Here is a 115343-nt window from a genome sequence, read left to right as displayed (position 1 = left end):
GGCGTGATCGCGCTCGACCTGGCTGAGATAGCCCACCGAAACCTCGGCCGACTTGCCCAGAGCTTCGAGCGTCATGTGCTGCTGACGGCGGCGCGCACGGATCAGCGCACCCACTTTGGGATGCCCTTCCAGTTCCGACTTTGCCAGTGCGGCGCCTGCCATCGGGTCCACCATAATTTTTTTGATATAAGCAAAGTTTTCTGTATGATGAAAGCGAAATGTGAAGCCCTTCACGGTCTGCGAGAGAGTCATTTCGCAGACGTAGCTCTTTGTTTTGTAAAGAGGATTTTACGTGAGCCTGGAGCCACAAATTGCCGTCACCCCGGTCCATTCTCCGTCCTCGGGGCGGAAATGGGGACGTGGCGTTTCGGCCGTATTCGGGTTTGCCGCGACGGTTTTCCTCACCTTTCTGGGCCTGCTGGCCATCACCTTCTTCATCGGCCGGGTGATCCCGATCGATCCGGTGCTGGCGGTGGTCGGCGACCGGGCGAGCAACGAGGTCTATGAAGCGGCGCGCGTCGCGATGGGGCTCGACCAGCCGCTGCCGGTGCAGTTCTTCCACTATGTGGTCAATGTGTTTTCGGGCGATCTGGGGCAGTCGGTATCGACCGGGCGCGCCGTGGTCGAGGATCTCAGCCGGTTCTTTCCGGCGACGCTCGAAATGGCGACCATCGGCATCATCATCGGCGTGGCATTGGGTGTGCCGCTGGGGGTGATCGCGGCGAGCCGGCAGGGTTCGGTGATCGACCAGATCATTCGCGTGGTGGGGCTGCTGGGCTATTCCATGCCGGCTTTCTGGCTGGGGCTGGTGGGGCTGGCCCTGTTCTATGCGCGGCTGCGCTGGGTGGGCGGCCCCGGGCGGCTCGACATCTTCTATGACGGGCTAGTGAGCCCGGTCACCGGTCTCCTGCTGGTGGATAGTCTCCTGGCGGGCGAGCCCGAGATTTTCTGGAACGCGGTGACCCATCTGGTGCTGCCCTCCTCCGTGCTGGGCTTTTTCAGCCTCGCCTATATCGCGCGCATGACGCGCAGCTTCATGCTGGACCAGCTGAGCCAGGAATTCGTGACCACGGCGCGCGTCAAGGGCGTGCCGGAACGGGTGGTGATCTGGCGGCATGCCTTCAACCCCATCCGCGTGCCACTCATCACCGTGATCGGGCTGAGCTATGCCGGGCTGCTGGAAGGATCGGTGATGATCGAGACGGTGTTTTCGTGGCCGGGGATCGGCAATTACCTCACCACGGCACTGCTCAATGCCGACATGAACGCGGTGCTGGGGTCGACGCTGGTGATCGGCGCTGTGTTCATCTTCATCAACAAGGTCAGCGATGTGCTCTATCGCGTGCTGGATCCGAGGGCGCGATGATGGGTTTTGTTCAGGTTGAAGGCCCCCTCACCCGGCGCTATGCGCCGACCCCGGATCAAGTCCGGGGCAGGCTCTCTCCACCAAGGGGAGAGGTGAAGAAATGAGCACACGCGACTGGCTGCTTGAAGACTCTCCGACCTCGCGCTGGCAGGCCAATGCGGGACGGGCCTATCGGGTGTTTACCGCCCTGCTGCGCAATCCGCTGTCGGTGGTGGGCGGGGTCATCATCCTCGTCCTGATCCTGACAGCGATCCTGGCGCCGTGGATCGCCCCCTACTCCGCCACCGGACAGGACCTGGCCAACCGGCTGGCGCCGCCGTCTGAGGCCCACTGGATGGGCACGGACGAGCTGGGGCGAGACATATTTTCGCGCGTGATCTGGGGCAGCCAGATCACCCTGACCATTGTGGGCCTGGTGGCGCTGATCTCGGCGCCGCTGGGATTGCTGGTCGGCGCCATTGCCGGCTATTTCGGCGGCTGGACCGACCGGGTATTGATGGGCTTTACCGATATCTTCCTGTCCATGCCCAAGCTGATCCTGGCGCTGGCCTTTGTCGCGGCGCTGGGGCCCGGCATCAACAATGCGATCATTGCCATAGCCATTACCTCCTGGCCGGCCTATGCGCGTATCGCGCGGGCGGAAACGCTGACCATCCGCAATGCGGAATTCATCCAGGCGGTGCAGCTGCAGGGCGCCAGCCCGCTCCGGGTGATCGTGCAGCATGTGCTGCCACTCTGCACCTCATCGATGATCATCCGGGTGACGCTGGACATGGCCGGGGTGATCCTGACCGCTGCCGGGCTGGGCTTTATCGGGCTGGGGGCGCAGCCGCCGCTGCCGGAATGGGGCGCGATGATCTCGCGCGGCCGGACCTTCATCCTCGACCAGTGGTGGGTGGCGACCATGCCGGGCTTTGCCATCATCATCGTGAGCCTGGGCTTCTGTTTCCTCGGGGATGGCTTGCGCGACGTGCTTGACCCCAAGAGCGAGGGCAAGTGATGGCGCCGATGCTCGAGGTGAAGAACCTGCGCGTCAGCTTTCCCACCCATCGCGGGCGGGTCGAGGTGGTGAAGGGGATTTCGTTCGATCTGGGCCGCGAGCGGCTGGGGATCGTAGGCGAGAGCGGTTCGGGCAAGTCGATGACAGGCCGGGCAATCCTCAAGCTGATCCGCAAGCCGGGGCTGGTGACGGCGGACAAGCTGGCGTTCGAGGGGATCGACATTCTCGACCAGAACGAGAAGCAGATGCGGACCATTCGCGGCGCGCGCATTTCCATGGTGATGCAGGACCCGAAGTTTTCGCTCAATCCGGTGATGACGGTGGGCGAGCAGATTGCCGAAGCGCTGGTGACACATGAGAAGCTGCCGCGGCACGCGGTGAACGAACGCATCCTCAGCATGCTGGAAGCGGTGCGGATCAATGATCCGAAACGCGTGGCGGGGCTTTATCCGCATGAGGTTTCGGGCGGCATGGGGCAGCGGGTGATGATCGCCATGATGCTGATCCCCGAGCCGGAACTGCTGATCGCGGATGAGCCGACCTCGGCGCTGGATGTGAGCGTGCAGGCGCAGGTGCTCGACATTATCGACGACCTGGTGACCACCAAGGGGATGGGGCTGATCCTGATCAGCCATGACCTCAACCTGGTCAGCCGCTATTGCGACCGCATCCTGGTGATGAATTCGGGCGCGGTGGTGGAGGAATGCGCGGCGGGGCAGCTGGACCAGGCGCGCCACCCCTATACGCGCGGCCTCCTGGCGGCGATGCCGACCATCGATGAGAGCCGGGACGAATTGCCGGTGCTCGACCGGACGCAATGGGCGGGCACATGAGCGCGATCGAACTCAAGAATCTCGATATTTCCTATGGCGACACCAAGGTGGTGCATGGGATCAACCTCGACATTGCCGAGGGCGAGAGCTTTGCGCTGGTGGGCGAGAGCGGCTCGGGCAAGTCGACAATATTGCGGGCCATTGCCGGGCTGGCGCCGGACTGGACGGGCGAGATCGCCGTCCTGGGCCAGGCGCGCAGCCATGGCGTCGACCGGGCGGTGGCGCGGCAGGTGCAGATGGTGTTCCAGGATCCGTATGGGTCGCTGCATCCGCGCAAGACCATCGACGCAACGCTGAGCGAGCCGCTCTCCATCCATGGCCTGGGCAACCAGGGGGAGCGGGTCGAGGCGATGCTCAAGGCGGTGGGGCTGGACCAGAGGTTCCGGTTCCGCTTTCCGCATCAGTTGTCGGGCGGGCAAAGGCAGCGCGTGGCAATTGCGCGGGCGCTGATGCTGGAGCCTAAGGTGCTGCTGCTGGACGAGCCGACTTCGGCGCTGGACGTGTCGGTGCAGGCGGAAATCCTCAACCTGCTCAAGCGGTTGCGGCGGGAACAGGGGCTGACTTACCTGCTGGTGACGCACAACCTGCCGGTGGTGAGCTTTCTGTGCGACCGGCTGGCCGTGATGCGGCATGGGCAGATCGTCGAGGTGGCCGACGTGGCCATGCTCAAGCAGAAGCGGCTGGGCGAGGCCTATTCGCAGGAATTGCTGGCGGCGACCGAGGGGAGTCGCCCGCCTAGCGTGCCCAAGATTTTTGAGACCAAGGACTGACTTCATGACTGACTATTCGCAGGCCATTGCCCAATTCGACGCGGCCATTTCCCATGCCAAGGGCGCGGACCAGGCGTTCGGGGCGCTGCAGCAGCTGGTGCAGGCGACGGTGGGGGCCAAGCTCTTCACCTTCATGACCGTTGACATGGAAGCCGAGGTGGCGCGGCGGGCCTATACGAGCGATGCGGAGAACTATCCGACCTCGGGCACCAAGCCGATCCGCTATGACAGCTGGTTCGACATCGTGCACAAGCAGCGGCAGTATTTCGTCGCCAACACGATCGCCGATATCGCCAAGGTGTTTCCGGACTATGAGCTGATCGACTCGCTGGGCTGCCAGAGCGTGGTCAACCTGCCGGTGGTGATTGGTGGGGAGCTGGTGGGCACGGTCAACATGCTGGACGTGGAGGGCTACTACACGCCCGAGCGCGTGCAGGCGATCCGCGACGTGATCGCGGTGCCGGCCAAGCTTGCGGCGCTGGTGGCGGCCAGGTAGGGGCTCCCCCTACCCCGCCTGCGCCATGAGGCTGGCGTTGCCGCCGGCAGCCGTGGTGTCGATGCAGACATGGCGCTCGATCTGCAGGCGGGCGGTGTCGCTGGCGCTGGTGAGCAGCGGCAGGATGGGGCCGTCGCGATCGGCCAAGGCGCGGCGAATGGCGCGCAGGGTCTCGGCGTCGCCGAACCAGGCAACGGCGTCGAAGGTGGTCGCCATCGAGAGGGCATCGAGGTCCAGATCAAAGGCCAGGGGTATGCAGCCGGCGGCTTCGGCCAGAGCATGCTGGGCCGCACGGTCGGCCTCGGTGGGGCCGAGGCAGACCAGCGCACCACGTGGCACGGTATGCATGACATTGCTCTCGCCGGTCGGACCGGGCAGCAATTGCGGTGCGATTTCCGCATGCCCATGGCCCTGGGTGAAACGCGGCAGGTAATGCGGGCCGCCGGCCTTGGGGCCGGTGCCGGACAGGCCTTCGCCGCCAAAGGGCTGCGAGCCGACGACGGCGCCGATCTGGTTGCGGTTGATGTAGATATTGCCGGCATGGACTTCGTTCGAGACCTTGCGGACGCGCGAGGAGATGCGGGTATGCAGGCCGAAGGTGAGACCGTAGCCGGAATCATTGATCGCCTCGATCACGACGTCGAGCTGATCGGCCTTGAAGGTCGCGATATGCAGGACCGGGCCGAAGATCTCTTCCTGGAGCGCTTCGATGCCGCTGACGCGGAGGACGGTTGGGGCAATGAAGGTGCCCTGACCGGGCGCCTTCAAGCGATGAATCAGATTCCCCGAACGCTCGTAACTATCGATATGTGCTTGGATTTTTGACCTGGCGGCGTCGTCGATGACGGGGCCGATATCGGTGCTGAGGTCCCAGGGATTGCCCATGGTCAGCTCGTCCATGGCGCCCTTGAGCATCTCGATGGTGCGCTCGGCGGCGTCTTCCTGAAGGTAAAGCACGCGCAGGGCCGAGCAGCGCTGGCCGGCAGACTGGAAGGCCGAGGCGAGGATATCGCGCACGGCCTGCTCGGGCAGCGCAGTGGAATCCACGATCATGGCATTGAGGCCGCCGGTCTCGGCGATGAGCGGGGCCGTGGGCGACAGGTTTGCGGCCATTGCCCGGTCAATCTTGTGGGCGGTGGGGAGCGAGCCGGTGAAGACGACGCCGGCAATGGCGGGATCGGACGTCAGCGCGGTCCCGACTTCGCCGGCGCCGGGGAGGAGCTGGATGGCGTCGAGGGGGATGCCGGCTTCATGCATCAGCTGCACGGCGCGGAAGGCGATGAGCGGGGTCTGCGGCGCCGGCTTTGCCAGGACGGGATTGCCCGCGACGAGCGCCGCGGCGATCTGGCCGGTGAAAATGGCGAGCGGGAAATTCCACGGCGAGATCGCGGCGATGGGGCCGCGCGGGATTGCCATGGGCTGCCGCTCGGCCTCGGCGGCATAGTAGCGGAGGAAATCGACGGCTTCGCGGACTTCGGCAACGGCGTCGGACCAGGTCTTGCCGGCTTCGCGGGCGAGCAGGGCGAAGAGCTCGGGGCGGTGGGCTTCGTAGAGGTCCGCGGTGGCGCTGAGGAGCGTCGCTCGGGTGGCGACGGGGGTGGTGGGCCACCCGGAGGTGGTGGCGGCGGCGATGGCGGCGGTGACGTCGGCCGGGGTGGCGTTGATGACGGTGCCGAGGTGATCGGTGGGATTGGCGGGGTTGGTCAGTGCGAGGGTTTCGCGCATGTGGCCCCACCCCCTCCTACCTCCCCCATCAGAGGGGGAGGTTTCTCTCCACTCGCTTGACTCAATCGAGTCACGACCACCAGACAGCACCTCCCCCTTCATGTGGGAGGCTGGGAGGGGGTGATGGTTGGCCACGATGGGGATTGCTTGCCACTGGGTGGTGGCGAAGGCCGCGCGGGAGGCCTCCATGGTTGGGAAGGCGATGGGGTCGGTCAGGTCGAGGCCGGTCGAGTTCTGGCGGGGGGCGAAGATGGCGGCGGGGGATGGGATGGCGAGGTTGGGGATGGCGTCGAGCACCAGCACTTTCCCGATCGGGTCTTCCGCTACCACGCTGGCCGGAATGTCTTCGTCGGCGATCTGGTAGACGAAGGAACCGTTGGCGCCGTTTTCGAGCAGGCGGCGGACGAGGTAGGCGAGCAGGTCCTTGTGGGCGCCGACCGGGGCGTAGATGCGGGTGCGGGTGCCGTGTTCGGTGCGCAGGACTTCATGCAGGCGCTCGCCCATGCCGTGCAGGCGCTGGAACTCAAAACTGTCGGCGCCCCTGCCCGCTTCGGCGGCGAGGTGGAGGATGGCGCTGGCGGTGTGGGCGTTGTGGGTGGCAAACTGGGGATAGATGCTTGCGGCGGCAAAGAGCTTTCGCGCGGCCGCGATGTAGCTGATGTCGGTGGAGGCCTTGCGGGTGAAGACCGGATAGCCATCGAGCCCCATGACCTGGGCGCGCTTGATTTCGGCATCCCAATAGGCGCCCTTGACGAGGCGTACCATGATGCGGCGGCCGAGGGATTGCGCGGTGGCGTCGAGCCAGTCGATCAGTGGCAGGACGCGCTTGCCATAGGCCTGGACGACGACGCCGAAGCCGTCCCAGCCGGCCAGTTCGGGGGTGGCCAGGACTTCGGCGATGACGTCGAGCGACAGGTCGAGCCGGTCGGCTTCCTCGGCGTCGATGTTGAAACCCATATTGGCCGCCTTGGCCGCCAGCGCCAATTTGCGAGTCGCTGCAACGAGTTCGGCCATGACGCGGTGGCGCTGCGCGAACTCGTAGCGCGGGTGAAGGGCGGAGAGCTTGACGGAGATGCCGGGGTTGTCACGGACCGAGCTTGCCGTGCAGTGCGGCGCGAGGCTGGCTATGGCGCGGGCATAGGCGTCGAAATAGCGGGCGGCGTCGGGCGAGGTGCGCGCGGCCTCACCCAGCATGTCGTAGGAATAGCGGTAGCCCAGGCTCTCGGGCTTTCTGGCATTGGTGATGGCTTCATCGATGGTGCGGCCGAAGACGAACTGGCTGCCGAGCAGGCGCATGGCCTGGGCGACGGCGGTTCGGATGACGGGCTCGCCAAGGCGGGCAATGGCGCGGTGAAGGGCGTTTTTCGGGCCGACTTCGGGGTCACCAAGAACATCGGCGGTGAGGCTGAGGGCCCAGGAGGAGAAGTTCACGAGCTGATTGGACGAGGCACCGAAATGGGCGGTCCAGTCGGAGCTGCCGACCTTGTCGTGGATGAGGGCATCAACGGTTTCAGCATCAGGCACGCGGAGCAGCGCCTCTGCGAGGGACATGAGGGCGACGCCCTCGTCGGTGGCGAGACCGTATTCGGCGAGGAAGCTCTCCATCAGGCCAAGGCGATTGCCGGTGCGGACCGTCTCTACCAGCTTTTCGGCCTTGGCGGAGATGCTGGCGCGGGCGGCGGTATCGAGGCCGGTTTCGGTGATGAGCTGGCGAACGAGCTGGGTCTCGTCGGCGAGGTTGCGGGCTCGAAGGGACTGGCGGGCGGCGGTGATGGACATTGTGGACTCTGGGGGCACGATCTCGTGGTTCGACGGGCTCACTACGAGGTCTGTTGGTTGAGCAGAGGATGTCACGACACCGGTAGGCGTTTCACCTGATCTGATGGCAAATCGCGATGACAAGCGTTATCCTGTGCGCATATTGCAGGACAAATGCCCATGAAAACTGTCACCTACGAGACATTGGACCAGATCGATCGGCGGATTCTGGATGAACTGGCCAGGGATGGGCGGATCAGCGTGGCGGAGCTGAGCCGACGGGTGAACCTCAGCAAGACGCCCTGCCAGGCCCGGATAACCCGGCTGGAGCAGGCGGGGTATATCCTGGGCTATCGCGCGGTGATCGACCCCAAGCGGCTGGGACTGCCGCATGTCGCCTTTGTAGAGGTGAAGCTGAGCGATACGCGCAAGGCGGCGCTCACGGCCTTCAACAAGGCGGTGCGGGCGATTCCGGAGGTGGAACAGGCGCATATGATCGCGTCGAGCTTTGACTATCTGCTTAAGGTGCGGACCAAGGATATTGCCGATTACCGCGAGGTGCTGGGGGAGCGGATATCCGCCCTGCCCCATGTGGCGCATACGAGCACGCATGTGTCGATGGAGGCGGTGAAGGGGGACGAGGAGTAGGTTCTCCGACGGCCTGACAAGCTCGATCGTCACCCTCGGGCTTGACCCGAGGGGACTTCACTTGTGGAGCGGGCGGTCAGTGCAGAGCCCTCGGGTCAAGCCCGAGGGTGACGACCGGTGGTTGGCTCCACCCTTGCGCGGAAGAGGTCAAAACGCTCCGGTGGCGCGTTTTGACCTTTGGTTGCGCCTTACTCAGCGATCACCGCATCGCGGAAGTATGGGACGTTGAGCGTCGAGCGCCAGAAGCCGGTCACTTTGGGGCTCATCATCATGTAGTTGTTGCGGTGGTACTGGGGCAGGATGACGTGGTCATTCATCAGGATGGCCTCTGCCTTGCGCATTTCGGCGAGGGACTCGGCCTCGTCGCCCGTGGCCTTGGAGGCAGCAATGGCCGCGTCGTAGTCGGCATTGGACCAGTTGTTGAGATTGTTGGGGCTTCCGGTGACGAAGTTGTCGAGGAAGGTCATGGGGTGCGGATAGTCGGCGCCCCAGCCCATCTGCGCGATCTGGTATTCAACCTTCTGCACTTCAGGATAGAAGACCTGCCATTCGGTGGCCTGGATATCGACGTCGATGTTGAGATTTTGCTTCCACATCTGCTGGATGGCTTCGAGGAGCTTTTCGATCGGCGGGGACGAATAGGTGACATAGAGGGTTTCGGGGAAGCCCTCGCCATCGGGGTAGCCGGCCTCGGCCAGGGCAGCCTTGGCGCCTTCGACGTCAGCGGTTTCGGAGAGGCCGAAGGTGTCACGGCCTTCGGTGAAATCCTCGCCGGCAATGGTCATGCCGGGCGGGACGAGGCCAATGGCCGGGATGTCGGCGGACTGCAGCACGAATTCGACGATTTCCTCGCGGTCGATGGCCATGGAAAGAGCCTTGCGGACGTTGAGATTGTCGAGCGGCGCCTGGGCCGGATTGAAGAAGGCGTAGGTGGTGCCCAGCGCCGGCACGACGAGGAAGGCATCGGATTCAACCGAGAGACGCGGAATTTCCGGGGCGGGTACGGATTCGATGCCGTCGACGTCGCCGGCTTCCATGGCGGCGAGGGCCGTGGCCGGATCGGGGATCAACCGGAAGGTCAACTTGTCGAGCGAAACGGCCGCAGCGTCGTAATATTCGGGGTTCTTTTCGAAGACGACGGATTCGCCCTGGTTGAACTCGGTGACGCGGAAGGGGCCGGTGCCGATGAAGGTGGCGGGGTTGCGCGTCCAGCCTTCGGGATCAGCCTCGACTACGTCCTGCCGGACCGGGAAGAAGGTGGTGTAGGTGAGCAGCTGCATCATGTAGGGGACGCGCTGCTTGAGGGTGAAGGTGAGGGTCTTGTCGTCGGGGGCGGAGATGGCGATTTCGCCGGCGCCGGCGGCGTTGTAGGCCTCTTCGGCGCCGACGATGGAATAGAGCATGGCGGCATTCATGGCGCCGGTGGCGGGGTTGAGGACGCGCTTCCAGGCATATTCGAAATCGCCGGCCGTGACGGGCTGGCCGTCGCTCCACTTGGCGTCGCGCAGGGTGAAAGTATAGGTCAGGCCATCGTCGGACACGGTCCAGGATTCGGCGAGGGCCGGGACGATTTCACCATTGGAATCAAAGCGAACGAGGCCTTCGAAGGTGTTGCCGATGATGGGCGCGGCGAAGGTTTCGGCGGTGGTACCGGGGTCGTATTTGGCGCTTTCATTGTTGACCACATAGGTCAGTTCGCCCGCGGCAAAGGCGCCGGCGGTGGAGGCGAGGAAGGCCGCCGTGAGGAGCGGCAGGAAGTGTCTGGTCATCGTCTTCTCTCCTGTTTTGGGCGGGGTTCCGACCCAGCCTTTGCGTCGTTTTGCCGGCAGCAAGCTTGTGGTTTGCTGCCAGCCTGCTTGCGATTGGCTTACGCCGCCGGTTGAGGTGGCGCAGCGCCGGCATAGTGGCAGGCGGCGAGGTGCCCCCCGCCGATATCTCTGAGCTCCGGTTCGCTTGCGGCGCAGAGATCCGTTGCGATGGGGCAGCGGGTGCGGAAGCGGCAGCCGGAGGGAATGTGGAGCGGGCTCGGGATTTCGCCGGCTACCGGAGCGGCGGGGCGCGCCGCGGTGGGATCGGGGACCGGAATGGAGGCCAGCAGGGCCTGGGTATAGGGGTGCGACGGGCGGCGATAGAGATCGGTATTGGAGGCCAGCTCGACGATGCGGCCGAGATACATGACGCCGATGCGGTCGGAGATGTGGCGGACCATCGAGAGGTCATGGGTAATGAAGAGGTAGGTGAGGCCCAGCTGATCCTGCAGGTCCTCGAGCATGTTGACGACCTGGGCCTGGACGGAGACGTCGAGGGCCGAGATAGGTTCGTCGCAGATGACGAGATCGGGCTCCAGTGCGATGGCGCGGGCAATGCCGATGCGCTGGCGCTGGCCGCCGGAGAATTCATGGGCAAAGCGGTTGGCGTGGTCGGCATGGAGGCCGACGCGGGCGAGGAGATCGTGGACTTTGGCGGTGCGCGACTGCGGCGTGCCGATGCGGGCGATTTCGAGGGGTTCGGCGATGAGGTCGCGGACGGTCATGCGGCCGTTGAGGCTGGCATAGGGGTCCTGGAAGATCATCTGCACGCGGCGGCGGAACGGGACGAGATCGCGTTCGGCGGCGGTGGCGATATCGGTGCCGTCGAAATGGATCGACCCCGAGGTGGGCCGGTAAAGGCGGATGAGGGTGCGGGCGAGCGTGGACTTGCCGCAGCCGGATTCGCCGACGAGGCCAAGGGTTTCGCCGCAGTTGATGTCGAGGGTGACGCCATCGACGGCGCGGAGGATGGGCCTGGGGCCGAAGAGCGCGCGGCCGGTGGTGAAGTGTTTGTGGAGGTTGTGGATGGAGACGAGGGGTTGGCCCGGAGTCTGGGCCCCCACCCCCTCCCGGCCTCCCCCATCAAGGGGGAGGTGGCGCATCGCGGATGCGGTTGGATTGGTGGTCATGACGAAGGCCCCCTCACCCGGCGCTGCGCGCCGACCTCTCCCCCAGAGGGAGAGGTAAAGGAAGAAGGTGCGTCGGGGTGGTGGAGCCAGCAGCGGGCGCCCTGCCCGGTGCCGAAGATCGGTGGCAGGGCGGCCTGGCACTGGCGCATGGCGTGCGGGCATCTGGGGGTGAAGGGGCAGCCGGTGGGCGGATGGGCCATGTCGGGCGGGCTGCCGGGAATCGGGGTGAGGCGGCGATGGGTTTCGTCGCGCAGGTCGGGGACGGAGGCGAGAAGGCCGCGCGTATAGGGGTGCATGGGGCGGGCGAACAGGTCGCGGACCGGGCCGGTTTCCATGACGAGGCCGCCATACATGACCACGATGCGATCGGTGACTTCGGCGATGACGCCGAGATCGTGGGTGATGAGGATGATGGCCATGCCGAGGCGGGACTGGAGATCCTTGAGCAGGCCCAGGATCTGGCGCTGGATGGTGACGTCGAGCGCGGTGGTGGGTTCGTCGGCGATGAGCAGTTTTGGGTCGCAGGCCAGGGCGATGGCGATCATGACGCGCTGGCGCATGCCGCCGGAGAATTCATGCGGATAGGACTTGAGGCGTTCGGCGGCGGAGGGGATGCGGACGAGTTCGAAGAGCTCGACGGCGCGGGCCCTTGCCTCGGCGCGGGTGGCCTTGCGGTGGCGCAGGATGGTTTCGATGACCTGTTCGCCCACGGTGAGGGTGGGATTGAGGGAGGTCATGGGGTCCTGGAAGATCATGCCGATCCGGTTGCCGCGGATGTCGCGGAGATCGGCTTCGTCAAGGGCGGTGAGGTCCTGGCCGTCGAAATGCACGGAGCCGGACTTGATGCGGCCGGAGGCCTTGAGCAGGCGCAGGATGGACATGGCGGTGATGGACTTGCCGGAACCGGATTCCCCGACAATGCCGAGGACCTCGCCGGGAAAGACATCGAAGCTGACGCCGCGCACGGCCTGCACTTCGCCGCGTTGGGAGAAGAAGGAGGTGGCGAGATCGCGGACGGACAGGACGGGGTTCATTTGCGGAATGGTCATTTCCGGAACCTCGGGTCGAGCGCGTCGCGCAGGCCATCGCCAAGGAAGTTGAAGGCGAACATGGTGAGGGAGATGGCGGCGGCGGGGAAGAAGAGCTGGTGCGGATAGGCGCGCATGGTCTCGACGGCCTCGGAGGTGAGCGTGCCCCAGGAGGCGAGCGGCGGGGTGACGCCCAGGCCGATGAAGCTCATGAAGCTCTCGATGAAGATGGCCGAGGGGATCAGCATGGTCAGGGTGACGATGATGGGGCCGATGGAATTGGGCAACAGGTGGCGCGTGAGGATGCGCGATGTCGAGGCGCCCATGGTGCGGGCAGCGGCGACGTAATCCTGCTGCTTGAGGGAGAGGATCTGACCGCGGACGATGCGGGCCATGTCGACCCAGAAGACCGAGCCGATGGCGATGATGATGGAATAGAGACCGCTGTCGAACACCACCATGAGCAGGACGACATAGAGCGTCAGCGGGATGGTGGAGATGATCTCGACGATGCGCATCATGACGGCATCGGTCTTGCCGCCGATATAGCCGGCAATGCCGCCATAGAAGATGCCGATGAAGAAGTTCACCAGCGTGGCGACGAAGGCGACGGTGAGCGAGATGCGGGCGCCGTAGAGCTGGCGGACGAGGACGTCGCGGCCGAGCTGATCGGTGCCGAAGAGAAAGGTGCGGTTCCACGACCAGCCGGAGGGCGTGATGGCGGCGCCGTCTGCGGCGAGGAGCCTCGCCGGGAGGCTGGAATAGTCGAGGGTGATGGTGGTGTCGCCGAAGATGAAGGCCTGCGACTTCCTCAGCATGTCCTTGCGCTCGCCGCGCAGCAGGCCAAGGACATGGCCATCGGTATCGACCTCGTAGAGGTTGAAGTTACTGGCATTGAGGAAGAAGCGGATGGTGCCCCCCTGCCCGTCCGCGACGCTGTAGGTTTCGAAGGCGGGCGGGATATTGGACAGACGCAGGTTCTGGTCGGCGTAGCTGTAGGGGCTGAACAGCGGGCCGAAAATGGCGGCCAGGATCAGCAGGATAATGAAGACAATCGACACCACCGCCGGCTTGTTGGCCCAAAGGCGGCGGCGGGCATCCTGCCAGTAAGTGAGGCTCGGCGCAGTGGCGACAGGGGCGGCATCGACCGGGGCCAGCTTTTCCCACATCTGCGGGGCGATATCGCTCATGCGGCGGCGCTCGTCAGCTTGATGCGGGGATCGAGCACTGCGTAAAGCAGATCGACGATGAGGATCATCACCATCAGGGCGGCGGCGTAGAAGATGGTGATGCCCATGATGGCGGTATAATCGCGATTGGTGATGGAGAGCACGAACTGCCGGCCGATGCCGGGCAGCGCGAAGATCTGCTCGATGACGAAGCTGCCGGTGATGAGATTGGCGACGACCGGCCCGAGAACGGTGACGACGGGCACCAGCGAATTGCGCAGGCCGTGCTTGAACAGGACCTGGCCGGGACGCAGGCCCTTGGCGCGGGCGGTGGTCATGTAATCCTGCTCGAAGGTTTCGAGCAGCGATGAGCGCGTGAGACGGGCAACGAAACTGACCCAGAAGCCGGAGAGTGCGAAGACCGGCAGGATGTAACCGCGCCAGTCATCGAGGCCGAAGGTGGGCACCCAGCCCAGGCGCAGGGCGAAGACATAGAGCGTGACGGTGGCGATGACATAGCTCGGGATGGCGACGCCGATGGTGGCGAGCAGCATGACCGTGGTGTCGGGCCAGCGATTGCGGTTGAGCGCAGCGATGATGCCCAGGGGAATGCCCAGGGCAATGACGCAGATGACGGCGAGCAGGCCGGTCTGCAGGGTAACTGGCAGGCCATCGGCGATCATGGTGTTGACCGAGATGCCGGGATATTTGAACGAGGGGCCGAGATCGAAGGTCAGGATGCCCCGCAGATAGGCGAGATATTGCAGCCAGATGGGCTGATCGAGGCGATACTTGGCGTTGAGCGCGGCTTCGATCTCGGGCGCGAGCATGCGCTCGGAGACGAAGGGGCCACCGGGCACCGCATGCATGAGAAAGAAGGTCAGCGTAACGATGGCCCAGAGCGTGAGCAGCATCATTCCCAGGCGCTGGAGGATGTAGGCGGGCATGTCAGCGCGTCCCGGGGGGTGTGGGCGTCGCGGGGAATGGGCAGCCGCAAGTGTCTGACATAATTACTATCTCACCACCAAAATTTTTTTACTGCAAGGGTGGGTGGAGGAGATATTTTGCGGGTGCAATGCCTCAGTCGTCTCCCTCCCCGCAAGGGGGATGGAGCGGTGGTTGTGTCACACGCCGTGCTAGAGCGCGAAATGGGCGCGCAGGATCAGGAAGACGGCGGTGGCCGGGATGATCAGGTCGGCGGCGCGGTCGAGCATGGCGTCGGGATAGCTGCCTTCAGCATCAAGCGCGTTGATGGTGCCTAGCAGATCATTGCCGGCCATGACGGGAACGCTGAGGGAGCTGTTGCAGCCCAGGGAGCGGATCAGGGCCAGGTCGGGGAACTGGCCTTCCATGCCGGCGGCGGTGTTGATGGCAGTGATGCGCCGCTCGGTCTGCATGGCGCGAAACCAGTCATCGATCACCAGCGGCTTGGTGCCCAGCAGGGGATAGACGTCGGGATGACTGGAATAGACGCGGCGGACATGGCCCGCCGGACCATTGATGGCCGTGAGGGTGAAGAGGTGGCAGGGAATGAGAGCGGCGGCGAGTTCGTGCAGCGCTGCGCCCGTCTCGGCCGGATCGTCGTAACGGGCGAGCTTTTCCTCGAACTGGCGGAAGGCGTCGCGTGTCATGCCCGCCACCTCTGCTTGTCGAGGTTCGGGTCATCGGCGAGCACTAGACGGTCGCGGCCATTGTGCTTGGCGATGTAGAGGCGGTTGTCGGCAAGCTGCATCAGCTCGCCCGAGGGTGCGGTGCCGTCGCCTGCGGCCAGGCCGATGCTGGCCGTGACTTCGAGCCCAGGCGCCATATCGGACCAGTCGGTGCAGGAAATGGCAATGCGGACGCCCTCGCAGAACGCGGCGGCAATGGCTTCGGACGCGTCGGGAAAGATCAGGCCGAACTCTTCGCCGCCGAGCCGGGCGGCGTGCCCATGCGGGCCGATCTGGTCAACTATGGCGCGCGCGACACGCTGCAAAACGGCGTCACCGACGATGTGGGAGAAGCGGTCGTTGACCGACTTGAAGTGATCGAGATCGAGCACGGCAAGGGCGATCGGGGTGCCGGCCAGGCGATTGAGGATCTGGTCGAAGCTGCGGCGATTGGCGATGCCGGTCAGCGCGTCGTTGAGGGCCTGATCGGCCAGGGTGGTGGCCCGGCTGCGCCACTGCTCGGTTTCGGCGCGGATGGCCTCGATCCGGGCGCGACGGCGGGCGGTCTCGCCTGACTGGGTGACGTAGAGGGCGTGGAAGCGCTTGTAGATGGCCAGCGCCGCTGCGGCATCGCCCATGGTCTCCAGGACCTCGGCCAGCTTGCGGGCAGAATTGACCTGGTGATCGAGCTGTTGAGTGGAACCAGCCAGGGCCAGGGCCTGTTCCAAAATGGAGCTGGCCTGGGCGAGATCGCCGGAACGCAGTGCGATATCGCCCAAAGTATAGAGATAATGGATGCGCAGGCTCGGGCCCGGATCGCCGGGCAGGCTGGAATGGCGTTCGAGATAGGCAAGGGCCAGGTCGTGACGGCCCTGCAGGCCCAGCATTTCGGCGGTGTTGCAGAGCGCGACGCGCAGGGTCCAGTGGTCGCCGCTGCTTTCGGCGCGGACAATGGCACGCTCGGAGAGGTCGATGGCGGCCTCGCGCTCGCCAATGGCGCGGCCAGGTTCGCCGAAGGTCTCGGCTTCCTCGGCGATCTTGGTGTGGCAAAAGCCCAGATTGAGCAGGTAATAGGCTTCGGCAGCGATATTGGCCTGTTCGGCGGCCAGGGCGACGGCGCGTTCGATCAGCGCCATGCCCAGTTCGGTCTCGCGGCACACGGCCAGGACGAGGCCCTTGGCGTTGAGCGCGAAGGCGAGAATGGCGGGATCGCTGCCGGCCTGGGCCAGGTCCACCGCCTCGGCCGAGAGATCGAAGGCCTCGTCGCTGAAGCCGAGATCGAGGAAGACGATGGCTTCGACGGCCATGGCGCGGGCAAGCTCGGTGGTGTTGCCCTGCCGCTGGCGGAGGCCGCGTGCGCCCATGGCGCATTCCAGCGCCTGCTCTGTCTGGCCGAGCTTGTAGCTGCACCAGCCCATCTCGCAGAGGCAGGCGGCCATGAGATCTTCATCAGGGAGGTGCCGGGCCTCGGCGTAGACGGCACGGAATTCGACCATGGCCTCGTCGCAGAGGCCGGCGCGCAGCAGGTGGGTGCCGCGGGTAAATCCATCAATCAGGCCAGCGGGATAGTCGGACACCGGACGCTCTCAGTGTGTAGGCAGTCCAGCATAGCCGGATTCGGTGGCCAGAATGCTAACGCGGCGCGACGCGCCACGCGCATGCGCGCTATGCGGCGGGGAAGAGTTTCCAGCGGCGGGGGCGGAAGGCGATGCGGGTCTGTTCGGCAGCCGGATGATCGAAGGGCAGATCGACCTCGACGCGGTGGTCCTCGCTGCCCAGGGCCAGCTCGACGCGACGGGTGCCACCGACGCGGCGCGACGTGGTGATCAGGCCGGAAAGCGCAGCATCGGCTTCGACCAGTTCGACATCGTGGGGACGGAAGAACAGGCGCGCCCGGCCGGGGGCCGCATTGCCGGCGGCAATGCCGATGGCACGGCCGTCGAAGGAGACTTCGCCATTGGCGATGGTGACAGGCAATTCGCTCGATTCACCGATGAAGCCGAAGGTGAAGGGCGACGTGGGATGGTCATAGACCGTATCTGGGGTGCCGACCTGTTCGACCTTGCCCTGGCTCATGACGCAGAGGCGATCGGAGAGTTCGAGGGCCTCTTCCTGATCGTGGGTGACGAAGACGGTGGTGTGGCCAGTGCGGTCATGGATTTCGCGCAGCCATTTGCGCAGTTCGCGGCGGACCTGGGCATCGAGGGCGCCGAAGGGTTCGTCGAGCAGCAGCACGGCCGGCTCGATGGCCAGGGCGCGGGCCAGGGCGACACGCTGGCGCTGACCGCCGGACAGCTGGCTGGGATAGCGCTTTTCGAGGCCGGCGAGCTGGACGAGATCGAGCAATTCGAGGGCGCGGCGGCGGATTTCGCCGGCGGGGGGACGGCTCGACCGCGGGCGCACCTTGAGGCCGAAAGCGATGTTGTCGAGGATGGTCATGTGGCGGAACAGGGCATAGTGCTGGAACACGAAGCCGATATTGCGCTCCTGCACGGTCTTTTCGGAGGCGTCGGTATCGCCGAAGAAGATGCGGCCCTGGGTGGGCATTTCGAGGCCGGCGATGAGGCGCAGCAGCGTGGTCTTGCCCGAGCCCGAGGGGCCGAGCAGCGCGATCAGCTCGCCCGAGCGGATATCGAGCGAAACGTCATGCAGCGCCGGGAAGCGATCGAATTCCTTGCGCACATTCTGAACGCGAACTTCCATATGTTTCAACCTCGTAGCATCGCCGGCGCGACCCTAGAGGATCGCCCGCGTTTCTCAAGGAGAGGCTTGGCGTTTGCAGGGGCGGCGGCGGAAAATTGTGCCCGCATGGCGCCCTGGCGCGACAATGTTGCGCTCAGCGCGGTGGCGTCCAGAGCGGCGTCTCGCGCTCGAGGGGAGCCATGGTGGTGATATCCTCGCCGCGGCGCATGGCGATATTCATGCGGAAACTGTTGCCTATGCGCTCGGAGCGCTCGATGAACAGCGCGGCGATATCGGGGGGACACAGCTCGTCCACAGTGCGTCGGAACAGGGCCAGCCAGCGCATGAAATGGGCGTCGGACAGTTCGGGGATAGCCATGTGCTTGGGCATAGGGCGGCCGGCATAGCGGCCGGTGCCGAGCAGCATGGAGCTCCAGAAATCGGCGATGGTGGCGAGGTGGGCGGGCCAGGCTTCGGCGGCGATGATGCGGTTGAAGACCGGGCCGATGACCGGGTCGCGGCGGGCATCGGCATAGAAGCGGTCGACCACGGCGCGGATCATGGCTTCGTCGAGGCCCTCAGGCGTTTCCCAGCCGACGCGCTGGTGGCGCGTGCCGACGGGGGGACGCGGATTGTGTTCGGTCATGCGCGGGACTCTTTGATGGAATAGGTGCAGCGGCGGCCGCCCGAGACGATGTGTTCGCTGCGTTCGACCGAAGTATCGGGGCCCAGGACCGAGCGGAAGACGTCGAGCTCGGCTCGGCAGAAACCCTGGCAGGCCGTGGCTGCAGCGCAGATGGGGCAGTGATTTTCGATCAAGAGAAGGGAGCCGTCCGGCTCTTCGCGCCACTCGGCCATATAGCCTTCGGCGGAGCGCAGATCGGCAAGAGCGGCGACCTTGTCACGAAGGGTTTGCCGGGGATCGAGCGTGGACTGATAGGCTGTGCGGGTCAGATCCTCACGGGCGGAGATGAGGGTTTCGACAGCATTTGGCCCCAATGATGAACGGATAATGTCCAGCAGCTGAACGGTCAGCGCGGCATGGGTGTCGGGGAAGCGAGACTGGGCAGCGGCCGTGAGACTCCAGCGCTGGGTGGGGCGCCCTACCCCGCGTGCTTCGCTGGTGGCGACGACCAGGCCATCCTGGGCCAAACGGGCCAATTGCTGGCGCACGGCCTCGCCGGTGGTGCCGAGCATGGGACCGAGGGCGGAGGCCGAGAGGGCGCCATGCATCTTGAGCGCCATGAGCACGCGCTCGGCAGGACTACGCGGCGACCAGGCCACATTGGCTGGAACCGCGTTTTCCAAGTTCTGGCTTGACATATTCACGCCGGAGGTTTTCAAAGTCATCACTTGGAAATTAAACGGCGCCGCATGGAAATGCAAGCGCCGCCCTATCACGGAGACTCCAGATGGCTTTCGAACTTCCCGCCCTGCCCTATGCCCATTCCGCGCTGGCCGAACGTGGCATGAGCCAGGAAACGCTGGAACTGCATCACGACAAGCACCACCAGGCCTATGTGACGGCACTCAACGGGTTCGTCGAAAAGAATGGCGAGCTGGCGGGCAAGTCGCTGGAAGAGATCATCGCCTTCGCCAATGGCAAGGCGGAGCTGGCGCCAGTGTTCAACAATGCCGGGCAGCACTGGAACCACATCCACTTCTGGAATGCGCTGTCGCCTAGCGGCGGCAAGCTGGGTGGCAAGCTGGAAGCCAAGATCGTCAGCGACCTCGGCTCGGTCGAGGCGTTCAAGGAGCAGTTCAAAACGGCGGCGACCACCCAGTTTGGTTCGGGCTGGGCCTGGCTGGTGCTGGGCACCGACGGCAAGCTCAAGGTGACCAAGACGCCGAACGGCTCCAACCCGCTGGCAACCGGCGAAGGCAAGCCGCTGCTGGGCCTCGATGTGTGGGAGCACAGCTACTACGTCGACTTCCGCAACCGCCGGCCCGATTATGTGACGAACTTCCTCGACAAGCTGGCCAACTATGAATTCGCCGAAGCCAATCTGGGCTAGGACGCCCGTCGTATAAGGGGCCGGCAAACCGGAGCAGGCCTCCATGCGTTGCCGTATTGCCGCGCCGACGGGGATACCCGCCTGCGCGGTAATGACGTAGTGAATTGACTGGGCGTTGCGTGTCTGGATGCGCGGGGCCCGAACAGGACTTTGTGACTTGATGGCCGATTTTGAGCTGCCCGATGCCATGCGACTGCGTCCACCGCGGCGGCCGCCGGTTGGCAATACCGAGTTCCGTTCGGCGATGGCGGCCATGGCCAGCACGGTCAGCGTGGTGACGGCGCGCCGGGGCGAGGAACGCATCGGGCGGACGGTGACTTCGATGCTGTCGCTGTCGATGAACCCGCCGACCATCCTGATCTCGATCGACATCATGAGCCGGCTGGCCGACCTGATCGCCAAGACGGGCGGATTTTCCCTCGCCTTGCTGGCGGACGACCAGACGGCCGTGGCCGATGCCTTTGCCGGGCGGCTGGCGCCGCAGGAGCGGTTCAGCGCCGCCAGCTGGGGCGAATGGCCATCTGGGCACCCGATGCTGCTGGGCGCGGTGACGGCGCTCGACTGCGACGTGGTGGGGTCGATGGAGACCGGAACGCATGTGCTGTTTGCCGGAGCGGTGGTGGAGGCGGAAACCACAACCAGCCGATCGCCGTTACTGTGGCAGCGTCACCACTATCACCAGCTGGGCGGGCTCGACTGACGGGCGCGAAGCTGCCAAGCTATGACCATCCTCGCCGAGGGAGGCAGCTCATGCCCCGGTTCTATTTTCACTACCGCACGGATGAAGAACTGGTTCGGGACGTGGACGGCAGCGACCTGCCGGACCTGGAAGCGGCGGAGCACAATGCGGCGGCGCTGGCCAAGGCAATCGTCGAGCAGGCCGCCAGCACCGGTGGCGACACGCGGGTGCCCCGCTCCATCGAGATCACCGACGCGTCAGGCGAAGAACTGCTCTACCTGGTATTCTGGGCCGGGCCGAAGCTGACCGAGGGACCCGAGACGCCGGTCGAGCCGGTGACGGTGCACTAGACAAAAGTGCCGGCCTTTTGGGCCGGCATTGCTGCGGGTGTGCGGTGCTATTGGCTATAGACCTGGTCGAAGACGCCACCATCGCCGAAGAAGGCGGGCTGAGCTTCACGCCAGCCACCAAAATCCTCGATAGTCACCAGGTTGACCGCGCCGAAGCGGGCAATATCGTCCGGATTAGCGGCCTCGGGCCGGAAGGGGCGGTAGTAATTGGCTGCGGCCAGCGCCTGACCTTCGTCAGAATAGAGATATTCGAGATAGGCCGTGGCCACGTTGCGGGTGCCGCGTGCATCCACGCTGGAATCGACGATGGCAACGGGCGGCTCCGCCAGGATGGAGACGGACGGGGTGATGATCTCGAAACTGTCGGGACCCATTTCACGCAGGGCCAGATAGGCCTCGTTCTCCCAGGCCAGCAGCACGTCGCCCAGCCCGCGCTGGGCAAAGGTGATGGTGGCGCCGCGCGCGCCGGTGTCGAGAACCGGCACATGGCGGAACAGCTCGGCGAGATAGGTGCGTGCAGTCTCATCGGTCGCGCCGGGCTGGGCCTTGGCCCAGGCCCAGGCTGCCAGGACATTCCAGCGGGCGCCGCCCGAGGTCTTGGGATTGGGCGTGATGACCTCGACGCCCTCTCCGATCAGATCGCCCCAATCGGCAATGGCCTTGGGATTGCCCTTGCGGACGAGGAAGACGATGGTCGAGGTGTAAGGCGCGTTGTTGTTGTCAAAGGTGCCGCGCCAATCGGGCCGCAGCAGGCCGGCATCGGAAATGGCGTTGATGTCGCTTTCAAGCGCCAGGGTGACAATGTCGGCCGGCAGGCCCTCGATAACGGAGCGGGCCTGGGTGCTGGAGCCGCCATGAGTGGTCTGCACAGACACCGTCTCGCCGGTGGTGGACTGCCAATGGGCCTCGAAGGCCTCGTTGAAGGCTTCATAGAATTCGCGTGTCGGATCGTAGCTGACATTGGTCAGGGTCCGTTCCTGGGCGTGGGTAGTGACCACAAAGCCGAGCGCGAGGGCTGCGGCAAGGGCGGCATAGGAAAGCAGTTTCGTTGCGTGTTTCATCGCTGTCTCCGCTGATGCCATTAGACTACCAGACTAGTAGAGTATAACAAGGCGAAGTTTGGCGGCGGGCGCGGGCGCCGCAGAAACATCTTGCTTCAATCGCCGAAAAATCCGCAAAAGACTCGCATTGCGACCCGCATTTACCCCGCAGACGCAATCTCATTCCAGAATGTGACCAGAACCCTAACGCCGCCGCCCCGCCTCTGGCGGCGCAATGGCACCATTCCGAACCGACGCTATTATGCAATCGTATGGCAGACAGGGGGCCGCATGCCCCCTAGACTGCAGGGGCGTTTTGGGAGTCGCTGAATGGATCTGGGTCAATCGAACCGACCAGCCTTGCTGGAGCGGGTTGCTGCACTGATGACGGAAGATGCAGGCTTTGCCCGCTTCTTCAAGGCGGCGATCCTGGCGACGGATGGCGATGACCTGGCAAGACAGGCGCCGGACCGGTTCGAAGCGATCCTGCGGCAATCGTACCAGCACCTGCTGGCCTACAAGGGCGACCGCAGCCAGATCGTGGCGCGCCCGCCGGAGCGGGCCGGTGAGCCGCTGGTGCTCGATATCGTTTCCCCCGACATGCCCTTCATCGTCGACAGCGCGCTGGCCGCGGTGCGGGCGGCGGGCGGCACAGTGCAGCTCTTCACCCATCCCGTGGTGCGAGACGGCGGCGGACGGCCGCTGAGCGTGTTGCATATCCACAGCGACCCGGTCGCCGATGTCGCGGCGCTGACCGCCGAGATCGAGGCAACCATGGCCGAGGTGACCCGGGCCGTGCACGACTGGGAACCGATGCTGATGCGGATGCGGGCGACGATCGCCGCACTGCAGAAATCGCCGTCACCGCAGAAGGAAGAGCCGCTGCGGTTTCTCGACTGGCTGACGGAGAACAATTTCACCTTCCTGGGTATGCGGGACTATCGCATTGCCGCGGGCGGACTGGAGCCGGTGGAGGGCAGCGGGCTGGGCATATTGCGCGACCCGGACCTCAAGGTGCTGCGCAGCGGCCCGACCTTTGTGGAATCGACGCCACAGCACGCCGCCTTCATGGCGTCGGACGAACCGCTGCTGGTGACCAAGGCCAATGTGCGGGCGCGGGTGCACCGGCGCGTGCACATGGACTATGTGGGCATCAAGACCTATTCCGATGGCAAGGCGACGGGCGAGTTGCGCATCGTGGGCCTGTTCACGGCGCAGGCGCTGGTGACGCCGCATACGGATGTACCGATCATCCGGCGCAAGATTGCCGAGGTGATGCGCAAATCGGGGGTTGATCCGCTGGGGCATGACGGGCGCACCCTGCTGAGCGCGCTGGACAGCCATCCGCGCGATGAACTGTTCCAGATCAGCGTCGAGCAATTGTTCGAATTCGCCACCGCCATTGCGGCGCTGTTCGACCGGCCGCGCGTGCGCGTGCTGCCGCGCATCGACCGCTTCGACAATTTCGTCTCGGTGCTCGTCTATGTGCCACGCGACCGCTATGACGGGGAAGCGCGGGCCCGGATCGCGCGCTATCTGGCGCAGGTCTATGACGGGCGGGTTTCGGCCTATTATCCGCATTTCCCTGAAGGCGAGCTGGTGCGGCTGCATGTGATCATCGGCCGGGTATCGGGGCCGACGCCGCAGCCGAGCCGAAGCGAGCTGGAGGCGCGCGTCGATTCGCTGACCTCCAATTTCGGCGACGTGCTGGCCGCGACGGCAAGCGACCCAGCGATCATCAGCGACTATCGCGGGGCCTTTTCTGCAGCCTATCAGTCGCGCCATTCGGCGGCCGATGCGCTGGCCGACATCGACGTCATGCGCGGGCTGGGCGATGGCTCGGGCGTGGCGATCCGCCTCAAGACACGCGAGGGCACCGACGGCTCGCTTGGTCTGAAATTCTACCATCGCGGCAGCGCCATTCCGCTGAGCGACCGGGTGCCCATGCTGGAGGCCTTCGGCTTCCGGGTGATCGACGAGCGCACCTATACGATCGTGCCACGCGACGGCGTGGAGCGGTATCTGCACGACATGGTGCTGGAGCCAGCCGATGGCGGGGCCTTCGACGTTGCGGCCCTAGGGCCGGCGGTGGAAGAGGGACTGCTGGCGGTGTGGGACGGGCTGGCGGAGAGCGACCAGCTCAATGCGCTGGTGACACGAACCGGGCTGGGCTGGACCGATGCGGCATTGCTGCGGGCGCTGTCGCGCTATCTGCGACAGATCGGGACCTCCTATTCGCAGCGCTATATCGCCAATGTGCTGGTGAAGCAGACCGAGGCGGCGACAGGGCTGGTGGGCCTGTTCAACGCCCTGCACGACCCGCGGCAGCAGGACCGCGAGGTCAGCGCCGAGGCGGCGCGGCAGCGCATTTCGGCGGCGCTGGATGCCATGGCCTCGCTCGACGAGGACACGATCGTGCGCCGCTTCGTCAACCTGGTGGAGGCATCGGTGCGCACCAATGCCTTCCAACGCGACGCGCAGGGCAAAAGGATGCCGGCACTGGCGATCAAGTTCGACAGCGGGCTGGTCGAGGGCATGGCGGCGCCGCGGCCCTATCGCGAAATCTCGGTCTATTCGCCGCGTGTCGAGGGCGTGCATCTGCGCTTTGGCGCCATTGCGCGCGGCGGCATCCGCTGGTCGGACCGGCCGGAGGACTTCCGCACCGAAGTGCTGGGCCTGGTCAAGGCGCAGCAGGTCAAGAATGCGGTGATCGTGCCGGTGGGCGCCAAGGGCGGCTTCGTGCCCAAGCGGCTGGTGCCCGGCATGGCGCGCGAAGCGTTCCAGGCCGAGGGCGTGGCGGCCTATTCAATCTTTATCGGGGCGCTGCTCGATGTGACCGACAACCTGGTCGAGGGCGCCGTGGTGCCGCCGCAGGATGTGGTGCGGCGGGACGGGAACGACCCCTATCTCGTGGTGGCGGCGGACAAGGGCACGGCGAGCTTTTCGGACACGGCCAATGCCATTGCCACAGGACGTGGCTTCTGGCTGGGCGATGCCTTTGCCTCGGGCGGCTCGGCCGGCTACGACCACAAGGAAATGGGCATTACGGCGCGTGGCGGCTGGGAAACGGTGAAGCGGCATTTCCGCGAGATGAACCGCGATATCCAGCGCGAACCGTTTACCGTGGCCGGCGTGGGCGACATGAGCGGCGACGTGTTCGGCAATGGCATGCTGCTGTCGCCGGCCATCCGGCTGGTGGCGGCGTTCGACCATCGCGACATCTTCATCGACCCCAATCCCGACCCGGCGACCAGCTTTGCCGAGCGGCAGCGGCTGTTCGCCCTGCCCCGCTCGAGCTGGCAGGACTATGACAAGGGGCTGGTTTCGACGGGTGGCGGCGTGTTTCCGCGGAGCCTCAAATCCATCCCGCTGACGGCGGAAATGCAGACGGCGCTGGGCCTGGTGGCCAGCCAGGCGACGCCGGGCGAGGTGATGTCGGCCATTCTCAAGGCGGAGGTGGACCTGCTGTGGTTCGGCGGGATCGGCACCTATGTGCGAAGCAGCGCCGAGACCGATGCCGAGGTGGGCGACCGGGCCAATGACGGCATCCGCATCACCGGCAATGACCTGCGCGCCAAGGTGGTCGGCGAAGGGGCCAATCTGGGCGTGACGCAGCGCGGGCGCGTGGAATATGCACTCAAGGGCGGGCGGATCAATACCGACGCCATCGACAATTCGGCGGGCGTCAATTCGAGCGATCTCGAGGTCAATATCAAGATCGCGCTGGCGCCGCTGATGGCCAATGGTTCGCTCGGCCTCGCGGAGCGCAATGCGTTTCTCGTGACCATGACAGATGAAGTGGCGGCGCTGTGCCTGCGCAACAACTACCTGCAGGGGCTGGCGCTGTCGCTGGCGGAGCGGGCGGGCACGGGCGAACTGCCCGACCATCGCGAGCTGATCGAGCGGCTGGAGGCGCGCGGATTGCTGGACCGGGCGGTGGAGTTCCTGCCGTCGGATGCGGTGATGGATGCGCGGGCGCTGACGGGCAAGGGGCTGGTGCGGCCGGAACTGGCGGTGATCCTGGCCTATGCCAAGCTGACGCTTTATGCGGACCTGCTGGAGGGCGTTTCGATCGACGACGCGTACCTGGCGGGGGAGCTCTACCGCTATTTCCCCGAGACGCTGCATGGCGCCTATCCGGACGCGGTGGCCCAGCACCGGCTGAAGCGCGAGGTGATCGCGACGGTGTTGGCCAATGCCATGATCAACCGGGGAGGCCCGGCCTTTGTGAGCGAATTGCGGGCCGCGACCAGCGCCAGCCCGGGCGAAGTGGCGCTGGCCTATGCCGGGACGCGCGACGCCTATGGGCTGACGGGGCTCAATGCCGCCATCGATGCGTTGGATGGCGTGGTGGCGGGCGATGTGCAGCTGGGGCTTTATGGCGCGGTGATGGACCTGCTGCGGCAGGAGAGCCTGTGGTTCCTGCGCAATGCGGATGTAACGCAGGGACTGGCCGGGCTGGTGGCGCGGCATGGCGCGGGCGTCGCGGCGCTGCGGGACATGCTGGGGACGACCCTGCCCGCCTCGCTGGCGGAGAGCATTGCGACCAGGACTGCGCAATTGGTGGCGCAGGACGTGCCGGAGGCGACGGCGCGGGCCATCGCGGAACTGCCGGTGCTGAGCTATGCCAGCGACATTGTGCTGGTCAGCGAGCGGGCGGGCGTTTCGGTAGCGGATGGCGCGGCGGCGTTTTTCGGGGTGTTCGCGGCATTCCGGCTGTGGCCGGTGATCGAGCAGGGACGGGCCATCGCGCTCAACGACCGGTTCGACCGCATGGCGCTGGACCGGGCGCTGGCCAACCTGATGCGTGCCCAGCGCGACCTAACGGCCGATGTGCTCAAGGCCGAAGGCGGGCTGGCTGGCTGGTCGGCGCAGCAGAAGCCGGGGATCGCGCGTACCGCCGCGGCGGTGGCCGAGCTAACGCAGGGCGAACTCACCGTATCGCGGCTGTCGGTGGCGGCGGGTCTTCTGGCGGATCTGGCGCGCGAGGTGTGACGCCCATCCGAAAGTCTGCCTTGTCTCGGGGCCTCACTCTGGGAGAGTGAGTACCCCTGCCCTGATGATGCCATGGAGCCCATGATGACCACTCTTGCCGAATGGCTTGCCGTTCAATCCGTCGATAGCGGCCTTGCCTCGGTGGTGGCCAGCATGGCCGCGGCCAGCGTCGATATCGCGGCGATTCTGCGGACGGCGCCGGTTGCCGGACAGGTGGGGCTGGTCGGGCGCGTCAACGTGCAGGGCGAGGAGCAAAAGCAGCTCGACATCATCTCAAACGACATTGTCGTCAAATACCTGGAGCAGAATCCGCAGGTTTCGATTCTGGTGTCGGAAGAGCTGGATGAACCACTTCAGCTGCAGAATCAGGGGCGCTATGTGGTGGCGACCGATCCGCTGGACGGGTCTTCAAATCTCGACGTAAACGTCACCGTGGGCACGATTTTTGCCATTCTGGATGCCGCGGGAGGCCTGCTGCAGAAGGGGACTGCGCAGCTGGCGGCGGGCTATGTCGCCTATGGTCCGGCGACGAGCCTGGTGCTGAGTTTTGGCCCGGGCGTGGTGGTGTTCACGCTCGATGCCGACGGGCGTTATGTGCTGACCGATGGCCATGTGCAGGTGCCCCAGGCCTCTGCGGAATATGCGATCAACACGGCGCGCGAGCGCTTCTGGGATGACGCCACCAAGGGCTATGTGGCCGAGAATGTGGCTGGGGAAACCGGGGCTTCGGGCAAGCGGCACAATATGCGCTGGGTGGGCTCGATGGTGGCCGATGTGCACCGCATCCTGATGCGCGGCGGCATCTTTCTCTATCCGCTGGACAGCGAGACGGTCAGCAAGGGCGGGCGGCTGCGCCTGCTCTACGAGGCCAACCCGATGGCATTCCTGGTCGAGGCGGCGGGTGGCAAGGCGACGACCGGGCGGCAACGGCTGCTCGATGTGATGCCGACCGCGATCCACCAGCGGGTGCCGGTGATCCTGGGCTCGGCGGAGGAAGTGGCGCGGGTCGAGGCCTGGTACGCCAAGGGGTAGGTTGCCCTCGTCCTCTCAGGAAGACCCCGCTGCCATTCGGGCGCAGCCCTCATGGCCTTCTCAGCTAAAATCGCTCCACAGGAGCGATTTTGCCTTTGGCCGCTTCGAAGATTTGCAACGTTCTTTTTGTCTGGGTATAGCTCTGGCCAGATGAGGAGCCATCATGACCGACGCGCAGACGACACTGTCCCAGACCAATTCGAGCCCATGGCCGAACCGGCCGTTTCACCGGCAGTATCTGATGCGGCAGGCCAATAACCTGTTCGACTTCTTCCAGGCGCCGTCGATCAATCGCAAGGGCGGGTTCTTCGAGCTCAATGACGATGGCTCGGCGATCGACGCGGCCAATTCGACGCGGCAGATCCACGGCACGGCGCGCATGGTGCACTGCTTCACCATTGGCAGCCTGATTGGCCGGCCGGGATCGGACGAGATCGTCGACCATGGCATGCGCTATCTCTGGGAGCAGCATCGCGACCAGCGCCATGGCGGCTATGTCTGGTCGCTGGACGACAATGGACCCAAGGATGCCAGCAAGCAGGCCTACGGGCATGCCTTCGTCATGCTGGCAGCATCAAGCGCCAAGCTGCTTGGCCATCCGCTGGCCGACAGGATGGTGGCGGACGTCACCGAAGTGATCGAGCGCCGCTTCTGGGACGACAAGGTCGGCGCGGTGCGCGAGGAATTTGCCAATGACTGGTCGGGCGCGACCCGCTATCGCGGGCAGAACTCGAACATGCACCTGACCGAGGCGCTGATGGCGGCGTTCGAGGCGACGGGTGACAAGGCCTATCTCACCAAGGCCGAGCGCATTGCCGAGCTGATCATCGCCAAGCATGCCGTGCCGCTGGGGCACCGGGTGGCCGAGCATTTCGACGAGAACTGGGTGCTCGACAAGAATTACCAGGGTTCGGAAATGTTCCGCCCATCGGGCGCGACGCCGGGGCATTGGCTGGAATGGTCGCGGCTGCTGTACCAGCTGTGGGTGCTGGGCGAGAAGCGCCTGTCGTGGATGACGGGGGCGGCGCGCGAGCTGTTCCGCCAGTCGGCCGAGCTGGGCTGGGACCAGACCCATGGCGGGTTCTTCTATACGCTGGATTGGGACAACAAGCCGATCATGCGCGAGAAGCTGTGGTGGCCGGTGAGCGAGGCGATTGGCGCCGCGGCCTATATTTCGGCCTATGACACGACGCATGACTATTTCCAGATCTGGTATCGCAAGCTCTGGGACTATGCCGAGAACCACGTGATCGACCATAAGCGCGGCGGCTGGCTCAGCGAGCTCAAGGAAGACCTGACGCCGACCTCGCGGCTGTTCGTGGGCAAGCCGGATATCTATCACGCGCTGCAGGCCTGCCTCATTCCGCTCTATCCGGCGACCGGGAGCCTCACCAAGGCGATCATCGAGGCGGACCACACGGTCAAGCGGGGGCACTAGTCTGACTGTTGCCAGCGGCGCGGGGCGCGCGTACATCAGCGCGGCTTATTGAGAGACCAAAAGCCATGTCGCGTCCCGACCGCCTGCCCGCCCAATTGCCGCGCGTCCTGGTCGAGCGCGCGGTTGCCGCTGCGCTGGAAGAAGATCTGGGGCTGGCCGGCGACCTGACCAGCCAGGCGACGCTGGTGCCGGAGGCGCGCGCCACGGCAAGCCTTTCCACGCGGGAAGCGGGTGTCATTGCCGGGCTGGACCTGGCGGCGGCGGCGTTTCGCCTCGTGGGCGACGGCGTGACCTTCGCGGCCAAGGTGGCCGATGGCGACCGGGTGGCGGCGGGGGATCTCGTGGCAACGGTCAGCGGCCCTGCCCGGCTGGTGATGTCGGGCGAACGCGTGGCGCTGAATTTCCTGAACCATATGAGCGGCATAGCCACGCTGACGCGGCGCTATGCCGATGCGGTGGAAGGGACCGGCGCGCAAATCTGCGACACGCGCAAGACGACGCCGGGCATGCGGGCCTTCCAGAAATATGCGGTGCGCTGTGGCGGCGGCGCCAACCATCGCTACAGCCTGAGCGACGCCATCCTGATCAAGGACAACCATATCGCCGTGGCGGGCAGCGTGACCGCGGCCTACCGGGCGGCGGAGGCCTTTGCCGGTCATCTGGTGGCCATCGAGATCGAGGTGCAAAACCTTGCCGAGCTGGAAGAAGCGCTGGCTGCGGGCGCGCGCGTGGTGCTGCTCGACAATATGGACAATGACCTGCTGCGTCAGGCCGTGGCCATCAATGCCGGCCGCGCCAAGCTGGAAGCCTCGGGCGGGGTCAAGCTGGACCGGGTGCGCTCGATAGGCGAGACGGGCGTGGACTATATCTCCACCAGCCAGATCACCATGGCGGCGTCGCCGCTCGATCTCGGGCTCGATGTCGAGATCGGTCGCTGACCATGGCCGCGACGATGCAAGCGCCGACCGATCAAAGCCTCACCTCTCTTGTCCTCGATGCAGCGATTGCCGCTTCGCGGCTGATCATGGCGGTTTATGCGCGGCCGATCACCGCCATCACCAAGGCAGATGGCTCGCCGGTGACCGAGGCTGACGCGGCGGCCGAGGCGGTGATCCTCGACTATCTCAGACCAACGGGCATTCCCGTGCTGGGCGAAGAAAGCGTGGCAGCCGGAATTATCCCGACGCTGGGCGAGCGCTATTTCGTGGTCGATCCGCTGGATGGCACCAAGGAATTCATCAAGCGCAACGGCGAGTTCACGGTGAATATTGCGCTGGTGGAGCATGGCGTGCCGGTGCTGGGCGTGGTGCTGGCGCCGGCAACGGGCGAGACCTTTATCGGCGATGCGTCGGGCGCCTGGTTCTGCAGTACGCAGGACGGCATAGCCACGGAGCGCCAACGCATGGCGGTTGCTTCGGCCAGCCGGCCGCGCATCGTGGCGAGCCGTTCGCACGGGCATGCCGCGTTGGCGGCGCTGTGCGAGACCCTCGATGTCGAGGCCGATGTATCGGTGGGATCGTCGCTGAAATTCTGCCTGCTGGCCCGCGGCGACGCCCAGCTCTACCCGCGGTTCACGCCAACCTGCGAATGGGACACTGCGGCGGGACAGGCGGTGCTGGAAGCAGCAGGCGGCGCCGTGGTGACGCTGGATGGAGCGCGCATGCGCTATGGCAAGCACGACCTGGCTTTCCTCAATCCCTATTTCGTCGCCGCCTCGAGCGAGGCGCTGGCCCGCCAGGCCGCCGCGGAAATGACGCGCCTGCTGGCCTGAACAGCAGCCATGCAATCTGATCTTAACTGGTCTGCCTGATCAGGTAGTTGTCACAACTTGCGCTATTTTCGCCGTGGATATAAAGAACCGGCATATATCGGCCCAGCATAGGTCGTCGGAACAAGCGCATGAATGTCAGAACTCTTTGCCTGTCCATCCTCTATGAGGGGGAAGCAACCGGATATGAAATCCGGCGGCTTTGCGTTGAAGGCGAATGCTCGTACTTCGTGGAAGCGAGCTTCGGCTCCATCTACCCCGCGCTCGCCAAGCTGGAAGACGAAAAGCTCGTCACCAGCCGCACCGAGCAGCAGGCCGGCAAGCCGGCCAAGAAAGTCTATTCCATCACCGAGGCGGGCCGGAATGCCTTTGCCGAGGAACTTGGCGCACCCCTGGGTGACGACGTGTTCCGCAGCCCATTCCTGCTGTTTGCCCGCTTCGCGCATATCCTGCCGCGCGACCTTGTAGAGACGCGGGCCAACGAATTCTTGCAGAGGACCATAGATGGTCACCGCAAGCTAGAAGAAGCCTTTGAAGAACGCGGCAGCAATGCAGCGGATACATGGGTCATCAATTACGGACGTGCGATAATGGAGGTTGCGGAACAGCATCTGCGCTCCCATATGCACGAACTGATCACATTAGCGCGAGCCGAGCCAAAGAAAGACGCGGCTGAGTAAAGGGGCGATTTCTCAATGCGTGCACTGTATTCCTACGGCGTTGCGTTTCTGATCCTGGTCGTGGCGGGGGCATGGTTTGTCACCGGAACGCTGGTCATGGGCGGCAACGGACCCGGCAATGGTGAGCGTCCGCTCATCTCGGTGATCGAGGGCGAAGAACATGGGCCCCTCGCGACCCAGCTGGAAGATGCGGGCGTCCTGGCCCAGCATTCCACCGAACATGCTGTCGATCCGCACCTGACCATTGCCCAGCGCAACGAGCTGGAAAGCGGTGGCAGCACCGCGCTGCAGTCGGTGCGCACCTCGACCTATGTCGCGCAGCCCTGGAGCATCGAAGTGCCGCTGCGCGGTCGCACGCAGGCCAAGGCCTCAGTGGGCGCCGTGGCCGAGACGGCCGGCATTGTGGACGATGTGCATGTGAGCAAGGGACAGAAGGTGGCCGTGGGCGACCTGCTCTGCACGCTCGACCAGGGCACGCGCGCCGCTGCGGTGGCGCAGGCCAAGGCCGGCATCGAGCAGGCCAATGCCGGTCTGGCGCAGGCCCAGTCGGACTTCGACACCAATGCCGAACTGCGGGCCAAGGGGCTGGCGGCGCCGAACACCGCCCGCCAGCTGGAAGTTGCGCTGAGCGCTGCGAAGGCCTCTGTCAGCGCCGCCCAGGCCGCGCTCGACAATGCGCAGGCTGAACTCGACCGAACCGTCATCCACGCCAAGGTGGCCGGCGTCGTGCAGGACCCGCTGGCCGTGGCCGGCGCGATGCTTGCGATGGGCCAGCCCTGCGCGACTATCGTGCAGCTGGACCCGATGGTGTTTATCGGCCAGGTGCCGGAAGCCCGGATCGGACTTGCCAAGCTGGGCCTTGCCGCCAACGTCAAGACCATCACCGATCAGCAGGTGGAAGGCAAAGTGACCTATATCTCGGCCACCGCCGATGCGGCCACCCGCTCCTTCCCCGTGGAAATCGAGCTGCCCAACCCTGATGGGTCCATTCGCGACGGCATCACCGCCACCGCCACCGTCACCATGGGCACGGCTCCCGCGCACCTACTGCCACAATCTGTCCTGACGCTGAGCGATGATGGCGTGCTGGGGGTCAGCAGCGTTGTCGATGGCACGGTGAAATTCCTCCCCGTTACCATCGCCAGCGACACGCGCGAAGGCGTGTGGGTGCTCGGCCTGCCGCCATCGGTCGACATCATCACCGTCGGCCAGGAATATGTCGTCGACGGCCAGGCTGTCGAAGCAACCAATGTCGCCGCCAAAGCCAATTCCGTAACCGCGAGCTGAAGCCATGCTGGACCTCATCGAACGCATCCTGAGGATGCCGCGCGTCGTTCTGACCGTCATGGTGCTGCTGCTGGGCGCGGGCTTTGCAGCCTACAATTCGCTGCCGAAGGAAAGCTTCCCGGCAATCGATATTCCCTACTTCTACATCTCGGTCAGCCAGACCGGGGTGTCGCCACGTGACGCCGAACAGTTGCTGGCCAAGCCGATCGAGGACCGGATCAAGGAAATCGACGGGCTGGAGAACTATACCTCCACCTCAACGACGGGACACGCCTCGGTGTTCCTCGAATTCAACGTCAATGCCGACAAGGACACCGCACTCTCCGATATACGGGCGGCGATGGACGGCGTGACGTCGGAATTGCCCGACGATGCCAACGAGCCGACGGTGACGGAAATCTCCTTCACTGACATGCCGACCATTTCGGTGGCCGTCTATGGCTCGGTGCCGGAGCGTGAGCTGGTGAACCGCGCCAAGGACCTGCAGGACGAACTGGAGGCCATGGGCGACGTGCAGAGCGTGACCCTCAGCGGATCGCGCGACGAAGTGCTCGAGATCACCATCGACCTCGAGCGGCTCGAAGCCTATGACCTGACCGCCGCGCAGCTGTTCGATGCCCTCGCCCGCAACAATATGGTGGTTGCCGGCGGCACGTTGGACAGCGGCCAGGGCTCGTTCAACGTCGAAGTGCCGGGCCTGATCAAGAATGCGCAGGACGTGTTCACGCTGCCGCTCAAGACCTCGGGCGACACGGTGGTGACGTTTGGCGATGTCGCCAGCATTACCCGTACCTTCGAAGACGCGACCCAGTATGCCCATGTGAACGGCCAGCCGGCCATCACGCTGGGCGTGATCAAGAAGCTGGGCACCAACGTCATCACCATTTCCGACGACGTGCGGCGCGTGACCGAAGAGTTCACCGCCAACTGGCCGCAGGGCATCGAAACCTCGTTCCTGATCGACCAGGCCGACTCCACCAAGGGGCTGTTCCGGTCGCTGGAAGCCGCGGTGATGACCGCCGTGGCGCTGGTGCTGATCACCTGTATCGCGACGCTGGGCGTCCGCCCGGCCATCATGATCGGCATGTCGATCCCGATCTCGTTCATGATCGCCTTCCTCGTCGTGCAGATGATGGGCATGACCATCAACATGATGATCATGTTCGGCCTGGTGATCGCAGTGGGCGTGCTGGTGGACGACCCCATCGTGGTGGTCGAATATGCCGAGCGCAAGCTCATGGAAGGCGTTTCCAAGAAGGAAGCGTTCATCCTGGCGGCGCGCAAGATGTTCGTGCCGGTGGTTGCGGCGACCTTCACGACGCTGGGGGCATTCATTCCGCTGCTGTTCTGGCCGGGCATTATCGGCAAGTTCATGAGCTACTTGCCGATCATCGTGATCGTGGTCATGATCGCCTCGCTCGTCTCCGCGCTCATCTTCATGCCGATCATCGGCGCCTTCATCGCCTCCACCCATGTGGACCCCAAGGCCAAGGAAGCGGCCGACGTGGTGATGTATGCCGACAAGTTCGACCCCAAGAAGGTCGGCGGGGTGACCGGCGTCTATGTGCGGACCATGCAGCACCTGATCCAGCAGCCGATCCTGACGCTGGGCGTCGGGTTCGGATTGGTGGTGCTGATGTTTGCCGCCTATATCATGAACCCCACCGGCACCGAGGCCTTCCCGGCATCCGAGCCCGAATTCGGCACGGTCAACGTCATCACGCGCGGCAATTATTCGCCGATCGAGATCCGCGACATGCTGGTCGAGGTCGAAAACGAAATCCTGCAGGTCGAAGGCATCCAGGACGTCATCATGAGCTTTGGTGGCGGTGGCGATGCGATGAGCTCGGGCGGTCCGCCGGACACGATCGGCTCGTTCAACCTTCAGCTGCTGCCTTACAATGAGCGCGTCAAGGCCGCGGAAATCTTCCAGGATATCCGCGACCGGGTGGCCCATATTTCCGGCCTCGACGTCCAGATCGCCGCGCAGGAAAACGGCCCGCCGGCCGGCAAGGCGATCAACCTTCGCGTCGAAGGCACGATCTATGACGACATCGCTCCGGCGGTGGCCAAGCTGCGCGACTATATCGAGAACGAGCTGGGCGACACGATCGACATCGAGGACGGACGCCCTGCCCCGGGCATCGACTGGCAGATCACCATCGATCGCGAGGCCGCGGCCAAGTATGGCATCGGCGTGCGCGAGCTGAGCCCCTATGTGCAGCTGGTGACGTCGGGCGTGAAGCTTGGCAGCTACCGGCCGGACGATGGCGGCGACGAGCTCGACATCCGCGTTCGCCTGCCGGAAGACGAGCGCACCTTCGACGCGCTCGACAGCCTGCGCATCGTGACCGCCCAGGGCCTGGTTCCCGTCTCGAACTTCATCGAGCGCACCGCCGTGCCCAAGGTGGCCAATATCTCGCGCCGCAATGGCGTCTATGCGATGAGCGTGGCTGCCAACCTGAGCCCGACCAACGCGGCCGGCGAAGCGGTAACCTCCGATGCCAAGATCGAACAGATCAAGGCATGGCAGGCGACCCAGGAATGGCCGGCCAGTGTCGAAATCGTCTATGGCGGTGCGGCCGAGCAGGTCGATGACACCAATGCCTTCATCATCTCGGCGCTGTTCGCGGCCCTGGCGCTGATCGCCATGATCCTGCTGATCGAGTATAACAGCTTCTACCAGGTGATCGTGACGCTGATGACCGTGCTGATGTCGATTGCCGGCGTCTTGCTGGGCATGGTGGTCACCGGGATGAGCTTCTCGGCGATCATGACGGGCCTGGGCATCGTGGCGCTGGCCGGCATCGTGGTGAAGAACGGCATCGTGCTGATCGACACCTACAACCACTATCACCGCGACGAGCATGTCGACCCGGTCAAGGCGATGCTGATCACCATCAGCCAGCGCGTTCGTCCGGTGCTGCTGACCGCCACGGTGACGTCGCTGGGCGTGATCCCGATGGCGTTGAATGTCGAGTTCGACTTCATCCGCCGCGAAATCGTGGTGGGCGGCATTGCCGGCTCGTGGTTCATCCATCTCAGCGCCGCGCTGGTCTCGGGCCTGTTCGTCTCCACCGCGCTGACGCTGGTCATGGTGCCGGTCATGGTGGTGGCGCCGACCGTGCTGGGCGGGCAGATCAAGTGGGTCGGCCGCCAGTTCGTACGGCTTGCACAGTTCGCTACCGGCCGCGGCCGGACGGTGGCGGCAGCACCCGCGGGCTTTGACGGCATGGCGGTGGAAATCCCCGCTGATGCCGACGGCAGCAAGCGCTATATCGTCAGCCCCGATGCGGGACTGGTGGAAAAGGAAAAGAACGGCGTGACCGTGGTCAGCCGGCCCGAAGCTGCCGAGTAGGCGATACGAAATGAGAAGAGGCCCGCAGCGATGCGGGCCTTTTTTGTTGGGGCGCTCTTCCGGATTTGGCAGCCGCCCATTGAACAGAGCCTAAGCCGTAAACGCGTGGAGCCGCCACTCATCGCCCTCAAAGGCGATATCCCGTGAGCGGGGAGCGTAAGGCGCCAGAGTGTTATCCCAGAAGGCGCCGGCGGGCGCGTTTGCCTGGGGCACGGCAATGTGCCAGTCGCCCGGATGCTCCCGCATTGCTGCAGCAACCGCGGCCCGCCCTGCCCCGCGCCGCCGATAGGCCTTGAGAATAAAGAACTCGGCCATGAACCAGCAGGGCTTCGTGCCGGTCAGCGGACATTCCTCAATGACAAGGGCGAAGCCGGCGATCTCGTCGCCGGCATGAATCAGGTAGGGAAAGCGCCAGAAGCGCTCGAGGAAATCATAGCCGAAGCGGCCGTCGGCGCCGACCGGGAACGGCATGGTCTCGGTCATGTCGTAGAGATAGAGCTGGATCAGGTTGGCGATGACCGGCTTCTGTTCGGGTCCGGCGGCGACAAGACGAATCTCTGGCTGGGTCATGCGGCCAGAATAGCCAATTCGGCCTGTCGGGACAGCACATGGCACCCGTCAACATTTGTTGACACAATACCAAGCGTCAACTATTGTTGACGCATGACCGAGATCCCATATCCCAGCAATACCGATGATCCCGAGCAGGCGCTGGCCAGCGTGGTGGCCCTGCGGCTGATGGCGGATCGACTGGAACGCAAGGCGGTGGCCGAGGCGCTGGCGCAGGGCTGGTCCTGGGCCCGCATTGCCCAGGCGCTGGGTGTCAGCAAGCAGGCGGCGCACAAGCGGCTTGCCGGCATCGTGCCGACGATAGACATTTAAGGAGACCCGCTATGTTTGGCAGGCTGAAGCAGAACTTCAAGGACATGGGCACCATTAAGACGCTGTGCGAGGCGGCGGAACGGATTGCCAATGCGGCGCAGCAAAAGGTGCCGGGCGCCGAGCATTTCGTGCTGGCGGCGCTGGAGCTGCCGGATGGATCGGCAATGCGGGTGTTCCGCAAGCTTGGCATCAGCCGCGAGGCCTTTGCCGAGGCGCTGCGGGAGCAGCACCGCGCCGACCTGCGCCGGGCCGGCGTGAGTGAGGCGGTCATTGCCGGTTCGGAACGCGACGTGCCGCCCCTGCCCCGGCCCAAGGAGCTCTACAATGCCGCCCCGTCTGGCGAAGCCTTGCTCAAGGGACTGGCAGCGCTGCGCAAGCGTGGCGTTTCGGGACCGCTGAGCGGCGTGCATGTCCTCGAGGTTGTTCTTGCCATGCAGCACGGCCCGACGATCCGCGCTTTCGGCCAGCTCGGCCGTGATCCGGCGGCGGTGATGGCCGCGACGGAGAGCGAGATGGTGCTGGCTGCCTGAGCGGCCAGCTATTCGGCCGCGGGGACGCCGCGCTTGACGAAGCCTTCGGGGTCGTTGGCGGTACGCAGCAGCTGTTCCTCGGCCTCGGTGGCCTCGCGCTGGCGATTCCACATCTGGGCGTAGAGGCCATCCTGCTGCAGCAGGGCTGCATGATTGCCGCGCTCGGCAATGGCGCCATCGCGCAGCACCAGGATCTCATCGGCATTGACCACGGTGGAGAGACGGTGGGCGATAACGACGGTGGTGCGGTTTTTCGAGACGACATCGAGAGCGGACTGGATGTCGCGCTCGGTCTTGGTGTCGAGCGCCGACGTTGCCTCATCGAGAATGAGGATGGACGGGGCCTTGAGGATGGTGCGGGCAATGGCAACGCGCTGCTTTTCACCACCGGAGAGCTTGAGACCCCGCTCGCCGACGGGCGTCTCGTAGCCCTTGGGGAGGGTTTCGATGAAGGGGCCGACCTGGGCCATGGCGGCGGCGGCGCGGACATCCTCGGCGCTGGCGCCAGGACGGCCATATTCGATGTTGTAGCCGATGGTATCGTTGAACAGCACCGTATCCTGCGGGACCATGCCAATGGCTGAACGCAGGCTCTCCTGCGTCACCTTGCGCAGATCCTGCCCGTCAATGGTGATCGAGCCGCCGGTGACATCGTAGAAGCGGTAGAGCAGCCGGGAGATGGTGGACTTGCCGGCGCCGGTCGGGCCGACGATGGCGACCGTCTTGCCGGCGGGGACCTCGAAGCTGACGCCCTTGAGGATGGGGCGATCGGGATCGTAGTGGAAGGTGACGTTGTCGAAGCGGATGACCGGGCCGGTAATGGTGAGCGGCTTGGCGTCGGGCGCGTCCTCGACTTCGGGAGACTGGTCGAGCAGCTTGAACATCGCTTCGATATCGGTGAGGCCCTGGCGCAGCTCGCGATAGACGAAGCCGATGAAATTGAGCGGCCGGTAGATCTGCATCAGGAAAGTGTTGAGCAGGACAAAGTCGCCCAGTGTCAGCGTGCCATTCATGACCCCGACGATCGACATGACGGCGATGATCAGGAAGCCGGTATAGAAAATGACCGCCTGGCCAAAGTTGAGAAAGCCCAGCGAGGTCCAGATTCGGATGGCCGAGCGCTCATAGCCGGCCATGGAGACATCGTAGCGGGCGGCCTCCATCTTCTCGTTGGCGAAGTATTTCACCGTCTCGTAGTTGAGCAGGCTGTCGATGGCCTTGCCGTTGGCATCGGTATCGGAATCGTTCATGGCGCGGCGAATGCCGATGCGCCAGTTCGATGCCTTGATGGTGAAATAGAGGTAGGCCCAGATCATCACCACCAGCACGCCAAGATAGCTGATGCCGAACAGCCAGACGAAGATGATGGCGGTGACGATGAATTCGACAATGGTGGGGGCGATGTTGAGCATCGCAAAACGCACCACCGTTTCAATGCCCTTGGTGCCGCGCTCAATGACGCGGCTGAGCCCGCCGGTGCGGCGCGCCAGATGGAAGCGCAGCGACAGGCGATGCAGATGATGGAAAGTCTGCAGCGCCAGCTTGCGCACGGCATGCTGGCCCACGCTGGCGAACAGCACGTCGCGCAACTGCTGGAAACCGGCATCGATGACGTTGCCCAGCGTATAGGCGATGACGAGCACGATGGGCACGGCGAGGCCGAGGATCACGGCGCTATCGGGCGCCGAGCCATCAAGGCTGTCGATAATGCCCTTGTAGGCAAAGGGAACAAGCGTGGTGGCGACCTTGCTGAGCAGCAGGGCGCCGATGGCCAGGACTACGCGCAGGCGCAAGTCGGGGCGATCTGCCGGCCACATATAGGCCCACAGGTTCTTCATTGTAGAGAGCAATGAGCCTTCGTCCGCGCTAACGGACGGCTTGCTATCAGCGCTGTCAGACGACATCAGGCGGGTTCCGCTTCCAGTTTGGATGGAGCGGGACTGAAGCCCGCAATCATGCCGGAATAGGCGGCGCCGAGCGCTGCCAGCCGGTCATGCTGGACGATGTAGCAATTGCGCGTGCCGCGGGGCTTGCGCTCGATGAGGCCCGCATCCAGCAGCACCTTGATGTGCTGGGAGACGGTGGATTGGGCGAGGGTCAATTCGTCGGTCACGTCGGCGCAGCAGCATTCGCCGCGCTCCTGCTTGGCCAGGATGCGCAGGATATTGAGCCGTACCGGATGGCCCATCGCTCGCATGATGGTGGCAATATCGTCGTCGTGCATGGTCCTGCCAGTGTTGATCGTCATTTAACGATAAAATGGGGGCTGACACGCAAATAATCAATGGCCCGCCGAAGGGCGGGCCACTTTGTGCGCATTTAGTTGGGCAGTTCGAACACCTGACCGGGATAGATACGGTCCGGATCGCGGATCTGGCCGGTATTGGCCTGGTAGATCGTGGTGTATCTGATGCCCTCGCCATAGACGCGCCGGGCGATGGTCCAGAGATTGTCGCCGCGGCGAATGATGGCCTTGCCGGCGGCAAAGCGCTCGGCATTGGGACCGCCAATGGAGACGCCGACCAAGGTCGGGACAGCGGGCTCTGCAGCGGCCGCAACGGCCGGCGCTGGCGCGACGGCAACCGCGGCCGGTGCCGGATCGACGGCGGCCGGCTCTGCGGCTGCGGGCTCGGTCGCGGCCGGTTCGGAAGCAGTCGGCGCCGTGGCTGCCGGCTCTGCCGCCGCAGCAGGAGCGGCATCCGCAGCCGGCGACGGATCCGTTGCCGGTGCCGGCGCGGCGGGGGGGGCCTGAGCCACTGCAGTGGCCGGCGTATCGGTTGCCGGCAGCTCGACGACAAAGTCCACCTCGGCGCGGGCGGCGACCTCGGCACTATCGGCCTGCAGCATGTCGATGCGCACGCGTTGCTGGGGCTTGGTCAGCACATTGCCGGCCTCGACGAGCCAGCGCCCGGCGCTGACCAGAGCATCGGCGATGAAGCTGTCATCGACGTAGAGACGCATAGTGGCGCCTTCCGGCCCTGCGCCGGCAAAGAAGGTGCGATCGTCTTCGATCTCGATGGCGTCAATGGTCGGCGGAACGCTGCCGAGCGCGGCCGGGGCGGCTGGTGCCGCAGCGGGCGCCGGCGCGACGGCGGCAATACCGGGGGCCGTTGAGGCTGGTGCCGAAGGGGTGGCCGCGGGTGCAGTGGCCGCGGGTGCCGTGGCAGGCGCTGCTACGGTGGCAGGCGCTGCGGCGCTGGCTGCTGGCTCCGTTGCTGCCGGCGTCGCAGGTGCTGCGGGTTCGCTGCTGGCGGTAGTCGGAGCAGGTGTTGGTGCTGGCGCGGGCTCGGTCGCGGCCGGCTGTGCCGGTGCGGGTTCCGGCGTTGCGGCCGGCTCGGTAGGCGGGGATGCAGCGGGTTGCGCGGGAGCGGCCGGCTGGGTGGTCGCGGCGGCAGCGTTGGCTGGAGCAGCAGGGGCTGTCGCGGGCGGAGCTTGCGTGGTGGTCGCTGGGGGAGAAGGCGTTGTGGCAGCGGGTGCGGCCGCGGGCGCCACGGGATCGGCGGCGGCAAGCTGGGTGGGGGTCTCGGCGCCCGGGCGATTGATGCCCTGCAACACTTCGCTGGCGGCGCCGGGCGTGCTGGCGACAACCAGCGGCTCGCTGGACTTGTCGTCATTGATGACGACGACAAAGGACTGGGCGGCGCGGCCGGTCTTGCCGGCCTCGGCCAGGGTCAGCTCGGTGCCGCCGGGCGGGATCGGTGCGTCGGGGACAAAGACCCAGTCGCCACTGGATTCGACCGTTGCGGTGCCCAGCAGCACATCGTTGGAATAGATCTCGACCTGGCTGCCCGGCGTGCCGCTGCCGGCGATGACGACCGAACCATCGGGTTCGGCGCGCAACAGGCTGAAGGTGGCAGCGACCAGATCTTCGGCCGGGGTGACATCGAGAGCCGGCTCACCTACTGCGGCAGCCGGTTCCTGCGCCGGCGTGGCCGGGGCATCGGCCGTGACGGTCTCGACAGGGCCGGCAGGTGGCAGAATGCCGGCGTCGGTCATCTTGCCGCGCAGGCACTGGCCCATGCCGTCGCTGGAACTGAAACAGGAGACGAGGGAGGGCCCCGTCAGAACGCCGATGATGACGACAAGAGTAACCGCCGCTGCCCCGAGAGTGAGCGCAAGAGGTTTTTTCGGAGCGGTTTCGGCCAGTTTGTCCTCCAGGACCGTTGTGGCAGTTGACCCGTGACCGGGCTGCCAGGTTAAGCCACTTTGTCTGTCGTCCCCAGCGCCGTTTCAGTCTTCAGCAGCTTGTAGGTTATTGATTCATACAGAGCTTCAAAGGACGCATCAATGATGTTGGGGGAAACGCCGATCGTATACCAGCGCTCGCCGCTGCCATCGCGGCTTTCGACCAATACACGGGTGACCGCGCCCGTGCCGCCGTCGAGGATACGCACCTTGAAGTCGACCAGTTCGAGATCCTCGATGCGGCCCGAATACTTGCCGAGATCCTTGCGCAGGGCCAGATCCAGGGCGTTGATCGGGCCGTTGCCCTCGGCAACGGACATCAGCAACTCGCCCTCGACACGCAGCTTGACCACCGCTTCGGTGACACTGATCTCCTCGCCCTGGGCATTGTGGCGGCGCTCGACGCTGGCGCGATAGTTCTCGACGGTGAAGTAGCTGGGCATCGTGCCGAGCACCTCATGGGCCAAGAGGGCAAAGGAGGCGTCGGCGCCGTCATAGGAATAGCCGCGCGATTCGCGCTCCTTGACCGTGGCCAGGAGGCGCTCGAGGCGCGGGTCATCCTTGGCGAGCACGATGCCGTGGCGGGCCAGAGCCGTCAGCAGATTGGACTTGCCGGCCTGCTGGCTGACCATGATGGCGCGCTCATTGCCGACGCTTTCGGGCGGCACATGCTCATAGGTGGAAAAATCCTTGAGCAGGGCCGAGGCGTGGATGCCGGCCTTGGTGGCGAAGGCGGACGCGCCGACATAGGGCGACTGGCGGGTCGGGGCACGGTTGAGGCGATCATCAAAGGCGCGCGAAATCTGGGTGAGGCGCTGCAGCCGGGTCGGGTCGATGCCGGTCTCAAGGCGATCGGCATAGAGCGGCTTGAGCAGCAGGGTGGGGATCAGCGTCACGAGGTTGGCATTGCCGCAGCGTTCGCCCAGGCCATTGAGCGTGCCCTGGATCTGGCGGACGCCGGCTTCCACGGCGGCGAGCGTATTGGCCACGGCCTGGCCGGTATCGTCATGGGCATGGATGCCGAGGCGATCACCGGGCGCAACGGCCAGCACCTTGCCGACGATCTCCCGCACCTCGCTGGGCATGGTGCCGCCATTGGTGTCGCAGAGCACCACCCAGCGGGCGCCGGCATCGAGCGCGGCCTTGACGCAGGCCAGGGCATAATCGGGATTGGCCTTGAAGCCATCGAAGAAATGCTCGCAATCGACCAGGGATTCCTTGCCGGCGGCGACGGAAGCGGCGACGCTTTCGCGCAGATTTGCGAGGTTTTCCTCAAGCGATATCTCAAGTGCCACCGTCACCTGGTGGTCCCAGGCCTTGGCGACGAAACAGGTGGCGTCGGCCTCGCAATTGAGCAGGGCCTGGATACCCGGATCATTGGCGGCGGAGCGCCCTGCCCGCTTGGTCATGCCGAAGGCGGTGAAGGTGGCCTTTTTGGTGCGGCGCTGATCGAAAAATTCGGTATCGACCGGATTGGCGCCGGGATAGCCGCCCTCGATATAGTCGACGCCCAGCTCTTCGAGCAGGCCGCAAATCGAGATCTTGTCCTCGAGCGAGAATTCGATGCCGGCGGTCTGCGCGCCGTCACGCAGCGTGGTGTCGAAGATGTAGAGGCGGTCTTTGGACATGTGGGCTACTCGGTTACTGCTGATGCGGCCAGTCAGCCGTGTCGTGGTCGGGGTGCTGATGGCTGGTTGCCGCGATCAGGGCCGCGCTTTCCGGCGCCCGCTCCTCGATGGGCGCCACATCGGGCAAACGGCCCAAATCGTTCACCCAGGACAGGCGGCTATTGGTCCCATGCTGGTCCTTGGGCGGGAAGGCTTCCGGGTTGTCGAGCGATCCGATTGAGACGCTCATCCAGCTGCCGCCGACATGGTTGAAGCTGAGCGGCGTTCCACAATCGCGGCAGAAGCCGCGCTCGACCGGTTCCGACGAGCGGAACATCGCAATCGTGCCGCGCGTGACCTCAAAGCTCTCCAGCGGGCCGCCGACCAGTGGCGCGTAGAAGGCTCCGAACGCCTTCTGGCACATGCGGCAGTGGCAGATATGTGCGCCCTCGGGCTTGGCGGTGAAGCGGTAGCGCACGGCGCCGCACTGGCAGCCACCGGACCAGGTTTCAGCCATTGTCGCCTCCTCGGGGTGGCCAGTCGGCCGTATCGTGATCGGGATGCTGGTTGGAGTGGATGCCGGCGAGGAAGTCGCGCCATTCATCGCTGGATTCGGTGCGGGCCGGCAGGGCGGTCAACCCGTCGAAGAAGGGCAGCTTGTCGGTGAGATTGACCTGGATGACCGGCGCGGCGACCGTGGGATCGTCGAAGGCGCCAATGGCCAGCTCCAGACCGAAGCGGGTCTCATAGGCCAGCGGCGTGCCGCAATCGCCGCAAAAGGCCCGGCGGGCGGCGTTCGAGCTCTGGAACCATTTGGGCTCGCCACGGGTCCATGTGGCGTTATGGGCGGTGACCAACGGGCCGAAGAAGCCGCCGAAGGCCTTCTGGCACATGCGGCAATGGCAGATGGAGGGGCGGCCGAGCCGGGTGACGCGAAAGCGCACCGCGCCGCACTGGCAGCCACCGGTATGGGCTTCGGGCTTGTCAGTCATGCTTGGGCCTCATGCAAAGCGGCCCAGACGGCGTCGAGCACAGCGTCCGGGCGGGCAAGGATATCGTGGTTCCAGATGCGGGGGACTGCGGCATCACCGCTTGACCTCCCACTTCGTCTGGCGCTGGCCGGCTTCGTCCTTGTAGTCCATCAGGGCGATGCCCTGTTCGGCGAGTTCGTTGCGGATGGCATCGGCCTTGGCGAAGTCCTTGGCGTTGAGGGCGGCGAGGCGTTCAGCAACAGCCATTTCAACGCGACTATCGCGCATGACCTCGTAGCCGAGCAAATCAACGCCCACCAGTTGAAGAGCCGACCAAAGTTGGTTGAATGAGGGGTGAAAGAGATTGGAGGGCGACTCGGTACCCACAGATACGCCGAAGGACCTGGATGCAACCTCAGTCAAATAACGCAGCGCTGCCGGCGTATTGAGGTCCTCCGACAACAATTTCAAGAATTCTGGCGGTACCTCAGTTGCTTGGACGTGACTGCGACTAACGCTTCCATGACGCAGGGGGGCGCGCCATTTGTGAAGGATGTTTTGTGCTTCCTCCAGACGCCGCACCGAGAAGTCTATCGGCTCGCGATAGTGCGTCATCAACATGGCGAAGCGCAGGACTTCACCCGGCCATTTGCGGCCGCCGAAGTCCTCGGAGTCCAGCAGTTGGCTGATGGTGTAAAAATTCCCCAGGCTCTTGGACATTTTCTGTCCTTCCACCTGCAGGAACCCGTTGTGCATCCACACATTGGCCATGGCGTGGGTGCCGTGGGCGCAGCGGGATTGGGCGATTTCGTTTTCGTGGTGGGGGAAGATGAGATCGAGCCCGCCGCCATGGATGTCGAAGACGTCGCCGAGATAGGCCGCGCTCATGGCGGAGCATTCGATGTGCCAGCCGGGGCGGCCGCGGCCCCATGGGCTGTCCCAGCCGGGTTCTTCGGCGCTGGACTGTTTCCAGAGCACGAAATCGGCGGGGTTGCGCTTGTGGGCGTCGACGGCGATGCGGGCGCCGGCGAGGTTGTCTTCTAGGTTGCGGCCGGACAGCTGGCCGTAGTCAGGCATGGACTGGACGGAAAACAGCACTTCGCCATTGGCCTCATAGGCGTGGCCGCGCTCGATCAGGGTCTTGATCAGGCTGACCATGTCGGGCTTGCCATCGGGGCGCGGCAGCACGAAATCGGTGGCGCGAGGCTGGTAAGTGGGCGGCAGGTTGCCGAGGCGCTCGGCATCGGCGAGGAACTGCGCCTCGGTCTTTTCGGTGACCTTGCGAATGGCTTCGTTCAGCGGCAGGTCGGGGTAGTCGCGCAGGGCGCGGGCGTTGATCTTGTCGTCGACGTCGGTGATGTTGCGGACATAGGTGACGTGCTCGGCGCCATAGACATGGCGCAACAGGCGGAACAGCACGTCGAAGACGATGACCGGACGGGCATTGCCGATATGGGCGAAGTCATAGACCGTGGGACCGCAGACATACATGCGCACATTGTTCGCATCGAGGGGCGTGAAGGGCTCCTTGCTGCGCGTGAGCGTGTTGTAGAGGCTTATCTGCGGTGTGCCCGAGGTCATCGTCGAAAATCCTGGCCATGCGGAGTTGCGCTGGCTGACGGGGCTCTTCGGGTATCAGAAATCAGGGATGAAGAAGACCGCGCCGCCAACGAGTGGTTAGCAGGTAATAATGCAGCGGTTAATCAGAATGAACCGGGTCTTCATGGCGCGGACATTGACGGCTGTCCGAGGGGAAATCAAGCCGAAAAGAAAAAGGGCGATCCCCAGGAGGACCGCCCAATCGCTTTGGAGGCGATATTTTCAGGCTGCCCGCCACTCGACCATAGGTCTCGTGGCCTGCCTCGCTAAAATCGCTCCACCGGAGCGATTTTGCCCTTCGGGCCGCAAGTCAGCCGCGGAACTGCTGGTGGCAGGCGCCGCAGGTGGCGCCGAGGGCCTGGACGGCCGCGGCATAGGCGGTGGCGTCGCCGGCTTCGGCAGCGGCGAGGCCATCGGTGGCAGCCTGCTTGCCGGTTTCGACGATGGCGACGAAATCTTCCCAGTTCTCCCAGATGGCGGGGAGCGCTTCGCTGTCGCCAACGATCGAGCCTTCGGGGAAGAGATCGGGAATGTGGGTGTAGTTGTCGAGCAGGGTCTGCATGGCCGCAACGGCTTCAGCGCCCGATAGATTGCCGGCAGAGCGCAGCAGGGCGCCATCCTCGCGCATCAGCGCCTTGCGGGCCGCGAGGGCCTCTTCCGCGGTGGCAGGCGGAACGAAGGCGTCCTGCGCCACGGCCGCGACGACGCCAAGCGTCATCAGGCCAGCAATGGCCATCGCGGAAAACTTCTTGATCGACATGAGTTGCACCCTCAACGATTTTGACCCAGGCGGCGCATGCAGCGTCCGCCAAGACCAAAGTCTGGCATGGCCAGATGACACGCCCAACGCCCACACGGGAATGTTATCGGAATTGCAAGGTGTTAGGCGAGCGCGACCTTCTGGAGCATGTCGCCGAACACGGACTGGCCGGAAGTAGAGACCGCGCCAATGCGAACCATGTCGCCAGGCTTGAGGAAGGGCGTGCGGGCGCGGCCGTATTTCAGCTTCTCGACCGTGCGCGCCTCGGCAATGCACGCAAAGCCGATGCCATCGCGCTTGATGGGCAGGGTTTCGTCGTGGCGGTTGGAGACGGTGCCACCCCCGATAATGGTGCCGGCGGCCAGGCCGCGGGTGCGGGTGGCCTCGACGATCAGGTCGGCGAAATCGAAATGCATGTCGGTGCCGGCATTGGGCTGGCCGTAGAGGACGTCGTTGACCTCGACACGCACCGGCAGGTGCAGGCGATTGTCGCGCCAGGCGGCGCCCAGGCTTTCGGGCGTCGCGACAATGGGGGCGAAGGCGGTGGAGGGCTTGGCATGGAAGAAGCCGAAGCCATTCTGCAGGTCATCGACGACCAGCCGGCGCAGGGAAACGTCGTTGCAGATCGTGACGAGGCGAATGGCTGCGGCTGCCTGCTCGCGGCTGGCGCCCATGGGCACCGGCCCGACAATGACAGCGACTTCTGCCTCGAAGTCGATGGCGAGGTCCGGATCGGTGACGCGGATGGGGTCGGTGGGCGCGGACAGCGAATCAGAGCCACCCTGGTAGAGCAAGGGGCGGGTCGACTGCAGCTCTTCATCCTTGCTGCCCTTGAGGCTGCGCACGCGTTCGAGGTGGCTGAGGTAGCCGGCGCCGTCGATCCACTGATAGGCCCGCGGCAGCGGCGCAAGGGCCAGGTCGGCATCAAAGGGCTGACCGGCAATGGCACCGGCGTCGAGCTGGCCCGCCAGGGCCGCAAGGGCGGGCACAGCGGCCTCCCAATCGTCGAGTGCAGCCTGCAGGGTCGGGGCAATGCGCCCGGCGGAAACATAGCGGCCGAGGTCGGCCGAGAGAACGACGAGCTGACCATCGGGGCGGCCATTGCGGAGCGTTGCTAGTTTCATCGGGCGCAATCTCGAAGTTGTGTGGCCTTGCAGCGCTACCACGGCAACGGCTCAGCCACTATAGTGTTGCCAATGGTCCTGACCTTCTCTTTAAGGACCGCAAAGGGCGCTGGGCGCCGGCAATGGATTCGAGGACAGGCTTGGGCAGGAACGGCGGACGCGCCCTTATACTATCTGTGCTGGCGGCGATCTGCCTGATCATGGACGTGAACACCGCCTATGCCCAGGCGGCACAATGCGCCCAGCTGGACAATGCCCTGCGGCAGTTCGACAGCAATGCCGAGTTCCGGCAAATGGGGGGCAATTCCCAGGCAGCGCGCCAGGCGGCACGGGATGTGCAGGCCATGGAAAGCCGCTATGTCCGCGACGGATGCAATGACGACGCCAAGGCCGGGCGCACGCTGACCAACCAGTGCCAGCAGATCGGGCGCGAAGTGCTGCGGCTGCGCGAGGTTGCCGCGGATGTGTCGCGCCAGGTGGAGACGGCCAATGCCGTCGCCGGCCAGCGCGAGGCGATCCTGCAGGAAATGGCGCGCTTCGGCTGCGGCGAGAACCGCGGCTCCAGCGCCACCTTCACCAATGAGCGGCAGTCGGTGTTCGACCGAATCTTCGGCACCACGTCGGAAGGCGACTTCACCGACGGGCAGATGGTGGATGGCGGCGACTATTGGGGCTACCAGGGCTACCAGACGGTGCGCACCGTCTGCGTGCGGCTCAGCGACGGCTATTTCTGGCCGATCAGCTATGCCACCCTGCCCGACTATGCCAGCAATGACGCCATGCAATGCGAGGCGAGCTGTCCGACAACGCCCGTAGAACTCTACATGTACGACAATCCGGGCCAGGAGCCCGAGCAGATGCGGAACCTGTTCGGCGAGCCCTATTCGGCGCTGCCCACCGCGTTCCGCTATCGCGACGAGCTGGACACCAGCGTCAGCGCCAGCTGCAAGGTAGCGCCGCAGTCCGATGGCACGATGAGCGTGGCGACGGGGAGTGATGGCTCGACGCGCATGATGATCGAAGTGGCTGGCGTCAGCTTCCCGCTGCCGCTGCGCGATCCGCGTGGACAGGCACCGGTGCAGGCGACCGTGGCGCCGCTCGAGACGGCCACGCTGGTGGACATCCCCCTGCCCCGCCGTCGTCCTGCCGGCCCCGGCGAGACCCCGGTCACGCGCCCGGTTCAGGCCGCGGCGGAGACCGAAATGCGGCTGGTGCAGTTTGGCGACAAGGTCGTCAGGGTAGTCGGTCCAGACACGCCTTACGCCCGACCAGCGGGAGCAGGGACTTAAGCTCCGGCCCATCGTGGCGCCCGGTCATGGCCAGGCGCAGCGGCAGGAACAGCGCCTTGCCCTTGCGGCCGGTGGCGGATTTGAGCGCATCGGTCCAGTGCGACCAAGTGGTCTGATCCCAGGGTTCGGGCGGTAGCAGGGCCTTGGCCAGAGCGAGGAAATCGCGATCTTCGTCGGCGACAATGGACTCGACGGGGCCGGTCACCAGCCTTGCCAGGTCGGCGATGTCGTTGAACTTGTGAAGATTGTCGCGCAGCAGCAGCCACAGTGCCTCGCCCTCGAGACCGAGGCTGGAGAGGCGGGGCTGGGCGGCCTCATAGGGCATGGCATGCAGCAGGCGGGCATTGAGGCCGTCGAGTTCGACCGGATCGAAGCGGGCGGAGCCGTGTGAAATCATCGAGAAATCGAGGCGATTTGCGATCTCGTCGAGGGTTTCGTAGGTCTCGATCGGCAGGCTGGTGCCGGTGATGCTGGCCATGATGGCGACGGCCATGGGCTCATAGCCGGCGGCGCGGAAATCGGCGATCGACTCCGAACCGAGGCGCTTGGAGAAGCCCTGCCCTTCGGCGTCGGTGAGCAGATTATGGTGCCCGAAGACGGGGACGGCGCCACCCAGGGCCTCGAATATCTCGATCTGGGTGCCGGTATTGGAGACGTGGTCTTCGCCGCGGATCACATGAGTGATGGCCAGGTCGACGTCATCGACCACGGAGGGCAGCGTATAGAGATAGGAGCCGTCTTCGCGCACCAGAACCGGATCGGACATGGAGGCGGTGTTGACGGTCTGCGGGCCCTTGATGAGATCGTCGAAATGGACCGGGCGGCCATCGAGCCGGAAGCGCCAATGCGGCTTGCGGCCCTCGGCCTCGAGCCGGGCGCGGTCTTCATCGGTGAGTTTCAACGCGGCCCGATCGTAGATCGGCGGCTTGTTGAGGGCACGGGCGCGCTTGCGGCGGCGGTCGAGCTCATCTTCGGTCTCGTAGCAGGGATAGAGCCGGCCGGCGGCGATCAGCCGGTCGCGGGCGGCATCATAGAGCGCGGTGCGCTCGGACTGGCGGACCAGCAGGTCCGGCGTGATGCCCAGCCAGGCGAGATCGACCTCGATGCCGTCGGCGAATTCGCGGGTCGAACGGGCCTGGTCGGTATCGTCCATGCGCAGGATGTAGCGGCCGCCATGGCGGCGGGCATAGAACCAGTTGAGCAACGCCGGGCGGGCATTGCCGAGATGGATGCGGCCCGTGGGAGACGGCGCCCAGCGAACGATAGTATCGGGGCTGGTCATCCGATGGTCCGATCCTTGTAGCCATTGGTGATCGGGTACTTGCGGCCGAGGCCAAAGGCCTTGGGCGTGAGCTTGGGACCGGGGGCAGACTGGCGGCGCTTGTATTCGGCGATATTGAGCAGACGCTCGATGCGCTCGACCAGCGCCTGATCGTAGCCCTTGGCGACGATGTCGGCGATCGACATCTCATCCTCGACCAGAGCGCCCAGGATGGTATCGAGGACAGGATAGGGCGGCAGGCTGTCCTGGTCGGTCTGGTTGGGGCGCAGTTCTGCGCTGGGCGCCTTGGCGATGATGGCCTGGGGAATGACCTCGCCGGCGGGGCCCCTGCAGTCGCCCGGCACATGGCTGTTGCGCCAGGCGGCGAGGCGATAGACCTCCATCTTGAACATGTCCTTGAGCGGATTGTAGCCGCCATTCATGTCGCCATAGATGGTGGCGTAGCCAACGCCCATTTCCGACTTGTTGCCGGTGGTCAGCAGCATGGAGCCGAGCTTGTTGGAAACGGCCATGAGCACGACACCGCGCATGCGGGACTGGATGTTTTCCTCGGCCAGATCGGGGACGCGATTGTCGAAGATGGGGGCCAGTTCGGCCAGCGCATCATCGACCGGGTTGCCGATGGAGACGATGTCGTAGCGGACGCCCAGGCGCTCCGCGCAGTCCCTGGCGTCCTTGAGGCTGGCCTCGGAGGTGTAGCGATAGGGCAGCATGATGCAGTGGACGTTTTCAGGGCCGAAGGCATCCACCGCCATGGCGGCGACAACGGCGCTGTCGATGCCGCCGGAGAGGCCCAGCACGACCTGCTTGAAGCCATTCTTGTGGACATAGTCGCGCAGGCCGAGCACGCAGGCCAGCCAGGGGGCTTCATCGGTGGTGGTCAGCTCGGTGACCGCACCCTGCTCGCAGGTCCAGCCATTGTCGCCCCGGACCCAGTCGGAGGTGATGAAGTCATTGGCAAAGGACTTGCCCTGGAAGACCAGCCGGTTGCCCGGCTCGATGCCGAAGGAGGCGCCGTCGAAGACCAGTTCGTCCTGGCCGCCGACCTGGTTGAGATAGAGCATGGGGACATCGTCTTCGGCGACGCGGGCCCGCACCAGTTCCTTGCGGATATGCTGCTTGTCGGTCCAGTAGGGCGAGCCATTGGGGCACAGCATGATCTCGGCGCCGCGCATGGCGAGGTGCTCGCAGACCGATGGGTGCCAGATGTCTTCGCAGATCGGGATGCCGACAGGCACGCCCTTGATCAGCACCGGCTCGGGCGGCGGGCCGGCGGTGAAATAGCGCTTTTCGTAGAAGACGTCGGTATTGGGCAATTCGCGCTTGAAGCGGGTGGCGATGATCCTGCCATTCTCGGCCACCAGAACGGCATTGTGCAGGCCGGTCTTTTCGCGCCAGACGGTGGGCAGGATCAGGACGACGTCGGTGCCACTGGTGTCCGCCACCAGATCGTGGGCTGCCTGCATGGCGTCGGCGACGAACTTTGGCTTGAACAGCAAATCATCCGGGAAATAGCCGGTGAGGAAGAGCTCGGACAGCATCAGGATGTCGGCCTTGGCGGCCACGGCATCGGCAAGTGCGGCGCGCGCCATGGCCAGATTGCCCACCAGGTCTCCGACCTTGGGATTGAGCTGGGCAAGCGCAATTCGGAGGCGGTCTGTCACGGGAATGGCCTAACTGGGATCGTGGGCAGGACGGGCGGTAAATCTACCAGCCCTGCCATACCCCCCTCCCCCAAGCCATTCAAGCGCAGCTTTCATGGTGGGGCGGGCGGCATTTTCGCCAGCGGCGTTTCAGAAGCGACCGGTCAGTTCGGCGCGCAGGCCATAGCGGAAGAGCGAGGCATAGGTGGAGGGCATGGTCTGGGCGGGCTGTGCGCCGCCGGCGGAGGTGCCGTTGAAGACGGCATCGAGCGTGCTCTCGAGATACCAGGCGCGGCCGCCGAGCCGCAGGGTGAGGTTTTCGGTGGGGTGGAAGCCAATCATGGCCTCGGTCATGACGCCATAGCCGCGGCCGGAGAAGGTGGTCGGGGCGTTTTCGTTGTAGACCGTACCGCCGAAATTGTAGCCGCCGGGCGAGCTGCCGCCGAGGACGCCGGACACATGGGCGTAGGGAACGCCGGCAAGCTCGCCCTGGATGTCGAACATGTCGAAGCTGGCGGTACCCTTGACGCCCAGGCGCAGTGCATGGATGTCGAGTTCATTGCGGGCCTCTCCCATGCTGGTCGGCACACCGGCGGCGAAGCTGGTGGCGTATTGGCCGGTGCCGATGGTGGGCGCGTCCTTCCAATAGTGGTAGCCGACCAGCCCACCGAAGGCGTAGCCCTCGGTCATGCTGCCGGCCGGGAGCCAGCCGAAATCGGCGCCGGCATAGCCGATGCGCGAGGAGTTGCCGATGGCGCCGCTGCCTGCGGGGGTAATGGCGTAGGTGCCGGTGGTGTGCAGGCCGAGGCCGGCGCGGCCGGCCACGTAGCTCTGGGTGGACAGATCCTCGATCTTGCCGTGCAGTTCGCCGATATGGGTCTGGTCGCGGGAGGTGACGGCGATGTTGCCCAACGGCGCCGTGCCGGTGAAGCCGGCATCGCGTCCGCCCCAGGAGTACCAGTAGGCCGTGCCGAATTCGAAGCGGATATCGTCCTCGCCGGCTTCCCAGCCCTCGACATAGGCAGGGCGCAGTTCGGGATAGTCGGCGGCCAAAGCCGGGACGGCGGCGCAGATCGCCAGAATTGCGGCGGCGGCTGGAATGGTGCGCTTCATCGAAACCTCCCGGGGGCGTCCTATTGTCGCAAAAATTTATGCTCCATTAGGGTTAAGGTTCCGCTAAGTGCCTCACAGCAACGCTATTTGGGGTTTTGGTAACCCGGCTGGAGCAAAGTTGAACGGCCAATGCAGGAATATGCATCGGCGGTGGCAACCCTGAGCGGTGTGGGGGAGTTGCCCAAGGGCTAGTTTGCAGAAGAGTTCTTATTATGACGCGCAAAATATTGGTGGTCGAAGACGAGATTTTCGTCGCTGCCGAGATCGAACATGTCATCGAAGAGATGGGCTTCACCCCGATCGGCATCGCGCCGGACGCACAGACAGCCCTGGCGCTGGCGTCGCATGCCGATGTCGCGCTGGTCGATCTCAACCTGCAGGACGGCCCCACCGGCATCACCATCGGCCAGATCCTGGCGCAGACGCATGGCGTGACCGTGCTGTTCATGACCGCCAATCCATCCCAGCTCGGCGATGGCGTGCCGGGCACCGTGGGCGTGCTGCCCAAACCGGTGACTGACCGCGAATTGCGGGCGGCCGTGGCCTATGCCGTGGCGCGGCGCGACGCCGCCGAGGCGACCCCGCCGCACCGGCTGAAACTGTTCAACTGGGCCGGCGCCGCCACTTCGGCCAGCTAAGGCCTACTTGTGCAGGCGCGCCGAACGGCGCAGCGCGTCGACGGGCAGATCGATCTCGACGCGCAGGCCATCCGCTTCCCACTTCCGTTCCAGCTTGCCGCGCAACTGACCCTCGATGCTGAGGCTGATCAGGCGCGAGCCGAAGCCCGCGAGCTCCGCATCGCCGCCAATGAAGGGGCCCGCAAGCTCCTTCCATGACAGGTGGTAGTGTTCGCCGTCGCGGCGGCCGGTGAGTTCCACCCTGCCCCCATCGACCGACAATGCGCCATACTTGGCCGCGTTGGTGCCCAATTCGTGGAACAGCAGGGCGAGAGGGGTGGCGGCGCCATCATCGATCTCGGTGTCTTCGCCGAGGAAGATGACCCGTTCGGCCCCGTCCTGGCGGTAAGGCTGCATCAGGCGGCTGATCAGCGATTTCAGCGAACCCTGGTTTTCCGGCGGTTGGGAGACGTGGCTGTGCGGGCGGACGAAATCGTGCGCCTCGCCCAGCGCGTAGATGCGCTGGCGCAGCTCGTCGGCGAAGGTCTTGACCTCGGGGCGGCCGCGCGCGGAGAGGCTGATGATGCTGGTCAGCACGGCGAAGATATTCTTGATGCGGTGGCTGAGCTCCTGCGCGACCAGTTCACGCTCCTCGGCCACGAGCTTTGTTTCGTGAATGTCGGTGCAGGTGCCGAACCAGCGCACGATCTGGCCGGCCGCATCGCGAATGGGGAGAGCGAGGCCCAGCGTCCAGCGGTATTTGCCGCTGTGGTGGCGCAGACGATATTCGATATTGTAGGGTTCGCCGGTGGCCAGCGAGTGGTGCCAGACCTTGCGGGCGCGCTCCTGATCGTCGGGGTGGAACATGTTGTTCCAGCCTTCACCATCGGTGGAGCCGACCGGCACGCCGGTGAACTCATACCAGCGGGCATTGTAGTAGTCGTGAAAGCCATCCGGCAGGGTCGACCAGACCATTTGCGGCATGGTGTCGGCGAGCGTGCGGAAGCGCAGTTCGCTTTCTGCCAGCGCCTCGGAAATGCGGCGCTGCTCGGTGACATCGACCACCACGCCGGGCAGGCGCACCGCCTTGCCCTCGGCATCGAGCCGCGCCCGGCCGGAAGCCACGACCCAGCGTGTCTCGCCATCGGGAGCCAGCAGGCGGTATTCGGACTGCAGCGACGAGCCATCGGCGAGGGCCTTGGCGATTTCCTCACCGACGCGATCACGATCATTGGGATGGATCGCCTGCAGGAATGCTTCGATCGGCAGGCCGAGGCCGGCGCGCAGCGGATCGACGTTGTACATGGCGGCGAACTTGTCGTCGGAGGTGACGATATTGTCCGTCACGTTCCAGTCCCAGGTGCCGACAAGGCTCGACCCGCTCAGGGCGAGGGAAAGCCGCTCCTCGCTGCGGGCCAGCGCCTTTTCGGCCAGGACCCGGTCGGTGATGTCATGGACCACGGCAAGCGAGCCCAGCGGGAGGCCATCCTCTCCCAGCACGGGACTGTAGTGCAGCTCGAGCCAGACTGGCTCCATCTGGCCATGGCGATTGAGCATCAGCTCCTGATTGCGCAGGGTCGTGGTGAGGCCGCGCAGGCCGCGGTCGATCTTGTCGCGATTGAAATCGGCCGCTTCGGGCCAGGCTTCGAGAGCCGGCTGACCGAAAATCTGGGGGTGCCGGCCGCCGGCGAACTCGGCATAGGCGTTGTTGTAGACGAGAATGCCATCGTCCCCGATCAGCATGGTCATGGGAGTGGACGCCGCCATCATGACGCGCACCGCGCCCTTGAGGCTTTCTGGCCAGCCCGGAATGGGACCGAGAGGGTTCCCCGACCAGTCGAAATCATTGATCAGCTTGAGCGTTGGATCCTGCTCAAGGCGAGCGCGCGCCTCAGGGGTGGCGGCAGGAAACAGTGATCTTGGCATGCGCGGCTTTCATGGAACGACAGGGGCAGGAACCGACGCAATATAAAAGGCCGCGCGTTGAGTGTGCAACGCGGCGAGCCCGGAGACGGTTCAACGGGTAGGCGGGATTATTCGCCGGCAGCCAGGCGCTGACGGGGGGGCTTCTGGGCGTGCACTTCCTCGGCGACGAGGAAGGCCAGTTCCAAGGCCTGGCTGGCGTTGAGACGGGGGTCGCAATAGGTGTTGTAGCGATCGGACAGCGACGCCTCGGTGACCGCGGAAACGCCGCCGACGCATTCGGTTACGTCATCGCCGGTCATCTCGATATGCACGCCACCGGCATAGGTGCCCATCTCGCGGTGAATTTCGAAGAAGGACTTCACTTCGGACAGGACGCGGTCGAAGGGACGCGTCTTGAAACCGGTGGAGGCCTTGATGGTGTTGCCGTGCATCGGGTCGGAACACCAGACGACGGTGCGTCCGGCCTTCTGCACAGTCTCGATGAGGCGCGGCAGGTGATCGTGGACCTTGTCGGAGCCGAAGCGGGCAATGAGCGTGATGCGGCCGGCCTCGTCGGTCGGGTTGAGCCGGTCGAGCAGGCGCAGCAGATCGTCATTGCTCAGGGTGGGGCCGCATTTGACGCCGATGGGATTCTTGATGCCGGCGAAATATTCGACATGGGCGGCATCGGGCTGGCGGGTGCGGTCACCGATCCACAGCATGTGGCCGGACGTGGCGTACCAGTCATTGGTGATGGAGTCGCGGCGGGTCAGCGCTTCCTCGTAGCCGAGCAGCAGGGCTTCGTGGCTGGTGAAGAAGCTGGTCTGGCGCAAAGCCGGCGTATTGTCGGGATTGAGGCCAAGCGCGCCCATGAAGGTGATGGCGTCATCGATCTTGCGCGCCACTTCCTCGTAGCGCGGATACCAGTTGGAGCCCTTCATGAAGCCCACGGTCCATTCATGGATGCGGGTCAGTTCGGCATAGCCGCCCATGGAGAAGGCGCGCAGCAGGTTCAGCGTGGCGGCGGACTGGCGGTAGGCCTGCAGCATGCGGTCGGGATCGGGGACGCGCGACTTTTCGGTAAAGGCGATGTCGTTGATGATGTCGCCGCGATAGGAGGGCAGTTCGACGCCATCAATGGTTTCGGTGTCGGAGGAGCGCGGCTTGGCGAACTGGCCGGCAACGCGGCCAACCTTGACCACGGGCTTGGATGCGCCATGGGTCAGAACGACCGCCATCTGCAGGAAGACGCGGAAGAAATCGCGAATGTGGTCGGCGCCGTGTTCGGCAAAGCTCTCGGCGCAGTCGCCGCCCTGGAGCAGGAAGGCCTCGCCGCGGGCGACGGCCGCCAGGCGCGCCTTGAGGTCGCGGGCCTCTCCGGCAAAGACCAGCGGCGGAAAGGTGGCCAGCTGGCGCTCGGCCTCGGCAAGCGCGGCGGCGTCGGGATAGGCCGGCACCTGGGAAATCGGCTTGGCACGCCAGCTATCGGGGGTCCAGGTGGTCATCTTCGGTCTCGCTCACGCGGGGTTACTTGCTGCTGGGGGCGGAATACCAAGGCTGGAGCGCGGTGCCAAGGATAATCGGGGGCGACATTGGTCGCAGCAGGCATGCGCAAGCGCCGCCTGCAGCGCGGTTGTCGTGTGGCCTGGTCCTGCTCACCGAGTGAGCCGTGATGGCGAGGCGACTGCCTCGAAGGTTAGTTTTGGATAGTGAGACAGACGCCTCGCCATCACGCCGGGATTTTTCACACACGCATCGAGCGGCCGCCCTTTCGGATTTTATCGCTTCCGTTCCGCCTGGAGGTTCGTGCCATTCGAGCGGAGCTCGCATGGCCTTGCCCTGCGGGACGGCGCGAGGCCGGTGGTCAGCATACATGCGGGAGCCTGGCGACCCATGCTCCCCGGCAGTCTGGCCCGCTCATCACTCGTCATGATCGCGCTCTGGCGGGTAGATGAGGTGATTATGCAGCAGGTCAGGCGGAGGGGGATAAGTTTTTGTCCGAACCTGAAAAGCCCAACAAATCCGGCCGTCACCCTCGGGCCTGACCGGAGGGGACCGCACTTATCTCACGATCGGAAAGTGAAGAGCCTCGGGTCAAGCCCGAGGGTGACGATCTGTGGGCCGGGAGGCGCAAGACGCAAGGGATCAGGCGTCAGCCGCCGATCTTCTTGCCGTCGCGGTATGTGTAGCTGGGGGCCTTGAAGGTCACCAGCTCCTCGGCGGCGGAGGGGTGGAGGGCCATGGCGCGGTCGAAATCGGCCTTGCTGGCGCCCATGCCCATGGGGATGGCGACGAGCTGGATCATCTCGGCGGCGCCCGGCCCCAGGATGTGGCAGCCCAGCACCTTGCCGCCGTCCTTTTCGGTGATGAGCTTGAGGATCATCCGCTCGGTGCGGCTGGAAAGCGTGTTCATCATCGGGCGGAAGCGGGCGAGATAGACGTCGATATCGCCATGGGTGGCGGCCTCGCCTTCGGTGAGGCCGATGACGCCGATTTCGGGTTCGGAGAAGACCGCGGTGGGGATCTGCGAGTGGTCGACGGCCAGCGGATTGTTGTTGAACACCGTCTCGGCGAAATACCAGCCCTCGCGAATGGCAACGGGCGTCAGCGCGGCGCGACCGGTGACGTCGCCGACGGCATAGATGGAGGGCACGGAGGACTGCGAGAAGGCATCGACCATGACGGCGCCATTGGAATGCAGCTTGACGCCCGCCGCCTCGAGACCGAGGCCGCCGGTATTGGCCGCGCGGCCGGTGGCGAACATCACGGCGCCATAGGGGGCGGTGACGCCATCGCTGAAGGTGGCGGAAATGTCGTCCCCTGCCCGCGTCAGCGACTTGATCGTGGTCTGGTAGATCAGCTTGATGCCGCGGTCGATGAGGCCGGCCTCAAGCCCGCGCCGCATGTCGTCATCGAAGCTTCGCAGGATGCAATCGCCGCGATAGACGATGGTGGTGTTGACGCCCAGGCCGGCAAAGATGGTGGCGAATTCCACCGCGATATAGCCGCCGCCCTCGATCAGGATCGAATGCGGCAGGGCCGGCAGGTCGAAGGCCTCGTTGGAGGTGATGGCCAGTTCGGCGCCGGGGATGGGCGGGATATAGGGATGGCCACCGGTGGCGACGAGGATGTAGCGGGCGTCCAGGTCGCGGTCCTGCCCGACCAGATGTACGGAATTGGGACCGGTGACGACGGCGCGGTCCTTGATGATCTCGACGCCAGGCTTTTCGAGATTGGCGGTGTAGGCGTGCTCGAGCCGGGTGATCTCCTTTTCCTTGTTGGCCACAAGGGTGGGCCAATCGAAGGAGGCATCGACCTGCCAGCCGAAGCTGGCGGCGACATCGAACAGCTCGTTGAAGCGGCTGGCATAGACATAGAGCTTCTTGGGGACGCAGCCGCGGATCACGCAGGTGCCACCGACGCGGAACTCCTCGATGATGGCAACCCTGGCGCCATAGGTGGCGGCCATGCGGGCGGCGCGCACGCCACCGGAGCCGGCACCGATAACAACGAGATCATAGCTGCCGGTCATGGACGTCCCCTGTATTTATCGTCATTCGACGATGGATGTAGGTTGGCGCTTCGCACAAAAAAAGACCCCGCACAAGGCGGGGTCCGATAGCTGCCATGCAATTGGCGCCGAATGCTAGACCTCGAAGCCCTTGGCGCGCAACTCGGCACGCACCTTGGCGAAGAATTCGGGGCGGGTGTTGTTGGTGAAGACCTGCAACACGGCCTGAACGTCGTTGTTCACTTCCGTATTGGCCTGGGCCAGCTTCTGGCCGGTCGGCGAATCGTAGAAGGCCACAATTTCCTGCAATTCCTCGACGGTGAAGCGCACCGCATAGATGCGGGCAAACTGGTCGAGCAGCTCGCCCTTGCGATCGCGATATTCCTCGAGGACCTTGCCGATGGCTTCGTCGGTCTCATCGACGAGTTCGGGATTCTGCTGCACGATCTGGCGCATGGTGCCGAGGCCAATTTCGACGAGGGTAATTTCATACACCGCGGCGCGGTCGGTCAGCTCGATATACTTGCGGGCCAAAGCCAGCTGCTCGGGCGGCACTTCCTGGGCCATGGCCGGCAGGGAGAGGGTGACAAAAGCGACGCTCAGCGCCACCGCTACCAGCGCCTTGGCGCGCATCATAATACCGGTCATCGTTGAAATACCCATCTTGTCTCGATCCATCAGTTCCCAGCCGAAAGCGTTTCTACGCCATCTGCCGTCGCCACATAAGCCGTCTTGCACATTTTGAGGAACAGCCCGTGCTGCACTACCCCGGCGATATCGAGCAAGTCGCGCGATAGCGCTTCTGGTCGCGAAATGCGGCCAAAAAAAGCATCCAGGATCAGGTGTCCACCATCTGTCATGTAGGGCGAGCCGGGCGCGGTCTCGCGCAGACGCAGTTCGCCCTCCGCGTCGTGGCGGGCCATGACGTCGGCAATGGCGCGGCGCGTGGCGCCCCGGCCGAAGAGGTTGATCTCGATGGGCAGGGGGAAGCGGCCCAGGGTTTGCACCAGCTTGGAGCCATCGGCGATGACGATCATCGCGTCGGAGGCGGCCGCGACGATCTTCTCGCGCAGGAGGGCGCCACCGGCACCCTTGATGAGGTTGAGCTGAGGATCGATCTCGTCGGCGCCATCGACCGTGACGTCCAGACGATCGAGGGTTTCGAGATCGGAGAGGGGAATGTTGAGCGAGCGGGCCTGCTGTGCCGTCGCCTCGGAAGTGGGGACGCAGAGGCATTCAAAGCCCGCGGCGACCTGCTGGCCGAGCAGATCGACGAAGTGGCGCGCCGTGGAGCCGGTGCCGAGGCCAAGCCGCATGCCGGGCTTGATGCCGGCCAGGGCCATGGCCGCAGCCTGGCGTTTCAATTGCTCGCTCATCGTCGCCTCGCGGTGTTTTGCATGGTGGCAATTGCAGGCGACAGGCCCTGAGTCAATGCCGCCAAAAGGGGGAGATCACGGATTGGTGAATGGACACTGTAACTTGCTGGCAACACATATTGGCGAAGGTGGGGCGGGTGTGGCGAATTTGGGGCAAGCGCCTCTTTTCGCACTATCACAAAACGCGTAAGCAACCGCAATTCTTGGGGCGGGCGAATCGAGTATCCGTTCTATTTCAGAGGCCACAGTCGTCAGATGTTCAATATCAAGTCAGCGATAGCAATCGGGCTGTCGATACTCTTGTCGGCGACCAGCGTCATGCCTGCGACCGCAGCGCTGGTATATGACCCCAACAGCGCCAGCTGGGTTGACTCCAGCGAGCTGGCAACACGTGCCCGCCCACGCTCCGGCAGCCCCATCCGCAAGGAAATCGTGAGCTACGAGACCCGCCACAAGCCGGGTACCATCGTGATCGAGACCGGTGAGCGCCGGCTGTACCTGGTGCTCGAAGACGGCAAGGCGATGAAGTATGGCGTCGGCGTCGGCCGCGACGGGTTCACCTGGTCAGGCACCCACCGGATCACCCGCAAGGCCGAGTGGCCCGGCTGGACCCCGCCGCCGCAGATGCGCAAGCGCGTCCCCGACCTGCCGGCCTTCATGCCCGGTGGCCCGGACAATCCGCTCGGCGCCCGTGCGCTCTATATCGGCTCGACGCTCTATCGCGTGCATGGCACGTCCGAACCCTGGTCGATCGGCCAGGCCGTGTCCTCGGGCTGCATCCGCCTCACCAATGACGACGTGGCCGACCTTTACGAGCGCGTCCAGGTTGGCGCGACCATCGTCGTCAACCACTAAGACCCCAGGGTTCCGCAGAAATTGCCAGAAGGACCGCCAAAAAGGCGGTCCTTTTTCTTTGTGGCGGCTTTGAACGTGGCGCAACAGGCTGTAGATTTGCAGCATGACCACTGCCACGCCTCCTGTTCGCCCGCTTGTCGACCGCTATGGGCGGCATGTGTCCTATCTGCGCATTTCGGTGACGGACCGCTGCGACTTCCGCTGCGTCTATTGCATGGCCGAGGACATGACCTTCCTGCCCAAGAAGGACGTGCTGCGCTTTGAGGAAATCGAGGCGATCGCGGGAGCGTTCATCGCGCGGGGGACGACGCGGATCCGGCTGACCGGCGGCGAGCCGCTGGTGCGGCGGGATATCATGGACCTGGTGGCAACGCTGGGGGCCAAGATCGGGCATGGGCTGGATGAGCTGACGCTCACCACCAATGGCAGCCAGCTGCGCCGGCACGCGCAGGGACTGGCCGAGGCGGGTGTGCGGCGGCTCAATGTATCGCTGGATACGCTGGACGCGGAGCGCTTTGCGGCCATCACGCGACGTGGGCGGCTGGATGACGTCCTGGCGGGCATAGATGCGGCGCAGGCGGCGGGCCTCGCCATCAAGATCAACATGGTGGCGATGCGCGGCGTCAATGACGACGAAATCGAGCCGATGATGGCCTGGGCGCATGGGCGCGGCATGGGGCTGACGCTGATCGAGGGCATGCCGCTGGGCGAAGTGGGCATTGACCGCGTGGACAGCTACCTGCCGCTGCGCGAACTGCATGATACCCTGGCGCGGCGCTATACGCTGACCAAGCTCGACAAGCGTACGGGGGGCCCTGCCCGCTATGTGCATGTGGCCGAGACGGGCGGCGTGCTGGGCTTCATCACACCGATGAGCCACAATTTCTGCGAAAGCTGCAACCGGGTCCGGCTGACGGCGACGGGGCAGCTCTTCCTCTGCCTGGGGCAGGACGACCAGGTCAACCTGCGCGACGCCCTGCGCGAGGGCGGCCCGGTGGCGCTGGATGCGGCTCTGGACCAGGCCATGCTGATCAAGCCCAAGGGGCATGACTTCGTCATCGACCGGACCAGGCCGGAACCGGCCCTGGGCCGGCATATGAGCGTGACGGGCGGCTAGCGGCCGGGGGCGCGCTCGACCAGTTCCACGAGAATTCCGTCCGGATCGCGGACGAAGGCGACGCGCTGGAGCACTTCGGTGAAGAATGCCGGACGCGGGCGCTCGATCACCGGGACGCCGGCAGCTTCGAGCGTGGCGAAAACGTCGTCCACGCTGTCGACGGCAAAGGTCAGGTGGCGCATGCCCGCCTCGTGCGGCGGCACGTCGCGCGAGCGGGCGACGTCGGCCACCGGGCAGGCAATTTCCAGCATGCCATTGCCGGTATCGAGAAAGATGTATTCGCCGCGCTCGTCGCCTTTGCGCAGGATGAGCTTCAGCCCGAGAAGGTCGCAGTAAAAAGCGATGGTCCGCGCGATATTTCCGCAGGTCATGCCGACGTGTTCGAGTGCTATGGCCATGTTACTTGTCATCATCCACGACGATGGCAAAATCGAGCGGCAAGGCAGTGGTGTATTTGATCTGGCCCATGGCGAAGGCGGAGCTCACATCGGTCAGGTTGATGCGGCTGATGAGCTTTTTGTAGAAGGAGTCATAGGCGCCGATATCGGGCACCACGACGCGCATCAGGTAATCGACTTCCCCGCTCATGCGGTAGAACTCGACCACTTCGGGAAACTCATCGATGACACCGGAAAACTTGCGCATCCAGGTGTCGTTGTGTTCGTTGGTCTTGACCGAGACGAAGACGGTGACGCCAACATTGACCTTGGCCGGATCAAGCACGGCGACGCGGCGCTGGATGACGCCATCTTCTTCCATCTTCTGGATGCGGCGCCAGCAGGGCGTGGTGGACAAGCCAACCTTGCGACCGATCTCGGCCACAGGCATGGTCGCATCCTTTTGCAGCAGCGTCAGTATCTTCCTGTCGATCTTGTCCAAAGCCATACCACCCCCGCGAAATCAGATTTCTAATTACGCCCGAAAACCAGCCCCAAATCGGCGGGTTAACTGCCACATCCGGGCGAGATTAGCAATAATCTTGCGCCATCCAAGTGGTTGCATGCTGTCCACGATGTATTAACCGAGCGGGAGGCTAGGGCCAGAAAACCGGCAGCCAGCCGAAGGCGCCCTGCGGGCGGGCATGGTCGTCGCGCCAGTCACGAGGCGTGTCGAAACCACCGGCCCAGATGCCCGCACCGCGCTGGCGCGCAGCCGCCTCCTCGGTCCAGTAGCGACCAGAGGAAATGGCCAGCCCCTCCGACACCATGACGGCGCCAAGATCCTGGCCGGCGACCGTGCAGGTGGCGAGGAGGCGTCCATATTGATCGGTATCTTCGGGCCGGCAATCGACGGCGCCGGCGGCCAGCAGTGCCGCGAGGCGATCGCGTGCCGCGCGGCCGCAGGGCCAGGACCGGCCGTCTGCCGCATCGCAATCCTGAGCCAGTTCAGGCGCATCGAGGCCCAGCAGGCGGACCCGCACGTCGCCCAGCCGGAGGCTGTCGCCATCGCTGACCCTCGCCTGCCCCGCTACTGGCGGCGGGGGCTGATCGAGCAGCGCGGCGAGCAGCCCGGCGCCGGCCAGAATGACGATTGCCAGGACGGCACCGCGCGGACCGCGGAAGAGAGAAAAGCGATACAGTTGCCGACCCCGGATTTCACCGACCGTTAACTACGCGGTCGCTAGTGTTGCATCGTAGCGTAGCGAACACCGTTTCTGTTCGCATTATATAGTAACGAGTAACGAGTTCATGGTGTCCCAGTCGGCTGTCATCGATGACGTCCGTTCGCAGATGGGACGCGACGGCAAGCGCGCTGCACAGAAGACCGTGCTGGACGCGCGCCAGCGTCTCACCTCCAGTTCGGGCACCCGCGCCGACTACGATTTTGAACTGATGCGGGACTATGCGCAGTCGCGGCTCGATGCCGCGCTGCCGATTGCCGCCATCGTGGCCATTCTCTCCATCGTCGCGAGCTTCTGGGTGCCGGTGGTTTTCGCCTCGCTCTGGGCGGGAATGGTGATCCTGAGCCTGTTGATCGTCGTGCTGATGGCGCAGCGCTTCAGGAATACCGAACAGGCCAAATTCAGCGCCGCACAATGGACGACCAGCTTTGTCGTCGCCGAAACGATCTATGGCCTTTCCTGGTCGCTGCTGGCGCTGTTCACACTGGTGGCCGATCCAGGGAGCCTGACTCCCGTCATGTTCGCCATGGTGCTGGTCAGCGTTGCCGCCAATGCGGTCGCGACCCATACGCTGCCGCTTGCCACGGTGATGAGCACGCTGCCGGTGACGGTAACGGTATCGGGCAATCTCATCATGCTGGGCGGCACGCTCAACTACACGCTGGCCGCCGTGGCCATCTGCGGCGAGATCTTCTTCGTCTACCTGGCGCGGCAGATGCACAGCACCGAGCTCGAGACCATTTCGCACCAGTCGGAAAAGGACGCGCTGATCAGCGAACTCGAAGAAGCGCGGCAGATGTCCGAAGAAGCGCGCCGACATGCCGAACAGGCCAATATCGCCAAATCGCAGTTCCTCGCCACGATGAGCCACGAGCTGCGCACGCCGCTCAACGCCATTATCGGCTTTTCCGAAGTGCTGAAATCGGAGCTGCTGGGGCCCCACCAGGTGCCGCAGTACAAGGAATATGCCGGGGATATCCATGCCAGCGGCCAGCATCTGCTGAACCTGATCAACGAATTGCTCGATCTCAGCCGCATCGAGGCAGGCAAGTATGAATTGAACGAGGAAGTGGTGTCGCTGGTCGACATCGCCGAGGACTGCCGCCGCATGATGGAGCTGCGCGCCAAGGCCAAGGGCATCGACCTGGTGTTCAATGTGGGCAACAACCTGCCCCGGCTGTGGGGCGACGAGCGTGCCATTCGCCAAGTCGTGCTCAACCTGCTCAGCAATGCCATCAAGTTCACGCCGCAGCATGGCAAGGTCACGCTGGTGGTGACCCGCAGCGCCGATGGCGGGCAGATGGTTTCAGTCAAGGACAATGGGCCCGGCATTCCCGAGGACGAGATCGCGACGGTTCTGTCCTCATTCGGACAGGGGTCGTTGGCCCAGAAGACGGCTGAGCAGGGCGCGGGCCTCGGCTTGCCCATCGTGCAGAAGATCATGGAGCTGCATCAGGGCCGGTTCGACCTGTTCAGCAAGCTGCGCTTCGGTACCGAAGTCATCGCCACCTTCCCGCGTGCCCGGGTGATGGACGCGCTGGCGCCGGTGGTCGAGAAGAAGAACCGCCTCGAGATCTATTCCCAGGCGGGCTAGGCGGCCGTATTGAGAGGATGAGCGCGGTCGATGCGCTCGCGCTCCTGCGGGTCGTTCATCGCCATCCAGAGGTCGGTACGGCGCTGAATATTGAGCCAAAAGTCGGCCGTCGTGCCGAAGACCCGCGCAAGGATGAGTGCCGTTGGCGCGGTGACGCTTCTCCGGTCGTTGCAGAGCTCGTTGACGTGCTTGCGCTGCACGCCCATGGCGTCGGCCAGTGCACCCTGGGTCAGCCCCATCGGGCCAAGGAACTCTTCCCTCAGGATCTCGCCGACAGTTACGGGCTTACGTACGGTCTGCAACATGGTCCATCTCACCTATAGCTGTGATCATCGAGATAGAGCTGCATAATCTCACCATCGATCCAGCGGAAAACAAGTCGCCAACGCTGATTGACCCTTATCGAATGCCACCCGTCCAGATGGCCCCGCAGTTTTTCGAGGTGATTACTTGGTGGTACGCGCAGGTCCTGCTCGGAAACGGCGTCGTCCAACATCTGCAACTTTCGAAATAATCGCCTTTCCAAGTCCGGTGGAATGCGCCCCGTCCTCGCATCGTCGACGAAGAATGCTCTTAGCCATTCATCCCGAAAACTGCCGATCATGCTTCACCATGAACCATTGTACCACCCTATGGTACAATTTGCAATTATCCCTGTTTGCCGCTAACGGCGGCGCTTTCGAAGGTGGCCATGTTGTGGTGCAGGTGCAGGGCCGTCTTGGCCAGCACGGCGGCCAGGGCCGCGCCGCTCCCCTCGCCCAGACGCATGCCCAGATCGAGCAGCCCCTTCTGACCCATGGCGGCGAGCGCGCGGGCGTGGCTGGATTCGGCTGAGGTGTGAGCAAAGAGGCAGTGGTCGATCGATGCGGGATTGACCGCATGGGCGATGGCGGCGGCGCTGGTAGCGACGAAGCCATCGACGATCACCGGGACCTTCTGGTGGCGGGCGGCGATGAGGGCGCCCAGCATGGCGGCGATCTCGCGGCCACCGACGCGGGCCAGGACGGCCAGCGGATGATCGAGTTCGCCGGCGTGGCGGGCCAGAGCGCGATCGACCGCATCGGCCTTGCGGGCGAGGCCGGCATCATCGACGCCGGTGCCGCGACCGACCCATTCGGCGCCGGTTCCGCCATAGAGGGCGGCATAGATGGCGGCGGCGACGGTGGTGTTGCCGATGCCCATTTCGCCGATGCAGATCAGGTCCGGCTTGCCGGCAATCGCTTCCATGCCATAGGCGATGGTGGCGGCGCACATCTTGTCGTCGAGCGCGGGCTCGAGGGTGATGTCGCCCGTCGGCAATTCCAGCGCCAGTTCGAACACGCGCAGGTTGATTTCATGCAGCGCGCAAATCTGGGAGATGGCGGCGCCGCCATTGGTGAAATTGGCCACCATCTGGGCGGTCACTTCGCGCGGGAAGCTCGAAACGCCCTGATCGGTCACGCCGTGATTGCCGGCAAAGATGGTGACCATGGGATTGTCGAGCCGGGGGCTCGCCCTGCCCTGCCAGCGCGCCAGAAACTCCACCAGCCCCTCGAGCGCGCCGAGCGAACCGGGCGGCTTGGTCAGCTGCGCGTCATGGGCGCGGACCGCCGCGACGGCGGCCTCGTCGCCATCGGGCGCAATGGTCAGAAGCTCGATGACGTCGGCGTAGGCGGGGCTGAGCGTGGGCATGGCGAGTCGCGATGGTTCGGGTTAGGAAGGACGGACTTGTTGCCGATTGCAGGGCGAAAAGCAATTGAACGCCGACCAACCAAATCTGGAAGCTGGTGAGCCCAGCAGCCCCCGCGGGGCTGTTGACCACATGGGCCTGCGGGCCGATTTCATCATGGCGCTGCGGTTCTTCTCGCGGCTGCCCACGGGCAGTTCACCACACCAGACACCCAATCTGGGGCGCATCGCCATGGCCCTGCCGCTGGCGAGCGTGGCCATCGGCATCGGGCCCGCCTTGCTGCTGGTCGGCGGGGCACTGGCCGGGCTGCCGAGCTATTTCGCGGCGGCACTGGCGGTCGCAGCCATGGTGCTGGCGAGCGGCGCCATGGCCGAGGATGCGCTGGCCGATGCGGCCGACGGGCTGTTTGGCGGGCACAACATCGAGCGGCGGCTCGACATCATGAAGGACAGCCGGCACGGCACCTATGGGGTGGCGGCGCTGTGCCTGTTCATCCTGCTGCGGGTGACGGCGCTGGGGGCCATCGCCGCGGTCAATCCGCTGGCGGCGGGGAGCATCTGGCTGGCGGCGAGCATTGTCGGGCGGTCGGGCGCACTGTGGGTGGCGGTGGCGCTGCCGCCGGCGCGGCGCGATGGCGCGGCGGCGACGGCGGGGCAGTTGCCGGCGCGGAATTTTGCCGTCGGGGCAGTGTTCGCCGCGCTGCTGCTGTTCCTGCTGGCAGGGCCAGCGACGAGCATGTTTGCCCTGGTGGTCGCGGTGATGCTGGCCGTGATCGTGATGACGGGGTGGGCCGCCCTCTGCAAGCGGCTGGTGGGCGGGCAGACGGGCGACCTGATCGGGGCGCTGGTGGCACTGGTGGAAGTGGCGGTGCTCGCCGCACTGCTGCCATTTGTGTGAGGTCCGATGGAGCGATGGCCTCGCCGGGTCGTTATTGTCTCCGCAGGGTTGAAAATACCGCAGGGGATGACTTTATCGTTCTGATGAGAACCGCAAACCGGGCAGAGGCGCGAGCATGATCTTTATCGGCATTGCGCTGTTGATCGCGGTGGGCATTGCGCTGCTCATCAGCGGGGACGCGGGGAGCCTCGTCGGGCTGACGCAGGCGCAAACGGCGCAGCTCATCCCCCTTCTGGTCATCCTCATCGTGTTTGCCGGTGGACTGTTCACCCGGCGGCGCAAGGCGTCGGAGCTGGTGGGCAGCGTGCTGCTGTGGATCGGCATTTTCGGCGTGGCGGCCGTGACCTATGCCTATCGCGACGAACTGACCGGCATGGCCGGACGGGTTGCCGGCGAACTGCGGCCAGGCGTCGCCATGGTGGATGCCGAACAGGGGATCGCCACCTTCCGCCGCGGCATGGGCGGGCATTTCGAGATCAACACCACGGTCAATGGGCATACGACGCCGATGATCTTCGATACGGGCGCCAGCGCGGTGGTGCTGACCATTGCCGATGCGGAAGCGGCGGGCATCGATACCGACGGGCTGCGCTTCACCATTCCGGTCTCCACTGCCAATGGCACCGGCCGGGCGGCGCGGGTGCGGCTGGAGCGGATCGAGGTGGGCGGCATTGCCCGCGAGGGCGTGGCGGCCTTCGTGACCGAACAGGATGCGCTCGACATAAGCCTGCTCGGCATGACCTTCCTCGAAACGCTGACCCGCTACAGCGTCACGCAGAATTCGCTCGAGCTGGTGGACTGAGGCAGCGCGGTCAGCCTGCCTCAGCCAGACGCGGGCGGTTGACGGCTTCGAGGGCACGGAACATCACCGCAGAGTCGGCGCCGGGCCGGCAGGCATCGACGCTCAGAATCTGGCGGAACTGGCGCGCGCCCGGCAGGCCATTGGCCAGACCCAGCATGTGGCGGGCGATATTGTTGAGGCGGGTGCCCTGCCCGGCTTCGCGATCGGCATAATCGGCCATGGCATGCATGATGGACTCGAGCGTTACCGGCTCGGCGGTGGCGCCGAAGAAGCGGCGATCGACCTCGGCGAGCAGCATCGGGGTGTGATAGGCGGCACGGCCGAGCATGACGCCATCGACATGGGCCATCTCCACTTGTGCGGCCTCGAGGGTTTCGAGGCCACCATTGAGCATCACCGGCAACGGGGTCAGGCGCGCGCGCAGGCGATGCACGCGATCATAATCCAGCGGTGGAATGGTGCGGTTTTCCTTGGGGCTGAGGCCCTTGAGCCAGGCCTTGCGCGCATGGACGTAGAGCGCGTCGACACCGGCCGTCACCATGGCGTCGGCGAAACGGTCGAGGCTTTGTTCGGTGTCCTGGTCGTCGATGCCGATGCGGCATTTGACGGTGACCGGCCGGTCGGTGGCGTCGCGCATGGCGCGGACGCATTCGGCCACCAGGTCCGGCTCAGCCATCAGGCAGGCGCCGAAGCGGCCCGACTGCACGCGGTCGGACGGGCAGCCGACATTGAGGTTGATCTCGGCATAGCCGGCGTCATGCGCCAAGCGCGTGGCCTTGGCCAGTTCGGCCGGATCGGAGCCACCCAGTTGCAGGGCAACAGGCTGTTCGACCGGATCGAAGCGCAGATGGCGCTGTGCATCGCCATGCACGATGGCGGCGCTGGTGACCATTTCGGTGAACAGCAAAGCTTCGCGCGTGAGCAGCCGGTGGAGGTACCGGCAATGGCGGTCCGTCCAGTCCATCATAGGTGCAACACTGAAGCGGCGGGCGCGCTTCACAGCGTCGGCATCATTTCGCGGGCTCTGCAACATGGCGTTTCCATAATCGCGAATTGGGCGCGGGGCAATGCGCGGCAAGTGATCTGGATCAATGGACGCTATGCACCGTGGGTATATGCTTGCCCTGAAAACTGAGAGGGACAGGCCATGTATACACGTATCGTCGTCGGCATTGACGGGTCAGAACTGGCAACCAAGGCATTGCGTCATGCGCTGACGCTGGCCAAGCAATCGCATGCGCGGCTCTTCGTGGTGACGGTCACCGAGCCGTCGGTGCTGATCTCGCCCGGGGCCGAGATGATGGCCATCAATACCGGCGAACTCATTGCCGAACTGGAAGCGGCCAAGGCCAGCTCCGCCAAGGCGACGCTGGACGAGGCGCAGGCCCTGGCCAAGGCGGACGGGCTGACCATCGAGCCGATCCACGTGCCATCGAGCGTCGCGGCTGATGCCCTGCTGGACACGGCCAAGGCGCAAGGGGCGGACCTGATCGTGATGGGCTCGCATGGTCGACGCGGGCTCGGCCGCCTGCTGCTGGGCAGTCAGGCCGCCGAAGTGCTGGCGCGTTCGACCATTCCGGTGCTGGTGGTCAAGTAGAGTCAGGCGTCGTCGAAATGGCCCCATTGCGCAAAGACGCCCCCGGTCAGCCGGTGGCGTGGATCGGCGGGGTCGAGCGGCTCGCGCGGGTCGGGTGAGCCCAGTTCGAGCGAGCCATGGCCGGGAGACCAGCCGAATTCGGCGTCAGGCGCATTGACGAAGAAGGCGTTGGGGTTGTCCGAGATGCCGTAGATGGTGCGGTGCCCCAGCGTCTCGATATCCAAAGCGCGGTCGACCAGGCTCGCCAGGTCGTCACGGTTGAACCAGAGCCGTGCTTCCCGCGGCGTGCCCGGCTGGCCGGCGGTGCAGATGCGGATGGCGAGGCACTCGATGCCGAACTTGTCGAAATAGAGCCGGCTCAGGGTTTCGCCGAACGCCTTCGACACGCCATAGAGCGAATCCGGGCGGTAGGGCGCGTCGATTTCGATCGGCACTTCGGCGGTCGGGTACATGCCCTGGGCATGGTAGGACGAGGCGAAGATGACGCGGCCGACGCCGGCCTTGCGGGCCGATTCAAAGACATTGTAGGCGCCCATGATGTTGGCTTCGAGCACGGTCTGCCAGCCGGCTTCCTTGGCCATGCCGCCAAAATGCACGACGGCGGAAATGTCCCGCGACATCAGGCGGTCGATGGCGGCACGGTCGGCCAGGTCGGCGATCTCGACCGGGGAGCCATCCTCGGGGGCGACGATATCTGTGGGCAGGAAGGCCCTGCCCCGCGCGGCGAACCATTGGCGCAAATGGCTACCCAGCCTACCCGAGGCACCGGTCAGCAGGATTTGGGGCATAGGTCTATTCCTCAGGCGGGAGCATCGGCGCGCAGGCGCGGATCGGGGCGGGGTACGGCGCTGATCAACTGCCGAGTATAATCGTGCTGCGGGCGCTCGCAAATCTGGGCGACGTCGCCGATCTCGACGATCTTGCCATTCTTCATCACCGCCACGCGGTCACAGAAATAGCGTATGACCGAGATGTCATGCGAGATGAAGAGGTAGGACAGGCCGAATTCGGACTGCAGGTCGCGCATCAGATCGAGCACCTGGTGGCGGAGCGACACATCGAGCGCCGAGGTGGGCTCATCGGCAATGATGAGACGCGGCCGCACGGCGATGGCACGGGCGATGGAGATGCGCTGGCGCTGACCGCCGGAAAAGGCGTGCGGATAGCGGTCGCCGATATCGGCGGGCAGGCCGACGCGGGTGAGCAATTCCTGCACCCGGTCCATCATCTGGTGCTCGGACATGTCGGTATTGGTGCGCAGGGGCTCGGAGATGATCTGGTAGATGGTCATGCGCGGGTTGAGCGAGGAATGCGGATCCTGGAAAACCATGCGCACTTCGCCATAGAGCGACTTCATGCCGGCCTTGCCGAGCGAGGCGATATCGACCGAGGTGCCATCGCCGCGCCAGTAATGCACCTGCCCGCCGGTGGGATTGTAAACCCGCAGTAGGGTGCGTCCCAGGGTGGTCTTGCCTGAACCGGATTCGCCGACGACCCCGACCGTCTCGCCCTGGTTGATGGTGAGGCTGACGCCGTCGATGGCCTTGAGATAGGCGGTGGGGCGGCCGAAAAAGCCCGGATTGAGCGGGAAATGCAGCGCCAGATCGTTGATCTCGGCGATCGGTTTTTCGGCCATCGGCCGGGCCGGACGCGGCGCGGGGGTCTCGAGCTTGAGCACGGAGCCAAGCAGCGCGCGGGTATAGGCCTGTTGCGGGCGGGCGAAGAGGTCAAAGACTTTGGCTTCCTCGACCTTTTCGCCGCGGAACATAACCATGACGCGGTCGGCGATCTGGGCGACGACGCCCATGTCGTGGGTGATGAACAGTACCGCCATGCCCCGGTCGCGCTGCAGCTCGCGGATGAGCGAAAGGATTTCGGCCTGGGTTGTGACATCGAGCGCGGTGGTCGGCTCGTCGGCGATGAGGATTTCCGGGTTGCAGGACAGCGCCATGGCAATCATGGCGCGCTGGCGCATGCCGCCGGAGAATTCGAAGGAATAGCGGTCGAGCGCGGCATCGGGATTGGGAATGCGCACCCGGTCGAGTAGCGCAGCGGCGCGAATGCGGGCTTCTTCCTTGCTGATCTTTTCGTGCAGCAGGATGGTCTCGATGATCTGGTGGCCGATGGTATGGACGGGCGACAGGCTCGTCATCGGTTCCTGGAAGATCATGGCGATGCGGCGGCCGCGGATCTGACGGATGGCCGAGCCGCGATTGCCGAGGGCGACGATGTCGACCTCGCCGGCTTCGGTCGCGAGATGGATGCTGCCGGCGGTGATCTCGCCCGGCTTAGCGACCAGCTGCAGGATGGCGCGGGCGGTGACGGACTTGCCCGAGCCGCTCTCGCCCACGACGCAGAGGGTTTCTCCGCGATGCAGATCGAAGCTCACATCCTTGACGGCATGCAGCACCGATTTGTGCATCGGGAAATCGACGGAGAGATTGCTGACCCGCAGGATCGGCGTGGCGGTGTCGATCATGGCAGCCTCACTTGGCATAGGGGTCGGCGGCGTCGCGGACGCCATCGCCGAGGAAATTGAGCGCGAGCACCGCCAGCACCACGCAGGCACCCGGCACGAAGAGCCAGGGGGCCTGGGTGATGGCCCGCAGGTTCTGCGTGTCCTGCAGCAAGACGCCCCAACTGACGATGGGCGGCTGCAGGCCGAGCCCGAGGAAGCTGAGCGAGGTTTCCGCCAGGATCATGTTGGGAATGGCCAGGGTGATGGCGGCGATGATGTGGGAATAGAGCGAGGGCATCATGTGGCGCATGATGAGGCGGAATTCGCTGACGCCATCGAGCCGGGCGGCGATGACGAAATCATCGGTGCGCAGGCTCAGGAAGCGGCCACGCACCACGCGGGCGATCTCGGTCCAGCCGATCAGCGAGAGGATGATCAGGATGGCGAAATAGACCTGCAAGGGCGGCCAGTCCTTGGGCATGGCGGCGGCGAGGCCCAGCCAGAGGGGAATGGTGGGCACCGAGCGTATGAACTCGATGACGCGCTGGATGACGCGATCGACCATGCCGCCGCGATAGCCGGAAATGCCGCCCAGGATCATGCCGATGAGCAGGGACAGGCCGACGCCGACCAGGCCGATGGACATGGAAATGCGCGTGCCATGGATGGTGCGGCTCAGAAGGTCCCGGCCCAACCGGTCGCCACCGGCGAGGAAGAAGGGGTGGGAGGGATCGAGCGGGCCGATGAAATGGAGGTTCATGTCGAACAGGCCCCACATCTTGTAGCTCTGACCGGGGACGAAGAAGCCGATGGGGATGACCTGGGTGGGATCGGGCGTGAAGATGCGGCGGAAGCTCACCGGATCGAGCTTGATGTCAAAGCCGGTGACATGGGGCTGGAAGCTCTGGCCACCGGCACCATCATCGACAAACCAGCCGATCGACTGCGGTGGCACATAGGTGTAGCGCGGGTCGAACTTGCCCGGATCGTAGGGCGCAAGGAACTCGGCAAAGAGTGCCACGAAGTAGATCAGCGCCACCACGAAGAGCGAGACGACGGCCAGCTTGTGCTTGCGGAACTTGTTCCACACCATGGTCCACTGGCCGGCGGCCTGGAGCTGGCCGGCATTGAGCTGGCGGTCGAGCAGGTCATCGTCCTGATGTGGCAGGGGAGCTTCGAGGGTCATGACAGGCGGATCCTCGGATCGGAAATGGCGAGAAGGACATCGGAGACGAGGGTGCCGATCAGCACGAGCCCGCCGCTGAGCAGAATGAAGGCGCCGGCCAGATACATGTCCTGGCTCTTGAGCGCCTGCAGCAGCAGCGGGCCGGCCGTGGGCAGGTTGAGCACGGTCGAGACGATGAGTTCGCCCGAGATCAGGGCGGGCAGCACCCAGCCGACGGTGGAAATGAAGGGGTTGAGGGCCACCCGTGTCGGGTAGGACAGGATGAGGCGCGCCTCGGGCAGGCCCTTGGCGCGGCCGGCTTCGACATAGGGCTTGTGCAGCTCGTCGAGCAGATTGGCGCGCATGATGCGGATCAGCGAGGCGGTGCCGGCCGTGCCCAGCACGAAGATCGGCACCCAGGCATGGGTGATGAAATCCCAGAGCTTGGCCAGCGACCAGGGCGCATTCTCGAACTGCGGCGAAAACAGCCCGCCGACGGAAACGCCGAACCACATGGTGGTGATGTAGAGCAGCACGATGGCGAGCAGGAAATTTGGGGTGGCCATGGCCAGGAAGGCAAAGGCGGTGGAGAGGTAATCGGTGATCGAATATTGGCGGGCCGCCGAATAGATGCCGATGGGCAGCGAGAAGGCCCACATCAGCACCAGGGTCAGCACCGAAATCAGCGCCGTCATGCCCATGCGGCCCCAGATCAGGTCGGTGACCGGCTGGTTCCACTCAAAGCTCTGGCCGAAATCGCCGCGGACAATGCCGCCCATCCATTTGAAATACTGGACCACCACGTTTTCGCCGAGGCCATAGCGCTCGCGCAGATTGTTGAGCACGGCGCTATCGACCGTTTCGCCGGACTGGGCGATCTGGGCGGCATAGGTGGAGACATAGTCGCCCGGCGGCAGCTGGATGACCGTGAAGGCCAGCACGGAAATGGCCAGCATGGCCGGGATCATGCCGGCGATCCGCTTGAGAATGAAGAACAACATGACGGGGCACCCGGTTGGATGAGCGGCCCGGCCAAAGGCCGGACCGCGGGGGCGTCTGCTACTGCTTGAAGTAGAACTGCTCGACGCTCAGCGTGCCAGGATCTGGGTGAATCCAGCCTACCGGCGTGCCTTCGGGGACATTGCCCAGATTGTTGGACACGACGGCAAAGCCGTTGATCGCGGTGCTGACGCCAATCTGGTAGAACTGGTCGGCGGCGATATCGAGCAGCTTCTGGAACAGGGCGGCCTGCTCGTCGGAGTCTGAGGTGGCCTTGATCTGGTCGTAGAGCGACCACTGCTCCTTGACGTAATCGGGCGGCTCCTGCCCGCCATCGCCGATATAGAACTTGGCCCATTCGACGGCGAAGTTGGACTCGGTGGAGAAGGGGAAATAGTCGCGCGGATCGATGAAGACGTCGATGCCGCCCGAGGTGGCGCCCCAAACCACGATGTCATGCTGGCTGGCGGTCTTTTCCTCGTAGAAGCGGGTGCGGTCCATGGCGGCGAAACGCGCATCGACACCCACGGCCTGCCAATATTGCACGAAGAGTTCGGCGGCGTCGGCCATGGCACCAAGCGCCGTCACGGCTGCGACATTGACCACAAGCGGGCTGCCATCGGGCGCGAGGCGGAAGCCATTGCCGCCACGCTTGTCGAGACCGATGGAGTCGAGCAGGCGGTTGGCTTCCTCGGCATCGTAGGCGATGAACTGGGTGGCGAGACGCTCATTGTAGTAAGGCGTGCCCTGGCGCGGGGAGACCTGCTGCGGCGTGCCCTGCCCCAAATAGAGCGCGTCGATGATGGCCTGGCGATCCAGCGCATGGGACAGCGCGACGCGGAAGTCCTTGTTCTGGAAGACGTCGTGCTTGACCGGATCGGGCGAGTTGAGATTGACCGAGATGGTCATGGCGTTGCCGACGCGGGATTCGCGGGCGCTGATATAGTAGTCGCCGGTCTCCATGCCCTCGGCAATCACCGGCAGATTGACGGGATTGGCGGTGTGGCGGGATTCGTAGTCGATCTCGCCGGCCAGCACGCTCAGCAGCAAGGTCTGTGACTCGGCATTCACGGAAATGCTGAGGTCATCGATATAGGGCAGCTGGTTCCCGGCGGTATCGACCTTCCAGTAGTAGGGATTGCGCTCGAGGGTGACGCGGGTGGCGCCGGCCTCGTAGGGCTCGGTGATGCGCCAGGCCTCGAGCGTCGGACGCTCCGGATTGCGCCAGCGCTGGATATTCTCGATGCCGACGCCGCACATATTGACCATGTGCTCGGCCCAATCGGCGGCCCCGGCGGCCGTCGCATTGGCCTCGGCGTCGGGATTGTATTTCGGCATGAACTGGCTGCAATAGGCCTTGTTGAGCAGGGCAAGCTGCACGCCATAGACGCTGGCGGCATTGACGACGAAGAGGCCGTTGGGCTTGGTCCAGGAGATGGTGAATTCAGTCGGAGAAGCGACCGATACGGTGGGCAACTCCCCTTCCACCGTCAGCCAGCCTGGCTTGGTGGGAAAGAGCTTTTCGTCGGGCAGCACATCCTGGATGAAGAAGGCGACGTCATCGGCGGTGAAGGGGCTGCCGTCGGACCATTTCATGCCTTCGCGCAGGGTGAAGGTGAAATCCTTGCTGTCGGCGCTGGCCGTGTAGCCGCTGGCAATATTGGGGACAACTTCGCCGGTCCAGTCGGCATCCCAGGCGATGAGCGGCTCGTAGCCGAAATGGGTGAAGAGCATGTTGCGGTCATTGCCGCCGACCATGCCGCCGCGGAAGGTGCCGCCGTAGCGGCCTACTTCACTGACCGGCACGATGACGCGCGGCTCGGCGCCGACGCGGTCGGCTACTGCCGGCAAGTCGCCGCTGGAGACCAGCGCGTCGAGTTCGGGGGCCTGGCTATAGGTCTGCGCGAAGGCGGCGTGGCCGAGCGCAAGAATGGATATCCCCGCCAGAGCGGCAATCCTGAGATGCTTCAATGTTCCCTCCCATCAAGCTTTTAGCTGCAGCACCGCTGGGGTTATCCCCGTTATAGGTGATGGCGGTTGCAGTGTGGTATGACTGCATTAGCCTTGTCAACAATGAATCATACTGCTTTTCAACAGGCGCCTGTGAGAGGGCGTTGACAGGGCGAATGTGGCGGTGTTAGCTCAATGTAATCATACTAATTATGCGTGCAGGAGATGGATGTGACCCTCGACGAAATCAAGGCCAAGATCGGCTCGGGCCTATTGTCCTTTCCGGTGACGGACTTCGATGAGGCGGGCGAGTTCGACCGCGATTCCTATGCCGGGCGGTTGCAGTGGCTGTCCTCGTTCGACGCGTCGGGCCTGTTCGCGGCGGGCGGCACGGGGGAATTCTTCTCGATCGGCTATGACGAATATGACGACGTGATCCGCACGGCGGTGAGCAACAGCTCGGCCAATGTGCCGGTGCTGGCCGGAGTGGGCTATGGCACGCGCATGGCGGTGGACCTGGCGCGGCGCGCCGAGAAGGCCGGCGCAGCGGGCATATTGGTGCTGCCGCATTACCTGATGTTCGCCGAACAGGAAGGCATCATCGCCCATATGAAGGCGATCTGCGACGCGGTGGGGATCGGCGTCATCTATTATGCGCGCGACAATTCGCGGCTGGCGCCGGACTCGCTGGCGCGGCTGGCCGAGCTCTGCCCCAACCTGATCGGCTACAAGGACGGTATCGGCGACCTGCAGCTGATGGTGCAGGTGGCGAGCCGGATCGGCGATCGCATGGTGCATATCGGCGGGCTGCCGACGGCCGAGGTGTTTGCCCAGCCGTATCTGGAAATGGGCGTCACCACCTATTCCTCGGCGGTGTTCAACTTCGTGCCGGAGCTGGCGCTGCGCTTCTACCGCGCCATCCGCCAGCGCGATGGCGCGACGGTGCAGGCCCTGCTCAAGAGCTTCTACCTGCCGCTGATCGAGCTGCGCGACAAGAAGCGCGGCTATGCCGTGTCGATGATCAAGGCGGGCGCAGACATCGTGGGACGCCCCGCCGGCAAGGTGCGCAGCCCGCTGACCGAACTCAGCGCCGACGAGCGCGAAACGCTGGCGCAGCTGATCGCCGCACACAGCTAGAGCTTCCCTGGCACGGCCTCCCTGGTGCCAGAAAGCCCGGACCGCGAGGTCCGGGCTTTTGTTTTGAGGGCGGGAAGCCGGACCGTCAGTCAACACCCTCCCCCGTGTGGGGAGGGATCAACAGTGGGGGTGGTTTGGCCGTGATATGGCGGCCCCCATCACCCCCTCCTACCTCCCCCATCGAGGGGGAGGTTTCTCTCCGCTCATGGGCAAAATCCTGCCCATGCACCGGGCGGTTCCTCCCCCTTTAGGGGGAGGTTAGGGGGGGGTGGGTAGGATATCGGGGCTCTCGCCCCCCCCACCCGGCCTCCCCCTTCGGGGGGAGGAGGAGACTGGTGCGTGGGGGATTGTGGAACAGCAAACCTCCTCAGCGCCCGTATGGATCCCAGCCATTGGCGTGGAACAGGCCGATAATGTAGCCGAAGCTGAAGGCGAAGGCGGTTTCGAAGGGGGCTTCGCCGTCGATATCGGGGCAATGGTCGGGCATGATCATGCAGTCGACGCCGACTTCCTTGTAGAGGCGGAGGGCGGCAGCCATGTCCATATCGCCGGCATCGGGGAATTCCTCGGTGAAGGAATAGCGGCCACCCTTGATGTTGCGGAAGTGGACGTTGAAGATCTTCTTGCGCTCTCCGAACCAGCGGATGATGTCGCCGATTTCCTCGCGCGGATTTTCGAGGCTTTCGGCAATGGTGCCCTGGCAGAAATTGAGGCCGTGATAGGGGCTTTCGGCGATGGAGACGAAGTGCTTGAGGCCATCGGCGCTGCCCAGGACGCGCTCCTCCATGCCGCGATAGCCGGGCGGGGTCAGCGGATCGTGCGGGTGGCAGGCGAGGCGCAGCTTGTTGGCTTCGGCCACCGGCACGACGCGCTCGAGGAAATAGGTGATGCGCTCCCACATCTGCTCGGTGCTGACCTGGCCGGCGGCGGTCAATATGTCGGAATCGGTCAGCTGGTCCTGCCGGAAGGTGGACAGAATGGCGCCGCCGCGGCCGCGCTCGGAGGGGGTGCGGGGAATGCCCAGCAGGTTGAAATTATACTTGGCCGCGCCAATGCCCATGGCGCTGAGATCCTCGATCAGGCGACAGATGCCATCGATCTCGCGATCGCGTTCGGGCCCCTGCCCCAGCACGATGCCGGGCGACTGGTGGTTCTTTTCGATGCCCGAGGATGGCAGCGGCAATTGCACCATGTCGAGGACGAGGCCCGCCGCATCGACGCGGTCGATATGGCGCCTGAGCACGTCGCGCGTCCAGGAATAGGGATTGCCGGGCGGATCGATGCAGACATGGACGATGCCGAGCTGGGCCAGCTGCCGCAGATAGCGATCACCCACCTCTTCGAGTTTGCTGCCGCCGAGCTGGGTGCCCACATACATGGTCAATATCCTTGCCTGTTATGATTTCTCCAAAGTTGTATGAAAGATTTTGCCATGGTACAAGCGGGCATGCGATGCGGGGCAGCGAAATCGGCACGGCAGCGCCGTCCGATGCTATCGCAGGATGATAAATCGGGCTAAGTCTGAACACATCTATGAACGCATAATGAATGGCCGAAACGACGCACATGGCAGACACTGCAGCACCACGCCTGACTGACCGGGTGAAGGACGGCCTCAACCGCATGATCATGGATGCCGGCATGCAGCCGGGTGACAAGCTGCCGCCGGCCGACCAGCTCTGCGAGCAGTTTTCGGTGAGCCGCACGGTGGTGCGGGAGGCGATAGCGAGCCTCAAGGCCGAGGGGCGGCTGCGCTCGTTGCGCGGTAGCGGCGTCTATGTCAGCGAACCACCCAAGCCGGTGGGCGGCTCGATGTTCATGGAGGCGCCGCAGGATATCGGCGAGGTGCTGGATTTCATCGAATTCCGCATGAGCGTCGAAATCGAGGCGGCCGGACTGGCGGCGGAGCGGCGCACGGAAACCAACCTGCTGCGCATGGAGCAGGCGATGAGCCAGTTCGCGCGGCATTTGGAAGACAATACGCTGGCGACCGACGCCGATCGCAGCTTTCACCGCGCCATTGCCGACGCCACCAACAACAAGCGGTTTCGCCTGTTCGTGGATGAAATGGGCGAGCGGCTGATCCCGCGCCGGGCGCTGGGCGCCAGCTTTACCGACGAGAAGGACAAGGCCGAGTTCCTGGAGAATATCCAGAGCGAACACCGGCGCATCTTCGAGGCCATTACCGACCGTCGCGCCGACGATGCGCGGGCGGCGATGCGCCAGCACTTGGAAGGCGGGCGGCGGCGCTATCGCGAATGGAGCCTGGCGCATGACGGGACGTAGCAGAGCCTTATGAAGCCGCCCGAGATCAGCTTTGTGGTGCGCGAGCGCTTTGGCGTGGGCGAGAGCCCGGTCTGGGACGCGGAGCAGCAGCGCCTGCTGTGGTGCGATATTCCCGCCGGGGTGATCCACGCGCTGGACGTGGCGAGCGGGGCGCGGCAGCGCTGGCACTTCCACGAGCCGGTGCCCAGCTTCGGGCTGGCGCAGGGCGGGCGCCTGGTGGTGGCTTTGCGCCGCGACGTGGTGCTGTTCGACCCCGAAACCGGCGCGCGCGAACTGGTGGCCAGCGTCAGCCATGCCAAGTCCGAGATGCGGCTCAATGACGGCAAGGTGGGGCCGGACGGCGCCTTCTGGGTGGGCAGCATGGATGCAAGCACGGATGGGGCGCCCGCGGCAAAACTCTATCGCATCGGCGCTGATGGTACGGTGCGGGTGATCGCCGAGGGGCTGGCGATCTCCAACGGGCTGGCCTGGAATGCCGACGCGACGCGGATGTACCATTCGGATTCGCGCGGCAGCATGTGGCTGGACTGCTGGGATTTCGACGCGGCAACCGGCGCAGTCGGCAACCGGCGGCGCCTGCGCGACAATGACGAGGCCAATGGGCGACCCGATGGCGGCGCCTGCGACATGGCGGGCACCTATTGGTCAGCGGGACCCTCGGCGAGCCGGATCAACCGGTTTTCGGCCGATGGGGACCTGCTGGGCTGGGTGGATGTGCCGCTGCGACTGCCGACCATGCCGTGCTTTGGCGGCGCGGATATGCGGACGGTCTACGTGACGAGTCTCGATTCCAAGATGGCGGATGAGGGGCTGGATGGGGTTGTGCGTTTTCGGGTGGATGTGCCCGGGGTGCCGGTGGGGCGGTTTGGAAGGTAGGGGAGAGCCAGCTGGCCTCCCATGATGCATGTTCGCTGGAGGGGGTGGTTTGGCCCCGATATCGGGGCTCTCGAACCCCCACCCGGCCTCCCCCTGGAAGGGGGAGGTGCAGCGCGGTGGGTGGGGTGGAATAGTGCCACAACCCAAATTCGGTCGCCCTCCCCACAAGGGGAGGTGGACGACTGAGGGTGCGCAGCGAAGACCATCATCCCCCGGTCGCAAACGCCGCTGACTAACATGTCAGTTCTGGCGCCCGCTGCGGATTTCCAGTATTGGCGCTGCATCACGACCGGACGAGCGCCCAGCCATGCCCCTGCCCCGCCATATCGCTGTCATCGACATCGGCAAGACCAATGCCAAGGTGGTGTTGATCGACAGCACGACGCGCCAGCAGGTGGCGGCGCGAGGGACGCCGAATACGGTGCTGCGCGAGGGACTCTATCCGCATGCCGATGTGGAGCGGCTGTGGGGGTTTATCCTCGAGAGCCTTAGGGCGCTGCAGGCCGAGCATGGGGTGGACGGGATTTCCATCACCACGCATGGGGCGACCGCGGCACTGATGGCGGGCGAAGAGCTTGCCATGCCGGTGCTGGACTATGAGCATGACGGCCCCGAGGCGCGTGCGGCGGAGTATGGCGCGGCGCGGCCCGATTTTGCCGAGACCCTGTCGCCGCGCCTGCCCAATGGGCTCAATCTGGGCGCGCAAATCTTCTGGCAGGCGCGTGCGCATGCGGCGACGTTTGCGCGGGTGACGGCCATTTTGACCTATCCGCAATATTGGGCCTGGCGGCTGACCGGGGTGATGGCGAGCGAGGTGACCTCGCTGGGCTGCCACACCGACCTCTGGGCGCCGGGGCGGGCGGAGTTTTCCAGCATGGTCAAGGCGCAGGGCTGGGTGGAGACGTTTCCGCCGGTGCGTCCGGCGGCGTCGGTCCTCGGTCCTATCGTGCCCGCGGTGGCGGCGGCGACGGGGCTTGGGGCCGAGACGCCGGTGACCTGCGGCATTCATGATTCCAATGCCTCGCTGCTGCCGCATCTGGGGGCGCGTGCGACCCCTTTCAGCATCATTTCGACCGGCACCTGGACCATTGCCATGACGGTGGGCGGGGATACCGGGCAGCTGGACCCGGCGCGGGACAGCCTGGCCAATGTCGACGCCCATGGACGGGCGGTGCCGACGGCGCGGTTCATGGGCGGGCGGGAATTCGATACGCTGGTGCCTGAAATTCGCACGCCGAGCGGGGCTGACATTGCGCGGGTGATCGAGAGGGATATCCGCGTGCAGCCGAGCTTCACGCCCGGCGTCGGCCCCTTTCCGCAGGCGGCGGGGCGCTGGACGGTCGACCCGGCGCAGTTGACGGCCGAGGAGCGGACAGCGGCGGCTTCGCTCTATCTGGCTCTGCTGACGCGGGCTTGCCTCGAGCTGTGCGGACTGGGCCGGGAGATCATCATCGAGGGGCCGCTGGCGCGCAATGCGCTCTTCGCGCAGGCGCTGGCGCGGCTGGCGGGGGTCAGGGTCAGCGCATCGGGCGATGCGACGGGGACGAGCCTGGGGGCCAGCATGCTGTTCGGGGCTGGCGAGGGCGTGGCGGCGGCGGGCACGGCGGTGGCGCCGCTCGATGTGCCGGGATTTGACGCCTATGCCCAGCGCTGGCGCGAGCAAATCGCCTAGCTGCCTTGCAGGCTGAACCGATGTGGACGCGGCCCGTTGACCCCATATGATGGGCAACAAGGAGTGTGGCATGGCGCGGCATCGGGTGGTTATCGTCGGCAGCGGCTTTGGCGGGCTATCGGCAGCGCAGGCACTGGCGGGGGCCGATGTCGATGTGACGCTGATCGACCGGCGCAACCACCACCTGTTCCAGCCCCTGCTCTACCAGGTGGCGACCGCCTCGCTCGGCACCTCGGAAATCGCCTGGCCGATCCGCCATATCCTGCGCAAGCGACGCGAGGTGACGACGCTCCTGGCGACGGTGACTGGCGTGGATGTGGCCGGCAAGGCCGTGTTGCTGGAGGATGGCAGCCGGGTTGGCTATGACAGCCTGATCCTGGCTACCGGGGCGCGGCACGCCTATTTCGGGCATGACGACTGGGAGAAGTTCGCGCCCGGGCTCAAGACCTTGGAGGACGCGACGACGATCCGGCGCAAGCTGCTGCTGGCCTTCGAGGCGGCGGAGCGCGAGCCGGACCCGGAAAAGCGGCAGGCGCTGCTGACCTTTGTCATCATCGGGGCGGGACCGACCGGGGTGGAGCTGGCCGGGGCCATCGTGGAACTGGCGCGGGTGACGCTGACGGGGGAATTCCGCCGGGCCGATCCGGGCAAGGCGCGGGTGGTGCTGATCGAGGCGGGCAACAAGGTGCTGGCCAATTTCCAGCCGGAGCTGTCGGACTACACGCTCAAGTCGCTGCGCGATCTGGGGGTCGAGGTGATCCTGGGCAAGCCGGTGACGACGATCGATGCCGACGGGCTGGTCTATGGCGACACGCGGCTCGATGCCGAATGCATCATCTGGGCGGCGGGGGTCGAGGCGTCGCCGGCGGCCAAGTGGCTGGGGCTGGAGCCGGACCGGGCCGGACGGGTCAAGGTCGAAGCGGATTTGAGCGTGCCGGAGCATGGCGAGATTTTCGTGGTGGGTGATACGGCCAGTATCGCGATGCCCGATGGCAAGCCGGTGCCCGGCGTGGGCGATGCGGCCAAGCAGGGCGGCAAGCATGCCGCGAGCGTCATCCGGGCGCGGCTGGCCGGGGACACGGCGCTCAAGCCGTTCCGCTACAAGCATGCGGGAGACCTGGCGACGATCGGCAAGCGGGCGGCGGTGATCGATTTCGGCTGGATCCAGCTCAAGGGCTGGGTGGCTTGGTGGGTCTGGGGCATCGCCCATATCTACTTCCTGATCGACACCAAGAACCGGCTAGCCGTGGCGCTGAGCTGGCTGTGGATCTATCTCAGCGGCCAGCGCAGCGCCCGGCTGATCACCCAGGGCGAGGCCGAAGCCAAGGCGCCGATCAAGGAAGTGACGGAGGCGTAGCGGCGCGTCAGCGCTCCGCCACTTCGTCAACCGATGTCGTCGCCTTGTGCAGGTTGCGTTCGCGCAGCCAGATGTAGAGGCCGCTGCCGATGATGATGGCGGCGCCGAGGAAGAACCAGTTGTCGGGGGGCTGGTTGAAGATGACCCAGCTGGCCAGCGCCAGGTAGAGCAGCTGGAGATAGTTGAACGGGGCCAGAGTGGCCGGGGTGGCATAACGGTGGGCCACAGAGATCAGCAGGTGGCCGCCCACGCCGGCGGCGCCGAGGGTGAAGAAGGCCACCCATGAGATGGGTTGGGTGGGCCAGACCCAGTCGGTGAAGGCGATGGGCGTGATGACGAGGAGCGAGATGCCACCGGCATAGATCTGCTGGGTCATGGCGCTGTCGACGCCGGCCAGCCTGCGGGTCAGGATGCCGAACAGGGCGCCGAAAAAGGCGGCGGCGAGGCTGAGCAGGGCCGCGGGGTGGAAGGCCTCGGTGCCGGGGCGGATGATGACCAGGATGCCGACAAAGCCGATGCCGATGGCCAGCCAGCGGCGCCAGCCGACATGCTCGCCCAGCAAGGGCCCCGAGAGGGCGCAGACCATCAGCGGCGAGGTGAACAGCAGTGCGCCGGTGACCGTCAGCGGCAGGTAGCGCATGGAGAGAAAATTGCCGGCGGTGGAGCCGAGCAGGCAAAGGCCGCGCGCCAGCTCGAGCTTCCAGTTGCCGGTGGAAAAGAGGCTCCAGCCCTGGACGGGCAGGACCAGCAGCAGGAGCAGGGCCACATGCAGGCCGTAGCGGGCAAACATGATCTCGGTGGTGGGCATGCCGGTGGTGGAGAGCCACTTGGCCGAGACGTCGAGGAAGATCAGCACCGACTGGGCCAACAGCAGGATGAGGATGGCCTTGTTGGCATTGTGCTCGATGGCGGCGACGGGACGGGCCATCAGCGTTCCTCGGTGATGGGGCTGGCGGGCCTGGCCAGTGCGCGTTCGCGCAGCCAGATATAGAGGCCGCTGCCCATGACTATGGGGGCGCCGATGAAGAGCCAGATGTCGGGCGGCTGGTTGAAGACGAGCCAGCTTATCGAGGTGAAGAACAGGATCTGCACATAGGCAAAGGGCGCCAGGGCCGAGGCCGGCGCGAAGCGATGGGCCACGGTGATGAACTGATGGCCCGAAAAGCCGATGACGCCGATCAGCGCCAGGACGGTCCAGTCGAGGGCATTGGTCGGCCATATCCAGGTGGCGATGGCAAAGGGCGCCAGAACGATGGTGGGCAGGGCCGCGCCATAGAATTGCTGCGTGCCGGCCGAATCCACGCCGGCAAGGCGCCGGGTCAGCATCGCGTAGCAGGCATAGGAGACGGCCCCGCCGAGCGACAGCAAGGTGGCCGGGTGGAAGACTTCCGTGCCGGGCCGGACGATGATGAGGACGCCGAACAGGCCGACGGCAATGGCGGTCCAGCGGCGCCAGCCGACCGTTTCGCGCAGGATGAAGACCGACAGGGCCGTGACGATCAGCGGCACGGTGAAGGTGATGGCGCCGGTGACGGTGAGCGGCAGGTAGCGGACTGCCGTGAAGTTGCAGAGCGTCGAGCCCACCAGGGCGCCGGCGCGCAGCAGTTCAAGGCCAGGGCTATTGGTGCGCAGCAGGCTCAGCCCCTTGCTGGGCAGGTTGATCGCCGCGGCCAGGCCCAGATGCACGGCATAGCGCACGAACATCACCTGCAGGGCGGGAATGCCGACCAGGCCCAGCCACTTGGCCGAGCCATCCAGACAGACGAAGAGAAAATAGGCCGCGAGCACCAGGCCGATGCCGAACAGGCGGCGCTCCTCGATGGGCGCGATGGGAGACGACATGGCAGGTCCGGATGGCGGCGCAGGAGGGAGACGCGGAGAACCTAGCGATGGAAGATGGCGGAGGTCATGTCAATGACCGAGCGGGCATTCTTGTATGGAAGTTGATGGATCGGTGACGGACCCCCACCCGACCTCCCCCTGGAAGGGGGAGGAGGAGACGGTGGATGGGGCGCGATCTTACCGGCCCCTACGCTTGGGCGTCCTAGAACGTCTCGCTGAGGTTGCGGACTTTCAGGGAGGTGATCAGCTCGGAGGCCGATGGGGTGGCGCCGTGGCGGGGGGTGAAGGTGAGGTCGGTGGTGCGGCCCGGCAGAAGGGTCACGGCATTGTCGGAGAAATAGCCGGGCGCATCGACGGTGGCGGTGACGAAGAGGGCCGGCTGGTCGCTGGTCAGGCTCAGCACGAGCTGACCATCGACATCGGACCAGGCGGCCCGGACCTTGGGCTGAACCAGTTCATAGGCCTTGTAGGGCATGGGGAAATAGTCGTTTTCGCCCAGCAGGTTGCCCTTGGCATCGCGCCAGGAGAAGAACAGGAACTCGTCGGCAGCCAGATCATCGAAGGGAAGGGTTGCGACGGTGATCGCGGCGTCCGGCCCAATGGCGGTATTGCCGGAAAAGACCACACGTTCGCCCCCGGCAATCTTCACGGCCTTGATTTCGAGCGCGACACTGACCGGGCCGGCGGTGTCGTTGATGCCGCGGAAGACAATGCTGGTCGGCGGGGCATTCTCGACCGGGGTGCCGCGCGAGTTGGTGGCGACATCGTCATGCACCGGCACGGCGACGACATTGACCGGCAGGAAGAAGCGCTTGGCCATGTATTGCAGCAGCTTCCACTGCCCGCCGTAATCGAGGCTCGACCAGGAGGCGACCGGCCAGATGTCGTTGATCTGCCAGAACAGGGTGCCCATGCAGCGCGGCTTGGTGGAGCGCCAGTATTCGATGGCGGTCTTGATGGCGAGGCCCTGCTGGATCTGGCTGAGGAAGACCATCTGGTCGAAATCGCGCGGGAAGCGGAAATAGCGCGTCATGGTCTCGAGGATGCGGGCATTGCCACCGGCATTGCGCTGGTGGTTTTCCATGACCGGGGAGGACGGATTGCGGTCCTTGGGTTCGGCGAAGGTTTCGATGACATTCATCGAGGTGAAGGACTGGAAGCCGAATTCGGAGGCAAAGCGTGGATTGACCGTGCGATAGGCCTCGAAGGGCTTGGCCGAGTGCCAGACGTCCCAATAGTGGGTGTCGCCGCGCGTATCGGCATGCCAGCCGTCGGAGAAATCGAGATAGCCCATGGACGGCGAGGACGGCCAGAAGCGGCGGGCCGGATCCTCGTCCTCGACGATATTGCCGAGCATGCTGTTGAGGCGATCGTAGTTGGCGACATAGCGCTCGGGCGAGGCCTTGGTCTCGGGATACCAGTGCAGCGAACCGATGACTTCATTGTCGCCGCACCAGAGCGCGATCGAGGCATGGTGGCTGAGGCGGCGCACCTGCTGGGTGATCTCGGTGCGGACATTGTCGAGGAAGGGACGATCGGACGGATAGCTCATGCAGGCGAACATGAAATCGTGCCAGATCAGGATGCCGAGCTCGTCGCACATTTCGTAGAAATAGTCGGGCTCGTATTGGCCGCCACCCCAGATGCGCAGCATGTTCATGTTGGCGGCCTTGGCGCTTTCGAGCAGGTCGCGGATGACGGCGGGAGTGATGCGGGACGGAATGGCGTCGGCGGGAATCCAGTTGGCGCCGAGCATCGAGATATCGCGGCCGTTGATGCGGCACTTGAAGGAGTGGTCGATCTCGTCCTTCTCGACGATCCATTCGAGCTTGCGCAGGCCGATCTGGCGGGTGGTCTTCTCACCCTCGAGATTGGTGACCAGCTCGTAAAGCGGCTGCTCGCCCTGCCCCGCCGGCCACCAGAGGCGTGGATTGCGAATGGTGACATTGTGGGTGAAGACGTTCTCACCCTTGTTGACCACCAGCTTGTCGGCGATCACCTGCCCGTCGATGGTGTGTTCAAGTTCCACTTCACCGTGAGCAAAGGCAAAAACGCGAGTCTTCAGAGTCAGTTCGACCGAATTGCTGCCATGAGCCTGATCGACCTGGACACTCTCCTGACGCGCCAGCCGCGACTTGCGCAGGCTCATGGTGCCATAGACACCGATGGGCATGATGCAGATGCCCCAATCCCAACCCGCATGGCACGCGGCCTTGCGGATGAAGTTCATGTGGATGCCCTTCAACCCGTTGGTCTGGTAGTTCTTGGTGAAGGGGATCGGGAAGGGATGGGCGTCCGCGCGCGCCTTGGCGACATCGGGGGCAATGTCGAATTCGATGCGCAGCGTGTTGTCGCCCGCGCGCACCTTGCCGGTCACGTCGATGTCGTTGCGGATGAAGCTGTTCTGCGTTTTGGCGATAACCTCGCCATTGAGCAGGATGGTGGCAATGCAATCGACCTCGGCCAGGGTGAGGGTCAGATAGCCATCGATATCGGCCGGGGTGGCGGTGAAGCGGCGCTCGACGGACCAGGCGGTCTCGTTGACCCACATCACCGTCTTTTCGTTCTCGCCGAAATAGGGATCGGGAATGCGGTTTTCCGCCAGAAGCGCGGTGTGCACGTCGCCGGGCAACTGGATCGGCGCGGTGATATCATTGCTCGGAGACGACAGGGTGAAAGTGCCCTGCAAATCGAGGGCGGAATAGGTGGCTGGCATGGCCATGGTCGTCTCCTGAAGGCATTTTGCGGCGGCGCCAGCGCGCATTTGGCTGGTCATGATCGCCCGCTGCAATCGATTGCAGCAGCCTTCTAGCCGGACTCGCGGAGTGTTCCAATGGGCTCGAACGCAGATTTTGCGGCAATTGCATCGTTGCCACGGCCGATTTCAGCAGAATTGTTGCAGGTCGGACGGTTCCGTTTACGTGTCTATTAGGGTTTGTGCGGGTAGTTTCGGCCGATACGAGGAGGCCAGAAGGCCAATGTCGGCTCTGATGACCATAAAGCGGTTCTTTGCCGTTCCGGATGATCCCGATCTGGTTCAGGCGCAGGCGCGCGCCTTCAGTCGCCAGGTGCCGCTGATGTACGGCATCCTGCTGGTCAATTCTCTGGTGCTTGCCGCCACCCATACCGAGGCCCCCGAACTGTTGCGACTGGTTGTGCCGGGCCTGTTGGCGCTGGTCTGCTTCATCCGCATCACCATGTGGCTGCGCACGCGGGGCCGGCCCATATCGCACGAAAAGGCACGGCGCCTGCTGGTCAGCGCGGTCCTGGTCGCCGGCATTCTCGGGATCGGGTTTTCCTGGTGGGCGCTGAGCCTTTATCCCTATGGCAATGCCTACCAGCAGTCCCATGTCGCCTTCTATATGGGCCTGACCAGCATATGCTGCGTGTTCTGCCTGATGCATCTGCGCGCCGCGGCCACCATGGTGGCGCTGTGCGTCATCGTACCCTTCACTGCCTTTTTCGTGATGAGCGGCAATCCGGTTTTCGGGGCCCTGGCGTTCAACTTCGTGCTGGTCGTCGCCGGGCTGATGTCGATCCTGTTCGGCAATTACCAGGACTTCGGTGCACTGGTGGCCTCGCGCGCCGCGATCGAGCGCAAGCAGAGCGAGACGCAGCGGCTGTCGGACGAAAACAACCGGCTTGCCAATATGGACAGCCTGACCGGCTTGCCCAACCGCCGCTCCTTTGACCGCCAGCTCAGCGAGACGCTCGCGGCCGCGCAGGCCGCCGGCAGCACGATCGCTGTCGCCCGGCTCGATCTCGACAGTTTCAAGGCGATCAACGAGACCTTCGGGCAGATCACCGGCGATCGTGTGCTGATCGAGTCCGCCAGGCGCCTTATGGCGCTGCGCAAGGCCGACACATTCGTGGCCCGGCTCAGCGCCGACAATTTCGCCCTGATCATGCAGGGCGACCTGCACGAGGCCGGCCTGCGCACGCGCGGGGAAGTGTTGAGCAATGCGATGCGGCTCAGCTTCGACCTGCCCAATGCCATCATCCACCTGTCGGCCTCGGTGGGCTTTGCCACGTCACGCCCGGGCGACAGCGCCGAGACGCTCTATGACCGGGCCGACTACGCCACCTCCATCGCCAAGCGCGAAGCGCGCGGCGCGGCCGTCATCTTCTCGGAGCGGCACGCCAAGGAAATCAGCAAGGTCCGGACGCTCGAACACGCGCTGCGGACGGCCAACCTGGACGAGGAAATCCACATCCTGTTCCAGCCGCAGTTCGACATCGCGCTCAACCGGACCACGGGCTACGAAGTGCTGGCCCGCTGGCGCAGCCCGACGCTGGGCGATGTTTCGCCGGCCGAGTTCATTCCGATGGCCGAGCGGATCGGCGTGATCTCGCGGATCACCCAGACGGTGCTGCGCAAGGCGCTGGCCGCTTCGGCGCGGCTGCCCAATTCGCTGCGGCTGTCGGTGAACCTCTCCGCGCATGACCTGGCGTCCTTCACGGCCATCGGCGCCATTGTCTCGATGGTGACGCGCGCCGGCGCCCCCTGCCGGATCGACTTCGAAATCACCGAGACCGCAGTGATGCGGGACATGGAGCAGGCCAACCAGGCGCTGCTGTCGCTGCTGGCGCTGGGGTCGCGCATTGCGCTGGACGATTTCGGCACCGGCCATTCGAGCCTCACCCATGTGCAGAAGCTGCCGCTGGACCGGATCAAGGTGGACCGCAGCTTTGTGGCGGAAGTGACCAGCGATCCCACCAGCCGGGCCATCATCAAGACCACGGTCGACCTGTGCCGGAACCTGGGGATTTCCTGCGTCTTCGAGGGCATCGAGACCGAGCAGCAGCTCGACGCCCTGCTCGGGCTGGGCGGCACGGTGATGCAGGGCTACCTGTTCGGCAGGCCGATGACCGAGGACATGGTGATCGAGCAGCTGTCGAGCGAGCGCAAGGGCTGGCAGGCCCACCGCAACCAGATCTTCGGCGCCGCAAGCTAGCCGCACTGGCAGCAACGCCATCGTGGACCCGCGGGTCGCGCGGCAGTATCATCATGATCGATACGTCCAACCCGCCCCGGCGGGCGGCAGGGTTTTCTCGACTCCAGTAGCCAGGTGATCCGGCGGCGCGGGCCCCGGCCGCACCCGGCCAGATGTGGCAAGCCAAGGGAGGCAAGGATGCCAAGATACATATTCGCCTATCACGGCGGCAGCATGCCCGAGACCGAGGAGGAAGGCGCCAAGGTCATGGCGGCCTGGACGGACTGGTACGCGGCCATGGGCGGCCAATTGGCCGATGGCGGGGCAGCGGCCGGCCGGTCGATGACCGTGCATAGCGATGGCAGCGTCAGCAATGACGGCGGGGCCAATCCATTCAGCGGCTATACGGTGGTGACTGCCGACAGCCATGACGCGGCCAATGCCATCGCCAAGGGTTGCCCGATCCTGGCAGCGGGCGGGAGCGTGGAAGTCTGCGAGCTGATCGAGATGTAGGGTGCTGCGCCCGGCGGCGAGGCCGGGCGCAGCCTTTTCATTGGGCGATTTCAGGACGCCTCCAGGTCGAGGAAACCGCCGGACTGGCGTTCCCACAGCTGCGCATAGTGCCCGCCAGAGGCCAGCAGCTGGGCATGGGTCCCCTCCTCCACGATCTGGCCCTGCTCCAGCACGACGAGCCGGTCCATGGCCGCGATGGTTGAGAGACGGTGGGCAATTGCGATCACCGTCTTGCCCTGCATCAGCGTGGTGAGCTGCTCCTGGATGGCCGCCTCTACCTCGGAATCGAGGGCGGAGGTGGCTTCGTCGAGCACCAGGATGGGCGCGTTCTTGAGCAGGACGCGGGCAATGGCGACGCGCTGGCGCTGGCCGCCGGAGAGCTTGACGCCGCGTTCGCCGACATGGGCGTCGTAGCCACGATTGCCCTTGGGATCGACCAGACCCATGATGACGTCATGAATCCTGGCCTGCTCGGCGGCCCGCATCATTTCCTCGTCGGTCGCATTCTGGCGGCCATATTTGAGGTTCTCCCGGACCGAGCGATGCAGCAGGGACGTGTCCTGGCTGACAAGGCCAATGGCGGCGCGGACGCTTTCCTGCGTCACGCTCCGCACATCCTGCCCATCGATGCGGATCGCCCCGTCCTGCACGTCAAACATGCGCAAAGCGAGGTTGACCAGGGTCGACTTGCCCGAGCCGGACCGTCCGACGAGGCCGATCTTTTCGCCCGGCGCCACAGTGAGGTTGAAGGCATCGATGACCGAGCCCTCCTTGCCGCGCCAGTAGTTGAAACTGACATTGTCGTAGGTCAGCTCGCCTTTGGTGACGGCCAGCGCCTTGGCCTCGGGCCCATCGAGCATGGTCAGCGGCTGGGCGATGGTCTCCATGGAATCGCGGATATTGCCGATCTGACGGAAGATGCTGGAGCCGATTTCGAGGATCCAGCCGCTCATATTCATGATCTGCAGCGCGAAGGGGATGGCGGTGGCGACCGCGGCCGCGGTCAGCGCGCCCTCGTTCCAGCCAGTCAGCGCCAGCCAAGTGACCGAGACCACGAGGCCCGCATTGAGCAAGAAGAGGGTCGACCACATATAGGTGAACACCCGCATGAGCTTCCGGAAGCTGATGGCGTGGTCATCGATGGAATCGGCCACGTAGCGGTCCTCGTGCCCGCCGGTGGAGAAGGTCTTGAGCGTCTGGATATTGGTGTAGCTGTCCACGATCCGGCCAGTCATCACCGACTTGCTCTCCGAGAGCTCCTCGGAATAGCGGGCAATCAGCGGCATGGTGATGGAAAACAGCACCGCATAGAGCAGCAGCCAGACCCCGATGGGCACCAGCAGGACCGGATCGAGCTGGGCCAGCACGATGATGGCCACGACGACGAAGACCAGGGCATACCAGGCAGCATCGATGGTGAGGTTGACCCCGATCTCGATGGCTTCGCCGGCCTGGATGATCTTGTTGGCGACGCGGCCGGCAAAGTCGTTCTGGAAGAAGGTCCAGCTCTGGCGGATGACGTGCCAATGGCTCTGCCAGCGGACCAGGTCCACCAGGTTGGGCACGATGGCGTGGTTGCGGATCAGCGTATCGAGCAGAAAGGTGAGCGGGCGCACCAGAACGACGACGACGATCATCCAGAGGAAGGTCTGGCCGTGGCTGGTGAAGATGTCGCCGGGATTGGTAGTGGCCAGCATGCCGACGATGAGGCCGACAAAGACCGGCATCAGCGCATCGGCAATGGAGCCGATCGACACGAGCAGGATGCGGATGATGAAGGCGGCGCGAAACTGGCCGATGAAGTAGCCGACAAATGGCCGGAGGCCCATGGGCGGCTGCCGGTTTTCGGCAAGCGCGGTGGGCGAATAAAGATGGTCGAAATAGGAAATGACGCGGTTGAACATTTTGAGCTCATTTTTGAGCCGCGCCTGACAGAGGGTTCTGGTCTCGGGTCAGGTTCGGTGACGATCGGAGGGTTTGGACTTGCGGCGCGTACCGGGGTTCGGGTTGCCGTTGGCTCGGATCGTGATGATGTCACCCATCTGGGTTCTCCTTTGGTTGGTTGGGTCTGCGTTCTTCCTTCTCCCCTTGAGGGAGAAGGTGCCCGAAGGGCGGATGAGGGGTGCTGCGCCTTCCCCCGACATTGAAGCATGGGGTGGCGCAGCACCCCTCACCCTGTCATTTTCTGCTGAACGCAGAAAATGTCGTCCCTCTCCCTCAAGGGGAGAGGGTAGAAAGAGCCTACTGCGCCGCCTCTTCGGGCTGGTCGGCGTCGATGAAGCCGCCGGACTGGCGGTGCCAGAGCTGGCTGTAGATGCCGCCGCTGTCGACGAGCTGGGCATGGGGGCCGGTTTCGACCACGCGGCCTTTGTCCAGCACCACCAGCCGGTCCATCATGGCGATGGTGGAGAGGCGGTGGGCGATGGCGATGACGGTCTTGCCCTTCATCAGCAGCTGCAGCTGGCCCTGGATGGCGGCTTCGACCTCGGAATCGAGGGCGGAGGTCGCTTCGTCCAGCACCAGGATGGGCGCATTCTTGAGCAGGACGCGGGCAATGGCGATGCGCTGACGCTGGCCGCCGGACAGCTTGACGCCGCGTTCGCCGACATGGGCATCAAAGCCCTTACGGCCCTTGGCGTCGCTGAGCCCGGCAATGAAGTCCGTCGCCTCCGCCAGATCGGCCGCCTCGCGCATCATCGCCTCGGTCGCGTCGGGGCGGCCATAGAGGATGTTGTCGCGCACCGAACGATGCAGCAGCGAGGTATCCTGCGTGACGACGCCGATATTGGCGCGCAGGCTATCCTGGGTGACCTGGGCGATGTCGTGCCCGTCGATCAGGATCTTGCCATCGGCACGGTCGTAGAAGCGCAGCAGCAGGTTGACGATGGTCGACTTGCCGGCGCCGGAGCGGCCGACGAGGCCGATCTTCTCGCCGGGACGGATATGCAGGTTGAGATTGTCGATCACCCCGGCAGTCTTGCCGTAGTGGAAGGAGACATTCTCGAACTTGATGTCGCCCTTGACCTCGGGCAGCGCCTTGGCCCCGGGCGCGTCGGAGACGACGCGGGAAACCGAGAGCGAGGAGATGCCGTCGCGCACCGTGCCGATATTCTCGAACAGCGAGGACATTTCCCACATGACCCACTGACTCATGCCCTGGAAGCGCATGACGAGGCCGAGCGAGACGGCCAACGCGCCGGGCGTCATCAACTCATTGAGCCAGAGCCAGATGCCGGTCGCCGCCACCGCGAAGAGCAGCAGGGCATTGGACCACAGCACCGAGACGTTCAGCACGCTGAAGAGGCGCATCTGCCGGTAGGCGGTGTCGAGGAACTGGTCCATCGCCTCCTTGGCGTATTTCTCCTCACGGTTGGAATGGGAGAAGAGCTTGACGGTGGCGATATTGGTGTAGCTGTCGACGATACGGCCGGTCATCAGCGAACGGGCATCGGCCTGCGCCTCGGAAATCTTGCCCAGGCGCGGGATGAAATAGACCATCATCGACACATAGGCGACGAGCCAGACGAGGAACGGGATGGCCAGGCGCCAATCGGCAGAGGCCGCCAGGATCACGGCGCCGGTGAAGTACACGACGACATAGACCAGCATGTCGAGCAGCTTCATGACCACTTCGCGCACGGCGAGCGAGGTCTGCATCAGCTTGGCGCCGATGCGGCCGGCGAACTCATCCTGGAAATAGCTCATAGACTGACGGATGAGGTAGCGATGGCTCATCCAGCGGATGCGCTGGGGGAAGTTGCCCAGCAGAGTCTGGTGCATGGTGAGCGTGGAGAGTAGCGCAAAGGCGGGCACGACAAAGACAACCATGGCCCCCATGAGCGCCAGCTTCCAGCCATCGGTGGCAAGGAAGGTCTCGCGGTCGGCATCGGCCAGCCAGTTCACCACATCGCCGATGAAACCGAAGACGACGATTTCGCCCACTGCCACGGCGGCGGCGGCAAAGGCCATCAGCGCCAGCCACTTCTTGGCGCCGTGCGAATAGTGCAGGCAGAAGGCCAGCAGGCCCTTGGGGGGCTCTACCGGATCGCCAGCGGGATAGGGATCAAGACGTCGTTCGAACCAACGCAGCATAGAAGTTCACCTAGATGTGCCTGGAGAGCATCGCGCAGACGGCGTCCCGCGTTCCAACTCAGATGGAACAAGGACGAACGGGTCGATGCGATGCCGACCGGGAATATTGGATACCGTGCTCGATACGCCCTCAATTGACGCAGAGGAGCAGCGTGTGCAACCGAAGAAAGCCCCCTCCCCAATGCCGTCCCAATTGGCGTAGAAGAGTGGACCGGAGCGGTCGCAGGCCGATCAGGATACACGAATGCGTCGCGTTTGCTGTTGCGGCGGCGCCACAGTCAATTTCAGACCGACGATTATTTGACGGACAGGTTCATGCGCACCGAAACCGAGCATACCATCTACCTCAAGGACTATACGCCGAGCCCCTACCGGATCGTGTCGGTGGCGCTGGATTTCCGCATCCTGGCGGAGCAGACGCGGGTGCAGGCGCAGCTGACGGTGGAGCCGCGCGAGACGACCGCGCCGGGCACGCCGCTGGTGCTGGACGGGGATGAACTCAACCTCACCTCGATCGCCATTGACGGGCTGCCGCTGGTGCTGTCGGCCTATGCGGCCGATGCCAATGGGCTGACCATCATCGAGCCGCCGCTGCGCCGCTTCGTGCTGGAAACCGAGGTCATGCTGCAGCCCGAGGGCAATACCAAGCTGATGGGGCTCTACCGTTCGAGCGGCACCTGGTGCACGCAATGCGAGCCCGAAGGCTTCCGGCGCATCACCTATTATCTCGACCGGCCGGACAACCTGGCCGTCTTCAAGGTGCGCATGACGGCGCCGCTGGACCTGGCCCCGGTGCTGCTGGCAAATGGCAACCTGGTCGACAAGGGCGATGCCGGCGACGGCATGCACTATGCCGTGTGGGAAGACCCCTTCCCCAAGCCGGCCTATCTCTTCGCGCTGGTGGCGGGCGACCTCGGCTCGATTACCGACAGTTTCACCACCGCCTCGGGCCGCAAGGTAGAGCTGGGCATCTATTGCACCCATGGCAAGGAAGAGCAGTGCCTGTGGGCCATGGACAGCCTCAAGCGCTCCATGGCCTGGGACGAACGCCGCTTCGGCCGCGAATATGACCTCGACATCTTCAACATCGTCGCCGTCTCCGATTTCAACTTCGGCGCGATGGAGAACAAGGGCCTCAACATCTTCAACGACAAGCTGGTCTTCGCCAAGCCGGACACGGCCACCGATGGCGACTATGACGGCATCGAGCGCGTCATCGCGCATGAATATTTCCACAATTGGACTGGCAACAGAATCACTTGCCGGGACTGGTTCCAGCTCTGTCTCAAGGAAGGCCTGACGGTCTATCGCGACCAGGAGTTCACCTCGGACGAGCGCTCGAGAGCGGTCAAGCGCATCTCGGACGTGGCCATGCTGCGCCGTGCGCAGTTTCCCGAGGATGGCGGCCCGCTGGCCCATCCGCCGCGGCCGGACCAGTATCGCGAGATCAACAACTTCTACACGACCACGGTCTACGAGAAGGGCGCCGAGATCGTGCGCATGCTGGCAACGCTGCTGGGCGAGGCCGGCTTCCGCAAGGGCATGGATCTCTATTTCGAGCGCCATGACGGCGAGGCCACGACGATCGAGGCGTTCCTTGCCGCCTTCGCGGATGCCAATGGCGTCAATCTCGACCAGTTCAAGACCTGGTACCTGCAGGCCGGCACGCCGCGGCTGAGCGTGGATGAGAGCTACGACGCAGCGGCGCAGACCTATACGCTCAAACTGAAGCAGGAGACGCCGCCGACGCCGGGCCAGCCGAGCAAGGAGGCGCTGGTGGTGCCGATCAAGTTCGGCCTGCTCGGCCCCAATGGCAGCCCGATGGGCTGGAGCGGGGTCAGCGGCGCCGAAGTGCGGGACGACATGATCGTGCTCGACGGCCCCAGTGCCGAAGTCACCTTTACGGGCATTGCCAACCGGCCGGTGCCATCGCTGCTGCGCGGCTTTTCCGCGCCGGTCATCCTCGAGAGCAGGGCGAGCCAGGCCGACCAGCTGTTCCTGGCGCGGCATGACAGCGACCCGTTCAACCGCTGGCAGGCGCTGCAGGATGTCGGCATGGACCTGGCGGTGGCCGCGGTCGGTGGCACGGCCTGGAGCCAGGAGTCGATCACGGCATTGAGCCAGGCCATGGCCGATACGCTGGCCAGCACGGAGCTGGACGACGCCTTCAAGGCACTGGCGCTAGCCCTGCCCGACGAGTCGCTGATCGGCCGGACCATTGGCAAGGATATCGATCCATCGGCCATTCACGCAGTGCGGGACCAACTGCTCAAGGCGGTGTTCGAGCCGCTGGCCATGGAATTGCTGGCGGCCTATCGCGCCCTGACCAGCGCCGCGCCTTACGCGCCCGACCCGGCCAGCACCGGACGGCGGGCATTGCGCAACCGGCTGCTGAGCCTGCTGGTCGCGAGCGAAGCGGCGGGTGCCTCCGGGCTGGCAGCGCAGCAATATGCGCAGGCGAGCAACATGACCGACCGGCTGGCCGCGCTGGCGGCTTCGGCATCCGCGGGCACGGCGGAGGCCCCGGCCATGCTGGCGGATTTCCGGACCCGGTTCGGCGCCGATCCGCTGGTGCTGGACAAGTGGCTGACGGTGACCGCCGCGGCGCCGCGGGACGGGGTGATCGAGGATATGAAGGGCATCCTGGACGATCCCGGCTTCCCCAAGACCAATCCCAACCGGCTGCGCGCGCTGGTGGGCACCTTTGCCATGAGCAACCCGACGCAGTTTGCGCGGGCCGATGGCGCCGGCTTCCGCTTCGTCGCCGATTTCGTCGCCGAGGTGGACAAGATCAACCCGCAGGTGGCTGCCCGCGTGCTGACCGGTTTCCGCATCTGGCCCATGCTGGAAAGCGGCCGCCGCGATGCCGCCAAGGCGGCGCTGACGGGGTTGCAGAACAGCGGCACGCTGAGCCGGAATACGGGCGATATCCTGTCGCGCATGCTGGCGGGGTAGGGGCGGCTGCACCTGAGCAAACCGGCAGAGTCTCAGTCGACACCCTCCCCCTTGTGGGGAGGGGCCAGGGTTTGGCCCGATATCCGGGCTCTCGCCCCCCTCCCAACCTCCACCATCAAGGGGGACGTGCTGTTCGGTGGGTGTGACTGCATCCTGCCCTCCCGGCCAAACGCCCGCCGCCGTTGGAAGAATTTTTCTTCACCCGCTAAGTGATTCTGCCGACTCGTGATTTTGCCGGAACGGGGCTCGCGCCCGCATGGGCGGGGCTGGACACCAGAGTCCGGCTGATTCATTGTTCGTTAAGGGCAAATCGGGCGGGTCCAAAACCCACAAAATCGGGAGAATACCATGCGGTCGGCGGAGGCATCCGGCGCCAGCGTTACCGGATTCGGCGCGGGCAAAGGCAAGGCAGATACGCACCGTCGGGATGACAGTGGCCTAGCACAGGTCGCCCATCCGTGTCGCCCCGGCGTGTCGCCCATTACCATTGCCGTGGCCCTGACCGCGCTGCTCTGCGCCACGCTGTTCGTGATCTATGACACGGCCCGCACCTTTGACGATGCCCGGCGCGAACTTGCCGTCATCGGCACGGCGCTGGCATCGGAAATTGCCGAGCTCTCGCCCGTTGAGGCTGGCGCCGTGCTCGCCGCATCGCGCCGCCGCTTCGGGACCGTCACGCGTGCCAGCCTGCTGGGCCCTGACGCCGCCGCGCCGGCACCGCTGATGGCCAGCCTGATCGTTCCGGCCGAGCCGCATGGCGTGCTGGCCCTCGAAACCGAGCAGAGCCAGGCCTGGACGGGCGTAATGCAGCGCGGCGGGGCGGTCTTTGCGCTGGCGGGGCTGATGACGCTGCTGGCGTCGCGCCGGCGCCGCGACATGCCCGACCTGATGCAGCGGCACAATTTCAGCACGCTGGCCTCGGCCATTCCGCTGGGCGTCGCCTGCTGGACCAAGGCGGGCAAGCTGATCGTCTGCAACGAGCAATACCGCAACCGGCTGCAGCTGGGCCAGGGCAGCATGACCTACCAGGACGCGGTGAAACGGCTCAGCATGGGCGGCTATATCAAGCTGATCAACGACGATGACGGCAGCCGGGTGCTGGAGCTGCATCGCGAGGATGGCTCGTGCCTGCTGATCGACGAGCGACCGCTGGGCCATGGCGCCTTCATGACGCTGGTCAGCGACGTCACAGAGGCACGCCGCGCCGATACGATGCTGCATGCCATCCGCCAGGAACAGCGCCTACTGGCCCGGCGCTATCACGAGGAAAAGCTCAAGGCAGAGGCGGCGAGCCGGTCCAAGACCAATTTCCTGGCCCATCTCAGCCACGATATCCGCACCCCGCTCAACCACATTATCGGCTTTGCCGAACTGATGCGGCACCAGACCTATGGTCCGCTGGGCGATGCGCGCTATGCCGACTATGTGCAGTCGATCAAGACTTCGGGCGAGCATCTGCTGGCATCCTTCGCCACCATCCTCGACCTGGCGGAGCTGGAAAGCGGGCAGAAGTCGCTGCGCAGCGAGCCGGTGGCGGTGGACGAAGTGCTCGACAGCGTGCTGGAGCGCTTCCGGGCGCAGGCGACGCGGGCGGGGCTGACATTCGTGCTGGACGCACCCTGCGGCGCCGTGGTGCTGGGCGACCGGCTGGGTCTGGTGCGCATGGTGGGCAATATCGTGGAGAATGCGCTGCGCTTCACCCCCGGCGGCGGGCGCATCACGCTGGCGGCCTTTGCGGCGCGCGATGGCGTGGTGATCGAAGTCACCGATACGGGCATCGGCATGGACGAGGAACGTCTCGCCAGCCTGTCGCAACCCTTCGCACTGGGCGACGCGACCTTTACCCGCGAGGGCGTCGGGCCCGGGCTGGGCATTTCCATCTCCCGCGCCATTGCCGAACTCAGCGGCGGACATCTGGCCATCGATTCCAGCCCGACGCTGGGAACCACCGTGGCCATATCCCTGCCGCTGGGCGCGGAAAGCGTCCGGGTCGCGGCTTAGCACTTCACCTAGGGTGCTAGAGCCCCCGCGCCTTCTCGTACCATTTCGCCGCGGCGGAGCTGACTTCGCTGCGCATCTGGACCAGATCCAGTTCCAGCCGGGTGAAATCGGGATAGTGCGTCAGGCCGGCCAGCAATTCCTTGAAGGCGGAGGTCCAGGCCTCGTCCTTGAACGGGCTGATCAGCGCCGAGCTCATCACCTGCAGCACGGTGGAATAGGTTTCGTGGATTTCGGCCAGCCTTGCGCCTTCGGGCACGAGGCCGGTCTCGCCCAGCCGGGCGAGGACGCGGGTGGTCAAAGCCTGCGGCAGGCCGATGGTGGCGCCGGCGACCAGCTGGGCCGACTGGGCCATGAATTCGAGATCGACCAGACCGCCCTCGGTGAGCTTGAGATCGAAGGGGTGGCGCGCCGGGCGCTCCTTGGCCATCAGGGCGCGCATGGAGACGACGTCATCGATGGTCTTGGCGACGTCGCGCGTGCGCGACATGACTTCGGCAATGGCCGCATCGACCTCGTAGCCGAAGCCGGCATCGGCGGCGATGACGCGGGCCCGGCTCAGCGCCAGATGTTCCCAGGTCCAGGCATTATCGCGGTGATAGGCGCGGAAGCCTGTCAGGCTCGTCGCCAGCGGGCCGGCATTGCCCGAGGGCCGCAGCCGCATGTCGGCCTCGTAGAGCACGCCCTCGGCGGTGGGTGAGGTGACGGCTGCCACCAGGCGCTGGGTGAGGCGGGTATAGTAGTGATTGGTGCTCAACGGCTTGTCGCCATCGGACTCAGTGTCGGGGGCGTCGTAGAGCAGGATGAAATCGAGGTCCGACGTCGCCGTCATTTCGCGGCTGGCCATCTTGCCGAAGGCCAGCAGGGCTACGCGCCCGCCGGCCAGCTTGCCATGGCGGCGCTCGAATTCAGCGCTGACGCTGTCGAGCAGGCGGTGCACCAGGGTTTCGGCGAGGGCGGTGAACTGCTCCCCTGCCCCGGTGGCGCTGACCGTGCCGGAGAGCAGGCCGGCGGCGACGAGGAATTTCTGCTCCTGCCCGATGATGCGGGCGCGGTCGATGATTTCCTCGTAGGAGCGGGAATCGGCGAGGAAGGCGTCCACCTTGGCGATGAGCACGTCGCGGTGGGTCACCTCATTGGCGAAGGCCGGATCGATCAGGCCATCCATGACATGGGCGCGGTGGATGACCGCTTCGGACATGCGCGGCGCCGAGGCCATGAGCTGGACCAATAGCGTGCGCAGGCTGGCATGGCTGCGCAGCAGGGCGAAGAGCTGTACGCCGGTGGGCAGGCGCGACAGGAAATTGTCGAACTTGGCCATGGCCTCGTCGGCATTGCCCGCGGCGCCCAGCGTGGTCAGCAGGGCCGGCAGCAGCTCGGTGAGATGGGCGCGGGCGGCCGCGGCGCTGGTGGCGGGATAGCTGCCATAGTGCCACTTGCGCACCGTGGCGATGGCCTTGGACGGGTCGGCGAAGCCCATGGCGCTCAGCGTCTCCACCGTGCCGGGATCGTCGTCGCTGCCGGTAAAGACGAGATTGCCCTCGCCGCTGCCCAGCGTTTCGCCTTCGGTGAAGAGCTCGGAATAGTAACCGACCACCCGCTCGAGCGCGGCGCGATAGTCCGATTCAAAGCGGCGCAGGTTGGGTTCACCCATCAGCCGGCCGATGACGGCGACATCCTCGGGCGCGGCGGGCATGACATGGGTCTGCTCGTCGCGCAGCATCTGCAGCCGGTTCTCGACGGCCCGCAGATACCAGTAGGTCTGGGTCAGCTCGGTTGCCGCCTTGGGAGTGATCCAGTTGGCATCGGCCAGAGCCGCCAGGGCGTGGGCGGTGGGCTTGACGCGCAGCGACTTGTCGCGGCCGCCGGCAATGAGCTGCTGGGTCTGGGTAAAGAACTCGATCTCGCGGATGCCGCCGCGGCCGAGCTTGACGTTGTGGCCCTCGACCCGGATATCGCCGACATTCTTGGAAATGTTGATCTGCCGCTTCATGGCCTGGATATCGGCGATGGTGGCGAAGTCGAGATGCTTGCGCCAGACATAGGGCGCCAGTTCGCGCAGGAAGGCCTCGCCCACCCGCAGGTCGCCGGCGCAGGCGCGGGCCTTGATCCAGGCAGCGCGTTCCCAGTTCTGGCCGCGCACTTCGTAATAGGCGAGCGCTGCCTCGAAGGAGAGCGCGACCGGGGTCGAGCCGGGATCGGGACGCAGGCGCAGGTCGGTGCGGAACACATAGCCGTGGGCCTGGCGGTCTTCCATCAGGCCGACCAGCTTCTGCACCATGCGGGAATAGAATTTCGTTGCCTCGCCGGGGTCGGCGAGCACGCCCTTTTCGAGGTCGTAGAAGGCGACGATATCGATGTCGGACGAGTAGTTGAGCTCCTGCCCGCCATGCTTGCCCAGCGCGAAGATGGCCAGGCCCGAACGGGCGGCCGTCGCCTCGCTGGCAGGAATGGCCAGCTGGCCGCGCTCGGCGGCCTGGCGCATCAGCAGGTTGAGCGCGGCGTCGAGCGCGGCGTCGGCCAGATCGGACAGGGCTGCGGTGGCCTGTGCCGTCGTCCAGGCGCCCCCGGCTTCAGCCAGGGCCGCCAGCAGCGCCGTCCGGCCCTTGGCGATGCGCAGCACCGGCGCCAGAGCGTCCTCGCTGGCCGCGGTGCGGCCGAGGGTTTCGACAATGTCGATTATGTCGGTGAAGGCGCCGTCGGCGCTGTCGGAAAGCGTGGCGGCCAACCAGTCGGGATTGGCCTGGGCCAGGGCAAGCAGATAGGGCGCTGCTTCCAGCAACGGGCCAAGCGTGAGCGATGCTGCAGCCAGAATCCTCTGTTGCTCAGCGGGAAGTTCGTCCAGCCAGGCACTGAAACGCGGCGTCTCGATGGGCGGCAGTGCGTGGAGCTTGATGACCATGAGCGAGGATTAGCGTGGCCGTGGGATGGGAGCAAGGTGGCCTTCCCTTCTCTCCCTGAGGGAGAAGGTGCCCGAAGGGCGGATGAGGGGGTCGCCCCCCACCTAACCTCCCCCTGGTAGGGGGGAGGAATCCCTCCGGCGTTTATCGCAGACAGTGCCACAAGCCGGATCCGCCCCTCCCCCTACCAGGGGGAGGCTGGGTGGGGGTCTTCCTGCTACGCCCCCGGCAGGTCGATCACCGCCCTGACGCCCGGCGCATTGTCTTCGATGCGGAAGGTGCCGCCATGGAGGCGTGTCACGGCGTCGACCAGTGACAGGCCCAGGCCGGAGCCGGGCTCGGAGCGGCTTTTTTCGAGGCGGACGAAGCGTTCGAGCACGCGCTTGCGGTCCTCCTCGGCGATGCCGGGGCCGTTGTCGGCGACTTCGATGAGCACGCGGCCGTCGTGCTGGCGCAGGCCGACGGTGATGCGCCCCTGCCCTTCCCCTTCGGGCTTGGCATATTTGACGGCATTTTCCAGCAGGTTGACCATGGCCTGGCCGATCAGCTCGCGATTGGCATGCAGGTGCACGCCTTCGACAATGGCAGTCTCCACCTCGATGCCCTCATCTTCGGCGACGGGGCCATAGAGTTCGGCCACATCGGCGACGACGGCGCTGACATCGACGTCGCTGAGGGCGCCGGAGGGGGCCCCCGCTTCAGCCCGGGCGATCATCAGCAGGGCGTTGAAGGTCTGGATCAGCCGGTCGCTCTCGGCAATGGTGGTTTCGAGCGCCTGGCGGCGGGCTTCGTCGTCAGCCCCATCACGCAGGGCGGATTCGGCCTGGTTGCGCAACCGGGTCAGCGGCGTCTTGAGGTCATGCGCGACATTGTCGGTGACCTGCTTGAGGCCCTGCAGCAATTGCTCGATGCGATCGAGCATGGCGTTGAGATTGGTGGCGAGGCCATCGAATTCGTCATTGCGGCGGGTCACCGGGACGCGCTCGGAGAGATTGCCCGACATGATCTTGGTCGAGGTATCGCGGATCGTGTCGATGCGCTTGAGCACGCGGCGCGCGGTGACGCCGCCAGCAATGATGGAAAAGAGGATGATGCCGAGCACGCCGAACAGGAAGCTCTGCACGATGATAGCCGAAAAGCCGCGGCGTTCGACCACGTCGCGGCCGACAACGAGCCGCATGCCATTGCTCAGCTCCACCGAACGGACCACGGCAAAGCCGGATTTTTCCGGCCGTGGCGGAGCGTTCTCGTCGGGCGGATCGATGAAGGGGTTGGCGCGCTCATAGTCGAAGCTGTGGATGCCCGGCTCGATCAGCACATTGGCGGGAATGTCGGTGACATTGCCGAGCAGGTATTGCCCGCTGGCGTCGCCCAGATAATAGACGCCCGGCCCCGGCGCGCGGGAAATCCGCTCCAGCGCAAAGGCCAGGGCCCGCACGCCCTGATTGGCATCGATGCGCTGGAAGACGCGGACCTCGCGGTCGATGTCATCGGCCTGCTGGCGCTGGATCAGCACGCTGGACTGCCAGGTGATGAAGGCCAGCAGCAGGATGGCGAACAGCGAAAAGATCAGGATGAACGTCGCCGTCAGCCTGACCGTGGAGGTGCGCCAGAGTTGCAGGAAGCGGTTCAAGGCCTACTCGCGGATCATGTAGCCGGCGCCGCGCACGGTGTGCAGCAGCGGGGAAGCGTGGCCCTTGTCGATCTTGGAGCGCAGGCGCGACATGTGCACGTCGATGACATTGGTCTGGGGATCGAAGTGATAGTCCCAGACATTTTCGAGCAGCATGGTGCGGGTCACCACCTTGCCGGCATTCTTCATCAGATATTCGAGCAGGCGAAATTCGCGCGGCTGCAGCAGGATGGTCTCGCCGTCGCGCTCGACCTTGCGGGAGAGCCGGTCGAGCGCCAGCCCGCCCACCTGGTAGCTGGTGGCCGCTTCGGAGGGGCTGGAGCGGCGGGCCAGCACTTCGACCCGGGCGAGCAGCTCGGTGAAGGCATAGGGCTTGGTGAGATAGTCGTCGCCACCGGCGCGCAGCCCGGTGACCCGGTCGTCCACTTCGCCCAGGGCGGAAAGGATGAGCACCGGGGTCTTGTCGTCCTCGGCGCGCAGCGACTCGACGATGGAGAGGCCGTCGCGGCGGGGCAGCATGCGATCGACGATGAGCACGTCGTAATCCATGCCCGAAGCCATGGCATAGCCAGTTTCGCCATCGGCGGCGTGGTGGGTGATGTGTCCGGCCTCGTCGAGGGCCTGGATCAGGTAGCTCGCGGCCTCGCGATCATCTTCGATCAGCAAAATCTTCACCGCGACGCTCCATTCAACGCATTAGAAACGGCCCCGGGGCGAACCCCGGGGCCTGCTTGTACTACTCGCTCAGCGGCAGGCCAATGAAGGTGTCATTGCCGTCACGGCTGGCCTTGACCAGGGCGGTGTTCCGCCCCTGCGCCTTGACTGCATCGAGGGCTGCCTCGAACTCCTCGACCGTGTTCACCGGGGTGTTGTTGACCTCGAGGATCGCGTCACCAACGGCAAGGCCCTTTTCGGCCGCAGCCGATTCAGGATCGACATTCTGGATCAGCAGACCGCCCGAACCGTCAGCATTGGGCACCAGGGTCAGGCCAACGCTGGATTCTTCCGGCAGCGGAGCCTCGGGGACCGGCGGCTGGGCCGGATCGGCCTGGGCAGCGGCTTCCTCGTTCAGCGTACCGAGCTGGACCGAGAGCGTGGTCTCGGCGCCATCGCGCCAGACGGTCAGCTCGACGGTCGAGTCGGGGGACTTGCCGGCAATGGTGCGGCTGAGGTCCAGCGCGTCATCGATCGGGTCGCCGTCAACGGCGGTGATGATATCGCCCGACTTGACGCCGGCCGGACCGGCCGGGCCGTCCTCGGCCACGTTGCTGACAATGGCGCCCTTGGCTTCCGCCAGGCCCGCACCATCGGCGATGTCACGGTTCACGTCCTGGATGCCGACGCCGAGATAGCCGCGGGTGACCGAGCCATCTTCGATGAGCTGCTGGACGATGCCCTTGACGGTGGCCGCCGGGATGGCGAAGGCGATGCCGACATTGCCGCCATTGGGCGAATAGATGGCGGTATTGACGCCAACCACTTCACCCTTGGTGTTGAAGGCCGGGCCGCCGGAATTGCCGGTATTCACGGCCGCGTCGATCTGCAGGAAATCGCCATAGTTGGAGCCGCCGATATTGCGGCCGGAACCGGAGATGACGCCCACGGTGACGGTGCCGCCAAGGCCGAAGGGATTGCCCACGGCAACCACCCAGTCGCCAACGCGGCTGGATTCGGTCTCGAAGTTGACGAAAGGCAGGTCGGTGCCTTCGATCTTGACCACGGCCAGATCGGTGCGCTCGTCGGTGCCGACGATCTCGGCTTCCTGCTCGGTGCCGTCATCGAACACGACGGTAACCTTGGTGGCATTCTCGACGACGTGATTGTTGGTGACGATATAGCCGTCAGCCGAAATCACGAAGCCCGAGCCTGCCGCCATGAACTGGCGGGGGGAAGGTTCCTGGCCGCCACGGGGGCCCTGCTGGCCGAACTGGTCACCGAACTGGTCGAAGAAGTCCCGGAAGGGATGGCCTTCAGGCAGGTCGGGAAAATCGAAATTGAACTCCCGGCCGCCGCCGCGCTGCATGGCGCGCGGGCTTTCCTCGGCCTCGACGAGGATGGACACCACGGCCGGCTTGACCGCTTCCACAAGCTCGGCAAAGCCGGCCTGGGGCTGGACAGCCTCTGGAACGACGATCTGGGCAGCGTTCTGCACCTGGGCAGTGGCCGTCTGGCCAGTCATGACAAAGGCGGTTGAAACTCCGCCGATACCAACCAGCAGCGCCAGGGCAGAGGCCCCGAGCCAGCGGCTGGTACGCTTCAGAATGGTCGAGCGCATATAAATCTCCTTCGCAAGCCCTCAACAGCTTGTGGGGGCTAGATATGGAACGAGTGAGCTTTCTGCGAGGTTGCGCCAACATTAAACCTTGGCAATGTTGGCGGCGGGAATGGGGCAGACCGGCGCTGCGACTGGGGTAGGAAACCTCTCGCGTTTACGGCAGAGGGGACCACGCGAAAGCGTGGTGGAGAGGGGTACAGCAGGCGCAGGCAGGGGCGGTCATGCACACCGTCGTGCCAGCGGCTCCCCCTCCACCGCCTAAGGCGGTCCCCCTCCCCCGCAGGCGGGGGAGGTTGGGCGTCGAGCGTAGGGGCTACTTCAGCTCGTCCAAAGCCGCCTGCTCTTCGGCACTCAAACCCGATTCGACCGTCCGCCGCTTGCGGCCGACCACAAACAGCGTGCCCAGCCCCGCGATCAGCAAGACCGGTGCGGCGACCCACAGCAGAATGGTGTGGCCCCCTAACCGCGGATTGAGCAGGACATATTCGCCATAGCGGTCGACGAGGAACTGACGCACCGCCTCGTCGCTGTCGCCGGCCACCAGCCGCTCGCGCACCAGCACGCGCAGGTCCTTGGCGAGGTCGGCGTCACTGTCGTCGATCGACTGGTTCTGGCAGACGAGGCAGCGCAGGCCGGCCGAGATGTCGCGGGCGCGCTGTTCCAGCACCGGATCGGGCAGGATCTCGTCGGGGCTGAGGGCTGCGACGGGGGCGGCCAGCAGCAGGGCGATCAGCAGCGCGCGCAGCCAGGTCATTGCGCGGCCTCCGTGACGGGCCGGGCGGCACGGCGCGGGGCACCGACGCGCAGCTTGCGGTCAGTCAGCGACAGGATCCCTGCCAGCGCCATCAGCAGCGTGCCCAGCCAGATCAGGGTGATATAGGGCTTGTGCCAGACGCGGATGACATGGGTGTCATCCAGCGGCTCGCCGAGCTGCAGGTAGAGCTGGGAGAAGCCATAGGTCTCGATGGCGGCTTCGGTGGTGGGCATGCCGCTGGCGACATAGCTGCGGCGATCGGCCAGCATCTGTCGCGTGCCGCCGCCGGGTGCCGTGACGGTGAAGCTGCCCTGGTCGGAGATATAGTTGGGGCCCTGCACCTGCTGGAAATCGTCGAAGGCGATGGTGTAGCCGGACAGGGCCGCGCTCTCGCCAGGATTGAGCGTGGTGACCAGCTCGGTCTCCCAGGCGGTGGTGGCGACAATGCCCAGGACGGTGACGCCGACGCCGAAATGCGCGATGGCGGTGGACCAGGCCGAGCGTGGCAGGCCGATCAGCCGGCGCATGCTTTCCCCGAAAGGAATACGGAACAGCTTGCTGCGGTCGACCAGTTCGGCAATGGCGCCGAAGCTGACCCAGAAGCCGAGCAGCAGGCCCAGCGGGGCCAGCGAGATGGAGACCCCGCCCAGCGCCGAGACCAGGATGGTGACAAAGATTGCCAGGGCCGCCGCGCCGATCAGCCGCTGGGCGGCGCTGACGATGTCGGCGCGCTTCCAGGCCAGCAGTGGCCCGAAGGGCAGCACCAGCAGCAGCGGCGCCATCAGCGCCCCGAATGTGAGATTGAAGAAGGGTGCGCCGACCGAAATGCTGGTGCCGGTCAGGGCATCGAGCAGCAGCGGATAGAGCGTGCCGACCAGTACCGCACCCACCGCGGTGGCGAGGAACAGGTTGTTGAGGATCAGCGCCCCCTCGCGACTGACCGGCGCGAAGAGACCGCCCTGGCGCAGTGCGGCGGCGCGCAAAGCGAAGAGGAAGAAAGCGCCGCCGATGACAATGGCCAGCAGGGTCAGGATGACGAGGCCGCGCGTGGGATCGCTGGCAAAGGTATGGACCGAGGTCAGGATGCCCGAGCGCACGAGGAAGGTGCCGAGCAGCGACAGCGAGAAGGTGATGATGGACAGAAAGATCGTCCAGATCTTGAGCGCGTTGCGCTTTTCCATCACCAGCGCCGAATGCAGCAGCGCCGTGCCAGCCAGCCAGGGCATGAAGCTGGCATTTTCCACCGGGTCCCAGAACCACCAGCCGCCCCAGCCGAGCTCGTAATAGGCCCAGTAGGAGCCCATGGCGATGCCCAGGGTCAGGAAAGTCCAGCTCAGCATGGCCCAGGGCCGCACCCAGCGCGCCCAGGCCTGGTCGATACGGCCCGAGATCAGCGCGGCAATGGCGAAGGAAAAGCAGATCGAGAAGCCGACATAGCCGGCATAGAGCAGCGGCGGATGGATGGCGAGGCCGATATCCTGCAGCACCGGATTGAGGTCATTGCCCTCGATGGGCGCCGGGATGAGGCGGGCAAAGGGATTGGAGGTGAACAGCGTGAAGCCGGCAAAGGCCGCCGTCAGCAGGCTCTGCGTCGCCAGCACCAGCGCCAGCAGGTCGCCCGGCAGGCGGCGACCGAAGGCGGCGACCATGGCGCCGAAGGCGACGAGGATGAAGATCCACAGCACCATGGAGCCTTCATGATTGCCCCAGACGCCGGAGATCTTGAAGATCAGCGGCTTGAGCGAATGGGAATTGCTGGCCGCCAGCAGCAGGCTGAAATCGGAGGCGATGAAGGCCTGGATCAGCGCCGCAAAGGCCACCGCCACCAGCACGAATTGCAGCACGGCGCCCTGGCTCAGCACCAGCGCGATGCGCTGTCCGGAGCGCCAGAAGGTGTAGCCGCCGACGGTGGAGACCACGGCAATGGCAAAGGCCAGGATGAGGGCGAAATGGCCGAGTTCGATGCTCATGGGTGTTCTCCACCTCTCCCTTTGGGGGAGAGGTCGGCCCTCTTGGGCCGGGTGAGGGGGCCTTCCCCCGACACCTCACCCAGTAAAGGCCCCCTCACACGGCGCGGTTGCGCCGACCTCTCCCCCGAAGGGAGAGGTGAAGGAGTGCCTTGCCCGCAAAACCCCGTCACTGCCCCGCCTCCGGCCGCCATTCGCCGCTGGCCTTGAGGGCGTCGACGACTTCCTTGGGGATGTAGTTCTCGTCATGCTTGGCCAGCACATTGGTTGCGATGAACGAACCATCGGGGCCAAGGCTGCCCTCGGCGACGACGCCCTGCCCTTCGCGGAACAGGTCGGGCAGGATGCCGGTATAGCGCGCTGCAACCTCCTGGGCGCCGTCGGTCACGACAAAGCTGTTGTCCTGCCCGTCGCGTATCCAGGAGCCATCCTTGACGAGGCCCCCGAGCCGGATCGGCTGGCCGGCGGCGACCTCGCGGGCGATGACGTCGGAAGGCGAATAGAAGAAGACGATCTGGTCGCGCAGGGCGACCAGCACCAGCGTCGTGGCCAGCGCCAGTACCAAGGCGAGGCCGGCAATGAGCGCGAGCCGCTTCTGCTTGCGCGACCAGCCCTTCTTGCGGATGGCGGATGGCATGCTCATGGCTGGGCTCCATTCAGGGTGAGGCCGGCGCCCAGCGCCAGCGTATCGAGTTCGCCGCGGTCGAAGGCCTGCGGATAGGCAGCCACGGCATCGTCATAGGCGCCCTGGGCGCTGTCGGCATCGCCGAGCACCAGATAGGCGCGCACCAGCTGGGTCCATTCCTCGACGCTGCCGCCCTCGGCGGCGAGCCGTTCGGCAAGGCCGCTGACCATCTGGCCGATCATCTCGGCCTCGGCGTCATTGACCGGCGCCACGCCACCATTCTGCGCCACGGCAAGCCCCTGCTGGGCGGCGGCAAGCCAGGGTTCGTCACCTTCCGACAGAGCCAAGGCGGCCTGCCAGGCCTGGGCGGCCTCAGGATATTGCTCGGCGCGGGTCAGCTCGGCCGCGATATAGAGCCGGGAGAGGACATGGGCCGGATCGGCGGCGGCGGCCGCGCGCAACAGGGCCATGGCCTCGGGCGAGCCGGCATCGCCGGCATCGAGCATCAGCGCCTCGGCGAGGCTGGTCTGCAGGTCAGGCGTTGGCGCGCTCAGCTCGATGATGCGGCGATAGGCCCGCGCGGCATCGGCATAGCGGCGCAGTTCGAGATAGGCGGGGGCGATGACGGTCCAGCCGCGCAGATCGTCGGGATTGGCGGTGAGCTGGGCCTCGATGCGGGTGATGGCCGCATCGAGATCGATGGATTGCGCGGCGACCTCGGCCCGGCCGGCCAGCGGCTGGCTGGGCGTGCTGGGGCTGCCGAGCAGGCCATAGAGGCCCAGAGCCAGCACGGCGATGCCGCCGAGGCCTGCGAGCAGTGCCGGGCGGCCGAAGTCGAGGGAATTGCCGGCTACGCGTCCCGCCTCGGCCTTGAGCCGCAGGATTTCGCGCGCCAGCTCGCCGCGCGCGGCCTGCGCTTCGGCCTCGCCCAGCTTGCCTGCGGCCAGATCGGTGTCGATACCGGCCAGCACAAGCCGAAAATGGCTGTTGGCATCGTCCAAATCAGGATCGCTTAAGTTGACCGCGCGCCGGCCGGCTGCGTAGAAAAGCGCAGCGCAGGCAATGGCGGTAATGACAGTGGCGATGAACCAGAAAAGCATGGGCCCTGGACGCTTGACGCCGGCACGCGGCAAGGAAGCGTCATCTATAAGCCCAATGCGGCGAAAAACCACCGAAACACGCATCCTTGAGGCGGACGCATTGCCACAGGCCAGCACCGGGGCATGACCGAGACCCCGATCGACTTCGCCATTATCGGCTCCACGCCTCTGGCCCGCCTCGTGGCGGGATTGCTGGCGTCGGCGCATGGCAAGAGCGTGGTGTTTTCCGGCGAAAGCCAGCCTGGTTATCGCCTGCCACGCGGCATTGACCTGTCGGTGGCGCCGCTGACCCGCCCGCATAGCTGGGCCATGCTGAAGACCGGCCTGCCCGAGACGCTGAAGCTCCTCTCGCGCATCGGCGGACGCGGGGCGTGGTCGCGCGTCGATCCGGTGTTCTTTGCCGGTGGTGCGGCGGGCAAGGAGGCCCTGGCGCATGTGCGGCACATGGCGCTGGCCTTTGGCCATGGCGCCGAGCCGGTGCCGGCGAGCCTGCTGGGCAGCGGACGCGAGGGCCTGCTGCTGCGCGACGCGGTGCTGCTGCACCGGCCGACGCTGGAAGCCGGGCTCGACGCCTGGCTGGTCCAGCACATGGTGCGCCGCCTTGCCGACGACGACCGGCTTGAGGTCCGCGCCGATGGCAGCGCCGAACTGGTAGCGGGCGACGCCCGGATCGCGATCGGGCAGACCCTGCTGGCGGATGATGCAGCCATCATCAGCCACGTGCCGGCCGAGCAGTGGCCCGCCCTGCTCGGCCGGCAGGTGGCCAGCACCATCTTCACCGAGCCGACCCAGGCCATCGTCTCGCCCGTGACCTGCCACCTCGATAGCGGCCTGACCCTGGTGCAGCGCCAGGATCGCGGCATTACCGCCATGGGTCCGGGCAGCATCGATCCGTTCGCCGCCGAGCTGGGCGATCTGCTCGGCGCCAGCCGCGCCTTCCGCCAGGCCGGCCAGTCGAGCTACGAAACGCTGGTCACGGCCGACGCGGCGCCCGCCGTGGGGCGGATCAATGGCGTGGGGCCCGATGTGCTGGCCGGGTTCGGGCCGACGGGCGCCTTCTTCGCCCCGCTCATCGCCCGCTGGCTCTCGGGGACCGCCAGTGCGGCGGAGAGCGCCTGGCTCGGGGCGCGGCTGGTCGACCGCATGACGAGCCCCTCCATGGTTGCCGAGGTGGGCGCGCCATGAGGGACAATCCAAATCGCCTCGGTACAGAAGCCGACCATCTGCTCCAGGGCAGCGCCATCGACCGCAGTCGGCCCCTGCGCTTCCGGCTCAATGGACGGGAGATTTCCGGCTTTGCCGGCGACACGGTGCTGAGCGCCGTGCTGGCATCGGGCATCGACACAGTGGGCAAGCGCGGCGGCGTGCCGCTGGCGCTGTCGGCCCACCATGCGCCAGCCATCACCTTCACCGCCCTGGCCCGCGACCTGCAGCGGGCGCTGCCGATGGAGCGCACGCCCGCCACGGATGGCGCCGACTATGTCACGCTCGGCCGCAGGCAGAAGCGCAGCGCGCTGGCACGGCTGCTGCGGCGCGGCGGCGAGTCGCTGGGCCTCGACCTCGACCAGCCTGACCCGTTGCCCCGGCCCTGGCTGGGCATGCCGGGCGAAGCAGGCCCCGCAACCGACCTGATCGTGGTGGGCGCTGGGGTGGCCGGCATGGCAGCGGCGCTGGCAGCCGCCCGGCGGGGCCGGCGCGTCGTGCTGATCGAGGCGGCGCCCCGGCTGGGCGGGCATGCGCGGCTGTTCGGCACGCAGGAGGGCGAGGAGACGCCCGACCACAATATTGCCCGGCTGGCCGAGCTGATCGGCAAGACCGAGGCGATCACCGTTCTCACAAGCGCCGAGGTCTTCGGCCTGCGGCCGGGCGTGGTGCGGCTGCACCAGGTGGAGGTGCAGGATGGCGCGCCGGCCGGGCGGATCATCGATATCAGGGCGCCCCATATCGTCCTTGCCACCGGCACACTGGAGCTCCTGCCGGTCTTTCCCGGCAACCGGCTGCCAGGCATCATGGGCACGCTCGAAGCCTTTGATCTGGCGCATCATTACGGCGTCTGGGCCGGTGGCTCGGCGCTGTTTGCCACCAGCAGCAGCCCGGCCTACCGCCTCGCCATGCTGGCCAAGGATGCCGGAATCCTCGTGCCCCGCATCATCGATTCGCGGCCGCGGCCGCAGTCGCGCTTCATCGAGTTCTCGAAGGCCTATGGCATCACGCTCGCCTCCGGCACCGTGGCCGCATCGGCAGCCAGGGGGCCGAAGCGGCAGGGCCTGTTGCTGCGACCGCGCCTGGCGATGGAAGGGTTCTCCCAGCCCGAACCGGTGCAGCTGGTGGATCGGGTGATCACCTGCGGCGGCTGGCAGCCGGACCTGACGCTGTGGCACATGGCGGGCGGCGAGAGCGCCTGGAACGCCGCCCATGCGCGGCTCGAGCCCCGCAACGGCCCGCCCGGCATAGCGCTGGCCGGCAGCGCTGCTGGCTGGTTCACCCGGCGCGCCTGCCTTGCAAGTGGCGATGATGCGGTCGACGCCCTGCTGGGCCGCGAGCGCCACCCGATTGACGATCCGCTGATCGATCCGCTCTACGAGACGCCGGACGGCCCCGCGCC

Annotated in this window: 95 protein-coding genes (2 of these 95 cut by a window edge); 38 read left to right on the top strand and 57 right to left on the bottom strand. The window is 65.2% G+C overall.

Annotated elements, in window-relative coordinates:
* Positions 1-162, bottom strand: the beginning of a protein-coding gene (locus tag ACLI1C_RS07100) for a helix-turn-helix domain-containing protein (RefSeq protein WP_411396181.1). It extends 513 nt beyond the left edge of the window; the window shows 162 of its 675 coding nt (coding positions 1-162); the start codon lies at positions 160-162; its stop codon lies off the left edge, out of view.
* A 130-nt stretch (positions 163-292) separates the two neighbouring features.
* Between ACLI1C_RS07100 and ACLI1C_RS07095 the strand changes: the two genes are divergently transcribed.
* The 5 genes from ACLI1C_RS07095 (at position 293) to ACLI1C_RS07075 (ending at position 4465) form a co-directional block, all read left to right on the top strand.
* Positions 293-1366, top strand: coding sequence for an ABC transporter permease (locus tag ACLI1C_RS07095; protein ID WP_411396180.1), 1074 nt, complete (start codon positions 293-295; stop codon positions 1364-1366).
* A 100-nt stretch (positions 1367-1466) separates the two neighbouring features.
* A complete protein-coding gene (locus tag ACLI1C_RS07090; protein WP_411396179.1) occupies positions 1467-2366 on the top strand; it encodes an ABC transporter permease in 900 nt (299 codons plus the stop codon).
* Entirely contained in the window at positions 2366-3199 is an 834-nt protein-coding gene (locus tag ACLI1C_RS07085; protein ID WP_411396178.1) for an ABC transporter ATP-binding protein, read from the top strand. Before ACLI1C_RS07090 ends, ACLI1C_RS07085 begins: the two co-directional genes overlap by 1 nt.
* A complete protein-coding gene (locus ACLI1C_RS07080) occupies positions 3196-3969 on the top strand; it encodes an ABC transporter ATP-binding protein (protein WP_411396177.1) in 774 nt (257 codons plus the stop codon). Before ACLI1C_RS07085 ends, ACLI1C_RS07080 begins: the two co-directional genes overlap by 4 nt.
* A 4-nt stretch (positions 3970-3973) precedes the next feature.
* Entirely contained in the window at positions 3974-4465 is a 492-nt protein-coding gene (locus ACLI1C_RS07075; RefSeq protein WP_411396176.1) for a GAF domain-containing protein, read from the top strand.
* A 9-nt stretch (positions 4466-4474) separates the two neighbouring features.
* On the opposite strand, the gene putA is transcribed toward ACLI1C_RS07075, so the two are convergent.
* A complete protein-coding gene (gene putA / locus ACLI1C_RS07070; protein ID WP_411396175.1) occupies positions 4475-7969 on the bottom strand; it encodes a bifunctional proline dehydrogenase/L-glutamate gamma-semialdehyde dehydrogenase PutA in 3495 nt (1164 codons plus the stop codon).
* A 159-nt stretch (positions 7970-8128) separates the two neighbouring features.
* On the opposite strand from putA, the gene ACLI1C_RS07065 reads away from it, so the two are divergent.
* Complete coding sequence (locus tag ACLI1C_RS07065) at positions 8129-8596, top strand: Lrp/AsnC family transcriptional regulator (RefSeq protein WP_411396174.1); 468 nt, start codon at positions 8129-8131, stop codon at positions 8594-8596.
* A gap of 188 nt (positions 8597-8784) precedes the next feature.
* Here the strand turns inward: ACLI1C_RS07065 and ACLI1C_RS07060 are convergent, their stop codons facing one another.
* From ACLI1C_RS07060 to ACLI1C_RS07015, 10 genes are all read right to left on the bottom strand, one after another.
* Complete coding sequence (locus ACLI1C_RS07060) at positions 8785-10365, bottom strand: peptide ABC transporter substrate-binding protein (protein WP_411396173.1); 1581 nt, start codon at positions 10363-10365, stop codon at positions 8785-8787.
* A gap of 98 nt (positions 10366-10463) precedes the next feature.
* On the bottom strand, positions 10464-11507 hold the full coding sequence (locus ACLI1C_RS07055; protein ID WP_411398247.1) for an ABC transporter ATP-binding protein: 1044 nt from the start codon (positions 11505-11507) through the stop codon (positions 10464-10466).
* A 23-nt stretch (positions 11508-11530) separates the two neighbouring features.
* The gene (locus ACLI1C_RS07050; RefSeq protein ID WP_411396172.1) at positions 11531-12583 is read right to left on the bottom strand and encodes an ABC transporter ATP-binding protein; all 1053 of its coding nucleotides are present in this window, start codon (positions 12581-12583) and stop codon (positions 11531-11533) included.
* A complete protein-coding gene (locus tag ACLI1C_RS07045) occupies positions 12580-13752 on the bottom strand; it encodes an ABC transporter permease (RefSeq protein WP_411396171.1) in 1173 nt (390 codons plus the stop codon). Before ACLI1C_RS07045 ends, ACLI1C_RS07050 begins: the two co-directional genes overlap by 4 nt.
* Entirely contained in the window at positions 13749-14678 is a 930-nt protein-coding gene (locus ACLI1C_RS07040; RefSeq protein ID WP_411396170.1) for an ABC transporter permease, read from the bottom strand. The genes ACLI1C_RS07045 and ACLI1C_RS07040 overlap by 4 nt, the downstream gene beginning before the upstream one ends.
* A 189-nt stretch (positions 14679-14867) precedes the next feature.
* Complete coding sequence (locus tag ACLI1C_RS07035) at positions 14868-15362, bottom strand: GAF domain-containing protein (RefSeq protein ID WP_411396169.1); 495 nt, start codon at positions 15360-15362, stop codon at positions 14868-14870.
* A complete protein-coding gene (locus ACLI1C_RS07030) occupies positions 15359-16957 on the bottom strand; it encodes a diguanylate cyclase (protein WP_411396168.1) in 1599 nt (532 codons plus the stop codon). Before ACLI1C_RS07030 ends, ACLI1C_RS07035 begins: the two co-directional genes overlap by 4 nt.
* 88 nt (positions 16958-17045) lie before the next feature.
* Positions 17046-18083 carry a sulfate/molybdate ABC transporter ATP-binding protein gene (locus ACLI1C_RS07025; RefSeq protein WP_411396167.1) on the bottom strand — a complete coding sequence of 346 codons (1038 nt, stop codon included), beginning with the start codon at positions 18081-18083 and terminating at the stop codon, positions 17046-17048.
* Between the two features lie 133 nt (positions 18084-18216).
* Positions 18217-18708, bottom strand: a complete 492-nt coding sequence (locus ACLI1C_RS07020; protein ID WP_411396166.1) for a group III truncated hemoglobin — start codon at positions 18706-18708, stop codon at positions 18217-18219.
* A complete protein-coding gene (locus ACLI1C_RS07015) occupies positions 18705-19448 on the bottom strand; it encodes a helix-turn-helix transcriptional regulator (RefSeq protein ID WP_411396165.1) in 744 nt (247 codons plus the stop codon). Before ACLI1C_RS07015 ends, ACLI1C_RS07020 begins: the two co-directional genes overlap by 4 nt.
* 26 nt (positions 19449-19474) lie before the next feature.
* Here ACLI1C_RS07015 and ACLI1C_RS07010 point away from each other — a divergent pair, with 26 nt between their 5' ends.
* The 3 genes from ACLI1C_RS07010 (at position 19475) to ACLI1C_RS07000 (ending at position 21106) form a co-directional block, all read left to right on the top strand.
* On the top strand, positions 19475-20077 hold the full coding sequence (locus ACLI1C_RS07010; RefSeq protein WP_411396164.1) for a superoxide dismutase: 603 nt from the start codon (positions 19475-19477) through the stop codon (positions 20075-20077).
* 160 nt (positions 20078-20237) lie between these two features.
* Positions 20238-20777, top strand: coding sequence for a flavin reductase family protein (locus tag ACLI1C_RS07005; protein ID WP_411396163.1), 540 nt, complete (start codon positions 20238-20240; stop codon positions 20775-20777).
* Positions 20778-20827: 50 nt separating this feature from the next.
* A complete protein-coding gene (locus ACLI1C_RS07000) occupies positions 20828-21106 on the top strand; it encodes a DUF6894 family protein (protein WP_411396162.1) in 279 nt (92 codons plus the stop codon).
* Positions 21107-21153: 47 nt separating this feature from the next.
* Here ACLI1C_RS07000 and ACLI1C_RS06995 read toward each other — a convergent pair whose 3' ends face one another.
* The gene (locus ACLI1C_RS06995; RefSeq protein ID WP_411396161.1) at positions 21154-22167 is read right to left on the bottom strand and encodes a sulfate ABC transporter substrate-binding protein; all 1014 of its coding nucleotides are present in this window, start codon (positions 22165-22167) and stop codon (positions 21154-21156) included.
* A gap of 363 nt (positions 22168-22530) precedes the next feature.
* Between ACLI1C_RS06995 and ACLI1C_RS06990 the strand changes: the two genes are divergently transcribed.
* From ACLI1C_RS06990 to ACLI1C_RS06955, 8 genes are all read left to right on the top strand, one after another.
* The gene (locus tag ACLI1C_RS06990) at positions 22531-27141 is read left to right on the top strand and encodes an NAD-glutamate dehydrogenase (RefSeq protein ID WP_411396160.1); all 4611 of its coding nucleotides are present in this window, start codon (positions 22531-22533) and stop codon (positions 27139-27141) included.
* Between the two features lie 81 nt (positions 27142-27222).
* Positions 27223-28173 (top strand): class 1 fructose-bisphosphatase, encoded by a 951-nt coding sequence (locus tag ACLI1C_RS06985; RefSeq protein WP_411396159.1) that lies wholly within the window; start codon positions 27223-27225, stop codon positions 28171-28173.
* A gap of 163 nt (positions 28174-28336) precedes the next feature.
* Entirely contained in the window at positions 28337-29611 is a 1275-nt protein-coding gene (locus ACLI1C_RS06980) for an AGE family epimerase/isomerase (protein ID WP_411396158.1), read from the top strand.
* Between the two features lie 65 nt (positions 29612-29676).
* Positions 29677-30549 carry a carboxylating nicotinate-nucleotide diphosphorylase gene (nadC, locus tag ACLI1C_RS06975; RefSeq protein WP_411396157.1) on the top strand — a complete coding sequence of 291 codons (873 nt, stop codon included), beginning with the start codon at positions 29677-29679 and terminating at the stop codon, positions 30547-30549.
* The gene (gene cysQ, locus ACLI1C_RS06970; protein WP_411398246.1) at positions 30546-31382 is read left to right on the top strand and encodes a 3'(2'),5'-bisphosphate nucleotidase CysQ; all 837 of its coding nucleotides are present in this window, start codon (positions 30546-30548) and stop codon (positions 31380-31382) included. The genes nadC and cysQ overlap by 4 nt, the downstream gene beginning before the upstream one ends.
* Before the next feature lie 128 nt (positions 31383-31510).
* Positions 31511-32059 carry a helix-turn-helix transcriptional regulator gene (locus ACLI1C_RS06965; RefSeq protein WP_411396156.1) on the top strand — a complete coding sequence of 183 codons (549 nt, stop codon included), beginning with the start codon at positions 31511-31513 and terminating at the stop codon, positions 32057-32059.
* A 15-nt stretch (positions 32060-32074) separates the two neighbouring features.
* The gene (locus ACLI1C_RS06960; protein ID WP_411396155.1) at positions 32075-33346 is read left to right on the top strand and encodes an efflux RND transporter periplasmic adaptor subunit; all 1272 of its coding nucleotides are present in this window, start codon (positions 32075-32077) and stop codon (positions 33344-33346) included.
* Positions 33347-33350: 4 nt separating this feature from the next.
* Positions 33351-36704: an efflux RND transporter permease subunit gene (locus ACLI1C_RS06955; RefSeq protein ID WP_411396154.1), complete on the top strand. Its 3354-nt coding sequence runs from the start codon at positions 33351-33353 to the stop codon at positions 36702-36704.
* 90 nt (positions 36705-36794) lie between these two features.
* Here ACLI1C_RS06955 and ACLI1C_RS06950 read toward each other — a convergent pair whose 3' ends face one another.
* Positions 36795-37274, bottom strand: a complete 480-nt coding sequence (locus ACLI1C_RS06950) for a GNAT family N-acetyltransferase (RefSeq protein ID WP_411396153.1) — start codon at positions 37272-37274, stop codon at positions 36795-36797.
* Between the two features lie 93 nt (positions 37275-37367).
* Between ACLI1C_RS06950 and ACLI1C_RS06945 the strand changes: the two genes are divergently transcribed.
* Together ACLI1C_RS06945 and ACLI1C_RS06940 are read left to right on the top strand one after the other, a co-directional pair.
* On the top strand, positions 37368-37586 hold the full coding sequence (locus ACLI1C_RS06945; RefSeq protein ID WP_411396152.1) for a helix-turn-helix domain-containing protein: 219 nt from the start codon (positions 37368-37370) through the stop codon (positions 37584-37586).
* Between the two features lie 11 nt (positions 37587-37597).
* Complete coding sequence (locus tag ACLI1C_RS06940) at positions 37598-38116, top strand: Clp protease N-terminal domain-containing protein (RefSeq protein ID WP_411396151.1); 519 nt, start codon at positions 37598-37600, stop codon at positions 38114-38116.
* Between the two features lie 8 nt (positions 38117-38124).
* Here ACLI1C_RS06940 and ACLI1C_RS06935 read toward each other — a convergent pair whose 3' ends face one another.
* The 9 genes from ACLI1C_RS06935 to ACLI1C_RS06895 all read right to left on the bottom strand — a co-directional run bounded on the left by ACLI1C_RS06935 (position 38125) and on the right by ACLI1C_RS06895 (position 48362).
* Positions 38125-40020: an ABCB family ABC transporter ATP-binding protein/permease gene (locus tag ACLI1C_RS06935; protein ID WP_411396150.1), complete on the bottom strand. Its 1896-nt coding sequence runs from the start codon at positions 40018-40020 to the stop codon at positions 38125-38127.
* Positions 40020-40340 carry a metalloregulator ArsR/SmtB family transcription factor gene (locus tag ACLI1C_RS06930; protein ID WP_332701288.1) on the bottom strand — a complete coding sequence of 107 codons (321 nt, stop codon included), beginning with the start codon at positions 40338-40340 and terminating at the stop codon, positions 40020-40022. Before ACLI1C_RS06930 ends, ACLI1C_RS06935 begins: the two co-directional genes overlap by 1 nt.
* Positions 40341-40435: 95 nt before the next feature.
* A complete protein-coding gene (locus ACLI1C_RS06925) occupies positions 40436-42136 on the bottom strand; it encodes a LysM peptidoglycan-binding domain-containing protein (RefSeq protein ID WP_411396149.1) in 1701 nt (566 codons plus the stop codon).
* 176 nt (positions 42137-42312) lie between these two features.
* A complete protein-coding gene (gene cimA / locus ACLI1C_RS06920) occupies positions 42313-43929 on the bottom strand; it encodes a citramalate synthase (RefSeq protein WP_411396148.1) in 1617 nt (538 codons plus the stop codon).
* Between the two features lie 13 nt (positions 43930-43942).
* Positions 43943-44425, bottom strand: coding sequence for a GFA family protein (locus tag ACLI1C_RS06915; protein WP_411396147.1), 483 nt, complete (start codon positions 44423-44425; stop codon positions 43943-43945).
* On the bottom strand, positions 44418-44900 hold the full coding sequence (locus tag ACLI1C_RS06910) for a GFA family protein (RefSeq protein ID WP_411396146.1): 483 nt from the start codon (positions 44898-44900) through the stop codon (positions 44418-44420). Before ACLI1C_RS06910 ends, ACLI1C_RS06915 begins: the two co-directional genes overlap by 8 nt.
* 93 nt (positions 44901-44993) lie before the next feature.
* The gene (cysS, locus tag ACLI1C_RS06905) at positions 44994-46460 is read right to left on the bottom strand and encodes a cysteine--tRNA ligase (protein WP_411396145.1); all 1467 of its coding nucleotides are present in this window, start codon (positions 46458-46460) and stop codon (positions 44994-44996) included.
* A gap of 328 nt (positions 46461-46788) precedes the next feature.
* The gene (locus ACLI1C_RS06900; protein ID WP_411396144.1) at positions 46789-47238 is read right to left on the bottom strand and encodes a c-type cytochrome; all 450 of its coding nucleotides are present in this window, start codon (positions 47236-47238) and stop codon (positions 46789-46791) included.
* A gap of 122 nt (positions 47239-47360) precedes the next feature.
* Positions 47361-48362, bottom strand: a complete 1002-nt coding sequence (locus ACLI1C_RS06895) for a fumarylacetoacetate hydrolase family protein (protein WP_411396143.1) — start codon at positions 48360-48362, stop codon at positions 47361-47363.
* Positions 48363-48562: 200 nt separating this feature from the next.
* Here ACLI1C_RS06895 and ACLI1C_RS06890 point away from each other — a divergent pair, with 200 nt between their 5' ends.
* A complete protein-coding gene (locus tag ACLI1C_RS06890) occupies positions 48563-49651 on the top strand; it encodes a DUF2865 domain-containing protein (protein WP_411396142.1) in 1089 nt (362 codons plus the stop codon).
* Here the strand turns inward: ACLI1C_RS06890 and gltX are convergent.
* The 3 genes from gltX to ACLI1C_RS06875 form a co-directional block, all read right to left on the bottom strand.
* On the bottom strand, positions 49596-50933 hold the full coding sequence (gltX, locus tag ACLI1C_RS06885) for a glutamate--tRNA ligase (RefSeq protein WP_411396141.1): 1338 nt from the start codon (positions 50931-50933) through the stop codon (positions 49596-49598). The genes ACLI1C_RS06890 and gltX overlap by 56 nt on opposite strands.
* Positions 50930-52597, bottom strand: a complete 1668-nt coding sequence (locus tag ACLI1C_RS06880; RefSeq protein WP_411396140.1) for an NAD+ synthase — start codon at positions 52595-52597, stop codon at positions 50930-50932. Before ACLI1C_RS06880 ends, gltX begins: the two co-directional genes overlap by 4 nt.
* A 129-nt stretch (positions 52598-52726) precedes the next feature.
* Positions 52727-53689, bottom strand: a complete 963-nt coding sequence (locus ACLI1C_RS06875) for a hypothetical protein (RefSeq protein ID WP_411396139.1) — start codon at positions 53687-53689, stop codon at positions 52727-52729.
* 212 nt (positions 53690-53901) lie between these two features.
* Between ACLI1C_RS06875 and ACLI1C_RS06870 the strand changes: the two genes are divergently transcribed.
* Complete coding sequence (locus ACLI1C_RS06870) at positions 53902-54327, top strand: response regulator (RefSeq protein ID WP_411396138.1); 426 nt, start codon at positions 53902-53904, stop codon at positions 54325-54327.
* Positions 54328-54330: 3 nt separating this feature from the next.
* On the opposite strand, the gene ACLI1C_RS06865 is transcribed toward ACLI1C_RS06870, so the two are convergent.
* The 5 genes from ACLI1C_RS06865 to rpiA all read right to left on the bottom strand — a co-directional run bounded on the left by ACLI1C_RS06865 (position 54331) and on the right by rpiA (position 61098).
* Positions 54331-56232 (bottom strand): PAS domain-containing protein, encoded by a 1902-nt coding sequence (locus ACLI1C_RS06865; protein ID WP_411396137.1) that lies wholly within the window; start codon positions 56230-56232, stop codon positions 54331-54333.
* 107 nt (positions 56233-56339) lie between these two features.
* On the bottom strand, positions 56340-57716 hold the full coding sequence (locus ACLI1C_RS06860) for a class II 3-deoxy-7-phosphoheptulonate synthase (protein WP_411396136.1): 1377 nt from the start codon (positions 57714-57716) through the stop codon (positions 56340-56342).
* Positions 57717-58363: 647 nt separating this feature from the next.
* A complete protein-coding gene (gene gorA, locus ACLI1C_RS06855) occupies positions 58364-59743 on the bottom strand; it encodes a glutathione-disulfide reductase (protein ID WP_411396135.1) in 1380 nt (459 codons plus the stop codon).
* 114 nt (positions 59744-59857) lie between these two features.
* Positions 59858-60370: a DUF2059 domain-containing protein gene (locus ACLI1C_RS06850; RefSeq protein WP_411396134.1), complete on the bottom strand. Its 513-nt coding sequence runs from the start codon at positions 60368-60370 to the stop codon at positions 59858-59860.
* Between the two features lie 29 nt (positions 60371-60399).
* A complete protein-coding gene (gene rpiA / locus ACLI1C_RS06845) occupies positions 60400-61098 on the bottom strand; it encodes a ribose-5-phosphate isomerase RpiA (RefSeq protein ID WP_411396133.1) in 699 nt (232 codons plus the stop codon).
* Positions 61099-61416: 318 nt separating this feature from the next.
* On the opposite strand from rpiA, the gene ACLI1C_RS06840 reads away from it, so the two are divergent.
* Both ACLI1C_RS06840 and moaA read left to right on the top strand, forming a co-directional pair.
* Positions 61417-61953: a L,D-transpeptidase gene (locus ACLI1C_RS06840; protein ID WP_411396132.1), complete on the top strand. Its 537-nt coding sequence runs from the start codon at positions 61417-61419 to the stop codon at positions 61951-61953.
* Positions 61954-62056: 103 nt separating this feature from the next.
* Positions 62057-63070, top strand: coding sequence for a GTP 3',8-cyclase MoaA (moaA, locus tag ACLI1C_RS06835; protein ID WP_411396131.1), 1014 nt, complete (start codon positions 62057-62059; stop codon positions 63068-63070).
* Here the strand turns inward: moaA and ACLI1C_RS06830 are convergent.
* The 3 genes from ACLI1C_RS06830 to ACLI1C_RS06820 form a co-directional block, all read right to left on the bottom strand.
* Positions 63067-63468, bottom strand: a complete 402-nt coding sequence (locus tag ACLI1C_RS06830; RefSeq protein WP_411396130.1) for a VOC family protein — start codon at positions 63466-63468, stop codon at positions 63067-63069. The genes moaA and ACLI1C_RS06830 overlap by 4 nt on opposite strands.
* A 1-nt stretch (position 63469) precedes the next feature.
* Positions 63470-63949, bottom strand: a complete 480-nt coding sequence (locus tag ACLI1C_RS06825) for an Lrp/AsnC family transcriptional regulator (RefSeq protein WP_411398244.1) — start codon at positions 63947-63949, stop codon at positions 63470-63472.
* Positions 63950-64103: 154 nt separating this feature from the next.
* Complete coding sequence (locus tag ACLI1C_RS06820) at positions 64104-64490, bottom strand: thermonuclease family protein (protein WP_411396129.1); 387 nt, start codon at positions 64488-64490, stop codon at positions 64104-64106.
* Between the two features lie 268 nt (positions 64491-64758).
* Here ACLI1C_RS06820 and ACLI1C_RS06815 point away from each other — a divergent pair, with 268 nt between their 5' ends.
* On the top strand, positions 64759-66285 hold the full coding sequence (locus tag ACLI1C_RS06815; RefSeq protein ID WP_411396128.1) for a sensor histidine kinase: 1527 nt from the start codon (positions 64759-64761) through the stop codon (positions 66283-66285).
* Here ACLI1C_RS06815 and ACLI1C_RS06810 read toward each other — a convergent pair.
* Genes ACLI1C_RS06810 through cobT form a run of 3 tightly spaced genes read right to left on the bottom strand, consistent with a single transcriptional unit; the run spans position 66282 to position 67956 of the window.
* Positions 66282-66590 (bottom strand): HigA family addiction module antitoxin, encoded by a 309-nt coding sequence (locus ACLI1C_RS06810; RefSeq protein WP_411396127.1) that lies wholly within the window; start codon positions 66588-66590, stop codon positions 66282-66284. The genes ACLI1C_RS06815 and ACLI1C_RS06810 overlap by 4 nt on opposite strands.
* Before the next feature lie 8 nt (positions 66591-66598).
* Positions 66599-66889, bottom strand: coding sequence for a type II toxin-antitoxin system RelE/ParE family toxin (locus ACLI1C_RS06805; protein WP_411396126.1), 291 nt, complete (start codon positions 66887-66889; stop codon positions 66599-66601).
* Between the two features lie 44 nt (positions 66890-66933).
* Positions 66934-67956: a nicotinate-nucleotide--dimethylbenzimidazole phosphoribosyltransferase gene (gene cobT / locus ACLI1C_RS06800; RefSeq protein ID WP_411396125.1), complete on the bottom strand. Its 1023-nt coding sequence runs from the start codon at positions 67954-67956 to the stop codon at positions 66934-66936.
* 130 nt (positions 67957-68086) lie between these two features.
* Here cobT and ACLI1C_RS06795 point away from each other — a divergent pair, with 130 nt between their 5' ends.
* Together ACLI1C_RS06795 and ACLI1C_RS06790 are read left to right on the top strand one after the other, a co-directional pair.
* A complete protein-coding gene (locus ACLI1C_RS06795) occupies positions 68087-68851 on the top strand; it encodes an adenosylcobinamide-GDP ribazoletransferase (protein ID WP_411396124.1) in 765 nt (254 codons plus the stop codon).
* Between the two features lie 115 nt (positions 68852-68966).
* Positions 68967-69653 carry a TIGR02281 family clan AA aspartic protease gene (locus ACLI1C_RS06790; protein WP_411396123.1) on the top strand — a complete coding sequence of 229 codons (687 nt, stop codon included), beginning with the start codon at positions 68967-68969 and terminating at the stop codon, positions 69651-69653.
* Between the two features lie 10 nt (positions 69654-69663).
* On the opposite strand, the gene dusA is transcribed toward ACLI1C_RS06790, so the two are convergent.
* Positions 69664-70686 carry a tRNA dihydrouridine(20/20a) synthase DusA gene (dusA, locus tag ACLI1C_RS06785; RefSeq protein ID WP_411396122.1) on the bottom strand — a complete coding sequence of 341 codons (1023 nt, stop codon included), beginning with the start codon at positions 70684-70686 and terminating at the stop codon, positions 69664-69666.
* 114 nt (positions 70687-70800) lie between these two features.
* Here dusA and ACLI1C_RS06780 point away from each other — a divergent pair, with 114 nt between their 5' ends.
* On the top strand, positions 70801-71250 hold the full coding sequence (locus ACLI1C_RS06780; protein WP_411396121.1) for a universal stress protein: 450 nt from the start codon (positions 70801-70803) through the stop codon (positions 71248-71250).
* 2 nt (positions 71251-71252) lie between these two features.
* Here the strand turns inward: ACLI1C_RS06780 and ACLI1C_RS06775 are convergent, their stop codons facing one another.
* From ACLI1C_RS06775 to ACLI1C_RS06755, 5 genes are read right to left on the bottom strand one after another with little or no spacing between them, the layout of a single operon-like run.
* The gene (locus ACLI1C_RS06775) at positions 71253-72038 is read right to left on the bottom strand and encodes an NAD-dependent epimerase/dehydratase family protein (RefSeq protein ID WP_411396120.1); all 786 of its coding nucleotides are present in this window, start codon (positions 72036-72038) and stop codon (positions 71253-71255) included.
* Between the two features lie 11 nt (positions 72039-72049).
* Complete coding sequence (locus tag ACLI1C_RS06770) at positions 72050-73729, bottom strand: ABC transporter ATP-binding protein (RefSeq protein ID WP_411396119.1); 1680 nt, start codon at positions 73727-73729, stop codon at positions 72050-72052.
* A gap of 7 nt (positions 73730-73736) precedes the next feature.
* The gene (locus tag ACLI1C_RS06765) at positions 73737-74894 is read right to left on the bottom strand and encodes an ABC transporter permease (RefSeq protein ID WP_411396118.1); all 1158 of its coding nucleotides are present in this window, start codon (positions 74892-74894) and stop codon (positions 73737-73739) included.
* A complete protein-coding gene (locus ACLI1C_RS06760) occupies positions 74891-75874 on the bottom strand; it encodes an ABC transporter permease (protein WP_411396117.1) in 984 nt (327 codons plus the stop codon). Before ACLI1C_RS06760 ends, ACLI1C_RS06765 begins: the two co-directional genes overlap by 4 nt.
* A 58-nt stretch (positions 75875-75932) precedes the next feature.
* The gene (locus tag ACLI1C_RS06755; protein ID WP_411396116.1) at positions 75933-77843 is read right to left on the bottom strand and encodes an ABC transporter substrate-binding protein; all 1911 of its coding nucleotides are present in this window, start codon (positions 77841-77843) and stop codon (positions 75933-75935) included.
* A 210-nt stretch (positions 77844-78053) separates the two neighbouring features.
* On the opposite strand from ACLI1C_RS06755, the gene kdgD reads away from it, so the two are divergent.
* Positions 78054-78959, top strand: coding sequence for a 5-dehydro-4-deoxyglucarate dehydratase (gene kdgD, locus ACLI1C_RS06750; protein WP_411396115.1), 906 nt, complete (start codon positions 78054-78056; stop codon positions 78957-78959).
* 367 nt (positions 78960-79326) lie between these two features.
* On the opposite strand, the gene ACLI1C_RS06745 is transcribed toward kdgD, so the two are convergent.
* The gene (locus tag ACLI1C_RS06745) at positions 79327-80337 is read right to left on the bottom strand and encodes a mannonate dehydratase (RefSeq protein ID WP_411396114.1); all 1011 of its coding nucleotides are present in this window, start codon (positions 80335-80337) and stop codon (positions 79327-79329) included.
* Between the two features lie 188 nt (positions 80338-80525).
* On the opposite strand from ACLI1C_RS06745, the gene ACLI1C_RS06740 reads away from it, so the two are divergent.
* The 4 genes from ACLI1C_RS06740 to ACLI1C_RS06725 all read left to right on the top strand — a co-directional run bounded on the left by ACLI1C_RS06740 (position 80526) and on the right by ACLI1C_RS06725 (position 85150).
* The gene (locus ACLI1C_RS06740) at positions 80526-81245 is read left to right on the top strand and encodes a FadR/GntR family transcriptional regulator (protein ID WP_411396113.1); all 720 of its coding nucleotides are present in this window, start codon (positions 80526-80528) and stop codon (positions 81243-81245) included.
* 9 nt (positions 81246-81254) lie between these two features.
* Positions 81255-82121: an SMP-30/gluconolactonase/LRE family protein gene (locus ACLI1C_RS06735; protein ID WP_411396112.1), complete on the top strand. Its 867-nt coding sequence runs from the start codon at positions 81255-81257 to the stop codon at positions 82119-82121.
* A gap of 307 nt (positions 82122-82428) precedes the next feature.
* The gene (locus ACLI1C_RS06730) at positions 82429-83793 is read left to right on the top strand and encodes an FGGY-family carbohydrate kinase (RefSeq protein WP_411396111.1); all 1365 of its coding nucleotides are present in this window, start codon (positions 82429-82431) and stop codon (positions 83791-83793) included.
* A 70-nt stretch (positions 83794-83863) separates the two neighbouring features.
* The gene (locus tag ACLI1C_RS06725; protein WP_411396110.1) at positions 83864-85150 is read left to right on the top strand and encodes an NAD(P)/FAD-dependent oxidoreductase; all 1287 of its coding nucleotides are present in this window, start codon (positions 83864-83866) and stop codon (positions 85148-85150) included.
* 7 nt (positions 85151-85157) lie between these two features.
* On the opposite strand, the gene ACLI1C_RS06720 is transcribed toward ACLI1C_RS06725, so the two are convergent.
* From ACLI1C_RS06720 to ACLI1C_RS06710, 3 genes are all read right to left on the bottom strand, one after another.
* Positions 85158-86078, bottom strand: coding sequence for a DMT family transporter (locus tag ACLI1C_RS06720; protein ID WP_411396108.1), 921 nt, complete (start codon positions 86076-86078; stop codon positions 85158-85160).
* Complete coding sequence (locus tag ACLI1C_RS06715) at positions 86078-86992, bottom strand: DMT family transporter (RefSeq protein ID WP_411396107.1); 915 nt, start codon at positions 86990-86992, stop codon at positions 86078-86080. Before ACLI1C_RS06715 ends, ACLI1C_RS06720 begins: the two co-directional genes overlap by 1 nt.
* Positions 86993-87194: 202 nt before the next feature.
* Entirely contained in the window at positions 87195-89714 is a 2520-nt protein-coding gene (locus tag ACLI1C_RS06710) for a glycosyl hydrolase 2 galactose-binding domain-containing protein (RefSeq protein ID WP_411396106.1), read from the bottom strand.
* Positions 89715-89970: 256 nt separating this feature from the next.
* On the opposite strand from ACLI1C_RS06710, the gene ACLI1C_RS06705 reads away from it, so the two are divergent.
* Both ACLI1C_RS06705 and ACLI1C_RS06700 read left to right on the top strand, forming a co-directional pair.
* Positions 89971-91947: a putative bifunctional diguanylate cyclase/phosphodiesterase gene (locus tag ACLI1C_RS06705; RefSeq protein ID WP_411396105.1), complete on the top strand. Its 1977-nt coding sequence runs from the start codon at positions 89971-89973 to the stop codon at positions 91945-91947.
* A gap of 177 nt (positions 91948-92124) precedes the next feature.
* Entirely contained in the window at positions 92125-92439 is a 315-nt protein-coding gene (locus tag ACLI1C_RS06700; protein ID WP_411396104.1) for a YciI family protein, read from the top strand.
* Positions 92440-92489: 50 nt separating this feature from the next.
* Here ACLI1C_RS06700 and ACLI1C_RS06695 read toward each other — a convergent pair whose 3' ends face one another.
* Together ACLI1C_RS06695 and ACLI1C_RS06690 are read right to left on the bottom strand one after the other, a co-directional pair.
* On the bottom strand, positions 92490-94343 hold the full coding sequence (locus tag ACLI1C_RS06695) for an ABC transporter ATP-binding protein (protein WP_411396103.1): 1854 nt from the start codon (positions 94341-94343) through the stop codon (positions 92490-92492).
* A gap of 337 nt (positions 94344-94680) precedes the next feature.
* Positions 94681-96531 (bottom strand): ABC transporter ATP-binding protein, encoded by a 1851-nt coding sequence (locus ACLI1C_RS06690; RefSeq protein ID WP_411396102.1) that lies wholly within the window; start codon positions 96529-96531, stop codon positions 94681-94683.
* A gap of 315 nt (positions 96532-96846) precedes the next feature.
* On the opposite strand from ACLI1C_RS06690, the gene pepN reads away from it, so the two are divergent.
* Together pepN and ACLI1C_RS06680 are read left to right on the top strand one after the other, a co-directional pair.
* Positions 96847-99486, top strand: coding sequence for an aminopeptidase N (gene pepN / locus ACLI1C_RS06685; RefSeq protein WP_411396101.1), 2640 nt, complete (start codon positions 96847-96849; stop codon positions 99484-99486).
* 348 nt (positions 99487-99834) lie between these two features.
* Positions 99835-101487 (top strand): sensor histidine kinase, encoded by a 1653-nt coding sequence (locus tag ACLI1C_RS06680; RefSeq protein WP_411396100.1) that lies wholly within the window; start codon positions 99835-99837, stop codon positions 101485-101487.
* A gap of 16 nt (positions 101488-101503) precedes the next feature.
* Here the strand turns inward: ACLI1C_RS06680 and ACLI1C_RS06675 are convergent, their stop codons facing one another.
* The 8 genes from ACLI1C_RS06675 to ccmI all read right to left on the bottom strand — a co-directional run bounded on the left by ACLI1C_RS06675 (position 101504) and on the right by ccmI (position 112738).
* The gene (locus ACLI1C_RS06675) at positions 101504-104386 is read right to left on the bottom strand and encodes a bifunctional [glutamine synthetase] adenylyltransferase/[glutamine synthetase]-adenylyl-L-tyrosine phosphorylase (protein ID WP_411396098.1); all 2883 of its coding nucleotides are present in this window, start codon (positions 104384-104386) and stop codon (positions 101504-101506) included.
* Between the two features lie 215 nt (positions 104387-104601).
* Complete coding sequence (locus tag ACLI1C_RS06670) at positions 104602-106017, bottom strand: ATP-binding protein (protein WP_411396097.1); 1416 nt, start codon at positions 106015-106017, stop codon at positions 104602-104604.
* Positions 106018-106020: 3 nt separating this feature from the next.
* Positions 106021-106692 carry a response regulator transcription factor gene (locus tag ACLI1C_RS06665; protein ID WP_411396096.1) on the bottom strand — a complete coding sequence of 224 codons (672 nt, stop codon included), beginning with the start codon at positions 106690-106692 and terminating at the stop codon, positions 106021-106023.
* Between the two features lie 61 nt (positions 106693-106753).
* Positions 106754-108292, bottom strand: a complete 1539-nt coding sequence (locus ACLI1C_RS06660) for a Do family serine endopeptidase (RefSeq protein WP_411396095.1) — start codon at positions 108290-108292, stop codon at positions 106754-106756.
* Positions 108293-108605: 313 nt separating this feature from the next.
* Positions 108606-109046, bottom strand: coding sequence for a cytochrome c-type biogenesis protein CcmH (locus ACLI1C_RS06655; RefSeq protein WP_411396094.1), 441 nt, complete (start codon positions 109044-109046; stop codon positions 108606-108608).
* Positions 109043-111016 carry a heme lyase CcmF/NrfE family subunit gene (locus ACLI1C_RS06650; protein WP_411396093.1) on the bottom strand — a complete coding sequence of 658 codons (1974 nt, stop codon included), beginning with the start codon at positions 111014-111016 and terminating at the stop codon, positions 109043-109045. The genes ACLI1C_RS06655 and ACLI1C_RS06650 overlap by 4 nt, the downstream gene beginning before the upstream one ends.
* A gap of 166 nt (positions 111017-111182) precedes the next feature.
* Entirely contained in the window at positions 111183-111656 is a 474-nt protein-coding gene (gene ccmE, locus ACLI1C_RS06645) for a cytochrome c maturation protein CcmE (protein WP_411396092.1), read from the bottom strand.
* A complete protein-coding gene (gene ccmI / locus ACLI1C_RS06640; RefSeq protein WP_411396091.1) occupies positions 111653-112738 on the bottom strand; it encodes a c-type cytochrome biogenesis protein CcmI in 1086 nt (361 codons plus the stop codon). The genes ccmE and ccmI overlap by 4 nt, the downstream gene beginning before the upstream one ends.
* A gap of 123 nt (positions 112739-112861) precedes the next feature.
* On the opposite strand from ccmI, the gene ACLI1C_RS06635 reads away from it, so the two are divergent.
* Both ACLI1C_RS06635 and ACLI1C_RS06630 read left to right on the top strand, forming a co-directional pair.
* Entirely contained in the window at positions 112862-113923 is a 1062-nt protein-coding gene (locus tag ACLI1C_RS06635) for a hypothetical protein (protein WP_411396089.1), read from the top strand.
* Positions 113920-115343, top strand: partial view of an FAD-dependent oxidoreductase gene (locus tag ACLI1C_RS06630; RefSeq protein WP_411396088.1) — the 5' portion only. It continues 613 nt past the right edge of the window; only the first 1424 of its 2037 coding nucleotides appear in the window; the start codon lies at positions 113920-113922; its stop codon lies beyond the right edge, outside the window. Before ACLI1C_RS06635 ends, ACLI1C_RS06630 begins: the two co-directional genes overlap by 4 nt.

The sequence above is a fragment of the Devosia sp. XGJD_8 genome (assembly GCF_046614475.1).
Classification (GTDB): domain Bacteria; phylum Pseudomonadota; class Alphaproteobacteria; order Rhizobiales; family Devosiaceae; genus Devosia.
This window is presented reverse-complemented; position numbering and strand designations above follow the sequence as displayed.

What these genes read in the sequence shown, in the direction of transcription:
- ACLI1C_RS06690 (WP_411396102.1), bottom strand. Translation starts at nt 96,531, where the DNA reads ATGCTGCGTTGGTTCGAACGACGTCTTGATCCCTATCCCGCTGGCGAT.
- ACLI1C_RS06765 (WP_411396118.1), bottom strand. Translation starts at nt 74,894, where the DNA reads ATGACCCTCGAAGCTCCCCTGCCACATCAGGACGATGACCTGCTCGAC.
- ACLI1C_RS07065 (WP_411396174.1), top strand. Translation starts at nt 8,129, where the DNA reads ATGAAAACTGTCACCTACGAGACATTGGACCAGATCGATCGGCGGATT.
- ACLI1C_RS07000 (WP_411396162.1), top strand. Translation starts at nt 20,828, where the DNA reads ATGCCCCGGTTCTATTTTCACTACCGCACGGATGAAGAACTGGTTCGG.
- ACLI1C_RS06865 (WP_411396137.1), bottom strand. Translation starts at nt 56,232, where the DNA reads ATGCCAAGATCACTGTTTCCTGCCGCCACCCCTGAGGCGCGCGCTCGC.
- ACLI1C_RS06955 (WP_411396154.1), top strand. Translation starts at nt 33,351, where the DNA reads ATGCTGGACCTCATCGAACGCATCCTGAGGATGCCGCGCGTCGTTCTG.
- ACLI1C_RS07005 (WP_411396163.1), top strand. Translation starts at nt 20,238, where the DNA reads ATGGCCGATTTTGAGCTGCCCGATGCCATGCGACTGCGTCCACCGCGG.
- ACLI1C_RS06715 (WP_411396107.1), bottom strand. Translation starts at nt 86,992, where the DNA reads ATGTCGTCTCCCATCGCGCCCATCGAGGAGCGCCGCCTGTTCGGCATC.
- gltX (WP_411396141.1), bottom strand. Translation starts at nt 50,933, where the DNA reads ATGACCAGCCCCGATACTATCGTTCGCTGGGCGCCGTCTCCCACGGGC.
- ACLI1C_RS06860 (WP_411396136.1), bottom strand. Translation starts at nt 57,716, where the DNA reads ATGACCACCTGGACCCCCGATAGCTGGCGTGCCAAGCCGATTTCCCAG.
- ACLI1C_RS06705 (WP_411396105.1), top strand. Translation starts at nt 89,971, where the DNA reads ATGTCGGCTCTGATGACCATAAAGCGGTTCTTTGCCGTTCCGGATGAT.
- ACLI1C_RS06910 (WP_411396146.1), bottom strand. Translation starts at nt 44,900, where the DNA reads ATGACTGACAAGCCCGAAGCCCATACCGGTGGCTGCCAGTGCGGCGCG.
- ACLI1C_RS06680 (WP_411396100.1), top strand. Translation starts at nt 99,835, where the DNA reads ATGCGGTCGGCGGAGGCATCCGGCGCCAGCGTTACCGGATTCGGCGCG.
- ACLI1C_RS06960 (WP_411396155.1), top strand. Translation starts at nt 32,075, where the DNA reads ATGCGTGCACTGTATTCCTACGGCGTTGCGTTTCTGATCCTGGTCGTG.
- ACLI1C_RS06840 (WP_411396132.1), top strand. Translation starts at nt 61,417, where the DNA reads ATGCCTGCGACCGCAGCGCTGGTATATGACCCCAACAGCGCCAGCTGG.
- rpiA (WP_411396133.1), bottom strand. Translation starts at nt 61,098, where the DNA reads ATGAGCGAGCAATTGAAACGCCAGGCTGCGGCCATGGCCCTGGCCGGC.
- ACLI1C_RS06805 (WP_411396126.1), bottom strand. Translation starts at nt 66,889, where the DNA reads ATGATCGGCAGTTTTCGGGATGAATGGCTAAGAGCATTCTTCGTCGAC.
- ACLI1C_RS06725 (WP_411396110.1), top strand. Translation starts at nt 83,864, where the DNA reads ATGGCGCGGCATCGGGTGGTTATCGTCGGCAGCGGCTTTGGCGGGCTA.
- ACLI1C_RS06675 (WP_411396098.1), bottom strand. Translation starts at nt 104,386, where the DNA reads ATGGTCATCAAGCTCCACGCACTGCCGCCCATCGAGACGCCGCGTTTC.
- ACLI1C_RS06870 (WP_411396138.1), top strand. Translation starts at nt 53,902, where the DNA reads ATGACGCGCAAAATATTGGTGGTCGAAGACGAGATTTTCGTCGCTGCC.
- ACLI1C_RS06710 (WP_411396106.1), bottom strand. Translation starts at nt 89,714, where the DNA reads ATGGCCATGCCAGCCACCTATTCCGCCCTCGATTTGCAGGGCACTTTC.
- ACLI1C_RS07050 (WP_411396172.1), bottom strand. Translation starts at nt 12,583, where the DNA reads ATGACCATTCCGCAAATGAACCCCGTCCTGTCCGTCCGCGATCTCGCC.
- ACLI1C_RS06790 (WP_411396123.1), top strand. Translation starts at nt 68,967, where the DNA reads ATGATCTTTATCGGCATTGCGCTGTTGATCGCGGTGGGCATTGCGCTG.
- ACLI1C_RS06745 (WP_411396114.1), bottom strand. Translation starts at nt 80,337, where the DNA reads ATGTATGTGGGCACCCAGCTCGGCGGCAGCAAACTCGAAGAGGTGGGT.
- ACLI1C_RS06980 (WP_411396158.1), top strand. Translation starts at nt 28,337, where the DNA reads ATGACCGACGCGCAGACGACACTGTCCCAGACCAATTCGAGCCCATGG.
- ACLI1C_RS07085 (WP_411396178.1), top strand. Translation starts at nt 2,366, where the DNA reads ATGGCGCCGATGCTCGAGGTGAAGAACCTGCGCGTCAGCTTTCCCACC.
- ACLI1C_RS06890 (WP_411396142.1), top strand. Translation starts at nt 48,563, where the DNA reads ATGGACGTGAACACCGCCTATGCCCAGGCGGCACAATGCGCCCAGCTG.
- ACLI1C_RS06950 (WP_411396153.1), bottom strand. Translation starts at nt 37,274, where the DNA reads ATGACCCAGCCAGAGATTCGTCTTGTCGCCGCCGGACCCGAACAGAAG.
- cimA (WP_411396148.1), bottom strand. Translation starts at nt 43,929, where the DNA reads ATGTCCAAAGACCGCCTCTACATCTTCGACACCACGCTGCGTGACGGC.
- pepN (WP_411396101.1), top strand. Translation starts at nt 96,847, where the DNA reads ATGCGCACCGAAACCGAGCATACCATCTACCTCAAGGACTATACGCCG.
- ccmE (WP_411396092.1), bottom strand. Translation starts at nt 111,656, where the DNA reads ATGAGCATGCCATCCGCCATCCGCAAGAAGGGCTGGTCGCGCAAGCAG.
- ACLI1C_RS06735 (WP_411396112.1), top strand. Translation starts at nt 81,255, where the DNA reads ATGAAGCCGCCCGAGATCAGCTTTGTGGTGCGCGAGCGCTTTGGCGTG.
- ACLI1C_RS06815 (WP_411396128.1), top strand. Translation starts at nt 64,759, where the DNA reads ATGGTGTCCCAGTCGGCTGTCATCGATGACGTCCGTTCGCAGATGGGA.
- ACLI1C_RS06770 (WP_411396119.1), bottom strand. Translation starts at nt 73,729, where the DNA reads ATGATCGACACCGCCACGCCGATCCTGCGGGTCAGCAATCTCTCCGTC.
- ACLI1C_RS06720 (WP_411396108.1), bottom strand. Translation starts at nt 86,078, where the DNA reads ATGGCCCGTCCCGTCGCCGCCATCGAGCACAATGCCAACAAGGCCATC.
- ACLI1C_RS07055 (WP_411398247.1), bottom strand. Translation starts at nt 11,507, where the DNA reads ATGCGCCACCTCCCCCTTGATGGGGGAGGCCGGGAGGGGGTGGGGGCC.
- ACLI1C_RS06965 (WP_411396156.1), top strand. Translation starts at nt 31,511, where the DNA reads ATGAATGTCAGAACTCTTTGCCTGTCCATCCTCTATGAGGGGGAAGCA.
- ACLI1C_RS07020 (WP_411396166.1), bottom strand. Translation starts at nt 18,708, where the DNA reads ATGACCGAACACAATCCGCGTCCCCCCGTCGGCACGCGCCACCAGCGC.
- moaA (WP_411396131.1), top strand. Translation starts at nt 62,057, where the DNA reads ATGACCACTGCCACGCCTCCTGTTCGCCCGCTTGTCGACCGCTATGGG.
- cysS (WP_411396145.1), bottom strand. Translation starts at nt 46,460, where the DNA reads ATGACCTCGGGCACACCGCAGATAAGCCTCTACAACACGCTCACGCGC.
- ACLI1C_RS06900 (WP_411396144.1), bottom strand. Translation starts at nt 47,238, where the DNA reads ATGTCGATCAAGAAGTTTTCCGCGATGGCCATTGCTGGCCTGATGACG.
- ACLI1C_RS07060 (WP_411396173.1), bottom strand. Translation starts at nt 10,365, where the DNA reads ATGACCAGACACTTCCTGCCGCTCCTCACGGCGGCCTTCCTCGCCTCC.
- ACLI1C_RS06810 (WP_411396127.1), bottom strand. Translation starts at nt 66,590, where the DNA reads ATGTTGCAGACCGTACGTAAGCCCGTAACTGTCGGCGAGATCCTGAGG.
- ACLI1C_RS07075 (WP_411396176.1), top strand. Translation starts at nt 3,974, where the DNA reads ATGACTGACTATTCGCAGGCCATTGCCCAATTCGACGCGGCCATTTCC.
- ACLI1C_RS07080 (WP_411396177.1), top strand. Translation starts at nt 3,196, where the DNA reads ATGAGCGCGATCGAACTCAAGAATCTCGATATTTCCTATGGCGACACC.
- ACLI1C_RS07025 (WP_411396167.1), bottom strand. Translation starts at nt 18,083, where the DNA reads ATGGAAGTTCGCGTTCAGAATGTGCGCAAGGAATTCGATCGCTTCCCG.
- ACLI1C_RS07035 (WP_411396169.1), bottom strand. Translation starts at nt 15,362, where the DNA reads ATGACACGCGACGCCTTCCGCCAGTTCGAGGAAAAGCTCGCCCGTTAC.
- ACLI1C_RS06655 (WP_411396094.1), bottom strand. Translation starts at nt 109,046, where the DNA reads ATGACCTGGCTGCGCGCGCTGCTGATCGCCCTGCTGCTGGCCGCCCCC.
- nadC (WP_411396157.1), top strand. Translation starts at nt 29,677, where the DNA reads ATGTCGCGTCCCGACCGCCTGCCCGCCCAATTGCCGCGCGTCCTGGTC.
- ACLI1C_RS06730 (WP_411396111.1), top strand. Translation starts at nt 82,429, where the DNA reads ATGCCCCTGCCCCGCCATATCGCTGTCATCGACATCGGCAAGACCAAT.
- ACLI1C_RS06700 (WP_411396104.1), top strand. Translation starts at nt 92,125, where the DNA reads ATGCCAAGATACATATTCGCCTATCACGGCGGCAGCATGCCCGAGACC.
- ACLI1C_RS07010 (WP_411396164.1), top strand. Translation starts at nt 19,475, where the DNA reads ATGGCTTTCGAACTTCCCGCCCTGCCCTATGCCCATTCCGCGCTGGCC.
- gorA (WP_411396135.1), bottom strand. Translation starts at nt 59,743, where the DNA reads ATGACCGGCAGCTATGATCTCGTTGTTATCGGTGCCGGCTCCGGTGGC.
- ACLI1C_RS06935 (WP_411396150.1), bottom strand. Translation starts at nt 40,020, where the DNA reads ATGTCGTCTGACAGCGCTGATAGCAAGCCGTCCGTTAGCGCGGACGAA.
- ACLI1C_RS06940 (WP_411396151.1), top strand. Translation starts at nt 37,598, where the DNA reads ATGTTTGGCAGGCTGAAGCAGAACTTCAAGGACATGGGCACCATTAAG.
- ACLI1C_RS06990 (WP_411396160.1), top strand. Translation starts at nt 22,531, where the DNA reads ATGACGGAAGATGCAGGCTTTGCCCGCTTCTTCAAGGCGGCGATCCTG.
- ACLI1C_RS06660 (WP_411396095.1), bottom strand. Translation starts at nt 108,292, where the DNA reads ATGCGCTCGACCATTCTGAAGCGTACCAGCCGCTGGCTCGGGGCCTCT.
- ACLI1C_RS06930 (WP_332701288.1), bottom strand. Translation starts at nt 40,340, where the DNA reads ATGCACGACGACGATATTGCCACCATCATGCGAGCGATGGGCCATCCG.
- ACLI1C_RS06830 (WP_411396130.1), bottom strand. Translation starts at nt 63,468, where the DNA reads ATGGCCATAGCACTCGAACACGTCGGCATGACCTGCGGAAATATCGCG.
- ACLI1C_RS06945 (WP_411396152.1), top strand. Translation starts at nt 37,368, where the DNA reads ATGACCGAGATCCCATATCCCAGCAATACCGATGATCCCGAGCAGGCG.
- ACLI1C_RS06850 (WP_411396134.1), bottom strand. Translation starts at nt 60,370, where the DNA reads ATGACCGGTATTATGATGCGCGCCAAGGCGCTGGTAGCGGTGGCGCTG.
- ACLI1C_RS06985 (WP_411396159.1), top strand. Translation starts at nt 27,223, where the DNA reads ATGATGACCACTCTTGCCGAATGGCTTGCCGTTCAATCCGTCGATAGC.
- ACLI1C_RS06795 (WP_411396124.1), top strand. Translation starts at nt 68,087, where the DNA reads ATGGGCCTGCGGGCCGATTTCATCATGGCGCTGCGGTTCTTCTCGCGG.
- ACLI1C_RS06635 (WP_411396089.1), top strand. Translation starts at nt 112,862, where the DNA reads ATGACCGAGACCCCGATCGACTTCGCCATTATCGGCTCCACGCCTCTG.
- dusA (WP_411396122.1), bottom strand. Translation starts at nt 70,686, where the DNA reads ATGTTGCAGAGCCCGCGAAATGATGCCGACGCTGTGAAGCGCGCCCGC.
- ACLI1C_RS07045 (WP_411396171.1), bottom strand. Translation starts at nt 13,752, where the DNA reads ATGAGCGATATCGCCCCGCAGATGTGGGAAAAGCTGGCCCCGGTCGAT.
- ACLI1C_RS07040 (WP_411396170.1), bottom strand. Translation starts at nt 14,678, where the DNA reads ATGCCCGCCTACATCCTCCAGCGCCTGGGAATGATGCTGCTCACGCTC.
- cobT (WP_411396125.1), bottom strand. Translation starts at nt 67,956, where the DNA reads ATGCCCACGCTCAGCCCCGCCTACGCCGACGTCATCGAGCTTCTGACC.
- ACLI1C_RS06775 (WP_411396120.1), bottom strand. Translation starts at nt 72,038, where the DNA reads ATGCCCCAAATCCTGCTGACCGGTGCCTCGGGTAGGCTGGGTAGCCAT.
- putA (WP_411396175.1), bottom strand. Translation starts at nt 7,969, where the DNA reads ATGTCCATCACCGCCGCCCGCCAGTCCCTTCGAGCCCGCAACCTCGCC.
- ccmI (WP_411396091.1), bottom strand. Translation starts at nt 112,738, where the DNA reads ATGCTTTTCTGGTTCATCGCCACTGTCATTACCGCCATTGCCTGCGCT.
- ACLI1C_RS06780 (WP_411396121.1), top strand. Translation starts at nt 70,801, where the DNA reads ATGTATACACGTATCGTCGTCGGCATTGACGGGTCAGAACTGGCAACC.
- ACLI1C_RS07090 (WP_411396179.1), top strand. Translation starts at nt 1,467, where the DNA reads ATGAGCACACGCGACTGGCTGCTTGAAGACTCTCCGACCTCGCGCTGG.
- ACLI1C_RS06875 (WP_411396139.1), bottom strand. Translation starts at nt 53,689, where the DNA reads ATGAAGCGCACCATTCCAGCCGCCGCCGCAATTCTGGCGATCTGCGCC.
- ACLI1C_RS06895 (WP_411396143.1), bottom strand. Translation starts at nt 48,362, where the DNA reads ATGAAACTAGCAACGCTCCGCAATGGCCGCCCCGATGGTCAGCTCGTC.
- ACLI1C_RS06760 (WP_411396117.1), bottom strand. Translation starts at nt 75,874, where the DNA reads ATGTTGTTCTTCATTCTCAAGCGGATCGCCGGCATGATCCCGGCCATG.
- ACLI1C_RS06650 (WP_411396093.1), bottom strand. Translation starts at nt 111,016, where the DNA reads ATGAGCATCGAACTCGGCCATTTCGCCCTCATCCTGGCCTTTGCCATT.
- ACLI1C_RS06925 (WP_411396149.1), bottom strand. Translation starts at nt 42,136, where the DNA reads ATGGGCCAGTGCCTGCGCGGCAAGATGACCGACGCCGGCATTCTGCCA.
- ACLI1C_RS06740 (WP_411396113.1), top strand. Translation starts at nt 80,526, where the DNA reads ATGGCAGACACTGCAGCACCACGCCTGACTGACCGGGTGAAGGACGGC.
- ACLI1C_RS06915 (WP_411396147.1), bottom strand. Translation starts at nt 44,425, where the DNA reads ATGGCTGAAACCTGGTCCGGTGGCTGCCAGTGCGGCGCCGTGCGCTAC.
- ACLI1C_RS06695 (WP_411396103.1), bottom strand. Translation starts at nt 94,343, where the DNA reads ATGTTCAACCGCGTCATTTCCTATTTCGACCATCTTTATTCGCCCACC.
- ACLI1C_RS06995 (WP_411396161.1), bottom strand. Translation starts at nt 22,167, where the DNA reads ATGAAACACGCAACGAAACTGCTTTCCTATGCCGCCCTTGCCGCAGCC.